The organism is Deltaproteobacteria bacterium (assembly GCA_020848905.1).
In the GTDB taxonomy this organism is placed as follows: Bacteria; Myxococcota_A; Polyangia.
This window is the reverse complement of sequence record JADLHG010000059.1, coordinates 1-114,429: the sequence shown is the minus strand read 5'-3', so window position 1 is coordinate 114,429 and position 114,429 is coordinate 1. Positions and strand designations below refer to the sequence as shown.

The 114,429-nt window shown below is 70.5% G+C and carries 95 protein-coding genes (1 of these 95 only partly in view); 59 read left to right on the top strand and 36 right to left on the bottom strand.

The window, feature by feature from the left end; all coding sequences use genetic code 11:
* The 8 genes in view from IT371_26125 to IT371_26090 are tightly spaced (at most 18 nt apart) and all read left to right on the top strand, a layout consistent with a single transcriptional unit that may run on beyond the window.
* Positions 1–919 carry the 3' portion of a hypothetical protein gene (locus IT371_26125; GenBank protein MCC6751159.1) on the top strand. It extends 203 nt beyond the left edge of the window, so 919 of the gene's 1,122 nt are visible here — the last part of the coding sequence; its start codon lies beyond the left edge, outside the window; the stop codon is at positions 917–919.
* Positions 919–2,001 (top strand): hypothetical protein, encoded by a 1,083-nt coding sequence (locus tag IT371_26120; protein MCC6751158.1) that lies wholly within the window; start codon positions 919–921, stop codon positions 1,999–2,001. The genes IT371_26125 and IT371_26120 overlap by 1 nt, the downstream gene beginning before the upstream one ends.
* On the top strand, positions 1,998–3,050 hold the full coding sequence (locus IT371_26115) for a hypothetical protein (GenBank protein MCC6751157.1): 1,053 nt from the start codon (positions 1,998–2,000) through the stop codon (positions 3,048–3,050). The genes IT371_26120 and IT371_26115 overlap by 4 nt, the downstream gene beginning before the upstream one ends.
* A gap of 17 nt (positions 3,051–3,067) precedes the next feature.
* A complete protein-coding gene (locus IT371_26110) occupies positions 3,068–4,324 on the top strand; it encodes an MFS transporter (protein MCC6751156.1) in 1,257 nt (418 codons plus the stop codon).
* Between the two features lie 6 nt (positions 4,325–4,330).
* A complete protein-coding gene (locus IT371_26105; protein ID MCC6751155.1) occupies positions 4,331–5,227 on the top strand; it encodes a hypothetical protein in 897 nt (298 codons plus the stop codon).
* Positions 5,224–5,898: a PH domain-containing protein gene (locus IT371_26100; GenBank protein ID MCC6751154.1), complete on the top strand. Its 675-nt coding sequence runs from the start codon at positions 5,224–5,226 to the stop codon at positions 5,896–5,898. The genes IT371_26105 and IT371_26100 overlap by 4 nt, the downstream gene beginning before the upstream one ends.
* A gap of 11 nt (positions 5,899–5,909) precedes the next feature.
* The gene (locus IT371_26095) at positions 5,910–7,529 is read left to right on the top strand and encodes a hypothetical protein (GenBank protein MCC6751153.1); all 1,620 of its coding nucleotides are present in this window, start codon (positions 5,910–5,912) and stop codon (positions 7,527–7,529) included.
* An 18-nt stretch (positions 7,530–7,547) separates the two neighbouring features.
* Positions 7,548–8,360, top strand: coding sequence for an SGNH/GDSL hydrolase family protein (locus IT371_26090; protein MCC6751152.1), 813 nt, complete (start codon positions 7,548–7,550; stop codon positions 8,358–8,360).
* 88 nt (positions 8,361–8,448) lie between these two features.
* Here IT371_26090 and IT371_26085 read toward each other — a convergent pair whose 3' ends face one another.
* Positions 8,449–8,856 carry a hypothetical protein gene (locus IT371_26085; protein ID MCC6751151.1) on the bottom strand — a complete coding sequence of 136 codons (408 nt, stop codon included), beginning with the start codon at positions 8,854–8,856 and terminating at the stop codon, positions 8,449–8,451.
* Between the two features lie 267 nt (positions 8,857–9,123).
* Here IT371_26085 and IT371_26080 point away from each other — a divergent pair, with 267 nt between their 5' ends.
* The 9 genes from IT371_26080 (at position 9,124) to IT371_26040 (ending at position 17,775) form a co-directional block, all read left to right on the top strand.
* Positions 9,124–9,900 carry a hypothetical protein gene (locus IT371_26080; protein MCC6751150.1) on the top strand — a complete coding sequence of 259 codons (777 nt, stop codon included), beginning with the start codon at positions 9,124–9,126 and terminating at the stop codon, positions 9,898–9,900.
* Between the two features lie 119 nt (positions 9,901–10,019).
* Complete coding sequence (locus IT371_26075) at positions 10,020–10,508, top strand: hypothetical protein (protein MCC6751149.1); 489 nt, start codon at positions 10,020–10,022, stop codon at positions 10,506–10,508.
* A gap of 10 nt (positions 10,509–10,518) precedes the next feature.
* Positions 10,519–11,256 (top strand): YwiC-like family protein, encoded by a 738-nt coding sequence (locus tag IT371_26070; GenBank protein ID MCC6751148.1) that lies wholly within the window; start codon positions 10,519–10,521, stop codon positions 11,254–11,256.
* Positions 11,256–12,080, top strand: coding sequence for an SCO family protein (locus IT371_26065; protein ID MCC6751147.1), 825 nt, complete (start codon positions 11,256–11,258; stop codon positions 12,078–12,080). The genes IT371_26070 and IT371_26065 overlap by 1 nt, the downstream gene beginning before the upstream one ends.
* The gene (coxB, locus tag IT371_26060) at positions 12,077–13,069 is read left to right on the top strand and encodes a cytochrome c oxidase subunit II (protein ID MCC6751146.1); all 993 of its coding nucleotides are present in this window, start codon (positions 12,077–12,079) and stop codon (positions 13,067–13,069) included. The genes IT371_26065 and coxB overlap by 4 nt, the downstream gene beginning before the upstream one ends.
* Before the next feature lie 24 nt (positions 13,070–13,093).
* The gene (locus IT371_26055) at positions 13,094–14,761 is read left to right on the top strand and encodes a cbb3-type cytochrome c oxidase subunit I (GenBank protein MCC6751145.1); all 1,668 of its coding nucleotides are present in this window, start codon (positions 13,094–13,096) and stop codon (positions 14,759–14,761) included.
* Between the two features lie 10 nt (positions 14,762–14,771).
* Positions 14,772–15,431, top strand: a complete 660-nt coding sequence (locus IT371_26050; GenBank protein MCC6751144.1) for a cytochrome c oxidase subunit 3 family protein — start codon at positions 14,772–14,774, stop codon at positions 15,429–15,431.
* A 10-nt stretch (positions 15,432–15,441) separates the two neighbouring features.
* Complete coding sequence (locus IT371_26045; protein ID MCC6751143.1) at positions 15,442–15,864, top strand: cytochrome C oxidase subunit IV family protein; 423 nt, start codon at positions 15,442–15,444, stop codon at positions 15,862–15,864.
* 18 nt (positions 15,865–15,882) lie between these two features.
* Positions 15,883–17,775 carry a heavy metal translocating P-type ATPase gene (locus tag IT371_26040; GenBank protein ID MCC6751142.1) on the top strand — a complete coding sequence of 631 codons (1,893 nt, stop codon included), beginning with the start codon at positions 15,883–15,885 and terminating at the stop codon, positions 17,773–17,775.
* A 251-nt stretch (positions 17,776–18,026) separates the two neighbouring features.
* Here the strand turns inward: IT371_26040 and IT371_26035 are convergent, their stop codons facing one another.
* Positions 18,027–19,136 (bottom strand): hypothetical protein, encoded by a 1,110-nt coding sequence (locus IT371_26035; GenBank protein MCC6751141.1) that lies wholly within the window; start codon positions 19,134–19,136, stop codon positions 18,027–18,029.
* A 337-nt stretch (positions 19,137–19,473) separates the two neighbouring features.
* Here IT371_26035 and IT371_26030 point away from each other — a divergent pair, with 337 nt between their 5' ends.
* The 4 genes from IT371_26030 to IT371_26015 all read left to right on the top strand — a co-directional run bounded on the left by IT371_26030 (position 19,474) and on the right by IT371_26015 (position 24,896).
* Complete coding sequence (locus IT371_26030) at positions 19,474–20,835, top strand: hypothetical protein (protein ID MCC6751140.1); 1,362 nt, start codon at positions 19,474–19,476, stop codon at positions 20,833–20,835.
* A 25-nt stretch (positions 20,836–20,860) separates the two neighbouring features.
* Positions 20,861–22,207 carry a hypothetical protein gene (locus IT371_26025; GenBank protein ID MCC6751139.1) on the top strand — a complete coding sequence of 449 codons (1,347 nt, stop codon included), beginning with the start codon at positions 20,861–20,863 and terminating at the stop codon, positions 22,205–22,207.
* Positions 22,208–22,398: 191 nt separating this feature from the next.
* Positions 22,399–23,538, top strand: coding sequence for a hypothetical protein (locus tag IT371_26020; GenBank protein MCC6751138.1), 1,140 nt, complete (start codon positions 22,399–22,401; stop codon positions 23,536–23,538).
* Between the two features lie 2 nt (positions 23,539–23,540).
* Positions 23,541–24,896, top strand: coding sequence for a hypothetical protein (locus IT371_26015; GenBank protein ID MCC6751137.1), 1,356 nt, complete (start codon positions 23,541–23,543; stop codon positions 24,894–24,896).
* Between the two features lie 56 nt (positions 24,897–24,952).
* Here IT371_26015 and IT371_26010 read toward each other — a convergent pair whose 3' ends face one another.
* Entirely contained in the window at positions 24,953–26,146 is a 1,194-nt protein-coding gene (locus IT371_26010; GenBank protein ID MCC6751136.1) for a hypothetical protein, read from the bottom strand.
* 265 nt (positions 26,147–26,411) lie between these two features.
* Between IT371_26010 and IT371_26005 the strand changes: the two genes are divergently transcribed.
* The 3 genes from IT371_26005 (at position 26,412) to IT371_25995 (ending at position 30,215) form a co-directional block, all read left to right on the top strand.
* Complete coding sequence (locus IT371_26005) at positions 26,412–28,097, top strand: hypothetical protein (protein ID MCC6751135.1); 1,686 nt, start codon at positions 26,412–26,414, stop codon at positions 28,095–28,097.
* 58 nt (positions 28,098–28,155) lie between these two features.
* Positions 28,156–28,929, top strand: a complete 774-nt coding sequence (locus IT371_26000) for an MBL fold metallo-hydrolase (protein ID MCC6751134.1) — start codon at positions 28,156–28,158, stop codon at positions 28,927–28,929.
* A 314-nt stretch (positions 28,930–29,243) separates the two neighbouring features.
* Positions 29,244–30,215: a hypothetical protein gene (locus IT371_25995; GenBank protein MCC6751133.1), complete on the top strand. Its 972-nt coding sequence runs from the start codon at positions 29,244–29,246 to the stop codon at positions 30,213–30,215.
* A 19-nt stretch (positions 30,216–30,234) separates the two neighbouring features.
* On the opposite strand, the gene IT371_25990 is transcribed toward IT371_25995, so the two are convergent.
* Positions 30,235–32,622, bottom strand: a complete 2,388-nt coding sequence (locus tag IT371_25990) for a PAS domain S-box protein (protein ID MCC6751132.1) — start codon at positions 32,620–32,622, stop codon at positions 30,235–30,237.
* Between the two features lie 138 nt (positions 32,623–32,760).
* The gene (locus tag IT371_25985; protein MCC6751131.1) at positions 32,761–34,905 is read right to left on the bottom strand and encodes a hypothetical protein; all 2,145 of its coding nucleotides are present in this window, start codon (positions 34,903–34,905) and stop codon (positions 32,761–32,763) included.
* A 407-nt stretch (positions 34,906–35,312) separates the two neighbouring features.
* Here IT371_25985 and IT371_25980 point away from each other — a divergent pair, with 407 nt between their 5' ends.
* The 3 genes from IT371_25980 to IT371_25970 all read left to right on the top strand — a co-directional run bounded on the left by IT371_25980 (position 35,313) and on the right by IT371_25970 (position 40,101).
* Entirely contained in the window at positions 35,313–35,795 is a 483-nt protein-coding gene (locus IT371_25980; GenBank protein MCC6751130.1) for a hypothetical protein, read from the top strand.
* Between the two features lie 87 nt (positions 35,796–35,882).
* Positions 35,883–38,231, top strand: a complete 2,349-nt coding sequence (locus IT371_25975) for a hypothetical protein (GenBank protein ID MCC6751129.1) — start codon at positions 35,883–35,885, stop codon at positions 38,229–38,231.
* A gap of 10 nt (positions 38,232–38,241) precedes the next feature.
* Positions 38,242–40,101, top strand: coding sequence for a hypothetical protein (locus tag IT371_25970; GenBank protein ID MCC6751128.1), 1,860 nt, complete (start codon positions 38,242–38,244; stop codon positions 40,099–40,101).
* 24 nt (positions 40,102–40,125) lie between these two features.
* Here IT371_25970 and IT371_25965 read toward each other — a convergent pair whose 3' ends face one another.
* Entirely contained in the window at positions 40,126–40,731 is a 606-nt protein-coding gene (locus IT371_25965; GenBank protein MCC6751127.1) for a hypothetical protein, read from the bottom strand.
* Positions 40,732–40,923: 192 nt separating this feature from the next.
* Between IT371_25965 and IT371_25960 the strand changes: the two genes are divergently transcribed.
* The 3 genes from IT371_25960 to hypB all read left to right on the top strand — a co-directional run bounded on the left by IT371_25960 (position 40,924) and on the right by hypB (position 43,093).
* Entirely contained in the window at positions 40,924–41,607 is a 684-nt protein-coding gene (locus IT371_25960) for a hypothetical protein (protein ID MCC6751126.1), read from the top strand.
* A 359-nt stretch (positions 41,608–41,966) separates the two neighbouring features.
* Positions 41,967–42,308: a hydrogenase maturation nickel metallochaperone HypA gene (gene hypA / locus IT371_25955; GenBank protein ID MCC6751125.1), complete on the top strand. Its 342-nt coding sequence runs from the start codon at positions 41,967–41,969 to the stop codon at positions 42,306–42,308.
* A 2-nt stretch (positions 42,309–42,310) separates the two neighbouring features.
* A complete protein-coding gene (gene hypB / locus IT371_25950) occupies positions 42,311–43,093 on the top strand; it encodes a hydrogenase nickel incorporation protein HypB (GenBank protein ID MCC6751124.1) in 783 nt (260 codons plus the stop codon).
* A gap of 13 nt (positions 43,094–43,106) precedes the next feature.
* Here the strand turns inward: hypB and IT371_25945 are convergent, their stop codons facing one another.
* From IT371_25945 to IT371_25905, 9 genes are all read right to left on the bottom strand, one after another.
* Positions 43,107–44,207, bottom strand: coding sequence for a hypothetical protein (locus IT371_25945; GenBank protein ID MCC6751123.1), 1,101 nt, complete (start codon positions 44,205–44,207; stop codon positions 43,107–43,109).
* A gap of 119 nt (positions 44,208–44,326) precedes the next feature.
* Positions 44,327–45,916: an RHS repeat protein gene (locus IT371_25940; protein ID MCC6751122.1), complete on the bottom strand. Its 1,590-nt coding sequence runs from the start codon at positions 45,914–45,916 to the stop codon at positions 44,327–44,329.
* Between the two features lie 205 nt (positions 45,917–46,121).
* A complete protein-coding gene (locus IT371_25935) occupies positions 46,122–46,847 on the bottom strand; it encodes a hypothetical protein (protein MCC6751121.1) in 726 nt (241 codons plus the stop codon).
* 785 nt (positions 46,848–47,632) lie between these two features.
* Positions 47,633–48,685: a hypothetical protein gene (locus IT371_25930; protein MCC6751120.1), complete on the bottom strand. Its 1,053-nt coding sequence runs from the start codon at positions 48,683–48,685 to the stop codon at positions 47,633–47,635.
* A gap of 81 nt (positions 48,686–48,766) precedes the next feature.
* Complete coding sequence (locus tag IT371_25925; GenBank protein MCC6751119.1) at positions 48,767–50,341, bottom strand: DUF1565 domain-containing protein; 1,575 nt, start codon at positions 50,339–50,341, stop codon at positions 48,767–48,769.
* Between the two features lie 8 nt (positions 50,342–50,349).
* Entirely contained in the window at positions 50,350–51,192 is an 843-nt protein-coding gene (locus tag IT371_25920) for a hypothetical protein (protein ID MCC6751118.1), read from the bottom strand.
* Between the two features lie 106 nt (positions 51,193–51,298).
* Positions 51,299–52,591 carry a UbiA family prenyltransferase gene (locus tag IT371_25915; protein MCC6751117.1) on the bottom strand — a complete coding sequence of 431 codons (1,293 nt, stop codon included), beginning with the start codon at positions 52,589–52,591 and terminating at the stop codon, positions 51,299–51,301.
* 31 nt (positions 52,592–52,622) lie between these two features.
* Positions 52,623–53,198, bottom strand: a complete 576-nt coding sequence (locus tag IT371_25910; GenBank protein ID MCC6751116.1) for a MarR family transcriptional regulator — start codon at positions 53,196–53,198, stop codon at positions 52,623–52,625.
* On the bottom strand, positions 53,195–54,127 hold the full coding sequence (locus IT371_25905) for a polyprenyl synthetase family protein (GenBank protein ID MCC6751115.1): 933 nt from the start codon (positions 54,125–54,127) through the stop codon (positions 53,195–53,197). The genes IT371_25910 and IT371_25905 overlap by 4 nt, the downstream gene beginning before the upstream one ends.
* Positions 54,128–54,304: 177 nt before the next feature.
* Between IT371_25905 and IT371_25900 the strand changes: the two genes are divergently transcribed.
* Entirely contained in the window at positions 54,305–57,076 is a 2,772-nt protein-coding gene (locus tag IT371_25900; GenBank protein ID MCC6751114.1) for a cation-transporting P-type ATPase, read from the top strand.
* Here the strand turns inward: IT371_25900 and IT371_25895 are convergent.
* Positions 57,003–57,461: a CBS domain-containing protein gene (locus IT371_25895; protein ID MCC6751113.1), complete on the bottom strand. Its 459-nt coding sequence runs from the start codon at positions 57,459–57,461 to the stop codon at positions 57,003–57,005. The two genes, IT371_25900 and IT371_25895, sit on opposite strands and share 74 nt — an antisense overlap.
* A gap of 296 nt (positions 57,462–57,757) precedes the next feature.
* On the opposite strand from IT371_25895, the gene IT371_25890 reads away from it, so the two are divergent.
* On the top strand, positions 57,758–58,852 hold the full coding sequence (locus IT371_25890) for an aminoglycoside phosphotransferase family protein (protein ID MCC6751112.1): 1,095 nt from the start codon (positions 57,758–57,760) through the stop codon (positions 58,850–58,852).
* A 22-nt stretch (positions 58,853–58,874) separates the two neighbouring features.
* Here IT371_25890 and IT371_25885 read toward each other — a convergent pair whose 3' ends face one another.
* Together IT371_25885 and IT371_25880 are read right to left on the bottom strand one after the other, a co-directional pair.
* Positions 58,875–59,354 carry a nitrate reductase cytochrome c-type subunit gene (locus IT371_25885; protein ID MCC6751111.1) on the bottom strand — a complete coding sequence of 160 codons (480 nt, stop codon included), beginning with the start codon at positions 59,352–59,354 and terminating at the stop codon, positions 58,875–58,877.
* 14 nt (positions 59,355–59,368) lie between these two features.
* Positions 59,369–61,771, bottom strand: coding sequence for a molybdopterin-dependent oxidoreductase (locus IT371_25880; GenBank protein MCC6751110.1), 2,403 nt, complete (start codon positions 61,769–61,771; stop codon positions 59,369–59,371).
* A gap of 304 nt (positions 61,772–62,075) precedes the next feature.
* Here IT371_25880 and IT371_25875 point away from each other — a divergent pair, with 304 nt between their 5' ends.
* From IT371_25875 to IT371_25865, 3 genes are all read left to right on the top strand, one after another.
* Positions 62,076–62,639, top strand: coding sequence for an adenylyl-sulfate kinase (locus IT371_25875; GenBank protein ID MCC6751109.1), 564 nt, complete (start codon positions 62,076–62,078; stop codon positions 62,637–62,639).
* Between the two features lie 212 nt (positions 62,640–62,851).
* Entirely contained in the window at positions 62,852–63,214 is a 363-nt protein-coding gene (locus IT371_25870; GenBank protein ID MCC6751108.1) for a cupin domain-containing protein, read from the top strand.
* 157 nt (positions 63,215–63,371) lie between these two features.
* The gene (locus IT371_25865; protein ID MCC6751107.1) at positions 63,372–64,445 is read left to right on the top strand and encodes a hypothetical protein; all 1,074 of its coding nucleotides are present in this window, start codon (positions 63,372–63,374) and stop codon (positions 64,443–64,445) included.
* Between the two features lie 12 nt (positions 64,446–64,457).
* Here IT371_25865 and IT371_25860 read toward each other — a convergent pair whose 3' ends face one another.
* Positions 64,458–64,829 (bottom strand): response regulator, encoded by a 372-nt coding sequence (locus IT371_25860; GenBank protein MCC6751106.1) that lies wholly within the window; start codon positions 64,827–64,829, stop codon positions 64,458–64,460.
* On the bottom strand, positions 64,762–66,606 hold the full coding sequence (locus IT371_25855) for a PAS domain S-box protein (GenBank protein MCC6751105.1): 1,845 nt from the start codon (positions 66,604–66,606) through the stop codon (positions 64,762–64,764). The genes IT371_25860 and IT371_25855 overlap by 68 nt, the downstream gene beginning before the upstream one ends.
* A 133-nt stretch (positions 66,607–66,739) precedes the next feature.
* Between IT371_25855 and IT371_25850 the strand changes: the two genes are divergently transcribed.
* Genes IT371_25850 through IT371_25835 form a run of 4 tightly spaced genes read left to right on the top strand, consistent with a single transcriptional unit; the run spans position 66,740 to position 72,331 of the window.
* Positions 66,740–68,062 carry a hypothetical protein gene (locus IT371_25850; GenBank protein MCC6751104.1) on the top strand — a complete coding sequence of 441 codons (1,323 nt, stop codon included), beginning with the start codon at positions 66,740–66,742 and terminating at the stop codon, positions 68,060–68,062.
* On the top strand, positions 68,059–69,837 hold the full coding sequence (locus IT371_25845; GenBank protein MCC6751103.1) for a CxxxxCH/CxxCH domain-containing protein: 1,779 nt from the start codon (positions 68,059–68,061) through the stop codon (positions 69,835–69,837). Before IT371_25850 ends, IT371_25845 begins: the two co-directional genes overlap by 4 nt.
* On the top strand, positions 69,834–71,231 hold the full coding sequence (locus IT371_25840) for a hypothetical protein (GenBank protein ID MCC6751102.1): 1,398 nt from the start codon (positions 69,834–69,836) through the stop codon (positions 71,229–71,231). Before IT371_25845 ends, IT371_25840 begins: the two co-directional genes overlap by 4 nt.
* Positions 71,228–72,331 (top strand): hypothetical protein, encoded by a 1,104-nt coding sequence (locus IT371_25835; GenBank protein MCC6751101.1) that lies wholly within the window; start codon positions 71,228–71,230, stop codon positions 72,329–72,331. The genes IT371_25840 and IT371_25835 overlap by 4 nt, the downstream gene beginning before the upstream one ends.
* 71 nt (positions 72,332–72,402) lie before the next feature.
* Here IT371_25835 and IT371_25830 read toward each other — a convergent pair whose 3' ends face one another.
* Both IT371_25830 and IT371_25825 read right to left on the bottom strand, forming a co-directional pair.
* Positions 72,403–73,056 carry a hypothetical protein gene (locus tag IT371_25830; GenBank protein ID MCC6751100.1) on the bottom strand — a complete coding sequence of 218 codons (654 nt, stop codon included), beginning with the start codon at positions 73,054–73,056 and terminating at the stop codon, positions 72,403–72,405.
* 347 nt (positions 73,057–73,403) lie between these two features.
* The gene (locus tag IT371_25825) at positions 73,404–74,279 is read right to left on the bottom strand and encodes a radical SAM protein (protein ID MCC6751099.1); all 876 of its coding nucleotides are present in this window, start codon (positions 74,277–74,279) and stop codon (positions 73,404–73,406) included.
* Between the two features lie 499 nt (positions 74,280–74,778).
* Between IT371_25825 and IT371_25820 the strand changes: the two genes are divergently transcribed.
* From IT371_25820 to IT371_25765, 12 genes are all read left to right on the top strand, one after another.
* Positions 74,779–76,443 carry a hypothetical protein gene (locus IT371_25820; GenBank protein ID MCC6751098.1) on the top strand — a complete coding sequence of 555 codons (1,665 nt, stop codon included), beginning with the start codon at positions 74,779–74,781 and terminating at the stop codon, positions 76,441–76,443.
* Positions 76,440–77,852, top strand: coding sequence for a hypothetical protein (locus IT371_25815; GenBank protein ID MCC6751097.1), 1,413 nt, complete (start codon positions 76,440–76,442; stop codon positions 77,850–77,852). Before IT371_25820 ends, IT371_25815 begins: the two co-directional genes overlap by 4 nt.
* Positions 77,849–78,955, top strand: a complete 1,107-nt coding sequence (locus tag IT371_25810) for a hypothetical protein (GenBank protein ID MCC6751096.1) — start codon at positions 77,849–77,851, stop codon at positions 78,953–78,955. Before IT371_25815 ends, IT371_25810 begins: the two co-directional genes overlap by 4 nt.
* Positions 78,952–80,001 (top strand): hypothetical protein, encoded by a 1,050-nt coding sequence (locus IT371_25805; GenBank protein MCC6751095.1) that lies wholly within the window; start codon positions 78,952–78,954, stop codon positions 79,999–80,001. Before IT371_25810 ends, IT371_25805 begins: the two co-directional genes overlap by 4 nt.
* A complete protein-coding gene (locus IT371_25800) occupies positions 79,998–80,780 on the top strand; it encodes a 4Fe-4S dicluster domain-containing protein (GenBank protein ID MCC6751094.1) in 783 nt (260 codons plus the stop codon). Before IT371_25805 ends, IT371_25800 begins: the two co-directional genes overlap by 4 nt.
* A gap of 44 nt (positions 80,781–80,824) precedes the next feature.
* Entirely contained in the window at positions 80,825–81,931 is a 1,107-nt protein-coding gene (gene nrfD, locus IT371_25795; protein MCC6751093.1) for a polysulfide reductase NrfD, read from the top strand.
* A gap of 195 nt (positions 81,932–82,126) precedes the next feature.
* Positions 82,127–84,094, top strand: coding sequence for a response regulator (locus IT371_25790; GenBank protein MCC6751092.1), 1,968 nt, complete (start codon positions 82,127–82,129; stop codon positions 84,092–84,094).
* Between the two features lie 48 nt (positions 84,095–84,142).
* Positions 84,143–85,936, top strand: coding sequence for a hypothetical protein (locus IT371_25785; protein ID MCC6751091.1), 1,794 nt, complete (start codon positions 84,143–84,145; stop codon positions 85,934–85,936).
* A 211-nt stretch (positions 85,937–86,147) separates the two neighbouring features.
* Positions 86,148–86,423 carry a hypothetical protein gene (locus IT371_25780; GenBank protein ID MCC6751090.1) on the top strand — a complete coding sequence of 92 codons (276 nt, stop codon included), beginning with the start codon at positions 86,148–86,150 and terminating at the stop codon, positions 86,421–86,423.
* Positions 86,424–86,516: 93 nt separating this feature from the next.
* Positions 86,517–87,824, top strand: coding sequence for a NapC/NirT family cytochrome c (locus tag IT371_25775; protein ID MCC6751089.1), 1,308 nt, complete (start codon positions 86,517–86,519; stop codon positions 87,822–87,824).
* Complete coding sequence (locus tag IT371_25770) at positions 87,821–90,055, top strand: hypothetical protein (GenBank protein ID MCC6751088.1); 2,235 nt, start codon at positions 87,821–87,823, stop codon at positions 90,053–90,055. Before IT371_25775 ends, IT371_25770 begins: the two co-directional genes overlap by 4 nt.
* A 9-nt stretch (positions 90,056–90,064) precedes the next feature.
* Positions 90,065–90,715 carry a response regulator transcription factor gene (locus tag IT371_25765; protein ID MCC6751087.1) on the top strand — a complete coding sequence of 217 codons (651 nt, stop codon included), beginning with the start codon at positions 90,065–90,067 and terminating at the stop codon, positions 90,713–90,715.
* A gap of 34 nt (positions 90,716–90,749) precedes the next feature.
* On the opposite strand, the gene IT371_25760 is transcribed toward IT371_25765, so the two are convergent.
* Complete coding sequence (locus tag IT371_25760) at positions 90,750–91,196, bottom strand: cytochrome c3 family protein (protein ID MCC6751086.1); 447 nt, start codon at positions 91,194–91,196, stop codon at positions 90,750–90,752.
* Between the two features lie 435 nt (positions 91,197–91,631).
* Here IT371_25760 and IT371_25755 point away from each other — a divergent pair, with 435 nt between their 5' ends.
* A complete protein-coding gene (locus IT371_25755) occupies positions 91,632–92,033 on the top strand; it encodes a CBS domain-containing protein (GenBank protein ID MCC6751085.1) in 402 nt (133 codons plus the stop codon).
* 678 nt (positions 92,034–92,711) lie between these two features.
* On the opposite strand, the gene IT371_25750 is transcribed toward IT371_25755, so the two are convergent.
* Together IT371_25750 and IT371_25745 are read right to left on the bottom strand one after the other, a co-directional pair.
* Positions 92,712–94,316 carry a DUF362 domain-containing protein gene (locus tag IT371_25750; GenBank protein MCC6751084.1) on the bottom strand — a complete coding sequence of 535 codons (1,605 nt, stop codon included), beginning with the start codon at positions 94,314–94,316 and terminating at the stop codon, positions 92,712–92,714.
* Positions 94,317–94,344: 28 nt separating this feature from the next.
* Positions 94,345–95,382 (bottom strand): hypothetical protein, encoded by a 1,038-nt coding sequence (locus tag IT371_25745; protein ID MCC6751083.1) that lies wholly within the window; start codon positions 95,380–95,382, stop codon positions 94,345–94,347.
* Positions 95,383–95,658: 276 nt separating this feature from the next.
* Here IT371_25745 and IT371_25740 point away from each other — a divergent pair, with 276 nt between their 5' ends.
* The 4 genes from IT371_25740 to IT371_25725 are packed head-to-tail and all read left to right on the top strand — an operon-like array spanning position 95,659 to position 101,564.
* On the top strand, positions 95,659–97,599 hold the full coding sequence (locus IT371_25740) for a CDP-glycerol glycerophosphotransferase family protein (GenBank protein ID MCC6751082.1): 1,941 nt from the start codon (positions 95,659–95,661) through the stop codon (positions 97,597–97,599).
* A 45-nt stretch (positions 97,600–97,644) separates the two neighbouring features.
* Entirely contained in the window at positions 97,645–98,745 is a 1,101-nt protein-coding gene (locus tag IT371_25735; protein MCC6751081.1) for a methyltransferase domain-containing protein, read from the top strand.
* Positions 98,746–98,763: 18 nt separating this feature from the next.
* Positions 98,764–99,981, top strand: a complete 1,218-nt coding sequence (locus tag IT371_25730) for a glycosyltransferase family 4 protein (protein ID MCC6751080.1) — start codon at positions 98,764–98,766, stop codon at positions 99,979–99,981.
* A complete protein-coding gene (locus tag IT371_25725) occupies positions 99,978–101,564 on the top strand; it encodes a glycosyltransferase (protein ID MCC6751079.1) in 1,587 nt (528 codons plus the stop codon). The genes IT371_25730 and IT371_25725 overlap by 4 nt, the downstream gene beginning before the upstream one ends.
* On the opposite strand, the gene IT371_25720 is transcribed toward IT371_25725, so the two are convergent.
* From IT371_25720 to IT371_25670, 11 genes are all read right to left on the bottom strand, one after another.
* A complete protein-coding gene (locus IT371_25720; GenBank protein ID MCC6751078.1) occupies positions 101,555–102,853 on the bottom strand; it encodes an acetyl-CoA hydrolase/transferase family protein in 1,299 nt (432 codons plus the stop codon). The genes IT371_25725 and IT371_25720 overlap by 10 nt on opposite strands.
* Complete coding sequence (locus IT371_25715) at positions 102,850–103,959, bottom strand: alanine dehydrogenase (GenBank protein ID MCC6751077.1); 1,110 nt, start codon at positions 103,957–103,959, stop codon at positions 102,850–102,852. The genes IT371_25720 and IT371_25715 overlap by 4 nt, the downstream gene beginning before the upstream one ends.
* Before the next feature lie 105 nt (positions 103,960–104,064).
* Positions 104,065–105,216, bottom strand: coding sequence for an NAD(P)/FAD-dependent oxidoreductase (locus IT371_25710; protein MCC6751076.1), 1,152 nt, complete (start codon positions 105,214–105,216; stop codon positions 104,065–104,067).
* A gap of 92 nt (positions 105,217–105,308) precedes the next feature.
* On the bottom strand, positions 105,309–105,548 hold the full coding sequence (locus tag IT371_25705; protein ID MCC6751075.1) for a sulfurtransferase TusA family protein: 240 nt from the start codon (positions 105,546–105,548) through the stop codon (positions 105,309–105,311).
* 65 nt (positions 105,549–105,613) lie between these two features.
* Positions 105,614–106,078 carry a universal stress protein gene (locus IT371_25700; GenBank protein MCC6751074.1) on the bottom strand — a complete coding sequence of 155 codons (465 nt, stop codon included), beginning with the start codon at positions 106,076–106,078 and terminating at the stop codon, positions 105,614–105,616.
* Positions 106,079–106,349: 271 nt separating this feature from the next.
* On the bottom strand, positions 106,350–106,766 hold the full coding sequence (locus IT371_25695) for a DsrE/DsrF/DrsH-like family protein (GenBank protein ID MCC6751073.1): 417 nt from the start codon (positions 106,764–106,766) through the stop codon (positions 106,350–106,352).
* On the bottom strand, positions 106,759–108,138 hold the full coding sequence (locus tag IT371_25690) for a sigma-54-dependent Fis family transcriptional regulator (protein MCC6751072.1): 1,380 nt from the start codon (positions 108,136–108,138) through the stop codon (positions 106,759–106,761). Before IT371_25690 ends, IT371_25695 begins: the two co-directional genes overlap by 8 nt.
* Positions 108,139–108,689: 551 nt before the next feature.
* Positions 108,690–110,051: a sigma-54-dependent Fis family transcriptional regulator gene (locus IT371_25685; protein ID MCC6751071.1), complete on the bottom strand. Its 1,362-nt coding sequence runs from the start codon at positions 110,049–110,051 to the stop codon at positions 108,690–108,692.
* Positions 110,048–111,283, bottom strand: a complete 1,236-nt coding sequence (locus tag IT371_25680) for a PAS domain S-box protein (protein ID MCC6751070.1) — start codon at positions 111,281–111,283, stop codon at positions 110,048–110,050. The genes IT371_25685 and IT371_25680 overlap by 4 nt, the downstream gene beginning before the upstream one ends.
* Before the next feature lie 126 nt (positions 111,284–111,409).
* Positions 111,410–111,763, bottom strand: a complete 354-nt coding sequence (locus tag IT371_25675; GenBank protein MCC6751069.1) for a ribosome-associated translation inhibitor RaiA — start codon at positions 111,761–111,763, stop codon at positions 111,410–111,412.
* Complete coding sequence (locus tag IT371_25670) at positions 111,760–112,239, bottom strand: universal stress protein (protein MCC6751068.1); 480 nt, start codon at positions 112,237–112,239, stop codon at positions 111,760–111,762. The genes IT371_25675 and IT371_25670 overlap by 4 nt, the downstream gene beginning before the upstream one ends.
* Positions 112,240–112,591: 352 nt before the next feature.
* On the opposite strand from IT371_25670, the gene IT371_25665 reads away from it, so the two are divergent.
* The 3 genes from IT371_25665 to IT371_25655 all read left to right on the top strand — a co-directional run bounded on the left by IT371_25665 (position 112,592) and on the right by IT371_25655 (position 114,349).
* The gene (locus IT371_25665; GenBank protein ID MCC6751067.1) at positions 112,592–113,056 is read left to right on the top strand and encodes an Hsp20/alpha crystallin family protein; all 465 of its coding nucleotides are present in this window, start codon (positions 112,592–112,594) and stop codon (positions 113,054–113,056) included.
* Positions 113,057–113,082: 26 nt separating this feature from the next.
* Positions 113,083–113,463: an Hsp20/alpha crystallin family protein gene (locus IT371_25660; protein MCC6751066.1), complete on the top strand. Its 381-nt coding sequence runs from the start codon at positions 113,083–113,085 to the stop codon at positions 113,461–113,463.
* An 88-nt stretch (positions 113,464–113,551) separates the two neighbouring features.
* Positions 113,552–114,349 (top strand): CBS domain-containing protein, encoded by a 798-nt coding sequence (locus IT371_25655; GenBank protein ID MCC6751065.1) that lies wholly within the window; start codon positions 113,552–113,554, stop codon positions 114,347–114,349.
* Positions 114,350–114,429 lie beyond the last annotated feature (80 nt).

The window sequence follows — 114,429 nt, the reverse complement described above, 5'->3', positions numbered from 1 at the left end:
CTGGCGCAAGCAGTTCGAGCTCGCCGAGTGCGAGGCCTACACCGAGGCGGTGGCGCGCGGCGCAGCCGAGGTCTTTCGTCCCCAGCTCCTGGTCGGCGACACGGTGATCTATCCGCCGGTGGTGGGGCCGGCCCGCGCCGTCGGAGCGCGCGTGGCGCTCGTGGCGCGCATCGGCGGGCTCGTGCGAGAGCAGCTCGCGGCCCGGGACGAGCGGCTGGCCCAGGTGGACCTGCTCGTCGCGCCGCACCACCGAGGGGAGCTCCCCGCCGAGGACGAAGCGCTCCTCGACCGGGCGGGCAAGCCGGTGGCCTACGTGGGCCCCATCGTGCGACGCGCGGTCAGTCGGGCGCAGGCCGAGAAGGTGGCGCGGCTCTTCGCCGAGGAGGAGCGGATGGTGCTCGTGCTCCTCGGGGGCGGAGGCTGGGGCTTCACGCGACAGGTGCTCGAGGCGCTCCTCGCGGCGCTCCCGGCGATCGAGCGCGCCGAGCCGGCGGCCCGCGTCTGCGCGATCGTGGGACCGCACTTTCAAGGAGCGCTCCCGGCGGTGGGCGGAGCGCTCAGGCACGTGGCGCGGTTCGAGGCGGATCTGCCCTGCTTCATCGAGCGCGCGGCCGCGGTGCTCTGCCTCGCCGGCTACAACACGATGCACGAGGTCGCGGCGGCGGGGGTCCCGGCCGTCTGCGTGCCGTGCGACGAGGCCGACGACCAGCTCGAGCGGGCGCGGGAGTTCGCGCGGCGCTATCCCGCTTTCGCCGTGGGCGAGGCGCGGGCGGAGGCGCTGGCGGAGGCGCTGCTCGCGGCGCTCGGTCGGCGCCCCGACGAGAAGGTGCGGGCCGAGGTGGCCGAGGAGGCGCGCGCGACGGCCGGACGGCTGCGCGGCGCCCTCGAGCCGCTCTTCGCGGCGCAAGGAGATAGGTGATGCGCACGGTGCTCTTTCACTCGGTCGGGGGGGACGGGCTCGGGCACCTGGCCCGCAGCACGGCGATCGCCCTCGAGCTGCGCCGCACGGGCAGGGCCTTCCCGGTGCTGCTCACCGAGTCGCGCGACACGACGCTGGCCGAGGCGAGCGGGCTCCCTTTCTGCACGCTGCCGGCGCGCTACCACGTGGCCGACCCGGCGCGCTGGGAAGGGGGCGCCGACACGGGAGACTCGCTCTTTCGCACGCTGCTCCTACGCGTGGTGGAGGAGCTCGCCCCGTCGCTGTTCGTGCACGACACGCTGATCTACGCCGACGTGCAGGCCGAGCTCGCTGCGCGCGGCGTCTCGCAGGCGCTCGTGATGCGGCACCGTCCGACGGCGGGAGCGCTCGCGTCGGCATGGTCGGGGCTCAGGACCGTGGTGCTGGCCGAGGACTTCGGCGCCGAGGCGCCCGAGGTGACGCTCGGCCCGGTGGTGCGGCGCGTAGGACCCATCGTGCGGTCGCTCCCCCAGGCGCTCGACGAGTCCGCGGTGCGCGCGCGCTACGAGCTGGCGCCGAACCGCTTCACGGTGGTGATCGCCAACGGCGGCGGCGGCGTGCTCGAGCGGGACGAGTTTCTGCCGCTCGTGGGCCGGGCCCTCGTCCGGGCCGCAGACCAGGGCGTATCGGCCCAGGTGGTGGCCGTCGTCGGTCCGCTCTACCGCGGCCGGCTGGACGCGCTCGCCCGCGTGCCGGACCTGCGGCTCTACTCCATGCTCCCCGACTTCCTCGAGCTCTGCGCCTGCGCGCAGCTCGTGCTCTCGCGCGGGGGGTACAACTCGGCGCACGAGCTCGCGGCGCTCGGCGTGCCGACGCTCTGCGTGCCGACCTTCCGGCACCACGATCGCCAGGACGAACGCATCCTGCGGGCGGAGCGGCAGGGCACCGCGCTCCGGCTGGCCGCCGCCGACCCAGAGGCCCTCTCGGCCCAGATCGCCGACCTCTACCGCGCGCCCTGGTACAACGGGCCCCGACCCGGGATGCAGCCCCACGGCGCCGCGGAAGCGGCTCTGGCGCTCCTCGACTCGATGGAGCAGCGATGACCACCATCCATTACCTGCCGCTCGAGACCTACCCCGACCGCTACACCGAGCAGTGGGCTCGCTGGTGGCCCGCCGCGCTCGAGCGCGTGACGCGCGGCGGAGCGGCCGGCTACTCCGTCGTCGAGGGCGAGCAGCTCGCGGCGACGATCCGCACCGGGCAGGTGCTGGACGGCATCGGGACCTGTCACTACAAGGCCACCCAGCTCGCGGAGCTGATCCGGCAGATCGAGCGCGGCGCGGTGGCCGACGGGGACGTGATCCTCCTCGCGGACGTCTGGTTCCCGGGGCTCGAGATGCTGGACTACATCCGGCGCATCGCGGGGCGACGCTACCACCTGGCGGGGATCCTCCACGCCGGCTCGTACCTACCGGGGGACTACACGCGCCGCTTCGGCATCGAGACCTGGGCGCGTCACGCCGAGCGGGCCTGGCTCGAGACGCTGGACGCGATCTTCGTCGCCACCGAGTACCACCGGCGCGAGGTGGTCGCGGCCTTCCCGCACCTGGGCCCGCGGGTGGTCGTCGAGGGGCTCCCGCTCGAGGCCCACGAGATCTGGGACGGCGCGACCCCGCTCGACAAGGAGCCGCTCATCGTCTTTCCAATGGGGCTCGAGGAGGCCAAGGGCTTCGCGGCCTACGAGCGCTTTCGCGAGCGCGTGGCCCCGAAGCTCCCGGGCTGGAGCTGGGCCGCCACGCGGCAGGTGACGCGGAGTCGCGCCGAGTACCACGCTCTGCTCCGGCGGGCCTCCGTCGCGCTCTCTTTCGCCGTGCAGGAGACCTTCGGCTACTCGGTGCTCGAGGCCGCGGCGGCGGACTGCCACGTTCTCGCGCCGAACCGGCTCAGCTACCCGGAGCTCCTGCCGCGCGCGGCGCTCTGGAACGACGAGCTCGAGCTCGAGGAGAAGCTCCTCGCCGCGTGCGCTGGAGCGCTGTGTGGCCAGCGGGCGGCGGCCGAGCCCTATCGCTTCGCCGCGGACCGCATCATCGAGCGCTCGCTCGCGCTCTCACGCCCGGGGCCCCGCCTCCGGGCCATCGGCACCGGCCTATAGAAAGGAACGGTCGAGCCATGCAGCACGAACGCTCGACGGAGACAGCCCCCACGCTCTGGAGACATCGCGACTTCCTCTGCCTGTGGAGCGCGCAGATCACCTCGCTCCTCGGCAGCGAGTTCTCGCGCGTCGCGCTCCCGCTCATCGCCGTGACGGTGCTCGGCGCTTCGCCGCTCGCCATGGGGCTGCTCGCGGCCATCGCCACCGCCCCGAACCTCCTCTTCTCGCTCCCCGCGGGAGCCTGGGTCGATCGCCAGCGACGGCGGCCGCTGCTCATCACGGGCGACCTGATCCGCGCCGTGGTGCTGCTCGCGGTGCCCATCTCGCTCTGGACCGGTCACGCGAGCATCACCCTCCTCGGGGTGGTGGGGTTCATCGTCGGCACCTGCAGCGTCCTCTTCGACGTCTCGTACCAGGCCTACCTGCCGAGCCTCCTCGACAAGTCCCAGCTCCTCGAGGGGAACTCCAAACTCGAGCTGGCCCGCTCGGTCACGCAGATGGGGGGCCCCGGCCTGGCGGGCCTAGTGGTGCAGCTCGTCTCGGCCCCGGCGGCGGTCCTCATCGACGCCATCTCCTTTCTGCTCTCGGGCATCTTCATCGGCACGATGAAGCACCGCGAACCCACCCGCGACGCGGGGGCGCAGAAGCGGCCGCTCAAGCAGGACATCCTCGAGGGGCTCTCCTTCGTGCGCCGGCACGAGTGCCTCTTTCCGCTCGCCGTCTACACGGGGATCTCCAACTTCCTCTACGGCGGCATCATGGCGCTCTACATGCTCTACATGACGCGGGACCTGCAGCTCACCCCGATGGGAGTGGGGCTGGTCTTCGGCTCGATCGGCGTGGGGACGCTCTTCGCCGCCATGCTGATCCGGCCCACGCGCGAGCGGCTGGGCCTCGGCGGGGCGGTGGTCGCGAGCGCGCTCGGCACCGGGATCGCGGGCCTCCTCGTCGTCTTCGCCCGGCCGGGGTTCGCCCTGCCGCTCATGATGTCGAGCGAGGCGCTCGGGAGCCTGGCCGTGGTGGTGGGGATCATCGCGTCGTCCACGCTGCGCCAGAGTGTGACCCCGCCCGAGATGCAGGGGCGCGTGGCGGCCACGATGCGCCTCATCCTCGTCGGGACCGCGCCGCTCGGCGGAGTCGCGGCGGGGCTCCTCGGCGAGGCGCTCGGCGTGCGACAGGCGATCACCATTCTGGCCGTGGCGAACGTCTTTCCCTTCCTCTGGCTCCTGCGGGCCCCGGTGCTCGCGGCCGGACGGGCACCGGCGGTGCGCTGAGTCGCGATGGGCATAGCGGTACGACGCGGGGGGCTGGTCAGCAGAGCGGTGGCGCTGCTGGCGCTGGCGACTCTCCTCGCGGCGGCACCCGCGCCTCGCGCGGCAGAGCCAAACTCCCGAGGAGGTTCCTCGACGCGGCCCGAGGTACGCCTCGTCGACCTCCCGGCGCGCGTCGCGTCGCACGCGAAACGCCTCGGTCCGACCGTGGACTACATCGACAAGTACTTCGACTCGCCGGAGGTGAGCGTCTACGCCCACGTCTTCGGCCCGCAGAAGACCTGTCCGCTGCACCTCCACCGAACGACGCGCGAGCTCACGGTGGTGGCGAGCGGGGAGGCGCGCGTGCGCCATGTCTACGGGCGCGGAGGCCGGCTCGCGCAGAGCGACGGACGCTTTGCGGCGGGGGTTCTCATCTACTCGCCGCCGCTCTGCGCGCACGAGTGGACCAACGCCTCGACGAGCGCCCCGCTCGGGGTGCTGGTCCTGGCCCTGCCGCGCTGGGACGGCAACACGCGGGTGGCCGCCGACGACCCGCGGCTCGCGCAGGCTCCCCCACCGCTGATCCACCGCTCGCTGGCCCGCGTGGCTCCGCGAATCAAAACTAACGTTCATATTGAAAAGCTGCGCGTGGACGCCGCCGAGACGAGCGAGCTCGTGCTGCGCGCGGCCTGGACCGCACCGGCGGCCCCCGGCGAGAGCCGCGTCTACTTCGTCGTGGCCGGCGAGGGGGAGCTCGAGCAGGGGGCCCGCTATCCGCTGCGCCCCGGGTTGCTCGCGGTGGTGCCGAGCGCGGGGACCACGACGCGGCTGCGCCCCTTTGCGGGACAGACGCTCGTGGTGCGGGCCTTCCACATCGCTCCGGGGACGCGCCCCACCCCCCCGGCTGCAGAAAGGATCCCATGATGGTCGAGGAGCGATCCGTCAGGCTGCCTGCCACGGACCCATCCGAGCGCGCGCAGGGTGCGACCCGCCCGACCCTCGCGGAGCGTCGCGACCGCCGACTTCGCGCCGCGGCCGCGAGTGTCGTGGGAGGCGAGGGCGGCGAGAACGTACTCTACCGCCAGCCGCTCGCGTTCCTGGCCGCCAAGGCGGCGGTGGGCGCGCTCCTGGCCGCCTGTGCGCTCGCCTGCACGCCGCTCCTCGGCGGGGCCTTCGAGCGCGGCTTCGCCTTCTTCAAGCTGCCGGAGATCTACAACTTCGCCTTTCCCGCGGCGTCGGCCTTTCAGCGGCTCGCCTTCTACCTGCTCTTCGCGCTCACCGCGTACCACCTGGCGCGCTTCGTCGCGCGGAACCTCTACCCTGCTCTCTTCTCGGCCTTGATCGTGGACCACCGAACGCGGCGCGTGATCTACCTCGAGCAGCGGCTCTTCGGTCGCACCGTGCATCAGCTGCGCGTGCAGGACATCTCCGCGGTGGCGCTCGAGCAAGGGCCTCTGGGCCGCCGCCTCGGCCTCGGGACGCTGGTGTTCCACGACCGTCAGGAGGGAAGGATGCTCGTCTCCTCGCTGGCCGACGCCGCCGACGCGGTTCGCGCGATCCTCGCTGCGCAGCACGCCGGCCGGGACGACGCCTGAGCATGGGGCCCGTGACGCGCCATCCCGCCTCGGGGGTCGCCGCGGCTCCTCGGCGCTTCCGGTGGCGGCCGGCCTACCTGCCGTACCTGGCCGCGGCGGGGCTCTCGGTGCTCTACGCGCTCGGGAACCTGCACTTCCTGCAGCAGCACCTGGACTGGGATCAGGTGGACTACTCGCGCCACATCGAGAGCTCGCTCGCCGGCGAGGCCGTGCGCTATCACCCCCATCACCTGCACCTCGACGTGGGGGGCAAGCACTTCCATCGCGTCATGGTTCAGCACCTGGGACACGCGGGGTTCACCGACCTGGTCTTCAACAACCGCCTGCGCGCCCTGCTCACCGCCTGCGTCGGTCTCACGCTGGTGCTCCTGCTCCTCACGCGCGTCACCGGTAGCCTCGGCTGGGGACTCACCGGCGCCCTCCTCGTGGCTGTCCTGCACGGGTATCTGCTCTACGCGACCAAGGTCGACACGGCGATCTACACCGTGGTCGCGCTCCTCGCCGTGCTCTTTCTTGCCGAGCGCCTGGCCCGCGTGCGCCGCGGCGCGCTCGCGGTGGCCGCGCTGCTCGGGCTGGCCATGTTCCTGGCGGTCATGTCGCATCAGATGCTGGCCATCGCCTGCGTCGTGACCTGCCTCGTCTTCGCGCTCCCTGCCGCGCTGTTCTCCGGCCGGCCCCTCCTCGCGGTCTTCGACGTGCGAAGGCCCGTCGAGGCCCAGATCGAACGCTCCGCGCGCACGCGCTGGCTCGCCACGGTCGGGATGGCGCTTCTCGGGGTCGCGCTCATCGCCGCGGCTTACTTCTACGTCGGACGCGTGGTCTACCGGCTCTCCTTCGACCGCCCGAACCCCGCCGAGGCGCGTGGCCCTTACACCAAGGCCGACCCGAAGCTCACCTTTCAGCGCTGGATGTTCCATTACGCGGTCCTCGGCGGCTGGGGCAAAGGGATCGGCCGCTTCGACCCGCTGCGCACCGCCTGGGGCTGGACCAGCGCCTTCGTCTCGCAGGCCAGTCTCACGCCGCGCATGCTCAAGCCCGACACGGGGCTCGCCGCCGACCTTACGCGTCCCGCCTCTCCGACGGGGTTCGTGCAGAACCAGCTGGCCTACTTCGCCCTCGCCGTCTCCGGACTCTCGCTGCTCCTGCTCGGTGGCCTCCTCCGGCGACACGGCCGCTTCGGGCTCGTGCTCGTCGGAAACCTCGTGGCCTTCACCCTGGCCGCCGTCTACTGGGAGCCGCACTACGTGGAGTTCTGGATCCCCCCCTCGGTGCTGCTCGTGCTCCTCGCGGTGCTGGTCTTCGACCACCTCGCGCGGCTGGCGCGGCCGCTCGTCGGTCGCGCGCTCGAGGTGCCCCTCAAGGCCTACGTCCTCGCCCTCGCGACCCTCTTCCTCGTGCACAACAGCGTCTGGTTCCTCGTGCCCTACTCGCGCGTCGAGCAGCTCGAAGATCTGAACCCCTCCTGGTCCAGGGACTACTCGCTCGGCCTCTTCAGTCGCGCGATCTATCGTCACCCGGGAAACGTCTACCAGACGGTCTACGGCACCAGGCCCGGCGAGGCGCACCCCGGCGTGCCGCGGCCCACGAACAAGTGGTGGCAGCGCGCCGAGGCTGCTGCGAAGGGGCGATAGCCGCTATAATCGACGCGCATGCTCTTCGTGCGACGCTTTCCGCTGGTTGGCGCGCTCCTCGTGGCAGGCGCGGCGGCGCTCCTCGGCTGCGGTGGCAGCGGCGGCGCTTCGGGGGAGGACGCCCGGACGAGCGACCTCGGCTCGGGAGGAGACGCGATGCACTTCGGCGACGGGTCGCCGCCCTCGGACAGTGCACCGGGCTGCACCCCTCCCTGCGACGGAGGCGGGCCGGGCGACGGCTCGCGCCCCGACCTCGGACGGGCCGATGGCGGTGGTGGCAAGGCGGACGCGTTCTCGGGGACGCCGCGCGTCTGGCTCGTGGGCGACTCGCTGGCCGTGGGCGCCACGACTCCCTTTCAGAAGCTCGCGGTGGGACGCTACGCGGTGACGGTGCGCGCGAAGTCCGGCGCGACGATCTCGAGCCGCTTGCCCGATCTGCAGGCCGCCGCGACGGCCGGGGCGGAGGCGGTGGTGATCCAGGCCGGGATCAACGACGTGGCGAGCGGGACGGCCAACGTCTCCACGCTCACCGCCGCCATCGTGCGCAGCCTCGACGCCCTGCCGCGCGTGCCCTGCCTGCTCTGGGTCACGTATCAGACGAAGTTCAGCGGCACCTACGCCCGCCTCGCGGCCGCCGCGCCGGTGCTGAACCAGCTCATTCGGGCCGAGGTGGCGAAGCGCGCGCCGCGCGGTCGCGTCGTCGAATTCCAGCCGTACATCGACGCGCACCCCGAGCTGAACGCCCCCGACGGGCTGCACCTGACGGGGGCGGGGTATCAGGCGCTCGCCCGCACCTACGGCGACGCGCTGAAGCTCTGCTTCGGGAAGTGAGGCGCAGGAGGGCGGGAAGGCCGCGCCGGGCGTATGCGGACGCGAGGCTTCAGGCCTCCGCGGGCTCGCCCAGCAGCGGGGAGACGGGTCACTTCTTCCCGATGAGCTTGCTCAAGGACTTGCCGAACCCCTCGAGCAGGAGGGCGCCTCCCACGACCGAGATGGCGCCGAAGATGAGGATGTCGACGGCGTTGTTCGTCTCCAGGGCGTGCCGCAGCGAGGAGCCCACACCCCAGGCGTAGAGGCCCATCCCCACGGTCTTGATGGGCCACGGGATCTGCGCCGTGGTGCCGAGGCGCGCCGGGCTTCGTTCGGCGCTCTGCATCGCGCCGAGCGCGAACTTGTTGAGGGCGTTCCGGCCGCGCGTCACGAGCTCCGAGGCGGCCTGCCGCACGCCGGATCGGCCTGGCACCGCCGCGTGCGCGGGGGCCACCGTGAACGAGACCAACAGCACGGCACAAAGGGTCACGGCGCAGTACGAATACAGACGGGTCATGACCAACCTCCAGGGTCAGGTGCGTTGAGCTACGAAGGATGCTTGGTCGGGCCCTTGTGCAACTGCCGTTCCAGGCCTCTCGGTGCCCTGCCTCGACGGTCCCTTCAAGGATTCCCCGCGCCTCGTCGCCGCGCCGCCCGGGGCTCCAGGCCCTTCTGCCTGGCGACCGGCGTCACCCGTCGACCGCCGTCGAGCCACTAAGTGCCCGAAGCCGCGAGTTCTCCTTCCCGCTCCTGCTGGCAAGCGACTTGCTACAGCTCCTTGCACATGCGACGTGCAGGCCTCTGTCTCCCGGGCTCTCGGTGCGCGCGTAGGGCGTCGCCGGTCGCGTGCGCGCTGGCCGTCGGGGTGCTCCTCGCGCTCGCCTCGGCCCCGGTCGAAGCCGCTGCGCCCGGGCCCGGCCCGACGACCTCCCGCCTGGACCGCCTCTGCGCCGCGCTCGAGCCGTCCGCGGGCGGGGGCAAGCTCCTCTTTCTATTGGTAGAGAACTTCCTGCGCGTGCGGCTGGCCGCCTGGCCTCGCGACACCCGCGTGGTCCCCGCGCCCGTCCGGGCCGAGGACGAGGCGTTCTGGGAGCAGGGCCGCGCTGCCGAGCACGGCCTGCTCGAGGCCCTCGATGCCGAGGGGCGGGTGCTCCACCGCGTGGTCTTCACCTCCGCCCGCGTCGACGATGGCCTCCTGCGGCGGCTGCAGCGGCGCGTGCGCGTGGAAGCGCGCGACCTGCAGGCGGGCGTCGACAAGCTGCTCGCCGCGGTTCAGTCCGGAGACTCCTCGCACGTCGCCACCGTGCGCTACGTGCACACGCACCCGACCGTGCTCCTCGGCTCCTCGAGCGAGTTTTCCGGTGCTGACCGGCGACAGGCCACGCTGCTGCGCGACTACCTGGCCCGTGCGGGTCTGCCGGGGGCGCGCCTCGAGATGGTGCTGCTCTTCGCCGGGCGTCGCGGCCGGCCAGGCAAGGACGTGCGCCTGGTCCCTCCCTCCGCGATTCCGTGGGGGAGCCCGCATCCGTTAGGGCCCAGCGCTCCGCCAGCGCCTCGCTGAGACGACCCCGCGCGCCGCCGACAGGTGCGCGCCGCCGACAGCCGCGCGCGACGCCGACTTGACGCCGTGCGCGCTCCGTCGTAAGCCCAGAAGCGCAGACCTCCTGTGGAGAGCCGACCATGTCCCATCACGAACCGGAGCACGGCGCCCCCGGCGCGCACCCTCCGGTAGAGCCCGACGCGATTCCTCTCGCGCCCATCTGGATCTGGATGTTCGCCCTGGTGGTGCTCATCTCGGGCGGCATCCTGATCGCGCGCACCTTCTTCTATACGAGCACGAAGGAGCTCCTGCAGGAGCGTCAGCTCGGCGTGACCCCGACGGAGATCCGCGCGCTCAAGGCCGGCGCGGAGGCCGAGCTCGCGAGCTACGGCGAGGTGAACAAGGCCGAGGGCCGCTATCGCATCCCGATCGACCGGGCGATGGACCTCCTGGCCCGTGAACCGGCGCGCCTGGCCCCTGCGGCGCCCCCCGCGCCTCCGGCCCCGGCCCCGGCCGCGGCCCCGGCGCCCGCCGACGCCGCCAAGGCCGCCCCCGCGACCCCTGCTAAGCAAGCAGAACCAGTAAAACCTGCAGACCCCGCGAAGCCCGCCGCCCCGAAGACCCCGTAGGCCCGAGCGCGTGTTCGTCCCCAAGGCCCATGGCGCTTGGGCGATGCTGGCCGTCCCGCTCGCGCTGGGCCTGGGTGCCGGAAGGCCCTCCTGGCTGCACGCTCCCTTCCTGGTCGGAGCGCTCCTGCTCTACCTGGGTAGCGCCGCGCTCGTGGAATTCTTCGCCTTTCGTGAGGCCAGGGCCCACCCGAAGCGGGCCGAGGCCCTCCGCTCCGCCGCGCTCTACCTGATGCTGGCCGCCCCGGCGCTCGCCCTGCCGCTCGCCCGCCGCCCGCTCGTGGCGCTCGTCGGGGCCGCCGCCACCCCCGCCTTCCTCGTGGCCGCGTACTTCGCTGCCCGCCACCGGGAGCGAACCTTCTGGAACGGTCTGGCCTCGGTGGCCGGCTTCTCGGTGGGAGGGGCCGCGAGCTACGTCCTCGGCACCGGCGCCCTGGACCGCGTGGCGGCATCCATCTCTTTGCTATGTTTTGCCTTTTTCTTGGGGAGCCTCTTTTTTGTCCGGTCCGCCCTGCGGGAGCGCGGAAATCGTCTTTTTCATGTTGTTTCATGGATCTATCACGCGGCGCTCCCCCTGGCGCTCCTGCTTCTCGGCCGCCCGATGGTGGCCTTGGCCTTCGTGCCGAGCTTGTTGCGCGCGCTCGCGGGGCCGGCTATGCATTGGCGGCCCCTACATATGGGGTTGATCGAGATAGGCAATTCGGTTTACTTCACTGCCGTGCTTTTGGTTTTTTCTCCGAGGATTTGGTGATGGGTGCACCGCCCTGGCCGTGCCGCGCGGTGCTCGCAGGGGCCCTGTGGGTCCTCGTGCCCTCCCTCGCCCGCGGCATGGAGCCTCTACCGAAGCAGCTGGAAGGGGTCACCGTGGCCGAGCACCTCGGCCAGAAGCTGGACCTCTCCCTGCGCTTCACCGATCACTATGGCCGCGCCGTGCGCCTCGGCGACTACTTGACCGAGGGCAAGCCGGTGCTCCTCACGCTCAACTACTACAGCTGCCCGCAGCTCTGCAGCCTGCAGCTCAACGCCCTGGTCCAGTCGATCAAGGGCATGGGGCGCTTTCCCGGGGACGGCTACCGGATGGTCACGGTGAGCATCGATCCGCGCGAGAAGCCCCCCCTCGCGAAGGGCAAGCGCGGCTCGTACCTCGGCGCGCTCGGCAAGCCCACCGCCGACTGGAGTTTCCTCGTCGGGGATCAGCAGGCCATCACCGCGCTCGCGAGCCAGGTCGGCTTCAAGTACCGCTACGACGCGAAGCAGGACCAGTACGCCCACCCGGCGGTGGTCTTCTTTCTGACGAGCGACGGCAAGGTCGCGCGCTACCTCTACGGCATCGACTTCCCGCCGCGGGACCTTCGCTTCGCGCTCATGGAGACCTCCGCGGGACGCTTCGGCTCGCCCATCGAGAAGTTCATCCTGAGCTGCTTCCACTACGACGCGGCGACGGGGCGATACGGCCCGTTCGCGCTGGGCGTAATGCGACTGGGTGGCGTGGTCACGGTCTTCATTCTGGCCATCGTGCTGGCCCTCTATTGGCGGCAAGAGCGTCACCGTCGCCACCGTCAGGTGATCCCATGAATCCGACGAGCTTCCTTTCGCTGCTCGCGCCCGCGGCGAGCGGCGGCGAGCCCACGACCTGGCTTCCCGTCCAGGCCTCCGCTGTCGCGAAGGACGTGGACTCGCTCTTCTACTTCATCCTCTACCTGAGCACGTTCTTCTTCGTGGCCATCGTTTTCGTCACGGTCCTCTTCGTGCTCAAGTACCGCAAGCGCGGCGACCAGGCGCACCCGACCAGCGGGAATCACCACAATCGCAAGCTCGAGATCACCTGGTCCGTGATCCCCGCCATCCTGCTGATCGTGGTCTTCCTCTGGGGCTTTCGCGACTGGATGGGGATGAACGTGCCGCCGAAGGACGCGATGGAGGTCCGGGTGCTGGCGCGCAAGTGGAACTGGCAGTTCGACTACCCCTCGCTCGACGTGACCGGCCAGCCCGAGCTCGCCGTCCCCGTGGGCAAGCCGGTCAAGCTCATCATGTCGGCGACCGACGTGCTGCACAGCTTCTACGTGCCGGCCTTCCGCGTGAAGAAGGACGTCATCCCCAACCGCTACACCGTGCTCTGGTTCCAGGCCGACCGCCCCGGGACCTACGACATCTACTGCACCGAGTACTGCGGCACCGGCCACTCGGGGATGTTCGCCAAGGTGAAGGTTCTCTCGCCGCTGGAGTTCCAGAGCTGGGCCGACAACGCTGGAGGCGGCGAGAAGCTCGGGCCGGTCAAGTGGGGCGAGAAGCTCTTCACCGGCCGCGGGTGCGTGGGCTGCCACAACCCGACCAGGGACCAGGGGGGCAAGCCCGGTCCCGCGCTCGCCGGCAAGTTCGGCTCCGACGAGAACCTGGCCTCGGGGGCGACGGTGAGGGTAGACGACAACTACATCCGCAAGTCGCTGATGGAGCCCGGGGCGGACGTGGTGAAGGGGTTTCAGCCGGTGATGCCCACCTATCAGGGGCAGCTCAAGGACAAAGAGATCAACGCGCTCATCGAGTACATCAAGTCGCTGAAGTAGCCGACTGCCGACCTAGGAAAGCCCATGACCACTGCTACCGATGTAATGGCTCCTCCGGGTGGGGGGCACGCCGCCGCCGGGGACAACTACCTGAAGGCGCGTCGCGGCATCCTGTCCTGGATCTTCACGCTCGACCACAAGCGGATCGGCGTGATGTACCTGGCCTCGATCCTCACCTTCTTCATGGTGGGGGGCCTCTTCGCCCTCACCGTCCGTCTCGAGCTCTGGACCCCCAAGGGCGAGCTCCTGAGCCCGGACATGTACAACAAGTTCTTCACGCTCCACGGCGCGGTGATGATCTTCCTCTTCATCATCCCGTCGATCCCGGCCTCGCTCGGCAACCTCATCTTGCCGCTGATGCTCGGGACCAAGGACGTGGCCTTTCCGCGGCTGAACCTGGCGAGCTACCACCTCTACGTGATCGGCGCGGTGGTGCTGCTCTACTCGATCGTGTCGGGCGCGGTGGACACGGGCTGGACCTTCTACACGCCCTACAGCGTCACCACTAACACCTCGGTCATCACCGCGGTCCTCGGGGTCTTCATCCTCGGCTTCTCGTCGATCCTCACCGGCATCAACTTCATCGTGACGATCCACAAGATGCGCGCCCCCGGCATGACCTGGATGAAGATGCCGCTCTTCGTCTGGGGCCTCTACGCGACGGCGCTGATCCAGGTGCTGGCCACGCCGGTCCTGGCCATCACGCTCCTGCTCCTGGCCATCGAGAAGTGGGTCGGCATCGGCATCTTCGACCCGGCGATGGGTGGCGACCCGGTGCTCTTCCAGCACTTCTTCTGGTTCTACTCGCACCCGGCGGTCTACATCATGATCGTGCCGGGCTTCGGCATCGTCAGCGAGCTGATGACCATCTACTCGCGCAAGCGCATCTTCGGCTACAAGCCGATCGCCTACTCGAGCCTGGCCATCGCCGTGATCGGCTTCCTCGTCTGGGGGCACCACATGTTCGTGGCGGGGCAGAGCGAGTACGCCTCGACGGTCTTCTCCTTCCTGACCTTCGGCGTGGCCGTGCCGACGGCGATCAAGATCTTCAGCTGGGTGGCCACGATGTACCGCGGCTGCATCACGCTCACCACGCCGATGCTCTATGGCCTCGCCTTCATCGTGCTGTTCTCCATCGGCGGGCTGACGGGGATCTTCCTCGGCGCGCTCTCGACCACGGTGCACCTGCACGACACCTACTTCGTGGTGGCGCACTTCCACTACACGATGATGGGCGGCACGGTGATCGCGTTCCTCGGGGGATTGCACCACTGGTGGCCCAAGTTCACCGGCAAGCACTACAGCGAGCGGTGGGCCAAGGTCTCCTGGGCGCTGGTCTTCATCGGCTTCAACACGACCTTCATCGCCCAGTTCCTCCTCGGCTCGAACGGCATGCCGCGTCGCTACCACGCCTACGACAAGGTGGCGCCGGACCTGCTGCCGCTCTTCCAGCAGCTCCACCAGATCTCGACGGTGGGCTCACTCGTCCTCGGGACGGGGCTCTTCATCGCGCTCTTCTACTTCGCGCACTCGCTCCTCCGCGGCAAGCCGGCGGCGGGCAACTACTGCGGCGGCCGGTCCCTCGAGTGGCAGACCACGAGCCCGCCCCCCGAGCACAACTTCGCCGAGCCTCCGGTCTGTACCGAGGGGCCGTACGAGTTCCCCGAGATCGAGAAGGGCGCGGCCCACTAGGAACATGGACATGAGCACGACCGCACAGACCGCTCACGGCGAGCACCCCGCGTTCCTGCAGCACCACTTCCACACCCCGGAGCAGCAGGCGTCGTCCTCCAAGCTCGGGATGTGGCTCTTCCTGGCCCAGGAGGTGCTCTTCTTCGGCGGAGTGTTCCTGGCCTACGCCGTGATCCGGTACTTCTACCCGGAGACGATGCTCGCGGGGCACGAGCACCTGAACGTCCCCCTCGGCGCGACGAACACCGTGGTGCTCTTGACCTCGAGCCTCACCATGGCGCTCGCGGTGCGCGCGGCGCAGCTCGGCGATCGGAAGAAGCAGGTCCTCTTCCTGGCCGCCACCATCGCGCTGGCCTGCACCTTCCTCGTCATCAAGTACTTCGAGTACGCGCACAAGATCCACCTCGGACTGCTGCCCGGACGGCTCTACGAGGGCAAGGGGATCGCCGGCCACCCGCAGATCTTCTTCGCCATCTACTTCGTCATGACCGGGCTGCACGGGCTACACGTGCTGGCGGGGATCGGCGTCCTGCTCTGGGTGCTCCGGCGCGCCAACCGGGGCGATTTCGGCCCGGGCTACCACACCCCCGTCGAGAACGTGGGTCTCTACTGGCACCTCGTGGACATCATCTGGATCTTCCTCTTCCCGCTGCTCTACCTCGTGAAATAAGGAGAGGCCCATGTCCGCCGCTCAGTCGACCGAGACGCACGCGCCCCACGTCCTGCCGGTGAAGGTCTACCTCGGCATCTTCGGCGCGCTGCTCTTTCTCACCCTTCTCACCGTCGGCGTTTCGTACCTCGACCTCGGTGGGCCGGCCATCGCGGTGGCGATGGTCGTGGCCGTGATCAAGGCCTCGCTGGTGGTGGGCTACTTCATGCACCTGAAGTTCGAGAACCGTTTTCTCAGCCTGGTCTTCATCGGCTCGCTGGGTTTCCTCGTGCTCTTCTTCGCCATCATCTTCATCGACCTCTCCTCGCGCGGGGACGTGCTGAAGGAGCAGGACACCTTCTCGCTGCAGAAGGAGAAGGCGCTCGAGAAGCTCGCCGCTCCGCCGGCCGTCGTTCCCGCCGCCGTTCCTGCCGCCGTTCCCGCCACGAAGTAAGCCCGAAGTCGTCGCAGCATGCGGAAACCCTCGGCCCACGAGACGAAGCGGGCCCGAGGGCCGTGGCTCGAGAGCTTCTCCGTCACCGCGATCATCGCCTGGGCCACGCTGGTCGGCATCGGCGTGCACCTCGCCCTGCGTTACGCGACCCACGTCGGGCGGGAGGCGGAGCTGCTCCCCCTCTACGTCACCCTGCTCGTGGGGGGCGTCCCGCTCCTGCTCGATATCGGCGTGAAGCTCGTGCGGCGCGACCTCGGGGCCGACCTGCTCGCGGGGATTTCGATCGTGGCCGCGGTCTTGCTCGGCGAGTTCCTCGCAGCGGCGCTGGTCGTGCTCATGCTCTCCGGAGGAGTGGCGCTCGAGCGGTACGCCGTCGCGCGTGCCTCGTCGGCGCTCGAGGCCCTGGCGCGGCGCATGCCCCAGGAGGCGCACCGCAAGGAGGCGCAGGGGGTGCGCAAGGTCGCGCTCCACGAGGTGGACGTGGGCGACGAGCTGGTGGTCCTGCCCCACGAGATCTGCCCCGTGGACGGCGAGGTGCTCGAGGGACACGGCGTGATGGACGAGTCGTACCTGACGGGGGAGCCCTACCAGATCGGCAAGGCCCCCGGCTCGACCGTGCTCTCGGGGGCGATCAACGGGGAGGCCGCGCTCACGATCCGGGCCACGAAGCGGGCCGTGGATTCGCGCTACGCGAGCATCATGAAGGTCATGGAGGCCTCGCAGCAGAAGCGGCCTCGGCTGCGGCGCCTCGGCGACCAGATCGGCGCGCTCTACGTGCCCATCGCGCTCGGCACGGCGCTCGCGGCGTGGCTGGTCTCGGGCGACCCGCTGCGCTTTCTCGCGGTGCTGGTGGTGGCCACCCCCTGCCCGCTTCTGATCGGGATCCCGGTGGCGATCATCGGCGCCGTGTCGCTCTCGGCCAAGCGGGGCATCGTGATCCGCGACCCCGCGGTGCTCGAGCAGCTCGAGCGCTGCCAGACGATGATCCTCGACAAGACCGGCACGCTGACCCACGGCAAGCCCGAGCTGACGGAGGTGGTGCTGACGGGAGCCACGACGCGGGAGGAGCTCCTGCAGCGCGTGGCGAGCCTCGAGCAGTACTCGAAGCATCCGCTGGCGAGCGCGGTGCTGCGCGCGGCGAAGGAGGCCAAGGTCGAGCTCCTCGAGGCGGGCGCGTATCACGAGCGACCGGGCCAGGGGGTGCAGGGGCTCGTGGGAGGCCGCGCGGTTGAGCTCACGAGCCGCGTCATGCTCGTCAAGCGACATCCCGAGCTCGAGGCGACGCTGCCGCCGCAGCTCGCGGGGCTCGAGGCCATGGTGGTGCTCGACGGGGTCTACGCGGCGACCCTGCGCTTTCGGGACCGGCCGCGCGGCGACAGCAAGAGCTTCATCGACCACCTGGGGCCGAAGCACCGCCTGCATCGGCTGCTGATCGTGTCGGGGGACCGCCGGTCGGAGGTGGAGTACCTGGCGGCGCAGGTGGGGATCGACCACGTCTTCGCCGAGCAGAGCCCCGAGGACAAGGTGGCCATCGTGCGCGAGGAGATGGCGAAGGCCCCGACGATCTTCCTCGGAGACGGGATCAACGATGCGCCGGCTCTGACCCTGGCGACCGTCGGCGTGGCCTTCGGCCAGCACAGCGACGTGACCTCCGAGGCGGCCGGAGCGGTGATCATGGACTCGTCGCTGCAGCGGGTGGACGAGTTCTTCCACGTCGGGCGCAGGCTGCGGCAGATCGCCCTGCAGAGCGCCGTCGGGGGATTGCTCCTGAGCCTCGTCGGCATGGTCTTCGCCGCGGTCGGGTACCTGCCCCCGGTGGCCGGAGCGCTCGTGCAAGAGGCCATCGACCTACTGGCCATCGTGAACGCGCTGCGAGCGGCGCTGCCGCCGCGGCAGCTCCACGACTACTAAGCATGGTCACCTTGGCCGCGATCCATCCCGCCAGGCGGTGTCGCGCCTGCGCTCCGGTGCTCACAGCGCCACAAGGCTGCTCCGCTCCGGTGCTCGGCGCTCCTTGCCTGGCGGGCGCCTCGCGGCCAATGCGACCATGCTTGATCACGTAGCAACGTGTTTCCGTGTGATGACGGACCTAGGGGAGATTCGGGTAGAGGAGGTGCGCGGCTAGCGACGCGTGGGCGGGCAGGGCCCTTACGTGCGGCTCTCTACCTGACGCGGACGGGGCCGCCCTGACGGTGGGGCTGCACGACGCGCGGCTGGGACATGAAGCCCTTCGGGAAGGCTTCGGCGCGGGCCGAGTGGACGTGGATCGGTCCCACGCGCTGTCCGTTCTGCACGGCCTGGAAACCGTAGACCACCTTGCCGTTCCGCTGGCCGATCGCGCCCATGCGTCCGGAGACCTCGTGTCCGCTGCCGTCCTGCTTGGCGCTCACGAGGTAGGTCTTGCCGCCCACCTTGACGAGCTGCTGCGCCGAGGCGTGGTTGCCGAGCTTCGCGACCTTGCCGAGCATGAGCTGCTTGCCGGTCGGCGTCTTCACGCGCGCCACGCGGTAGCCGCCGGGCAGGCGAAGGCCTCCCTCGACGATCTGCAGCGCCGCGGCGGCCAGCGGGTCCGCCTTGCCGGTCGCAGGAGGCGGCTTGGTCGAGGTCGCCGGCCGCACGTTGCCGCCCTTCGGCCCGGGAGCCACGTTCGGCTGCGGCGCGCGCTTCTCGGCCGGGATGAGCGACTGCTTGCCCCCCTGGTCCCACTGCCGGACGTTGCCGGTCGAGGGCTGCACGCTATTGGTGGTCAGGCGCTTGCCGCTCGCGAGCTCGAAGGTGCGCGCGGTGGAGCGGCTGGTTCCGGGGATCCATTCGTTTACGTGGACCACGCCCTTGTTCACGAAGGTCGCGACGTGGAGGATGTCCGCGTTCCGCTGGTGCGCGCTGCGGCACAGGTTCTGGGCGGCCGAGCGAATCGGGTCGAGGGCCTTGCCGACGCCGGCGGGGATGGGGCGGACGGTGGCCTTGCCTGCCGCGAGACCCTTCTTATCCCAGGTCCGTGCCTCGGCCTTCGTGGGTCGGAGCTGCGCGTCGTAGTGGAAGACGTAGGTGTGGTGGCTGCTCACCTCGTAGCGGACCTGGTAGCCCCCGTCCGGCTGCTTGAAGACCACCATGTCGGTTCGCTTGGCGCCCCGGAACTTCTGATGGTGCAGGACCAGGGCGTCCGCGGCGCGGCGCGAAGCCGTCGCGGGCTTCGCGGCGGCGAGCAGACTCGAGGGCGCGCTGGCCAGCAGCAGCAGGGCGATCGCGAGGGCACGGCGGTGTATGAACATGTTTCTGTCCTCCGACGGCGTGACGGCTTGGGCTGTCGTGTCGAGGCGGGGTAACTGCAACCGGTGTGCCGGAGCCGAGCGGTCCTCGCGAGGCTCGGCGTGCAGGCTCGAACGGGGCGTGTTCGGCGCGGCCTCACGGATCCCCGCGTGGTCCTTGGGGATCGTAGACCCCGTCGAATCGCCGCGGTTCTCGAGGCTTGGGGGCGTGAGGCATCGGGGCCGAGCGGCCTGGAGGCCGGCCTGGCCAGATCGCGGGGTCAGAAGACCTCAGCGCCGGGCCCTTTCTGCGCCCCGCCGTCCTGGGGTACAAGGGGCCATTCTTCGGGGCGGGCATCCCATGAGGTCGCGGCGGCTGATGGTGGTCTTCCTGCTCGGCGCGGCCTTCTCGCCCGCCGCCTTCGCCGACAGCGAGACGCACTACCAGGACGTGCTCGTCGGCGAGCGTGCGGCGGGGATGGGCGGCGCGGCCATCGCCCTCGGAGACGAGGCCACCGGCGCCTACTACAACCCGGCGGGCCTGGCCACCGACGCCTCGACGCTCGTGCAGGTCTCCATGAGCGCCTTCAAGCTCAAGCACCGCGTCACCGACCTGGCCGACCTCTGCGGCACGCGGCTGACCGACGACCGCGGCGCGGCCTTCTCGTTTCCGGCCTCGCTCGGGCTGGCCAAGCTCTTCGGTCGGGGCCGGGTGCGGCACGCGGTGGGGCTTCTGCTCGTCGTCCCCCACGCCGACCGCATGAGCCAGTCCTACGTGGCGCGCGACGCCCGGTGCGGCGAGCTGTCCGTGGACCTCGGCGGGTCGAACGTGCAGGTGGACCGCGTGCTCCTCGGGGGCCTGACCTACGCCATCCGACCCGCGCGGTGGCTGCAGCTCGGCCTCACCTTCGGAGTCGGCGTGCGTACCTTCACCGCGCAGCAGCTCGTCGTGACCCTGGGCGGGACGGCGGCCGCGCCTCCGAGCTATCCGGCGGTGCAGTTCGGCAGCTTCGACGTGGCGCTCTGGAGCGCCTACCTGCAATTCGGCGCGATCGTCGAGCCGATCCCGCGGCTGCGCTTCGGCCTGAGCTTCACCACGCCGTATCTGCGGCTGGCGGGAACCGGGCGCTACGACGTCTTCAGCGCGCTGCGCGACCCGCAGACGGGCCTCGCCGCGTCGGCCGTGGCGTCGCTCGACGACGCCGAGTACGCCTGGAAGGTCCCCTTCGTGCTCGGCCTCGGCGCGGCGTATCGGTTCCGGCGAGGGCTCGTCCTCGCGGCGGACGTGAAGCTCCACGGGCCGGTCGAGAGCTACGCGATCCTCGAGCATCCGCGGGTTCCCGCGGGCCACGCGCCGGTCCTCGAGCGGCAGGTGGTGGTGAACGTGAACGCGGGCGCGGAGGTGCCGCTCGGCAAGCGCTGGCTCGGCCGCCTCGGCGCCTTCACGAACCTGACCTCGCTGCCGCGGGCCACCTTCGCCGCGGGAAGGGCGCACGATCACCTGCACCTCTTCGGCGCGACCCTCGGGGTGAGCGTCAAGCCGAGTCCCACCTCGACGATCGGGCTCGTGGTGCAGGGCCTCGCCGGAACAGGGGACGGGCTGATGGATCAGGTGGCCGCGCCGGCGGCTCCGGGGCATGGGCTCCAGGTCAGCCAGGTCGCCTCGCGCGCCACGGACCTCTCGCTCCTCGTGGGTATCGGCGGCAGCTATGACCTGCGCTGACGCGAGAGCTCGTCGGGCGACGCTGGTGTTGGTCGTCAGCCTCGGTTTCGGCCTCGGCCTCGCGCTCGCGCCTGCCGCGCGGGCCGACGACAACCACTACCAGAACTACCTCATGGGAGATCGCGCGGCGGGGCTCGGCGGGGCCTTCACCGCGCTCAGCGACGACGGTTCGGGTATCTACTACAACCCGGCGGGGCTGGCCGAGGCGGAGCACTCGAGCATCAGCATCACCGCGGCGGTCTACGGCTGGGCCACGCGCACCGACCGTCTCGGCAACACGGGGGTGAACGCCGACGACCGCGCCTTCGTGAACTACCCGACCACCACGATCTGGACCCAGCGCGTGCGCAAGGGCCGTCCGGACGGGGTGGGGCGCATCCAGCTCGCCGCCGCGCTCCTCTCGCCCTCGAGCGCGGTGGAGCGGCGACGGCTCTTCTACCGCACGGACCTGGGCGGAGCGACTCCCGCCGTAGCGAACGTGGTGAACATGCTCGTCTCCGAGGACGACACGCTCTGGTTCGGGCTCGGGATGGGGGCGAAGGTGGCGCGCCGCGTCTCGCTCGGCGTGAGCGTCTTTGGCACCATGCGCAACGGCGTGCGGCAGTACCACAACCTGACCCTCCTCACGGTGAGCCAGGCGGAAGGCACCGACGACTTCGGTCTCGCCGACCGCGCGGACCTGCGCTTCACGCAGTGGGGGCTCGTCGCGCAGGCGGGGGCCGTCGTCTCGGCGACCACGCGGCTTCGGTTCGGCGCGGCCTTTCGCACGCCGGTCTTTCAGCTCGCCTCGAGCACGCACCTGAACACGATCTTCATCGATCGGCCGAACGATCGCCTGCAGGTCTCGGGGCAGGAGCTCGGCGCGCGCTTCCAGGCCCGGCAGCCCTGGAAGGCCACCGTCGGCGCGGCCTACGCGGTTCCGAGGCGCTGGGCGGCCACCCTCGACGTGAGTCTCCACGGTCCCGTCGGGCGCTACGCGGTCCTGGAGGTCGACCCGCCGTTCACGCCGGCGGAGATCTACCCCATGACCAAGCGCATGGTGGTCCAGGTGAACGCGGGCGCGGAGCTCTACCTCGGCCGCTACGTGCCGCTGCGCGCCGGCTTCTTCACGAACCTCTCCTCGTGGGACGGGGGCAACACGTTCTGCACGCGCGAGGACACCTCCTGCCCCACGGCCATCAACCCCTTCGCCGACGGCGTGGACCGCTACGGTGTGGCTGGCTCGGTGGGCTTCGAGCTGGAGCAGGTCACCTTCAACCTGGGGCTGAGCTACAACGCCGGCGGGCGCACCGAGCAGCTCGGGACCTACGGCGAGATGCAGGTCCGGCGCTCGTTTCTCTTCGCCCTGGTCGGCGGCGCGTTCCGGTTCTGAGCCGGCGGCGCACTCCGAGATCGCGTGGCCCGGACCCGCAAGCGGTCGAACCCCGGAGAGGGGCCGCTCGGCGCGCCCCACGCTTCAATACAACGCAATGTTATTATTGGTTAAAATATTGGCCAACGATCGTGGGGCATGGCACCCGGGTTGCACCTGGAGACGCGACCGGCATCTCGGTAGGAGCTCTCGTGCGCCGACGGAAGGCCTCTGTTGCTCGCCTTGCCCCGACACTCCGGATCGCGTTCGCAGTCGCGCTCGGAGGGCTCGCCGGTTGCGAGGGGACGCCGGAGCCCGGTGAGCTCGAGCGCCGCGCGCAGAGTCCCTACCCGCCGCCACCCGCGCCGTTGTGCGCGTACCCCGAGCTCGCCTTCTGCGACGGCCAGAGCTACAAGTCCCTGGCCGGCTACACGCTGAACCCCTGGATCCCGCGCCCCGCCGACGAGCTCCGCCCCTACCGCGTGGACGACGGGCTCGACCCGGCCCTCTATCTGGACGCGGTGAATCAGTTCGGGGTGGAGGCCGCGTGTCGACCGGGCCGCTATCTCCGTCGGGGGATGCAGACCTTCTGCAACATCTTCGCCTGGGACGTCTCGCGGGCCGTGGGGGCCGAGCTGCCGCACTGGGTCTACAAGCGGACGCGCTCCGACGCGAACCTGCCGGTCCCGCCCGACGCCGACCTGTCAGCGTCCCTCAAGGTCGGTGAGGAGGTTTCGGCCAACCGCCTCTTCGGCTGGCTCCTCGCGCACGAGGGGGACGACCGCTATCACCGCTGGCGACGCGTGGCCACCCTCAAGCTGCAGGCGAAGGACCAGGCGCTCAGGAGCGCGCTCCTCGCGAGCGACGCGGCCGCGGCCAAGCTCGTGCTCGAGAACCTGGAGCGCTGGACCGAGCAGAGCGACGCCGAGGTGGCGCAGGAGCTCGCGGACCTCGGCTTCCCCGTGACGGCGATCTGGCTGAACGACCTGGATTGTGCCGGCTACGAGGAGGGGAGCGGGCACGTGGCGCCGGTGCTTCCGCGCCCCGCCGAGACGATCTACGACCCCGACCTGGGCCCGCACGTGGCGCAGGCCGGGATCTTCAACCTGGGGGTGTGCGACGCGCGCGAAGGCGGGCGCGGCACCGTGGCGCACGGCTTCTTCGGGCTCCTGCCCGGCTCGACGCCCAAGGGCTACCTCGCCGGCCTCGACCGCGCGAAGATCCTCGGCTCCGTCGTCTACTACGTCTACCTCGGCGAGACCGTGCGCAAGCTCCTCGGGCCGGAGAACGCGCCGTGGAGCTGTCCGGTGCTCGTGCCTGCCAAGACCCTGAGAAGGCTGAAGGCGGAGTGACCATGCGCGACCTTCGATTCGCATCGACGACGCTGGTGGGCGCCAGCCTCTGCGCGCTCGTGCTCGCGGCCTGCGGCCCCGTCGGGTCGGGCACCGAGGAGCTCGAACGCACGGCCATGGGCACCGGCGCGACGATCGACAAGAGCGCCCCGTCGCGGCTGATCGTGATCGGGGCGCACATCGATCAAGGCTCGCAGTTCGTGACCTCCGCGGCGGAACGCGCGGCGCGGCTGCGGGCCGTCTACCCCGGCGATCAGGTGGTGGTCTACGTGGCGAGCTCCACGCTGAAGACCTACGGGGACGTGGTCCAGGGGGTCGGGTTTCACGACCCGGCGAAGGCCACGCCCGAGAGCTTGGGGCTGCTCGCCACCGTGAAGGCGGCCGACGGGAGCTATCCCCGCATCGTGCGCGAATGGCTCATCCCCGAGGTGGCGAGCTATCGCAGGCTGCGCTCGATCGACATCTTCTCGCACTCCTCGGCCACGCTCGGACCGCGCCTCGAGGGGAGCAGCACCCTCTTCTCGACGGCCGACGTGGCCGCCGGCTACGCGAGCGTCGAGAGCTGGCGGGCGAGCTTCTCCGACGGAGCCTTCGTCTTCTTCTGGGGCTGCAACGCCGGCTTTCAGGTCGCGCCGGCGCTGGCGAAGCTCTGGCACATCCCCGTGGCCGGCGCGCTGAACGGGACCAACTTCCAGATGCTCCTCGAGCGGAAGGGGGTGCAGCGCTTCTTCGACGCCTTCGCGCGCCCGTCGGGGACCGAGTGGACGACGGCCAAGCAGAACGCGATCTCGGGCGAGGTGCCGAGGGCCTGTCCGCGCGGCGGGTGCCGTCGCATGAAGCCGAACCGCGGCACCAAGTACCAGACGGCCGCGCCGATCTACAAGTTCTTCTGCGACGCGGAGGCTCGCCTGGAGCAGCGCTGCGAACGGGCCATGCTCGGCTCGCTCCTCGCGGCCCCCTCGGTGCAGCCGGTCTCGGTGGCGCCGAGCTACGCCGACTTCCAGGCCGTGGCGATCGACTTCCTCTGCCCGAACGGCTTCTTCGGTCGGCTCGACGGCGAACAGGCCTGCGGCGAGCTGATTCGCCGCTTCGAGGCCGACCCGCGGGTCCGAGAGGAGCTGCCGCTGCTCAAGCCGCAGCCCTTCTGCACCGACGAGGGATGTCAGGTGACGGTGAAGTGCGCAGCCCCGACGGAGGGCCGCTACTGCGACTTCACCGTCGTCGTGACGCCCGAGCAGAAGAAGCTCGTGCCCACCAACACGGTGGACGAGTTCGAGCGCTATCGCCGCGGCTACTGCGCGGCGTACCCCGAGGCGGAGCGCTGTCAGAGCCTCGGCAAGCCGACGCCGCCGCTATAGCTGGACCTCGCCGCGACCCAACCGGCCGGGAGGGATCGCCGCCAAGGTGACCATGTTTAGCGGCAGCCGAGCCCGCCGCGCGCCCCTTCGTAGTGGTTGATGTCGTAGGGCGTGCGCTGGCTCTCGGTGCCGCGCTTCGCCGCGGTCCCCGCGCAGGGGGTGCAGGGCTGGCCCGGCTTGTCCGTCGGCAGGCCCCATTCCGCGTAGAGCAGCGTGGAGTTCTTCCACCCCGACTTGGTGGTCTTCAGGTAGCGGTGGAGCGCGGGAGAGGCGTCGATGATGCGCCGGCCGCCGTAACCCGCCTGCTCGTAGGTGGCGCCGGGGCCGCCGTCCTCGACGTAGACCACCACGCAGCGCCCGTTCTCGGTGTTGGTCACGCGAAGCGTCGTGCCGCAGTTGAAGCGCTGCGCGCCGGCCACGTAGAAGTACTCCGGGTAGTTGAACGCCATGGTGTCCGCGACGGGCTTCGGGTTCCCCTTGCTGTCGAAGAAGTAGGCGCCCACGCGGTTCACGACGGTCCAGTAGTTGTAGTCGACCGTGCCCTTCACCCAGGGGATCTTCGGCACGTGGGGATCGACCCAGCTATGGCACTTCAGGAACTGGGGCGTCTGTCCGTCGAGGCATTTCTGCTGGTGGCGGTCGTACATGCAGCACCAGTTCATGTAGTGCGTGAGCAGCCCGCCGCAGCTCGTCCCGCGCCCCCAGGTGGTCGAGTCGGCCGAGGTGCCGAACTGGGAGACGAGGTAGAAGCCGTCCATCGAGAGGTTCCAGTCCATCGAGTCGCACACGTCCGCGGGGGTGGGCGGCGCGGATTCGGCCATCGGCGGGAGCGTGGCGAGACACGCGGCCACGGGCGGCGCGGCGTCGCCCGTCGGAGGCGTCGAGGTGTCGCGGCCCACGCCCAGGTCGGCCGTGGGTGCGGCGGCGTCCGCCTTCGTCCCGCCGTCCCGTCGGAGGGCGCCATCGGCCGGCCGCGCGCCGTCCCTACGCGCCGCGCCGTCTTTGCGTGAAGCGCCGTCGCCGCTGGCCACGGTGCCGTCGGGGGGCAGGGGCGCGCCGCGATCGTCCGACGACGGAGCGTCTGCGTTCGATGCGCCGTCGTCGCGCCGCGGTCCGTCTCCTCCGCCGTCGGGGTTCCCCGCGCTCGCCGCATCGGCTCCCCCGTCGCCCCCGGCGCGCGGGGACTCCGTGCAGCCCGCCGCCAAGAGCGTCGCCAGCGCCATGCAGCTCACCACCAGGCCCTTCCGCATGCGGTGCTCCTTCAATGGCTCGTCCCCCGGCGGGACGACACGCCTCTACCACGAAGCGCCGCCCCGGACCAACGGGCACTGCCCACGGGAGAAGCGGGTAGCTCGGCGCGGGCCGGGGCCTGGCAGCCCGCGTTGCCGTCCCGCTGAGGCCAGAGGTCCCCCTCGGGCGCTCGGCGCGGCAAGATCTCACGCGATTGTCGGCGCCGCGGCCTGGCATCCGGCTTGCTGTACCCCGGGGCTGCACGACCACCCCATGAGGTACGCGATGTCATTCCGTCAGGGAGCGGCCGTCTTCCGTGGCGTCGTTTTCGTGGCGACGGTGGCCTTCGTCGCCGCGTCGGCAGAGCCGGTCGAGGCGCGCAGGCGTCTCGCCGAGGCCCCCGCGCCGCAGGTACGCCTGAGGGCGCCGCTCGGCCAGCGCATCGTCGAGCGCGTCAAGCTCACCGCCGCGCGCATCCCGGGTAGCTGGGTCATGACCACGCTCGGCGCCGTCGCCGCGGCCGCCTTCACCGCCGTGACCCTGCAGCACGCGCCCCAGCTCGTTGACAACGCCCACGGCCTCACGCAATGGCACGTGCTCGGCGCGGGCTACGCGGGGATCGCTGCAGCCACGCTCGGCGGTCTCTTCACGCGGACGCGGGTGCTCCTCCGCCGCTTCACGGCCTCGGCTCCGGGCCGCCTGATGGGCGAGCTCGAGGCCGCGCTGGCCAGGCCGAACAACGAGGCCGACGTGGAGCGCCTCGGCGCCGGCGCGGGCGAGGCCGTCACGGTCCTCCGCAAGGCGATCAAGCTCTCGGAAGGGGCGGGGCTCGCCACCGTCGAGCTCCCGGCCCTGGAGCCCGGTGGAAAGCCGCGTCGCATCTCGCGGCCCGCGGCGGAGAAGGAGCTCGCGGCGCTCACGCTCGTGCAGGTTCGCGCGGCGCTCGGCGATTCCGCGGGGCGCGGCGCGCGCGACCAGGGAGAGATCGGAGGACTCCGGCCCGCCGAGTGGAAGCAGGCCATCGAGACGCTCGAGACCGAGGCGGTCCGCTCGGGTCGCGAGGGGAAGCTCGCGCTGAAGTTGCAGGAGCTCGGCACCGAGCTCGACGGACAGAAGCGGGTGGCCACGGACAGCGACCGCAAGATAGCGGCCTTCGTGAAGCAGCAGCCCTGGCTCTTCGGGGGGCGCCTGCGGGCTCCGGGCAAGGCCGCGCGCAAGGAGCTCGAGCCGCTGCTCGACGAGACGAAGAGCGAGACCGCCCTGCACGGCAAGCGCACCGAGGCGATGCGCGGTCGCGTGGGGGACAGGCTGGCCAAGGACGAGCCGGTCTTCCGGCAGCGACGGGATCGCATGGGACGGCTGGCGGAGGCGGCCGGCAAGACCGAACAGGTCGTGTCGCTGGTGAGCGAGATTGAAGACCAGCTCGACGCCGTCGTGAGCAACCGCGCGTCGCAGGCGACGAATCTCACGCTCGCCATGACCCAGACGCACGTGCCGGTGCCGCATCAGGTGAGTAACGGCAACGGAGGCACGACCACGGAGATCAAGTTCGAGGACCACAGCCAGCTGTATCGGTCGCTCGCGGCGAGCAACGCAAGCTCGGCGGAGGCGGCGGCCCGCGCGGCGGCCTCGGGCCTGCGCAAGCTGGATACGATGGTGAACCGGCTGAAGCGGGACGGAACGCTCACCCAGGAGCAGCTCGCGACGCTGCTGCCGGAGACGCGGAATCTCCGGGCCGATCACGGTCGCACCGGCTTCGTCGAGTCGTACTTCTTTGCACCCATCTTCGGGGCCATCTCCGCGGGCAGCGATGAGGCCAGCGCACGCGAGGCGAGGAACGCCTTCAAGCCGGCCGCGCGAGCTCTCAAGCGCGTGAACGAGACCGTGGGCGAGCGGCACGTGGAGGAGAAGACCTGGGTCGAAGGCCAGATCGATGCCGACCTCGCGCGCCAGATCCAGCAGGTCCGCTAGCGGTGACGCGACGGGAAGCGCCGCCTCGCGAGCACCGCACGCGCCCATGAGTGAGCGCGTGCAGCTGCGCTGGCTGGGCACCGCGGGCTTTCACCTCCGCTACCGGGGCCACGAGCTGCTCCTCGACCCGTTTCTCTCGCGCCTTCCGGGGGCGTCGCCGGTAATCCGTGCCCGGGTCGAGGACTTCGCCCACGTCTCGCTCATCCTGCTCTCGCACGGGCACTTCGATCACGCGCAGGACGCGGCGGCGCTGGCTCGCGTATCCGGGGCCGAGGTCTACGGCCCGGAGGTCACCTGCCGCGTGCTCGAAGCGCAAGGCCTCCCGCGCGCGCGGCTCCACGCCAACGAACGTCACGCCGAGGTGGCCTTCGCCGGGGCGCGCATCCGCATCGTCCCCTCCCGGCACATCCGCTTCGACGCGTCGCTGATCGCCCGCACCACGGCGCTCGTGCTGAGAGGGGGGGTGGGTCCGGAGCTCCTCCGGCGCGCGGAGGCCTATCCCGAAGGTTCCAGCTCGGAGCTGCTCCTCGATTTCGACGGCTACCGCATCCTCTTTTCGGGGAGCGGCGGCGGCGACTACCGGGCGCTGGCGAAGCTCGCGCCGGACTGTTTCCTGCTTCCCTTCGCGGGGCGCACCGACGTGGTGGACTACTACCTGCGGGCGCTCAAGCTCCTCCGTCCGCGGACCGTGGTCCTGCACCACTTCGACGATTTCTTCCCCTCCTTCGTGGTGGACTACCCCGTGCAGGCTTTCTGCACACGCGCCGCGCGCGAGCTTCCCGAGATGCAGCTCGTCGTGCCCGAGCCCGAGGAGTGGTTCGGCCTGCCGTGATCCCCGGCCCGTGCCGGCGACGACCGCGCCCGCCCACAGATGACATCAGCGGCCACGCCCGCGGTCAGCCCTGCCCGATCGGGGCGCCACTCGGATCCCGCCGTCGACGACGACGGAGAGGCGGCGGCGCGCGCCTCCATCAGGCCACCTAACGCACGGGTATCTCTTGCCATCCGAGCCGCCGGAGAGACGTGGGGCTCGCCTCGTCTCCGCTTGGTACGCCGGCTGCACATAGCGCCTCCGGACGGGCGACGCGGCGTCGCTCGACGAGAGATCCGGAGGAAGGCATGTCTCGCAGGCAGAGAAGGACGTGTGTGGCGGCCGTCGTGCTGGCCATGGTTGGCGCCACCGCGCCGCGGGTCGCCCGGGCCGAAGCGCCGCAGGGCTACGAGGCGCTGCTCTCGAACGCCGAGGTGATGGCCCCGCTCTTCAGCTCGGCCTACAGCCTGGAGCAGATGCAGTCGGGGTACCGCTTCCCCGAGATGGAGCGCAGGCCCAACGAATTGCTCGGCCAGTATCGCCAGCGCTTCCACTGGGTGGCGGGGCCCGATCCGGCCGGCGTCGGCGAGACGCAGACCCGACGCCTCGAGCTCGACGGGGGCGGGCTGATGGTGACCACGAACCACGGCAACCAGTACGCCCAGACGGAAACCTACCCGCTCTCCTGCGGCGGCTTCATCGGCGCGTGCCGCGTCAGCTTCGAGAGCCGGAATCCGAGCAACGGGCGCCAGAGCCTCTTCAACGCTCCGCGCCCCGACTACGACTTCGGCTTCTTCTACCTCAGCCCCCAGGGCAAGCCGCAGGCGATCGGCTACGAAGGGGCGCTCATGCTGGTCACGAAGGACCTGGCGCTGGGCGCGCTCGGTCAGGTCGCCGAGAGCGCGGTGGTAGGTGCCTCCCGCGTGGCCGAGCACTTCGGTGCCCGACGCGGCGGAAGCCTCGAGTCGAAGGCCCTGCACGTCGCGAGCCTTCTGCACGACCAGGAGTACCGCGGAGACGGCCGCTGGTCCCAGGAGCTCGTCCTCACCTGGAACGCGATGGTCAAGCGCATCGACCACGGGGTGCAGCCGCCCGAGCACATCCAGGTCGGCCCGTACAACGGCCAGACCGTCTCCACCGTGACTCCGGGTCCCGGCCGGAACCTCTGGGTCCGGCGTCAGTGGCAGCCGAGCGGCCCGAACAACTTCTACCGCCTGCAGTCCACCGAGCTCTTCCACGGGGACAAGCAGCTCACCCTCGGCACCAACTTGAACGCCCCCATCCTGAACAGCTACCTGCGTCGATAGTCCCCCCGACGAGGATGGTTCAGCCGGCCTTCCGCCGCGCGGCCACCGCTTCCAGGAGCTCGGCCGGGGTAAAGGGCTTGTTGAGCAGCGGCGCGTTCTCGAGCGCCACGCCGTGCCGGTGGAGCACGTCGTCGGCGTAGCCGCTCATGAAGAGCACGGGGACCTCGGGGTAGCGCGCGAGCACCTGCTCGGCCACCTCGGGCCCGCTCAGCCCCGGCATCACCACGTCGCAGAGCAAGAGCTCGACGGGACGCGCGTGTTCCGTGAGGCGCGCGAGGGCCTCCGTGCCGCTCGCCGCCGAGAGCACCGCGTAGCCGGCGCCGCCCAGGATGCGCTCGGCGAGGCGTCGGATGAGCGCGTTGTCCTCCACCACCAGCACGGTCCCTTGCCCGGCTTCGCGCTCCCGGGGCGCCTCGACCTTCTTCATCGGCACGGCGCCGCCCGCCACCGGCAGGAGGAGCTCGAAGGTGCTGCCGCGTCCCGGTTCGCTCCGGGCGCGCACCGCGCCGCCGCTCGCCTCGGCCAGGCCGTGGACCGTGGCCAGCCCCAGGCCCGTCCCGCGCGAGCTCTCCTTCGTGGTGAAAAAGGGCTCGAAGGCGCGCGAGAGGGTTTCGCGGTCCATCCCCACCCCGTTGTCCTGCACCTGCACCGAGACGAAGCGCTCACCCGCCGGGGCGCCGTCGGGCCCCGGCAGCGACGGATCCGAGGCCGTGCGTGCGGTGCGGACCATCACGCGACCGCCCCGCGGCGAGGCGTCGCGGGCGTTGAGCACGAGGTTCAGGATCATCTGATCCAGGCGCCCCGGGTCGATGAACGCGGCGGGCAGGTGGGCCTCGTGGTGCAGCTCCAGCGTGATCTCCTCGCCCACCAGGCGCTGGAGCATCGGCTCGAGCTCGGTCAGATGCGCCAGCAGGTCCACGGCCTCGGGGTGGTGCGGCCGCTGCCTCCCGAACGCGAGGAGCTGCCGGGTGAGCCCGGAAGCGCGCTTGGCCGCGTCGATGATGGTCTGCAGGTCCTGCCGTGCCTGGCCCGGGTGATCGCTCTCCTGCAGGGCCAGGCCCGCGGCGGCCAGGATGCCGGTCAGCAGATTGTTGAAGTCGTGCGCCACGCCGCCGGCCAGCCGCCCGAGGGCCTCGAGCCGCTGCGCCGAGTGCGCGCGATCCTCCGCCTCCAGGCGGGCGCGCTCGCTCTCCTTCTGGGCGGTGACGTCCATCTGGAGGCCGAAGATGCGGAGCGGGTCACCATGGGAGTCGAAGCTGATGTTGCCCACCGCACGAATCCACCGCACCTCGCCGTTGGGCCGCACGAGGCGGAACTCGAAGTCGAGGTTCTGCCGACGCTGGATGGTCTCCATCACCTGCGCCGCCACCGACGGCCGATCATCCGGATGTACGCGATCGACCCAGCTCTGGACGCTGGGCACGATCGAGCCCGGTTCGAGGCCCATCAGCGGATAGATTTCATCGGACCAGAACATGCGGTCCGCGATGACCTCCCACTCCCACGCCCCGGCTTTGGAGGCACGCAGGGCCTGGCTCAACCGCTCGGAGAGCTGGCGCAGCGCTGTGGCGTCGGCCTCGCGCTGGGTCACGTCGCGCACGATGCCGATGGCGCGCCCGTCCGGCAGTTGCCGGGCGTTCACCTCCGCGCGGAACGTGGTCCCGTCCCCCCGGCGCAGCGTGCGGACGGTCGTGGCCGTCTCGTTTTCGGTCAGAAGGTTCATCCGCAGAGCGGGTTCCTGCGGTTCGATCACCACCAGCTCGGGGATGGTCATGCGAAGGATCTCGTCCCGCGTGCGGCGGAGCATGGTGCAGGCCAGGTCGCTCACGTCTACGTAGCGCCCCTGGGCGTCCGCGATGAAGACCGCGTCGGCCGATTGCTCGAGCAGCACGCGGTACTTCGCCTCGCTCTGGCGGAGAGCGGCCTCCACCTCCGCGTGGTGCAGGGTGCTCTCGAGGATGAAGGCCACGCTGTGCAGAAAGAAGAGGTCGGGTTCGGAGAAGGTCCGCGGATGGTGGCTCGCCGCCCCGAGGACGCCGCGTCGCTCCCGGCCGAGGGGAACGCGCTGGAAGACGCACCCCTTCGCGCCGTGCTCGAGGAGCGGGGCGGGCAGGGTGAAGCGCCGTTCGCCTTCCACCTTCTCGATGACCAGCGGCCCGCTCGCGGCGGAGACGAACTCCGAGAACGAGCCCGGTCCGTCGCCAAGCCACGAGCGTTCGAGCCAGCCCGGCCGGAAGCCGTGCCCCGCGAGAGGCGCGAGCTGACCCTCGCGGAGCTCGAGTAGCACGCCGAGCTCCAGGTTCAGGCCTCGGGCCAGGGTGGCGACGGCCCGCTCGAGGAGGGCCGGGCCCGGGACTCGATCGAGCGCGAACCGTTCGAGCTCGGCGAGCTGGGCCTGGCGATCCATGAGCTCCTGAACGGTTCCGCCTGTAGAGGATTGTCGCATCCCGCACCCCCTCCCACCCGATGGCGAAGCATGAGGTTACCCCCGCCGATGTCCGTTGGCCAGGGTGCCCGTTGACCGGCGAGGCGCCGCGCCGGGCTCTCAGTGGACCTTCAGCCCGTCCAGGCCGAGGACGGCGTCCAGGCCGCGGTTGTGGGGCAGATGCACGCGAATGATCGGCCGGCGGCGGAGGCCCTCGGCGGTCAGGTCGGGCTGCGGCGGCACGGGATGTACCCCGGGGTCCCCGCCGCCGAGGACGAGGTGGGCGGCGCGGTACATGCGTGCGAGCTCCTCGTCGATGGCGTAGTCGGCGATCGGGTTGTCGGTGCGCGTGGGGCGGGGCTGCGCGTAGTCGCCGCTTCCGAGCTCTTCCATGACGGTGACGTTCAGCAGGCCCGGCATGTTGCTCACGAGGCGCGTGCGGCCGTTGCAGACCTGTCCGTTCCGCGCGAGCAGGATGTTCCAGTTGCCGTGGGGGATCAGGCGATCCAGGTCCGGCCCGGCGTTCGCGTGGCCGAGCACGACCTGCTTTTCGCCGAAGGTGGCACGCACGATGCCGCGGCGGTCGACGCGCAGGCGCTGGCGCTCCTCGGGGGTGCGCTTGAAGCGTTCGATCTCTCCCGGCGAGCCGGCGGCCAGCCAGAGCTGGGTGCGCCCCTCGGGGACCGCTACGGCGAGCCGCTCGAGGAGCTTCGCATCGAGCGCGCGGTTTCCGGCGGTGCAGGTGATCACGATGTCGGCGTCCTTGACGGCGGAGACATCGTCGGTGGCGACGGTCACGCCGAGCTGGCGGAAGAGACCGTTCGCGGCGAGGAGCTCGCGCACGGTTTGGGCCTTGTCGTAGACGCTCACCTGGTAGCCCTTGATGGCCAGGAACTTGGCGATGCCGAAGCCGATGCCCTGTCCGGTCTGGCCGGCGCCGAGCACCGCGACGCGCGTCCCGCGCAGGAGTCCCTGCCGCGCGTAGTGCCGGTGCAGGTCGTAGGCCTGCGCGGCGACCACGTAGCCGTAGATGTCGGGGCCCTCCTTGGCCTTGTCCGCGCCGCGCGCGAGGTCCTCCACGCGGAAGGGGACGTGCTCGATCTTGCGCAGCTTGTTCGAGCCGCTGCCGGTCTGTTCCACGCCGCCGAAGAGGTGGGCGTAGCGGGCCAGCTCCGGGCGTTTCTCGAAGAGGTGCACGAGCTGAAGCAAGAGCTCGCCACCGTCGTCGAGGACGAGGAACTGGGGTTTCATCGCCGCCAGCTCGCCCGCCGAGAGCTGCTCGAGGGGGGCTACGGCGTTGCGGACCCAGGTCTCGAGGAAGGGGCGATCGCCCTTCACGCTCTTGCCTCGGACGCGCAGCCCGAGCTGCGCGGCCGCCTCGGCCACGCGCGGATCGAGAAAATGCACCTTCTCGTCGTAGACCACCGTCTGGCCGGCGGGCAGGCCGAGCGCCTCGAAGAAGGTGAGCGTGTTGGTACGCATCGGCAGGCGCACGAGCGCGCCGCGCATCGGCGGCAGGCGGCCGTCCTTCCGGACCACGTACTCGAGGACCGGCAGGCGCGGTCCGAGGCCCGTCGCGTCGGCGAGGAAGCGCGCCACGCCGGCGCGCAGGCCGGCGAAGACCGACCACTGGTTGATCGGTCGGAGCTGGCCCAGCGTCTCGCGTCGCATGCTGGCCTCCCGCTGCAGGCGGCGGGCGAAGGCCACGGCGTCCTCACCGAGGGTGCGGCCGAGCGCGACTGGATCGACCCACACGTGATCGAGCCAGGCGTAGCCGGTCGGATGGTAGTCCGTGTACTCGTCGGTCAGGTGCAGCGCGCCCTGAAGGACGTTCAGGAGCGCCGCGGGCAAGGGGTTGTGCAGGCGCCGCCTGGACCAGAGGCGAAAGCGGTCCTCGCCCCCCTGGTCGCGCTGCCGCTTCACCTGCCGTAGCTCGACGAGAAACGCGCGTTCGAAGGGGGTCGCGGTTCCGTCGCGGGTGTGGGCGCGGGCGGTCTTCACGAGCTCCTCGAGGAGCTCCTGACCCTTCTCGCTGTGGAGCTGCGCGAGGAGCTGCCGCACGGGGAGCTGGTCGCGCTGCTTGCGCTGATACTCGCTCCCCCAGTGATTCATGATGGCTGCCCACTCCGGGAGCGTGCGGGGACGCGGAGGCGGGGTGCGCGCGGAGGCCGTGGCCTCGCCAAGCGCTGTGCCGCCGAGCGCCGCGGCGCCGAGCGCTGCAGCGAGGAGGACGACGCGGACGAGGTGCCGGGCGTGCGGGCGCATGGGGCCGGGCAGGGTCTGTGCAACGGTCGTGCCTGCGCGGGCAGGCGTGCGGGCGCGGGGGGGCGGGGCGCGACGCTCCCGCGCGGCGCGGCCGGGCACCAGAGACTCCACGCAATGACGGGGTCTTCCCCGCTTCGGGCCCGTGGCAACCGGGGCCTCAGGGCGTGGGCTCGGGCAGCCGTGCCACCGTCGGCGCCGGCGGGGGGAGGCGCCACGGCGGGTGGCATCGTAACCGGCCCGGGCCAGGGGGCGTATGCAGCGGCGGGCGGGCAAGGGCGTGGAGCGGGTTTCCCACCGGCGCTCAGGGGCCGCGGGCGGTGTCTTCCGTGCCGCATGTTTCCTCGACTTGCCCTGTGGTCATTGGCGGCGGCCCTGCCGCGTGCGGTGCGTGCAAAGGAGAGTGCAACATGAGAACGATGGCGCTTTGTGTCGGAATGTTTCTTCTGCCGGTGACCGTCTGGGCCGAGAAGGCCGAGGAGAAGGCTGCCCCGAGCAGCGTGAAGGCGGAGGACTGTGGCGCGTACATGAAGGCCAAGGCGCCGCTGCCCAAGAAGCTCTCGGAGCTGGTGGAGCAGGTCGCGCTGAACATGGACGCTCACGCGAAGTGGATGTCCGGCAACAAGGACAAGGCCTCGAAGGCCGAGCTGAAGTTCGTGAAGAAGATGGCCAAGGACCACCACGCGCTGGCGGCTCTGGCGAAGAAGATCGCGGCCGCGATGGCGTCGGTGAGCCTCGAGGCGGCGCCTCACGACATGGCCAAGATGCCCCCGGAGGTGGGGAGCACGACGGCCAAGATGGTCACGCTGAGCAAGGAGATGTCTGCCCTGCTCAAGGCGGACGCGGCAGCCACCGAGAAGATGATGGCGCAGCCGAAGACCGCCAAGAAGTAGCCCCCGTATCAGCCCCCGCCGCCGGATTCCACCTGTACGAAATACTGGGATTCGCTATCGTCCCGTCCCGACGACGGAGGGGACTCGATGCGAAACACGGGACGGCTGGGCGCGGCGCTGGCGCTGCTGCTCGCGGCCTGCGGCACGGAAAGAGTGGTCGCGGACCTGGGCACGACCGGCACGGCCGGCGGGGCCTGCTATCCGAACGGCACCTGCAACGCGGGGCTCGCCTGCGGTGCGGACCGGCGGTGCGCGAGCCTGGACGGGGGAGTGCCCGTGCGGGACGGTGCGGCGTCGATCGTGGATGGCCCGCCGGGCTCCTGCGCGCCGGGCAAGGACTCCGACGGTGACGGGCTCGGCGATCTCGTCGAGGGCTGCGCGCAGCGTCGGGACAGCGACGCGGACGGGCTGCCCGACTACCTCGATGGGGACAGCGACGGAGACGGGGTGTCCGACGCGATCGAGGGCGGGGCGAGCGGCGCGGCCGGCGCTCCGCGGGACACCGACCAGGACGGCTACCCGGACTACGTGGACCTGGACAGCGACGGGGACGGTCTTCCCGACGCGGTGGAGGATCGCAACGGGGACGGGCGCGTGGGGTGTTGCCGCGCCACCTGCGGCGAGAAGCTCGCCGGCTGCCCCGACGTGGCGGCCGGGGCTTGCGCTGCCGGTCAGAGCTGCGAGCAGGGGGCGTGCAAACCGGTCGCGGCGCTCGCCTGCGCGCGCGGCGAGTCGAGCGCCGTCGCCGTCGATACCTTCGGCCTGGGCACCGACCGCCTGGTGGGCAACGGGATCTGCGACGCGAGCCAGGCCTCGCTCGAGGTAAAGCGAGACACCGACGCCGACCTGGCGCTCGCGGTGTCGGGGAAGCCGACCTGGCAGAAGGTGAGCATCGCGGGCGTGGGCAAGGAGACGGCTGCCTTCTGCGTGGACTACGCGGGGGCGGACGGGGCGGTGGCGGGGGTTGTGGCGATCGCGCCGACGACGGCCAAGACGCTGGAGGAGGCCTTTCCGCAGGTCCTGAACGCGCTCGCGTCTCTGGCCGCGGTCGACCCCGGGCCCGCACCTTCCCCGGGAGCTCCGCCGCCGACTCCCTCGCCGAAGCTGCAGCTCCGCAGCCAGCCCGCGGCGAGCAAGACCCACGATGGGTTGCCCCTCTACGCGGGAGCCCTTCTCGATATCACCCTCAAGGACGCGACGGACCCGAGCACGGCGCGGGCCCGCATCCTGGCCGCGCTTCTCGGTCTGCCGGGCGGTGCGCTCACCGGCTTGCCCGCCCCCTTCGGTGTCCCGACGGATGGCTACCTCGTCCGGCTCTCGCTCGTGCTGCGCGCCGACGGGCGCGTGGCCTACGTGGTGGCCGTGACGCCGCGCGCGCAATTCGAGGACCCGACCAAGCGCACGGCGGCGCTCTCGCTCGAGCTCGCGGACGGGAGCGCGCTCGCCGCGGCGGCGGCCAAGCTCGGTCGCGGCTGCGAGGGGCAGGTGGTGGAGAAGGCCCCGATGCTGGACCTCATCTGGGTCGGGGACGAGTCGGGGAGCATGTACGAGCGGCTGAAGAAGCTGCAGCTCGGGTTGCCCGCTGTGCTCGCGGGCCTCGCGGCGAGCGGGATCGACTTTCGCGTGGGGGTGACGAACCTAATCGATCCGAACGGCACGGGCGGGTCGAAGGCCGGCGTCGGGAAGTTCTGTTCCGTGGCCACGACGAACCAGTCGGACGACGGGGGCCCCGACCGGTTTCTCGCGGCGAACGAGCTGGCGACCATCGCCGGCTGCGTGGCGAACCCACCGGGCTACGAGGGGGGCTCGGAGTACGGCCTGACCAACGCCCTCGAGGCGATCAAGCGGCACCTGCCGCGCGCCGACGGCGATCCGACCAAGCTGCGCAAGGGGGCGGAGGTCGCGATTCTGGTCGTGAGCGACGAGATGTCTAACGAGCTCTCCAAGGTCATCTCCTACAACGAGGCGAGGAGGTGCCCGCTCGCGCCCGACAAGACGAGCCAGCTCGCGACGATCGTGCAGCCCTTCCTCGACGCCTTCACGGGCAAGAGCGACCCCGAGACCCGCGCCACCTTCTACGTCGTCGGGGCCACCTGCGCCGACGCGTCGGGCTGCGACGGGATGGGGGCCGATGTGCCCTACGGCTACCAGGAGGTCATGGCGGCCACGGGTGGGGCGCAGGTCACGCTCTGCGGCGACGTGGTCGCCAACGTCCGCGCGGCGCTCGAGAAGATGCTGCGGCAGCTCAAGCCGATCCTGCTCGAGGGCCGACCGATCACGAGCAGCCTGCGGGTCACGCTGGACGGCAAGGAGCTCGTCCGCGGCGGTTCGCCGGGCTTCGCCTTCGAGGCCGGCTCGGGGGCGCTGCGCTTCGTGGGCCTGACGCTCAAGAAGGGGAGCCGCATCGTGGTCTCCTACCAAACCTGGACCAAGTGAGGAGGCGATCATGCGCGCGACCACGATGGCGATGAAGGTGCGTCTCCTCCTCGGTCCGGCGCTCGCGGTCGGGCTCGCGGGCGCCGGCTGCGGCGGAACCGAGCTCGTGCAACCGGGCACCGAGGGGCAGGCCTGCTATCCCAACCAGACCTGCAACAGCGGGCTCGTGTGCCAGGCGGGGACCTGCCGCGCGGGCGCGGGGAGCGACGGCGGCGTCGCGACCGACGGAGGCGGCAGCCCGACGATCCCGGACGGCTTCGGCCCGCTCCCGGCGTGCGCCGTGCCCGGGGCCCCCTGCGCGCTCGAGAACCCGTGCGCGGTGAACCCCGTCTGCGGCGCCGACTACAAGTGCCGGCCCGCGGCGGTGCAGCGCTGCGACGACGGGCTCGACTGCACGGTGGACACCTGCAAGGGCAAGGGGCTCTGCGAGCACAAGATCAAGGAGGGGAGCTGCGCGGTGCCGGTGGTGGGCCCCGACGGCAAAGGGGCGCTGGTCTGTCTGAAGTCCGGCGAGCGACCGCCCGCCGAGCCCTGCTCGGAATGTCGCCCAGCCGAGAGTCAGAGCGCGCTCTCGTCGGCCACGGGGGGCGTCTGCGACGACGGGGATCCGTGCACCAAGGACGACTTCTGCCAGGCCGGGCTCTGCAAGGGGACCGACTTCAGCACCCAGTGCTATCCGCCCGGCGCGAGCTGCTTCAAGGGGGCCTGCGACGGCAAGGGGGGCTGTGGCCAGGCGACGATCGCGCCGGACTCATGCTTCGTGAACGGGAAGTGCTGGTCGAAGGGGGAGCTCGCGCCGAACGGCTGCGGGGCGTGCGAACCGGCGACCAGCCAGACCGTGTGGATTTCCACCAAGGCCTTGTGCACCGTGCTGAGCGGTCCCGGGGATCCCGGCAAGTGCGTGCCCGATGGTACGGCGTCGTCGGACGGGTGCGGGGTGTGCGACGTCTCGAAGAGCACCACCGGCTGGACCATGCGCACCGGCATCTGCGCCATCTCCCTGATACCGCCGACTCCGGGGGGTCCGCCGGTGCCGCTCGAGTGCTACGCTGACGGCAAGAGCGCGCCCGGCGGAAGTTGCGCCGTCTGTAACGTGGCGAAGAACCCTGCGGCCTGGACCGTCACGGACGGCAACTGCTACATCGAGAGGAGGTGCCTGGCCAAGGGAGACCGGCCCGCGCCTTACGCGCAGGAGCTGTGCCGCGAGTGCGACCCGGCGAAGAGCCAGACGGTGTGGACGCCCATCACAGGCGGCTGCACGATGGATCGTCGGTGCTACAAGCCGGGCGAGCTGCACACCAGCCAGTGCTTCACCTGCGACGCCGCCCAGAGCACCACGCACTGGTCCGTGAAGACGGGCGTGGGCGCGTCGGCGCAGAGCTTCGACGCGGCCACGACCTTCCCCGCGGGCTACACGGAGACGCACACCGATCCGGCGAACAAGGTGAAGTGGCAGGTCGTCTCGGGGGCCCGTTCGGTGAGCGGGACGAACGCCCTCTACTACGGCGATCCGCAGGCGAAGAGCTTCGTCACCGCCGGCGTAGACAACTCGGGGGTCCTGACCCTCGCCCCGATCACGCTCCCCGCGAGCGGCGGCGCGGCCCTGCGCTTCTCCCTCTGGCACGACACGTTCACGAGCTCCACCTACGATCCGATCTTCCTGCGGGTGAAGGGGGGCGCCGAGCTCTGGCGCAAGGGTGAACCCTCCGGCGCGCCCCATCCGGCTCGCACCTGGATCGACGTGGTCGTGGACCTCTCGCGCTTCAAGGGACAGACCCTGACCCTCGAGCTCTCGGTGACGGCGGAGTCGACGACCGGGACGCGCGAAGGCGTCTACGTGGACGACGTGACGCTCCTGACCGGCTGCTGAGGCGTAAGGCGGCCGCGACCTCTGTCAGGGCGGCGGTGGCGGGCGCTGGACGCACTTGCAGAACTGATCGCACATCTCGCCCGACTGCCAGGCGCACTCCTGGTCCGTGCCGTCGCAGTCCTCGCCCAGCCAGTACTCGGTCGTGATGTTTCCGCAGTGGCAGTCGAGCAGGCAGTTGGCGGCCGTCTCGCCGCTCAGGGGCTCGCACTTCTTGTTGCCGCAGCTCACGGGGATGACGAAGCCGTCCACCTTCGGCTGGGGGGGGCGGCTGTCGCCGAGCCGAGCGTCCTTCCGCGGGCCGTCCGGAGGTCGCGCGTCGCGGGGGCGGGCGTCCGCGGGCCGGGGCGCGTCCGAGGGCCGCGCGTCCGAGGCGAGCGCGTCGACGCGTCGTCCGTCGGTCTTGGGACCGTCGCGGCGCAGGTCCGTGGCGGGAAGGCCGTCCAGAAGTCCGCGGTCGCCGACCGGTCCGTCGAGGCCGTGCGCGGCATCGGCGGTCCCGTTCCCCGCGCCGTCGCCCGTCGGGCGGGGGGGATCGAAGCCTCCCCGGAGGCACGCGCTGACGAGCAGACACGACGCCACGACGGTGCAGGTACGCAGAGCACGGAGCGTCGCCGGAAGGAATCGGGGCATCGCGTGCGTTGAGCATAGCAGGAGAGGGCGCTCCTCCCTCATTTGTGGGCGCGCGCTCCCGCGGGCGTTGGACGCGGGACTGCGTGCCGCCGCACGGTGGCGCTTGACGGGCCGGGCGGGCCGGGGTGGAGTGGAGCGCCCTCGCCGGAGGGCGAGCCATCGCGGCCTCTATCGAGACGAGCGGAGGAGAGCGTGATTCAGCGACGAGGTTTGGTGTTGAGCGCGGCGCTGCTGTGGTGCGGGGCGTGCAGTTCCACGACGAGCACGACGGTCGACCAGGGGGGACTCGCGACAGACGGAAGCGGCGGCACGAGCGACCGGGGTGCGGTTGGTGATGGGGGCGGCGGTGCGGATCGTGGGCCTTCCGGGGACGGGGGCGGGTCCGCCGACGGCCTGGCGCCCCGGGATGGCAACGTCACCGACAAGGGGGCGAGCGCGGAGGCGTCGAATCCGAAGCGCGACGGCGGCACGGGCAAGGATGGGGCGAGCAAGGACGGCGCGAGTCGGGACGGCGCCACCTCGTGCGCCTACACGCAGAAGGAGATCGACGACGCCTTCCGGGCCTTGGCCGGCAGCACGCTGCTCAAGTGCCTGCTGGTGAACGGCGTGGACGCGAACAACACCTTCACCGCCGGCAAGTCCTACAAGGTCACGGTAGACGCGGTGAAGAAGAGCGTGACGTATGACAGCGACAAGGGCCCGGTGAGCCACGTCTGGGACTGCAAGACCGACAGCCTGGTCCAGAACGCCACGAAGACCTCCATCACCCTCGGTGAGGCGGACCAGAGCGGCTGCAACATCGATCAGACGATGGGGATGTACTCGGGGACGATGACCACCCCGCAGGCCAAGGCGACCTGGGTCTTCACCTATTGAAGCGGCGGCGCGCGCGTCACAGGGCCACCACGTTGCGGTTCCCGTGGCAATGGAAGCTCGCGTCGGGGTTCGGAGGTGAAGGCCCAACGTTGCGCCGCCCGATCGGTGGCGTGGGAGCATCTGCTACGGATCGACTGTCCCGAGCGGGGCCAGCCACGGGGTCGCGGGCGCAGGCCGACAGGAGCAGGGCGGCCAGCAAGCCACGATAGGGCGAGCGCGTGCGGCAGGAGCGTTTCGGTGACGGGTCCATCGGTTCCCCCCAGAGGAGCGATGTAGCAGGTACCTTCAGAGGATACTCGACGCGCGGCGTGGAGCGGGGGACATTCACGGTAGAGCTGATCTGGGTCCGAGGGGTCTCGATGCACGAGCTGTCGCTGTGTCGTGAGCTCGTGGAGGTCGCCTGCACCGAGGCGCAGCGGCACGCGGTCGCGCGCGTGCGGACGGTGCGCGTCGTGGTGGGCCAGCTCGCGGGGGTGGAGCCCGAGGCGCTTCGCTTCGCCTTCGAGGTCGTGGCCCGAGGCACCGCGGTGGAGGGCGCGACGCTCGAGCTCGTCGAGGAACTAGGACGCGCGCGCTGTGCGCCGTGCGCCACGGAAGTGCCGTTGCCGAGCCGCTTCGAGCCCTGCCCGCGCTGCGGCGGATACGAGCTTTCCCTCGTGGCCGGGGACAGGCTGCGGCTGGCCGAGCTGGAGGTCGACTGACGATGTGCGGGAGCTGCGGCTGTGGGCACGAGGAAGTGCATCTTGACGGGGATGCGCTGGGCGACCACGCGCACGACCACGCACACGCGCACGACCACGCGCACGACCACGCGCACGACCACGCGCGTGCGTCGCGCGTGATCCGCGTGGAGCACGATCTGCTAGCCAAGAACGACGCCTACGCGACGAGGAACCGGGAGTGGCTCGCCGCGCGGAGGATCGCCGCGGTGGGACTGCTCGCGAGCCCGGGGGCGGGGAAGACCACGCTTCTCGAGGCGACAGTGAGGCGGCTCGGCGACCGCCTGCCGCTCGCGGTGATCGAGGGCGACCCGCGGACCAGCCGGGACGCGGAGCGGCTCCGCACGCTCGGTGTGCCCGCGCTGCAGCTCAACACCGGGCGGGGCTGCCATCTAGACGCGCACATGGTCGGGCACGCGCTCGAGCGGCTCCCCCCGCTCGAGGGAGGCCTGCTCTTCATCGAGAACGTGGGGAACCTCATCTGCCCGGCGCTCTTCGCGCTCGGCGAGACGCGGCGCGTGGTGCTGCTCTCGGTGACCGAAGGGGACGACAAGCCCGAGAAGTATCCGGAGGCCGTGGCCTGCGCGGACCTCCTCGTGCTGAGCAAGCTCGACCTGCTGCCCCACGTGCCCTTCGACCCCGAGCGGTGCCTCTCCGACGCGCGGCGGGTGCGACCGCGGCTCGAGGCGCTCTGCCTCTCCGCCCTCACGGGCGATGGGATGGATGCCTGGTGCGACTGGCTCGTGCGTCTCGCGCGCGCGGCGTAAGGACCCACCGCCCTCAGGGCGTGCAGGGGAGCTCGAGCACCACCGCGCCGAGGAGCAGGACCTCCGGCTGCGAGAACGAGAAGGGCCCTCGCAGGCGGTAGTAGCCCGCCGCGCTCCGCGTGAGCCCCCCCGGCAGGAGCTGCGGGTCCACCGTGAGCGTGCCGCCGCCGAGCCGCTCGGTCTGCACGTAGGCGTGGGTCACGCTTCCGCCCGTCCAGGGATCGTGCACCACGAGGTAACGCGGGTCGCTCGTCGAGCCGGTCGTGCCGTGGCCCACGACCGTCAGCCAGTGTCCGTTCGCGATCCGGTGCACGTCGGTCTGCGGGTCGTGCGTGCCCATGGCGATGAGCAGCCACGCGACGTTTCGGCCCTGGATGCCGAGCTTGATCCAGTCGAGCGACGGGAGGGCGACCCCCGTGTCGAACTCCGCCCCGATGGGGATGGGAGACCAGCCCTGCCATTTCAGCGAACGATAGGCCACGCCCTTGTCCTGCAGGTACCTCTTCAACCCCGGGAGCAGGTTCGACGGGGGCGTGCCGTAGCCCTGCGCGCTCGTGGCGAGGTAGGTCGCCGAGCCAAGCGTGGCGATGAGGTCGTGCTGGTCCTTCTTCCGGTCGCTCGAGTGGGCCATCAGGCCCGGGTGGCCGTGGTCCGCGAGCCAGACGAGCGAGTTCGAGACGGCCGTGGGCCCGCAGTGGTAGTTGCCCCCGTTCGCGAAGCCGCCGTAGGCGGAGTCGGTCTGCGTGTAGTCCGGGAGCTCGGTCACCTTCTGCACGAAGACGGCAGCGGGTGTGCTCCCCACGCAGAGCGCGCCCGCGTCGCCCGTCGGCTGCGAGCGACTGTCGGGAGCGGGCCCTGGCGACCCATCGCGGGGTGCGGCGCCGTCGCGGCGCGGACCGTCACCGAGAAGGTCGAGCGCTGCCCGGGCGTCCCATGGGCCGGACGCGCTGTCGTGGGGTCCGCCGGCCTCGAGGGCCGCGCGCCCGTCCTCCGTCACGCCTCCGTCGTCGAGCCGCCTTCCCGAGCCATCCCGCGCCGACGGGCTGCCGTCGCACGCCACCACGAAGAGCAGCGCTGCGAGGAGTGCGGTGAGCCCGAGCCCGGCCTTCTTCATCGGCGCCTATCGTAGCACGAGGCGGCGCGACACCGGCCGCGGCGGGCCCTTGCTCGGGCGAGCAGACGCGCAGGCGCGACGAAGCCTGACGGGATGGATCGCGGCCAAGGTGACCAGGTTCAGAAGCTGGCCACCGGCTGCATCGCGAAGGCCTGAAAGCCGGGGTCCGCCTTCCCCCACTCGTCCACGGTCTCGGTGCCGTGGCCGCGGAGCGGGTTGGGCCAGGCCGAGACCTGCGGCGCGGCCGCGCAGCTCCCCACGGGGCTCGGGTGGATGAAGGTGAAGGGGACGTTCAGCTCGGGGCCATCCATCGGCGTGGGCGGCGTCCGGGGCACCTCGAGCTGGGCGGTCGGCAGGCCGCGCGCATCGTAGCCCGCGAAGTAGGTCGTCTTGCCGCTCTGCTCGTAGGGGCCCACGGGCGTCGTGCCCTTCAGGCTCCCCTCTTCCTCCCGGACAATGGCCCGCTCGCGGAAGGCTCCGCTCGCGTCGTAGAGGAAGTGGTGCGTGGAGGTCACGCTCTGGCGCATCGACGCGATGGTGACGCCCTCTTCTTCCCAGAGGTTGAAGATCGTGCCCGAGGCCTGGTCGAGCTCGAGCCGCACCTTGCGCACCTCGCGCACCTTCCAGAGGCGACCGTCGTAGACGTAGTCGATCGTGGCGCCGATCCGTCCGTGCGTTTGCTCGGTCCAGGTGACCCGCGCGAGCTCGCCGCGCGGACCGTAGCTGCGCTCGATGCGGAAGTCGGCCGCGGCCCGCGAGGTGGCGCCGACGCGGGTGTAGTAGCGCTTCCGCACGAGCTGGCCTTGCAGGTCGTGCTCGAGCTCCGCGCGCACCTCTCGCTCGCCGGCGATCATCGCCTCGCCGACCCGTCGGCCCCGCGCGTCGTAGGCGAAGCGGTAGGAGAGCTCTCCTTCGAACCGCTCTTCGGTGAGCCGGCCCTGCCCGTCGTAGGTCAGGTTCGTGACCCAGGTCTCCGGACCCTCGTCGAAGACCATGCGCTCCGTGACCTTGGTGGGGCGGCCAGCGGCGTCGAGCGCGAAGAGCTGCGTGTCGGTCGGAGCGTTCTGGAAGTCGCGCGCCCAGGCCTCGAGCTTCTCGCGGAACGCCGGATCCTTGGCGAAGCTCGGTTCCGCGCCCGGCTCGAAGGTGTAGTGCTCGTAGCGGGTCAGGCGCCCGCTCGCGTCGAGCTCGCGCTTGCCGAGGCGCACGACCTGGTAGACCCCGTCCTGCTCCTTGACCTTGATGAAGGGCAGCGTGCAGGCGACCGCCGGTACCGGCGCGACGACCCAGCCCTTCGCCTTGGCGTACTTGTAGAGGCGCGAGAGGACCCGGCGGTCGACCCAGCGTACGCGCTTGAGCTCGCCGAGCGTGCGGAAGGGGCGTACGCGGCGCGCGCTCACGATCCCCTGCGCGGCGTAGGAGCCGCGCACCCCGAGCCCCTCGAGACGCGCGTCGACCAGGAGCTCGCGGAGGCTCGCGCTGTTCGCCGTACGCAGGATCCCCGCGGCCTCGGGCGTGCCGTCTTCGAAGGCCGCGGCGGCCTCGAGCTCTGCCGCGCTCTCCGCGCCGTCGGCGGAGGCGGTTTCGAAGGTCGAATTGCCCGCACCGTCGGGCGCGCCGCATCCCGTGAGCGCCGCGGCACTGCAGAGGGCCAGCAGAAGACCTGTGCGCGTGCCGAATAGACCCTTCCCCTTGCGTCTGTCTCGCATCGTCTCTCTCTCCTTGTCTCGCGCGCCGCTGTGCAGGGGATGTTCCAACGACGGTTGGACCTCCTCGCGTCGACGAAGCCCGCGCAGGAGCGAGGGTTCACGCGACGGAGGCCCACGCAACGTTCTCGAGCCGTTCACCGAGGGTCGAACGATCGCGGGAAAGGGTGGGGGCGCGTGCCCCCGCGCTCGCGGCGAACCGCCGGGCTCAGCGACGGACGACGGCGTACCCGACCTTGTCAGGCGGCGTGTCGCTGCAGCGCGCGAGGCCCTCGCGCCAGACCACGTCGTAGCTGAAGAGGGCGAAGGCGTCGTAGGGTCTTCCGGCCAGACGCAGCTCGCCCCGCTCCTTCGGCCAGAGGGTGAGCGTCGACTCGGCCTCGAACTTCAGGCCGAAGTTGCGGTTGTCGTGGCAGTCGGCCATGACGTCGGGCGTCGGCGTGAAGGCCTCGCACCCCCCCTCCACCCGACGGACCTTGAGCTCGGGAGGGATGCAGCCCACGTCCAGCATTCGCGCGCCCCCTCCGCCCGCGAAGAGGAGCACCCCGCTCGGGTCGCGGATCACGAGGTACTCGGCGGCATTGAGGCCGGCCTCGTTGTCGCAGTAGGTCACGCGTACCTTCTGGCCGGCGGTGAAGGGCAGCCTGAGACCGCTGACGTCGCAGTGGACGAGCGGGGCGGTCCCTCCGATGACGAGGGCGAAGGTGCAGTCCTCCTCGGGATGCAGATTGATCGTGGCCTCCATGGTTCCAGAGCGTGCCGGCACCTGGCGCCAGTCCATCTGGATGCTGGAGAGGTGCGAGCCCTTGTACCCGTGACGGGTGCATGCGTCGCCGGGCGCCGTGATCTGGCTACAGGCTGGAAGGGCGAGGCTCGCGAGGAGCGCGAGCGCGCCAGCAGGCAGGGCCCTGGACGCGCTTGGATGAGGCAGCATGCTGTTCCCCCCGGCTCGTCGCGCTCCGCGTGGGGCACCTCGAGGGCGCGGCGACCTGTTTACTCTACATGAACGGCGCCAGAGCGCCGAATAGTTCAGCGGCGCCCGCGCTGTCGCCCGAGTGGGATGCGCATTGCTGTCATTTCCACCCTCGATCCTCGCCTCGGAGGGTTCTGACGCGCAAGGAGGGTCTCATGACGCCGCCAACCGCACGGCCTCGTCCCCAGCTCTGGCCCGCCTTCCACGTGCTCGGGGTCTTCCTTGCCTTCGGGGCGCTCTTCGCGCTCCTCGACCGGGACGCGCGCCCCTTCATCACGCTGGCCACGCTCGGCCTCACCCTCGGTGGGAGTTTCATCGCTTTCGCGCTGGTCAAGCCGCGCCGCAAGCGCTGGCCGAGGCGCATCGGCCTGTGGCTTACGGGGCTCTCGCTCTTCCTTGGCGCGGGCGTTTTCGGCCGCCAGAGCTTCCAGCTCGAGGGCCTTTGGCCTCACCTCCTGCACGGCGCGCTGGACGGGGTGGTCATGCACTACCTGGTGGCCAAGATCCTCGGTCCGATCTTCTTTGGTCGCGCCTGGTGCGGCTGGGGCTGTTGGACCTGGATGGTGTTCGAGCTTCTGCCCTACCCTCGGGGGAGGCACCCGACACCGCTCCGCGCGAGCGGCGTGCGGGCCCTGCATCTTGCGCTCAGCCTGGGGCTCGTGCTCCTGCTCTGGTTCGGCGCGGGCTACCGCCAGGGCACGGAGTGGAAGACCACCTCTCGCTCCGGGCGGGGCGCCCGCCGGCCGCTACTTCGTCCAGATCTTGACCCCGGCCTTCTCCGCGCCGCGGCCGTTGCAGCCGTGCACCATGGTGCCGATCTCTCCCACGCAGACTACGATGCCGTGCGAGGGATCGTGCTGCGTGGTGAGCGTGCTGGTCGAGGCGCAGTTCGCCTCCACGAGGCCCCAGTGCCAGGTACAGGGGTTCGTGCCGCCCGCAGTGGTCTTCTTCGTGAAGGCGAGGTCCGTGAAGCTGTTCGAGCAGTCGGCCGAATTGGCGGAGCTCGAGAAGACGCATGCCGGCCGATAGAAGACGGTGATCTTGACGTTGCAGGCTCCGCTCAGGCACCTCGACGCCGTCCCGTCCACGCGGAACGCGGCGGTCTTGAGCGCGTTGACGTCCTTGTCGGCGAGCTTGAAGAGGGCCGTCAGGCTCGCGAAGCTCGTGCCCACCGACTTGTCCGAGCCGCTCCAGCCGCTAGGTACCGCGGGGCTCCCCTCCGGGTAGCTCGCGACCAGGGTCCAGCCGCCTCCGTCGCGGGTCATGTCGCAGTAGACCCTCGTGGCGCTCGAGGAGCCGGGGATGACGATCGGATACGTCCCGTCCTTGGCCGCGCTGTTGGCCGCGTGGAGCTCCTGACAGGACCTTGCGTAGGCGCAGACCTTGCCGGTGGAGCAGAGCCCCGAGGCGCAGTCTCCGCCCACGCCGCACGCCTTGCTCACCTCGCAGCCGCCGCACTTCGTGCCGCCGCAGTCTACGTCGGTCTCGTCCCCGTTCCTGACCTTGTCGGTGCAGCTCGGCGTCGCGGCGTCCGGGCTCACGCCGCGGTCGGCCGCCTTGAGGTCCGCCTTGCCCGATCCCTGGTCGGCCGCACCCCGGTCCTGATACCCCGCGCCCTTGTCCGCGACGACCCCAGCATCCACGGGCAGGCACCGGCCGGTGCTCGCGCTGCAGACCGTACCCGGACCACACGTGCCGACCGTGCAGGTGTTCCCCGTCCCGGCGTCGTTGCAGGCCCCGAGACCGAGCAGTCCAATCACCGCCAGCGCCACGCGCGCGGCTCTTGCTCCCTCACTCATGTGCGTCCCCTCCTTCGTTGGCCAGATAGGTGGATATGCGGCGCGTAATATCACGACTCGCTCCCGAGCCGCGCCCGGATCTCAGCGCTCGAAGGCGCCGATGTCGGGAGCGGTCCCGCGCGCGCGACCGAGCAGGTCCGTGGCTGGCATCTGCGTCCTATCCGCGGCGTCCTGGGCCGCCGAGCCCGTGCCGAGCGCGGCAAACCCTGCGAGAGCGACAAAGGCGTCGCGAATCGTCGCGTAGCCGCCGCGAAAGCCTGGGCCCTCGAAGCGAGGCAAGGGTGCGCCCACGAGGCTCGTGGACACCGGATCCCCGAGCACGGCAGACGGGTCGGCCGTGTAGTTCAGCAGGTCGGTCGGGTCCGTCGGGACGGGCTTGCCGCGGTTCCAGTAGAGGTTGCGACGCAGGCTCGCCGAGGTGATCTGCGCCGCAGGACTGCGCAGCAGATGGTCCATCCGCCCGTCGGGGCGCGCGTAGAGGTTGTTCGCGATCAGGATCGCCTCGCTCTTCGGGTTGCTCGCGCTTGCCCGGCCCACGAAGCCTGCGAAGGGGGCCGAGGCCGCGTCGCCCAGGACCGTGTTCGCGCGCACGGTGACCTTCCGCGCCGCGCGAATCGCGATCGCGCCGCTCACCGACGTGCCGTTGAGCGCCACGAAGTTGTTCTCGACCGTCGCGTCGTCCACCTCGAGGTAGGGCTGGTCGGCTCCGCCAAGGGAGATCACCGGCTCTGCCGTCGCGCCGCTGTCGAAGTGCACGAAGATGTTGCGCCGCACCGAGGTGCGCTGCGTGGCTGCCGTCGTGGTCGACGAGGTGCGAACCGCCAGCATGGACTTCACGTTCGTCGGCACGGCCCGCCCGCTGCCCGCGTAGTCCCCCAGAAAGACGTTGTCCTGCAGCACGACGTCCTGGGAGGCCCCCGAGACATCCACCCACTGGCTGCCGTCGCCCGGGTTGTAGAGCAAGTTCCCTTCGAGCGTGACGGCCTGCGACCTGAGCACGCGCACCAGGTCGTTCAGGTAGCTGTCGTGGATCACGTTGTCGCGCAGCGTGCAGCCGTCGGCCTGCCAGAAGTAGATGAGCCCCGTCGTGCCAGCGGCCGCCTGTCCGGTGATCTCGAAGCCCTCGAAGGTGACGCGCGCGCCCTGCACGTCCAGCACCGGGTTCGCACGGGCGGTCAGCTTCGCCCGGTACGGAAGCTCGGAGCGAAAGGTTACCTGCTGGCCGAAGGAGCGACGCGCCTGGAGCTGCTCCTCGTAGGTGCCCGCGCCGACGAGCACGAGGTAACCCCCGCCGTTCGGAACGGCGGCGAGCGCGTGCCCCACCGTGCGCCAGGGCTGGGCCTTGGTGCCGGGCCACGCATCCGAGCCCGAAAGGGAGACGTAGTAGGTGCCGGCAGGCGGGGCTCCTTGATCGCGGCGGAGATCGGGACTGCCGCCGCCGTCGTCGAAGAGCGTTCCGCCATCCGTGGGCCTCGAGCTCCCGTCGGTGGGCGTGGTTCCCCGTTCGGTGCGAGCCCCGTCCGAGGGGCGCGGGCCGCCGTCCGAGGGGCGCAGGCCGCCGTCCGCTTCCGGGCCGGAGACGAAGCTCGCGCGCACGCACCCCGCGGCCTGACAGCCAAGGACCGCGAGGGCGACCTGGAGGACGCGGGCCCGCACGCGCCTATCTACTTACAGCAGCAGCGCACGAACTTCGGCAGACCGGTGAGCGTGCCGCCGCAGGTGCCCTGGGAGAAGCCTGAGGGATACCCCCGCTCGCAGTCGGCCTCGGCGTTGTACCCCACCTTGGCCCAGCGGCAGCCCGTCTCGGAGCAGGTCTTGCCGAGCTTCTGGCAGGCCACCTTGCAGTCTCCGCTGCCCCAGCCGGGGTCGATCGGCACGCAGCTCGAGAGCCCCGAACGGCTCACGTCGGGTTCCGTGCAGCAGCAGCGGGCGTAGGTGCCTGCCGCGTGGGTCTCGGCGCAGGTGGTGAGCTTCACACCGAGGAGGTCCTTCTGGCAGTTGTCGTTCGAGAGATAGACCTTCATCGAGCCCGCGCAGGCCGTCGAGCACTGCGCGAAGTCGTTCAGGCAGTGGGTGTTGCAGGACATCGGCGTTCCGGCCGTGCGGCAAGCGTTCAGATTGGGGAACGTCGCGGCGTCGGCACGCGCTCCGCCGTCGGGGCGGCGGCTATCTCGGCGCGCGCCGTCGGTCGGTGGTCTTCCATCCAGGCGACGCGAATCGCCGCGCGGGCCGTCCCCCTGCGGAGGAGCTCCCACGTCTTGAAGGCCACGGTCGGGAGCGACGCCGGTGTCGGAGGCCGGGCTCCATCCCGCGTCTCGCGGCATGCAGGTGCAGAGCCCGTAGGTCTGATCGGACAGGCAGACCTGCAGGCCCGGGCTCCCGTTGCCGCAGGTGCACGCGCGCTGCTCCCCGGCGGCGCAGAGGCTCGGCGTGGCCGCGCAGCCGGGCGCGCCGAGAGCTAGGGCGGCGAGCGCCAGGCGAAGGCCGAGAACGATCTGGGGGCCCATGTGACACCTTTGCGTGGGGGACAAGGGCCGATTCTGGCACGCACGCGCGATGGCACACAAGCGGGCACGGCTCGAGTGTGGGGCTCGAGGTTTGACCGCGCCTCCTTCACCGGCCGAGCGCCGTCCCACCCACGAGCAAGGCGCCGTAGACGAGATGGAGGTAGATCGTGTCCCGGTTCGCGCCGACGAGCGCTCGCTCGCCGAGGTGGCGAGAGAGGGTGCGCCACGCCCGCGCGGCGAAGGGCAGCGCGAGGAGCGCCACGAGCGAGCCTCGCGGCAGCCATCCGCCGAGGACGAGCAACCCATGAGCGGCGAGCGCGCCAACGAGGGAGAGGCCGTACAGCGCGCGTGCCGCCCGTGCCCCGTGGGTCACCACCAGGGTGTTTTTCCCCGCCCGCGCGTCGCTTGGCGCGTCGGGGATCTCGTTGACCAGGAGGATGTTGGCGGTGAGCAGGCCAAGCGGCACGCCGCTCAGCGCCGGGGCCCATACGGCGTCGAAGAAACTCCGCAGGTCGGATAGCTGCGCCGCCGAAGAGGCGACGAACACCCCGCCCACCAGCAACGGGCCGAACGCCAATCCGACGGAGAGCTCTCCGAGCCCTCTCCGGGCGGCGAGCCGCAGCGGTGGCGCCGTGTAGACGTAAGCCAGAAGCGCACCGAGGCCGCCGAGCAGGAGCAGCCAGAGAGTCGCCCCCCGTGCCACGAGAGCCACCCCACAGCCGCCGGCGACCGCCGTGGCGCTCCAGGCGATCCGTGCGAGCCCGCGCTCGCCCACGAGGCCCAGCTCGATGGCCCGACTTCCGCCCGAGAAAGGCAAGAAGTAGTCATTGTTCCCTTGATCGGTGCCGCTCCGCCAGTCGAAGAGGTCGTTCCAGGTATTCGCAGCGACGTGGAGCGCGAGCGCCCCGGTCAACGCGAGCAGAAACGACGTCACGGACCATCGGCCGCTCGCAGCCGCGAGGGCCCCTCCGAGGAGCGCTGGTACGAGCGTCGCCGTGAGAAACGGCGCGCGGGTCACGACGAGGGCGGCGAAGACGTGGGTTCCGAGCGAGATGCGCGGACGCGCGCCCTCGATCCGATCGGGTGGCAGCGCGTGCGTCACGCCGCAGTATCCGACGTGTTGGCCCCTCTTCCTCGTCGGCGAGACCCGAATGTGCGCCGGAAACTCGGCGCCATCCTTGCGCACGAAGACCGTGTCGGTCTCGAAGCTCCCCGCCGCCACGGCGCCCTTCAACCACCGAGGCACGTGCTCGAGGACCACGAGCCCGGGAGAGAAGAGCGACACCCGTTTCTTGCCCACCACCTCCTCGGGAGTCCAGCCGAAGAGCGCGGCCGCCCCCCGATTGAAGGTTTCGATGCGACCCTCCAGGTCGCAGGTAATGACACTCTTGTCGGCCACGATGCACCTCGGTCGTTTTGGGGAGCTGGCCTCAATCGTCGTCGCCGGTGCGGCGGGTTCGGTCCCGCAGCACGTCGAGCACCTGGACCACGTCGAGGCGCGCCGTGTCGACGAAGACCTTGAGGGCCTTGTCGATGAAGACGGCGAGCATGCGCATGCGCCGCAGGCGATCGAGCACGTCGCGCGATACGCCGGCCTCCTCCTTCGCTCGCCGCTCGGCGCGCTCCAGGTCGCGCCGTACGCTCTGAACCAGCGCCCGTTCGCGTTCGGAGACCACGCGGCCGATCATTCTCATGAGCTCAGTCTCGGCCGCATAGCGCCAGACGTCCTCGCGCGGAGACCGGACTCGCAAGACGACGCCTCGTTGCTCCAGCTCGCGCACGAGCATCGAGACCGCCCCCTTTGACAAGCCGAGCGCCGCCTGGATCTGCGCGGCCGTCATCGTGTGCCCCCGCAGGTAGAGCAGCGCCCAGATGCGCCCCTGATTGCGCTTGAACTTCCAGAAGTCGATGACGTTACCCACCGCATCGACGACGAGGGCCTCCCAGGGGACCAGCGTGCCTGGGCCCTCCTGTTCCGCCTCGCTCTGTTCACGCGCGTACTTCATGGTCCCTCCTGCGTCGCCGAGAGCGTGCCGCCGACTCGCGTCGCCTCGCCACCTCCCTCGGCAGGCCAGGGCACGCCGACGCCCCGACCGAGCGCCTGCACGTCGACCCACCTGCCGAAGGCTTCCTGGGCCTGCGCCAGCTCGTTGCGCACCAGGCCCAGCACCGCCCTCTCGCCCACCGCACACGCCTCCCGCGCCAGGTCCCCGAGCTCCGCGTCGTTGCGGTGAGCGCGCGCCCAGGCCCCGGCCACGCGTGGCGGTAGGGACGAGGTGGCCGAAAACGCCGCCGCCAGCGCGGCGTTCGGCGTCTTGTCCGCGAGATCCTGTCCGCTTCGCAGATCCTCGAGGTCGTCGAGCGCCTGGAACGCGATGCCGAGGTGCTCGCCCGCGAGGCTGAGCCGTGCCGCCACCTCGGCGGGGGCGCGCGCGAGGGCCGCGGGGATGCCGCAAGCCAGAGAGAACAGTGCCCCGGTCTTGTCCTGGGCCACACGTCGCCACCTCGGCAGATCGAGGGCCACGTCGCCGCGGGCCTTCTCCTCTGCGAGCGCCCCGCGCGTCATGCGGCGGATGGCGTCGACGATGGACGGGAGAAGCGAGCGGTCCACCAGCGCGAGCGCGCGGCAGAGCAGCTCGTCCCCGATGAGCACCGCGGCCGTGTTGCCGACGCAGGCGTTGGCCGAGGCCTGGCCGCGGCGAACCCTCGCCCCGTCGATGACGTCGTCGTGCAGCAGGCTCGCCAGGTGGATCAGCTCGAGGGAGACCGCGGCCCGCACGACGTTGTCGCTCTCCGGATCGAGTTCCAGCGCGGACGCGACGGTGCGGCAAAGACGCGCGCGAGCCCGTTTGGCCGGCGCAAGGGCAATCGCGGAAACCGGGGCCTCGACGTCGAAGAGGACCTTCACGAGCAGGGCCTCGACGGACTCGATCATGAGGTTAAGATAGTTCAAGACGTCTTGAACTGCAAGCGGGGGTCCGCCCGTTCGCGGCTCGTGTGGCTGGGAGACGCTTCTTCACCGCACCTCGGGTTCCATCTCGCGCGATGGGCGGCGCGCGGCCGGCCGAGCGCGACCTCGCGCGTGGCACGGACGTTGCTTTGTTCGTCTGGTATGCGCATCCAGGCGCTCTCCGTCGAGGCGGCGCTGGCCAGCCTCCGCAGCGGGCCGAAAGGACTCACCGCCGAGGAGGCCCGGCGCCGCCTGCGCGAGTTCGGTCCCAACCGAGTGGAGCGGCTGGCCCGGCCGCACCTCGCGCTGCGCCTGCTGAAGGAGTTCACGCACTTCTTTGCGCTGATCCTGTGGGTCGCGGCGGCCCTGGCCTTCTTTGCGCACTACCAGGCGCCGGGGGAGGGGATGGGGACCCTGGGGTGGGCCATTCTGGCGGTGATCCTCATCAACGGCACCTTCTCCTTCTGGCAGGAGTACCGGGCAGAGCGGGCCATTTCGAGCCTGGAGCAGCTGCTTCCACATCAGGTCAGCGTGCGACGCGACGGCCGGGTCTGGTCCATCCCGGCTGCCGAGCTCGTGCCCGGGGACGTGATCTTCCTCGAGGATGGGGACAGCGTGCCGGCCGACTGTCGGCTGCTCGAGGGCTTCGGGGTGCGGGTGAACAACGCCACCCTCACGGGCGAGTCCGTGCCGCTCAGCCGCGAGGCGCGTCCCGACGATCGCGCCGAGCTCACGGCCGCCGTCAACGTGCTCCTGGCGGGAACCGCGGTCGTCGCGGGGCAAGCCCAGGCGCTGGTCTTCACCACCGGGGCGCACACCGAGCTCGGCAAGATCGCGCACCTGACGCAGACTGCCGACCCGGGGTTCTCGCCCCTCCAGCGCGAGATCCGGCGCGTGAGCCGCATCGTGGCGCTCCTCGCGGCCTCGCTCGGCGTGCTCTTCTACTTCATCGGTCAGAGCCTCGGCCTCTCGTTCTGGCAGAGCCTGCTCTTCGGCATCGGCATCATCGTGGCCAACGTCCCCGAGGGGCTCCTGCCGACGGTGACGCTGGCCCTCGCCATGGCCTCGCAGCGCATGGCCCGGCGCGGGGCGCTCATCCGGCACCTCCCCGCCGTCGAGGCCCTCGGCGCAGCCACGGTGATCTGCACCGACAAGACCGGCACGCTCACCCAGAACAAGATGACCGTCGTGCGCCTCTTTCTGGGCGAGCGGACCTTCGACGTGGCGGACGCCGCGAGCTGGCTTCCGCTGGCGCGCTCGCATCGGCGTTTCTTCGAGGCCGCCGCGCGCTGCCACAACCTGAAGGAGCTCCCCTCTCCCGAGCGGCCCGCCGTCGGTGGCGACCCGATGGAGGTCGCGCTGGTCGAGCTGGCGCAGCGCGTGGACGGCACGCTCGCCCACGGCGCGCGCGTGGACGAGATCCCCTTCGATTCGGATCGCCGCCGCCTCTCCACGCTCCACGAGACCGAGGAGGGCGTGCTGCTCTACACCAAGGGCGCCCTCGAGCCGCTCCTCGCGCTGGCCACCCACGCGCAGCTCGGCGAGGCGGTCGAGCCGCTCTCGGAGGCGCACCGCACGCGACTCCTCGAGGCGCAGGACGCGCTCGCGCGCCAGGGGCTCCGCGTGCTGGCCCTCGCCTGTCGCCAGGTTCAGCCCGGCACCCCGCACGAGGCGCTCGAGAGGGAGCTCACCCTGCTCGGCCTCGTGGGCCTCGAGGACCCGCCGCGCCCCGAGGTCCCCGACGCGATCGCTCGCTGCCGCTCCGCCGGGATCCGCATCTTCATGGTCACGGGCGACCATCCGCTGACCGCGCAGGCCATCGCGCGCCAGATCGGGCTCGCGACCTCGGACGAGGCGCACGTGATCACCGGCGACGCGCTCCGCCGCCTTTCGGACTCGCAGCTCCAGCTCGCCCTCGACACGCCGGAGCTCATCTTCGCCCGGGTGGACGCCGACCAGAAGACGCGCGTGGTCAACGTCCTCAAGCGCAAGGGCGAGATCGTGGCCGTGACGGGAGACGGCGTGAACGACGCGCCGGCGCTGAAGAGCGCGCACATCGGCGTGGCCATGGGGCGCGGCGGCACCGACGTGGCCCGCGAGGCCGCCGACATGGTGCTCACCGACGACAACTTCGCCACGATCGTGAACGCCGTCGAGGAGGGGCGGGCCGTCTACGCCAACATCCGCCGCTTTCTGACCTACATCCTGACCTCCAACGTGCCCGAGATCGTGCACTACCTCTGCTTCGTGCTGCTGCGTATCCCGCTGCCGCTCACGATCATCCAGATCCTGGCCGTGGACCTCGGCACCGACATGCTGCCGGCGCTCGCCCTCGGGGCGGAGAAGCCCCATCCGACGGTGATGCAGGTGCCGCCACGTCGGCGCGGCGAGCGGCTGCTCTCGCCCGGGCTCCTTCTTCGCGCGTACGGCTTCCTCGGGCTGCTGGAGGCCGCCACTGCCATGGGGGCCTACGCGCTGGTGCTCTGGGGGGGCGGCTGGGTCTACGGGCAGACCCTGACCGCGCAGGACCCGCTCTACCTGCGCGCCACGACGGCGTGCCTGGCGGCGATCGTCCTCTCGCAGGTGGTGAACGTGTACCTCTGTCGCGGCGACCACGCCTCGCTCTTCAGCTACGGACTGAAGGGGAACCGCCTCATCCTCTGGGGGGTGGCGAGCGAGCTCGCGCTCATCCTGCTCATCGTCTACACGGGCCCCGGCCAGCGCGTCTTCGGCACCGCGCCGCTGCCGCTCGCTGCCTGGCTACGCATGGTCCCCTTCGTGGTGGCCATGCTGCTCCTCGAGGAGCTGCGCAAGAGCATCGCGCGCGCCTGGGCTCGACGTCGCGGGCGCGGTGCAGCGGCTACGACGGTCTCGCGCGCACCGTGGCCGCCAGCGTCCGCCCCACGTCCCGGAAGCCCACGGCGGGGAACTTGAGGTTCTCCTCCTCGACCGCTTCGCGCGCGATGTCGTCGAGCGAGAGGATCCCCACCAGGCGGTAGTCCTCGCCCACCACGGCCAGCCGGCGGACCCCGTGCTCGCGCATCGTCCGCTCGGCCTCCTCCAGCGAGGCGTCGGGGCCGCAGGTGAAGATCTGCCGCGACATGGCCGCCCGGACGTGCAGCTCCGAGAGGGCGTGTCCCTGCACGCAGGCGGTCATGGCCACGTCCCGGTCGGTGAGCATGCCCACCACCCGATTCTCCTCGTCCACGACCGGAACGGCTCCGCAGTCGTGCGACCACATGATGCGCGCGGCGGTCTGGAGCGTGGCGTCCGCGCCGCAGGTCTGGACCTTCACGGTCATCACGTCGCGTACCTTCATGGCGACCTCCGATGGGCCCACCGGGCCGTCGCTGGACAGACTCTCGCTTACAGGGCTATTGCGAAGGCCATACCAGGCGGTCGTGGTCGCGCAACGACGGAGGTTCCGTCGGAGAACCCGCGTCGCTCGTCCGAGGGCCCCGGTCGCGGCGTGTCAGGACGACCCTTCGACTTGGCCACTCTGCCGGAGCGCCGGGCCACCTTGACCGCGAGGCTGCGCCAACCTCCTGAGGCGGCGGGTGGCACGGGCGTTGCTTCAGCCTTGCTTCAGACGATCTCGTCGAGCGCGAGGCGCATATGGGTCGCGAGGCCAGCACCGCGGTCACGATTTCCCGCCAGCGCCTCCTCGAGTACCTGCAGGCCCGCTTCGGGCCCGTCGAGCTCCTCGAGCTGCGCGAGCTCGGGGAGGGGAGCGACGCGGGCCTCAAGGAGTACGGCTACGGCCGACCCCTCCTCGTGCGCTACCGGGCCGGCACCGAGGAGCGGCAGCTCGTCCTGCGCACCATGGCCGCCGACCCCTTCGGCCACGACCGCCGCGCGGACCGGGTGGGCACCCTCGTGCTGGCCTTCGACAGCTTCGGGGGCGTGCCCGGGCACATTCGGCCGCTGGACGTGGGGCTCTTTGATCGCGACGGGCGCCTCCACTCCTTCCCTGAGGGGGAGCCGTACCTGGTCACCGAGTACGTGCCGGGGCGCCTCTACGCCGGCACGCTGCGGGCCGCAGTGGAGCAGGGCGAGGCCTCCGCGCTCGAGAAGGACCGAGCGGTGGCCCTCGCCCGCTATCTCGCCTCCCTGCACGCGCAAGACGCCCCGCGTGGCACCTACGGGCGAGCCCTCCGCGACCTCGTGGGGAGCGGCGAGGGGATCTTTGGGCTCTGCGACGCCTACGCCGCGGAGGACCCCGTGGCCACGCCGGCCCGCCTCGAGGCGCTCGAAGAGGCGGCGGTGCGCTGGCGCTGGAGGCTCAAGAGTCTGCGCCGTCCGTCGCGCCGGACGCACGGGGACTTTCACCCCTTCAACATTCTCTTTCGCGAGGGCACGGACTTCTCCGTGCTGGATGCGAGCCGCGGCGTGGCGGGCGAGCCGGCGGACGACCTGACCTGCCTGTCGATCAACTACCTGTTCTTCGCGCTCCTCGCCCGGGGAGAGGTGAGCGGGGCCGGCGTGGAGCTCTTTCGCCTCTTCTGGTCGAGCTACCTCGAGCTGGCCCAGGACCGCGAGGTGCTCGCGGTCGTGGCCCCCTACTTCGCCTGGCGCGCGCTCGTGCTGGCCTGCCCCCTCTGGTATCCGGAGGTGAGCCCGGCCTCGCGCCAGCGCGTGCTGCGCTTCGCCGAGCGGCTCCTCGCCGGCGAGCCCTTCGACCCCGCGTGCCCCGAGGCGCTCTTCCGGTAGACGAACGGGCTATCGGCGCAAGCTAGCGCCCGGGCCAGCTCGCCGCGGGCTCCTCCGTGGTCTGCGGCACGTGGCATTGCAGGCAGTAGTAGCGGGAGGCGGCGAGCGCCTTCTTCTTGCCGGTCGACAGGTGCGAGGCCGAGAGCTTCGGCCCGTCCCCGCCGTCGTGGCAGTCCACGCACTCGTTCGAGCGGCGCGTGATCCCCGTGAGATCGATGGCGTGCGGGATGGGCGGCGGCGCCGTCGGGAAGCCGCGCGGCAGGAGCTTGCTGTCCCCCGGCTCGGCGGTCACGTAGCGGTTCATGCCCGGCTTGCCGGTCACGAGCCCGGGGCCGATCGCCGAGACCTCCTTCACGGCGGGAGCGGCGGCGGGAGCGGCTGCGGCTGCAGCGAGCGTCGCGGGGGTCGGCGCGGGGCGATTCGTCGGGTTGGTCGTGGCGCAGCCGATTGCCACGCTCAGGCCCACGACGAAGAGGACGTGAAGCAGCTTCGCGTGTCGCATGTCCATGCCTCCCATCAGACTGCTTTCTCGATCCGCACCGCACATTTTTTGAAGTCCGCTTGCTTCGAGATCGGGCAGTGCGCGTCCAGGGTCACGAGGTTGATCATCACGTCCTCGTCGAAGAAGGGGACGAAGAGCATGCCCTTGGGGGGCGCGGTCCGGCTCGGCAGCTCCACGTGGGCCAGGATGCCGCCTCTGCGGGAGGCGATGCGCACGCGGTCCCCGTTCTTGAGCCCCAGTCGCTTCGCGTCCTCGGGGTGCAGGCTTACGGTCGCGTGCGGCACGGCCCGATGCAGGCTCCGCACCCGCCGCGTCATGGTGCCCGAATGCCAGTGTTCGAGGACCCGCCCGGTGCAGAGCCAGAAGGGATAGTTCTGGTCGGGGAGCTCGGGGGGCGGCTCGTACGGCCGCAGCCAGACCACGGCGCGCCCCTTCGTGGCCTTGTTGCCGTAGAAGTCGACCCCCTTGCCCGCGGTCACGTAGGGGTCGTGCCCCTCGCGATAGCGGAGCCGCGTCTCCTTGCCCTTCACCACCGGCCAGCGCAGGCCCGGGACCTTGCCGTAGGCCTCGAACGGGGCGAGGTCGTGCCCGTGGCCGACTCCGAATTGCCGGTACTCCTCCCAGAGCGCGCGCTCGATGTGCAGCCCCATCAACTGGCTCGCGTCCGAGACCTTGCGATCGGTGGGCAGGGGGTAGTCCGTCGCGCCGTAGCTGAAGAGCCCCGCGTGGCCCATCTTCTTGGCGAAGGTCAGGAACTGCCAGAGGTCGGACTTGGCCTCCCCCGGCGCGTCGAGCATCCTCCGCCAGAGCTGCGTCCGTCGCTCCGTGTTTCCGAACGCACCTTCTTTTTCGACCCACATCGCGCTCGGGAGCACCACGTCAGCGAGCTCCGTAGTGCGCGTCGGGTAGATATCCGAGACCACGATGAAGCGGTCGTCCTTCGCCGCGCCCTTGCGATAGCGTCCGAGGTTCGGGTAGGTCTGGAAGGGATTGGTGGTGCTGCTCCAGAAGAAGCGCACCTCGCCGCGGTCGAGCGCGCGCATCATCTCGATCGCGTGGAACGAGGGCTTGGGCGGGATGGTTCCCGGCGCCACCTTCCAGAGCTTCTCGGTCATCGCCCGGTGCTCCGGGTTCATCACCACCATGTCGGCGGGAAGGCGGTGCGTGAAGGTCCCCACCTCGCGGCAGGTTCCGCACGCGCTCGGCTGGCCGGTCAGCGAGAAGGCCTGGTTGCCGAGCTGGGCGTACTTCCCGGTCAGCAGGTGCAGGTTGTAGACGAGGTTGTTGATCCACGTCCCGCGCGTGTGCTGGTTCATCCCCATGGTCCAGAGGGACATGACCTTGGTCTTCGGGTCGCCGTAGAGCTGCGCCAGGTAGGCCAGGTCCTTCGGGGAGACGCCCGAGAGGCGCTCCACCTCCTCGGGCGTGTAGCGCGCCACGTACTGCCGGTACTCGTCGAAGGTGGCCGGCGTCGGCTGGTCGTCGAAGGCGGCCTTGTCGGCCAGGCCGTAGCCGATCTGCTCCTTGCCCCGCTTGAAGACCAGATGGTCCTTGATGAAGGCCTTGTCGATCTTGCCCTTCGCGAGGAGCAGGGCCGCGATGCCGTTCGCGAGGGCCAGGTCCGATTGCGGCTTGAAGACGATCTCTCTGTCGGCCAGGCGCGAGGAGAGGTTCGAATAGGTGGTGAGGTTCACGAGGCGCACGTTCTTGTCCTCGCGGAGGCGCTTCGCCATCCGGCCGTAGAGGACCGGATGGCACTCGGCCATGTTCGCCCCCCAGAGGATGAACACGTTCGCGTGGTCCAGATCATCGTAGGAACCGGCCGGCTCGTCCATGCCGAAGGTGGTCATGAACCCCGCCACGGCGCTGGCCATGCAGTGACGCGCGTTCACCTCGAGCGAGTTTGAGCGCAGGCCCGCCTTCCAGAGCTTGGAGGCCACGTAGCCCTCCCAGACCGTCCATTGCCCCGAACCGAAGAGCGCTACCGAGGAGGGTCCATGTTCCGCGAGCGCGCGCTTGGCCCGGCTCACCACGAGGTCCATCGCCACCTCCCAGGTGACGGGGACCAGCACGCCGCTTCGATCGGGCTTGCCGTTGCGCAGACGCACGAGGGGGCGCGTGAGCCGATCCCGCCCGTCGCGCGCGAAGGGAAGGGCGTAGCCCTTCGCGCAGAGATCCCCCCGGTTCACCGAGGAGTCCGGGTCGCCGCGCACGGCCGCGATCTTTCCGTCGCGCACGCCGACGAGCACCGAGCAGCCGGTGCCGCAGAAGCGGCAGGGGGCGCGATCCCAGGTCAGGTCCTTGTCCGAGGGGGCCGCCAGCGCGTCGAGCGGATTGAAGTGCACCGCGCCGCTCACGGCAGCGGCGAGCAAGGAGCCATCGCGCAGGAAGTCTCGTCGGGAGAAGCGGCGGGTCATGAGAGTCTCTCCTCGGGGTGTCTCCGGGGCCGGGGGGTGTGCAGGCTTGCGCGCCCGCGAATGCAACGGCCATTCCAGCACGCGGTGACGCCTCTTCGGGGGTGGACGATCCAGAAGTGTCGGTAAGCACGAGCAACTGCTACGAACCCGTGGCCCACGTGCGGGTGTGGAATGGGTCAGAATGCGCCACTCCGTCCAGGGCGAGTCGGAGCTGTTATAGATCGAGTACCGGCGTACACAGGCGTGCCCGGTGCGGGGGGAGCCAAGGGCCCCGCGACGTTCTCGGCCGCTCGGAGATACGACCATGACGAAGGACAGCCGGACGCCTGCGCCGGCCGCACCCGGTTCGGTCCTCTGGCTGACCGGCCCGCCGGCGAGCGGCAAGTCCACGCTGGCGCGTCACCTCGTGGCGGCGCTGCGCGAACGTGGGCGCGTCTGTCTGTGGCTCGACAGCGACGACCTGCGCGCGGTGTTGACTCCGGCGCCCACCTTCGACGAGGCCGAACGCGATCGCTTCTACGCCGCGCTCGCGCACCTCGCGCGCCTCGGGGCCGAAGGGGGCGCCCTCGTGGTGCTGAGCGCCACCGCGCCCCGGCGCCGCTACCGGGACGCGCTGCGCGCCACGGTCTCGCGCTTCGTCGAGGTGGAGCTCCGCTGCGACCGCACGCTCCTCGAGGCGCGCGACCCGAAGGGCCTCTACGCGGCGGCCCGTCGCGGGGAGGTCACGCGCCTGCCGGGCGTGGGAGTGGCCTACGAGCCGCCGCTCGCGCCGGAGCTGGTGCTGGACACCGGCTCGCTCGACGCCGCTACGGCGGTGGAGCGCCTGCTCGCCGTCCTGGAGAGGGAGAGCCGCCCCGCGACGGAGTGAGTGACGGCCGTCTCCGCCAGGGCCTTCCGCCCGGGTCCGCGCCAGTCTGCTCCCCCGGGGTTGTCCGACGCGCCATCTGGGGTCACATTTCGGGGCTGCTTCCGCGCGATCGCGTGGCGGAGCGGTGTATCGATGGGTGGGGCTGCGAATGACGCCCGGCCAGGGAAACGCCCGCGCTTCGCGGGTGCGGCGTGAGGAACAGGAGGTGGAGAATGGCCAAGAGGATGGAGAGGAAGAGCCTGAACACGCCGGACGAGATCCGGAGGTTCGAGAAGGGGAAGCTCGAGCTGGCGAAGCTCGAGTCGGGCGCTGTCGGTCGCGCGACCTTCGAGCCCGGGTGGAAGTGGTCCACCTGTGTCAAGCCCATCGCCAAGACCGATAGCTGCCAGACAGCGCACTTCGGCTACATCGTGTCGGGGCGGATGAAGGTCGTCATGAACGACGGCACCGCGGAGGAGTACGGTCCCGGCGACGCCATGAACATCCCCCCTGGCCACGATGCCTGGATCGTCGGCAACGAGGCGTGCGTGGTGATTGACGTCACGGGCGCCGAGCACTACGCAGAGCGGAAGTAGCGCCTCCCATCCTCGCAGTCCCTCCCTCGTTGTTCGTGACCGCCTCGTCTCCCTCGCCGGTTGCACGGGTAGCGTCCTGTCGGTCGAGAAAGTAAGCTCGGCTGGCTCCGGTCCAAGGAGCCCACGGAGAGAGGTCCTCATGTGCTTTCATCTCAGGGTGGCAACGCTCCTTCTGCTCGCGTGCGCGGCGCCGGGCTGCAGCTCGCTTCCGCCGGTGGGCGCGGCGGACGGGTCGGCCGCGTCGGACGGTGCGAGCCCGACACGGGATGGCAGCGTCGCCGCCACGGACGGCGCTCCGGACGCTCGGGGAATCGACGCGCGTCTCACCGACGCGAGGGCGGGCGAGCTCGGCCCGCGACCCGACGGTGGCGCGAGCCTCTGTGACGGGCAGTTCAGCGTGGGCGCGGCGGGAGGGACCTTTACCGTCTGCGGCGCGCGGGTGGTCGTCCCGAAGGGCGCCGTGACCGCGGCGACGGTGATCCGCGTCGCGCGACGCGTTCCGCAGGGTGCCGCCCCCTTCGAGTTCGCCTTCGCGGGGGACGCCTTCCACTTCACGCCCGCGTCGCTCGCGCTCGCCGCGGAGCTGGAGGTCACGCTGCCGCACAGCCACAAGGCGCCGCGCATGTCTCCGGCGCGCCGGGACCCCGCCTCTCAGGGCTGGCACCTCTTCGAGGGCTGCGAGGTCGGGGCCGCGACGGCGCGTTTCTTCGTGCGGTCGCTCGGCACCTTCGCCGTGCTCTACGAGACGGTGACCTATCCGGCCGGCGCCCCGTCGGGGCTCGGCAGCGGCACGATCGGCGTGACCTTCGGGGGCAAGCCGTACTCCTTCGACCTGGACGCCGCGAGCTCCTACGGCATGTTCGAGCTCAGCGCCGACGGGTCGAAGGCCGTGCGGATCGAGGCGCGCCTTCCCTCGGGAGGCGGCTTTCACAATCTAGCGCTCGTCTTCGGGATCGAGCCGACGGGGAAGGGCGGAAAGCCGCTCTCCGTGTCGCTGAATCTCTGGTCGAACGGGCAGTACACCACCTGGAGCTACCTGCTCCCGGCCCACGGGCCGGCCGGCGCCGCGGCGGACCTGACCGCCAGCGCGACGAACCAGGTAAAGGGCACTCTCTCGGCGGACCTCCGTCAGGGAGCCCCCACCTCCACCGGCAGCCCCTTCCGCGCGACGCTGGACATCGTGGTCGAGAAGTACCGCTTCCCGCTCGAGGGACACTGCGGCGCGATGTGAGCGCCGGGCGCGTTACGACCTGGGCGGCCTGTCTGCCAGCAGCGTATCGACCAGCTCGCGCACGGTATGCACGTCGAAGGGCTTCTCGAGCTTGGGGTTCGCCACCTGCGCCAGGAAGGCGTGGGCCCGCGAGGTGAAGGTGCCGCCCGTGACGAACACCACGCGCTCCGCCGCCTGCGGGTCGCGTGCGGCGAGCCACTCGTAGAGCTCCTGCCCCGTGACGTTGGGCATCGTCACGTCGCACCAGATGAGGTCGAAGGCGCGGTCGTTCACGAGGAGACGCTGCGCGTCCGCGCCCGAACCGAGCTCGACGACCTCATGATGGGGCTCCAGGATCCGTCGGAGCACGCTGCGGACCAGGGGCTCGTCGTCCACGATCAGCATGCGCGCCTTGCCGGCCCTCGGCGCGGGAGCCGCGGGCTTCGCCGCGACCGGCCTCGCCGCGACGGGCTTCGCCGCCACGGGCGCCACGGGCGCGAGCGCGACCTCCGCCGTCGCGACGGGGAGCCGGACGACGAAGGCCGCTCCTCCCCCGGAAACGTTCCGCCCTTCTATGCGCCCGCCGAGGGCCTGCACGATGCTGCGCGACATGGCGAGGCCGAGGCCCGTGCCTTGCCCCTGCGGCTTCGTGCTGAAGAAGGGCCTGAAGAGGTGCTCCAGCGCCGCGTCGGAGAGCCCCTGCCCGGTGTCCCGGACCTCCCACGCAGACCTCCGCGCCCTCCTGCCAGGTGCGCACGCGGATCTCGTTGCGCTCCGCGTCTCCCTCCGGGATGGCCTGCGCGGAGTTGACCAGCAGGTTGAGGAAGACCTGGGCCAGCTTCCCCTCGGAGGCGAGGACGCGCGGCACCTCGCCGAGCTCCCGCACGAGGTGCGCGCGACACTTGAGCTCGGCCGAGGCCATGTCGACGGCCGCCTCGAGCGGCGCGCGCACCTCCACGGCGGACAGCTCGCGCTTCTCGACGCGGGCGAAGGCGCTCAGGCTCCGCGCGATCTTGCGCACGCGGCCCGCTCCTTCCGATGCCTGCTCGAGGCGCTCGAGCAGCTCCTCCGGAGCCTCGGCGGCCAGGCGCGGCAGCTCGGCCACGGCCGATTCGAGGTTGTAGAGCACGTAGGAGAGCGGATTGTTGATCTCGTGCGCCACGCCGGCCGCGAGGAGCCCGAGGGTGGCGAGGTGGTCGGGGTCGGCGAGGCTCGCCCGCAGCCGGCGGTTCTCCGTGAGGTCCACGAAGTCGGCGATGAGGTGGCGCGGCCGCCCTTCCGGATCCCTCTCGACCGCGATGCACGTATCGACCCAGAGCACCTGTCCGTCTCGGCGCAGGAAGCGCAGCTCCTGATGTGACGGGGCCTGCTCGCCGGCCACCAGGCTCTCTAGCCATGCGCGGCACACCGCCCGCAGGTCGGGGTGAGCGAGCTCTGCGAGACGCTGCGCCTCGAGCTCAACGGGCTCGGTGCCGAAGAGCTGGCAGAGGGCGGCGTTGACCTGCGTGAGCCGGCCGTCGGGCGCCGCCAGGGCCTTGCCGATGAGGGCCCGGTCGAAGGAGAGGCGGAACCGCTCTTCGCTGACCCGCAGCGCCTCCTCCGCCGCGGCGCGGGCGGAGACGTCGATCAGCGCCACGCGGCAGCGCGCGAGGGCGACCTCCGGCCCGGGCTCCCGGACGCCGTCGAGTAGCACCCGCACCTGGGGGAGGTCCTCCGGCTGAAGGGTGACCTCGCACCGCTGCGGTGCGTCGCTCGCGATCGCGTCCTGGAGGAAGCGGTTGAAGCGGGCCCGGTCGGCGTGCGCGACGTAGAAGCCCAGGCGCCTCCCCGATCCGGTCCTTCCGGAGAGCCCGAGCAGCGTGGCGGCGGCGCGGTTGGCCTCGCTGATCTCGCCGCGCCCGTCCATGAGGACGTACCCGACGGGAGCGCGCTCGAAGAGGTCGTAGTACCTGGCGCGCAGCTCCTCCGTCAGACGTTGTGCGGCCCGGAGCTCCTCGTTTTGCAGGCCGAGCTCCACCTGGTGCACCTGGATCTCCGCCACCAGCTCGTCGAGCTCGCGAAGGTCGGTGGGCGCGGCGACCCGGGGGTCTCGCTCCAGGAGGGCGAGGGCCCGCTCCCGAATGCGCAGCTCCGGGCGGTGGTCGCTGTCCTGCCGGTCGTCGCTCGAGGATCCCCCGCTCATCCTGCCCCGTAGACTCCCCTTCCCACCATCGTGCGCAAGATCCCGAGGCCGCGCAAGGCCCGATCGCGCCGCGACAGTTGGCAATCCCTCGCCGAATCGTCGACAATGCGGGCGCTCTGCCCGGAGGGACGACATGCGACGCGCGCGAAGCCTGCTGCTCTTCTCGACCGTGACCCTGGCCCTGGGGTGCGAGGGGCCCGCGGGCCCGGCGGGACCGACGGGGACGGTCGGAGAACGGGGCGCGGTCGGCCCCGTGGGCGAGGCCGGACCTCCGGGGCCGCAAGGCCCGCGCGGCCCGGGCGGCGGAGGCGCGGACGGCGGCGTTCCGGGCGCGACGAGCTGCCTGGCCCCCTGTCACGGCTTCAAGGGGATCGTCGAGCAGTGGAAGACGAGCACCCACTACGCCGTCTACGTGGCGAACCTGGGCGGCGAAGAGGTCGGTAGCTGGACCAATCGCTCCGCGTCGTGCGGCAACTGCCACGCGGTGGACGGGCTCGAGCAGCGGGCCACGGGCAAGATCGGCGCGACCTCGGGGAGCGTGGCCGGCGTGAAGGCGGGGCAGCTCAACTACCAGAACACGACCACCAAGAAGACCGTCGAGGGGACCTACGCCGGCAACGCCAAGGTCGCGTCGGTCTTCTGCACCACCTGCCATCAGGTGACCGCGGCCACCGACCCGCACGGCAAGACCGCCCCTTATCTCCCCGGGAGCTTCGGCTTCTGGGCCGCGGTGGGCGCGGCGGACGAGGCGCTCCTCGAGAAGAGCCCGAGCACCGCGACGGTGACCGGGACGCCGGCCGGCAAGTACGGCAAGGGGAACGTCTGCATCTGGTGTCACAAGTCGCGCAAGGACGTGACCCAGTACGTGACGGCGACGGGCAATCTCCTCACCAGCCACTACTGGGGGCCGCACGAAGGGCCGCAGGCGGACGTCTTCACCGGCAAGGGGGGCTACCACTTCGCGGGCAAGCTCTACGACAGCTCCACGCACGGCGGCTTCTCCGACGGGTGCCTCACCTGCCACATGCCCAAGATCCTCGCGAACGGCAACATCGGCGACCACTCCTTCTACGCGCAGCTCGGTCCCTGCGGGCGCTGTCACCAGGGGGCCACGAGCTTCGACGTGAACGGCGGGCAGACGATGGTCAAGGCCGCGCTCGGAGAACTACAGAAGCTGCTGAACGCGGCGGGATACCTCACGCGTGGCGCGGCGGGCGATCCGACCCTCACCGCGGCCGAGCTCGCGGACGGGCAGTTCGCGAAGGACGTGACGCGCGTGCAGAGCCCGGCCACCTCGCTCGACGGGGCCGCGGCCGGAGCGCTCTACAACTATCTGATCGTGGCGCGGGGGGGGGCGCTCGGGGTGCACAACCCGAAGTACGTCAAGCAGCTGCTGTTCGACTCCATCAGCCAGCTGAAGGGGGCGGCGCCGACGGCGATCCCCGTCCGGCCGTGAAGATGGTCACCGGGGCCGCGATCCATGGGAGCAGACCTTCGTCGAGCGGGCGGAGCCGCGGGCTCCTGGCGCTCCTCGGCTGCGTCGCGCTCGCTGCCTGCGGTGAGGCGCGCGCGCCCTCGCCGGGCCGGACGCTGCTCGCGGTGACCTACCAGGGCCACGTGCGCGCGCTCCTCGAGAAGCGGTGCGTGCGGTGCCACGGCCCGAGAGACAAGCAGGGCGGCTACGACCTGTCGAGCTACGCGGGCCTGCTCGGGCCGGGGAGCGACGGGGTGCGCAACGCCCTCGCCGGCGAGGCCTCGAGTCTGCTGCTCACCAAGCTCGACCGGGCCAAGGACCGGGCGCACTTCGGCTACCTCGCCCCCGAGCCGACGGAGCTCCGGGAGGGTGAGACGCTCGAGACGCGCCAGAAGGCCGACCTCGAGCTCCTACGGCGCTGGGTGGTGGAGCTGCGGCTGGCCTACTTCGACGTGTCCGTGCACCCGCCGGGCTGGCTCTACCCGGGGGATCGCAACAGCCCCGAGTTCCACGGCGGCGCGCTCCGGCGGAGCGGCTGGAAGCTCGCGCTCTGCACCGGCTGCCACGGCCAGGAGCTGCGCGGGGGCTCGTCGGGCGGCTCCTGTCTCACCTGCCACAAGAGGGGCGTGGAGGCCTGCACGACCTGCCACGGGGACGCCTCCCGCGGCGCGGGCCTCCTGGCGGCGGCGCCGCCGGGCGATCTGTCGTGGAACCTGGACCCCAAGCTGGCCGGGGTCGGCGCGCACCAGGCGCACCTCACCCCCTCGGAGCGCTTCGCCGGCGCGCAGTGTGCGGACTGCCACGTCGTGCCGGAGAAGGTCTCCTCGGCGGGACACCTCGACGGAGATCTGCGCGCGGAGGTGGTCTTCTCGGGGCTCGCCCGGCGGCGCGGCGCGGAGCCCGTCTACCGGCCGCTCGATCGGGCCTGCGCCGGCAGCTACTGCCACGGCGACACGCTGAAGGACCCCACGGCGCAACCGGTGGCCTTCTTCTGGACCAGCACCACGCCTCCGGCCTGCAACGCCTGCCACGGGATGCCGGGGCAGGGGATCGGCAACGCCGAGTGCCAGCTCTGTCACGCGCAGAGCGTGGCCGCGTGCACGCCGGGCGAGGCGGGCTGCCTCACCACCGGTCGCCGGCCGAGCGACGGCGAGCTGGTCGGGGTTCGCTTTCACCGCCCGAGCCTGCACGTGGACGGCAAGGCGCCCATCGGCAGGGCGGACGCGACGGGCAGCTGCGACGGCTGCCACGGGACCGGTCCCTTCGGCGCTCCGGGCCCCGACCTGCGTGGCCACACCGAGCCGAGCGCGCCCGGGGTGGGGCTCCACGCGATCCATCTGAAAGGGAGCGCGACCGCCGGTCCCCTCGGCTGCGTCGATTGCCACCAGGTGCCGCAGACCGTCACCGCCGTGGGGCACATCGATCCGGATCTGCGCGCCGAGGTGACCTTCGGCGAGAAGGCGCGCGGACCGGCCGGTAGCCGCGAGCGACGCGGCCCGCCGACCTACGACGCGAAGGCCCTGCTCTGCAGCAACGTCTGGTGTCACGCCGTAGACGGCGCGCAGGTGAAGGAGTGGAGCTGGACCGCGCCGACGGCACTCGCGTGCAACGCCTGCCACGGCCAGCCCCCGACGCGCACCAGCAAAGGGCTGCCGCATCCCGTGGCCCAGGACTGCAAGGGCTGCCACGTCTCGGCCTTTTCGCCCGACGGCCAGCTCGACCCGGCCAAGCACCCGAACGGGAGGGTGGACCTATGAGCCGCTCGCGTCCCCGCGCTCTCGTCGTGCTGGCCGCGCTCAGCGCGCTCGTCGGCGGCCTCGGCCCTCTCGGTCTCGCGCGCCGTGTTGAGGCGCAGGCCCTGTGGGGCCGCTCGACGACCTACCTGCGCGGCTTCGTGCGGCCCGGCGCCGACGAGACCCTCACCTACCTGCCCTTCACCGAGGCCATCGAGCTGCACGCGGACAGACTCGGCCCCGAGGGGCTCTCGCTGCACACCAGCTTCTGGGGGGCGGTGGACCTGCTCGAGCTGCAAAACCGCTACCGGCTGACGGGAGACCTGGCCAGCATCTACCTCGCCTACCGCGCGCCCGAGACGGGGCGCTTCAAGGCGCTACGCGGGCTCGAGCTCGCCGTCGGTCGGCAGTTCGTCGCGCTCGGGCCCACGGTCCTCGAGCAGCTCGACGGGGGAAAGCTGCAGTACACGCACCGCTCGGGCTTTCAGCTCGGCCTCTTCGGCGGCGTGCCGAGCGGCGTCCGCGTGCTCTCGCAGAGCTGGCCCATCGATGAGGATCGTTACGGCTACGGCTACAACTGGCTCGCCGGCGCGCGCGTCGGCTATCTCTCGCTCGGGAAGCTCGCGCTCGGCAGCTCCTTCGTGCACCGGCGCTACCGAGGCCGGCTGGCCGATCAGGACTGGGGCTTCGACGCGAGCTACCAGCCCACCTCGTGGCTGGATCTCTCCGGCACGACCACCCTGAGCCTCGTCGCACTGCGCCTCAAGCACGCGCGTGCGTCGGCCACTTTCTATCTGCCGAAGGAGGTCACGCTGGACGTCGGCTTCCAGATGCACACCCCCGACCTCTTCGTGCCGCGCTCGTCGATCTTCGCCGTCTTCGCCGAGACGACCTTCCACGAGCTCAGGGCCGACGCGCTCTGGCAGGTGAGTCGGCGCGTCTCGGTCGAGGCGGGGTACGGCCGCCGCTTCTACGGCGACGGCATGGCGGAGGCGCAGGGCGAGCGCCCGGGAGCGAACCGGGTGAGCGTTCGCGGGACCGTGCGCTACGGAGCCGACGCCCGCGGGCGGGCCGTCCTCGAGGCCGAGCGGATCGAGGCGCCTGACAACGCGGTGAATCGCGTGCGCCTCGCCACGACGTATCCGTTTCCGTTCTGGCGGGAGCGGCTGCGACTGACCCTGGACGTGGACTTCTACGTGCTCGACGAGCTCGCGCGCGAGGTGCGGACCTCGCTCACCGGTGCGGCCTACCTCGAGGCGGCGCTGAGCGAGCAGCTCCGCCTCCTGGCCGGAGGCTCGGTCGGCACCACCACCCTGATGCGCGAGGCCTCCACGCTGCTCGTGCGACTGAGCTGGGACTTCGGCGTCCCCTCGCCGAGCGGTGCGGTGCGGGTCCAGCGGGGAGGGTATCTCCGGTGACACGATCGACCACGCAGCTCACGCGCACCCTCGCGCAGCTCGCGCCCGTCCTCGCGTTTCTCGCCCTCGTCGGGAGCTCCGGCTGCTCTCCCTCGCGCGGCCGACCCGCTCCGGGGACCCTGATCTTCGATCACCGCCAGCACGCCGCCGAGGCCGACTGCGGCGACTGCCACCAAGGGATCGAGAAGACCTCCGCGAGCCCCAAGGGCAAGTTCGTGCCGGGGAAGAAGGCCTGCGCCGACTGCCACGAGGAGGAGCTCGCCAAGCGCTGCGACAAGTGCCACCGGGGGGCGAAGGAAGGGGTCCGCTTCGCGCGTCCCGATCGCGCGCTGCGCTTCCCGCACGCAGCGCACGGCAAGGTGGAGTGCCTTACCTGCCACCCGGGCGCGAAGGAAGCCGGCCGGCCGATGATGCCCGCGCATCCGACCTGTCAGGCCTCGGGCTGCCACGGCGATGCGCTGGCCAAGCTTCAGTGCGCTGGGTGCCACGAGAACCTGCAGCAGCAGCGGCTGCGGGCCCTCGCCGGGATCCGCCACGGACCGGGCTTCGCGAAGGACCACGGCACCCAGGCCCGGCAGAAGGTGGCCGTCTGCGTGCAGTGCCACGACCAGACCTTCTGCTCCGACTGCCACGCGCAGACCAACTTTGCGACGGCGGCCGTCCGCTTTCCCGAGGAGGTGGACCGCGGCTTCATTCATCGCGGCGATTTCCTCGGCCGCCACGCCATCGAGGCGCGCGCGACCCCCGGGACCTGCATGAAGTGCCACGGGCAGAAGCAGTGCCGTTCGTGTCACGCGCTCGACGGACTCGCCGCGAGCGCCGACGTGGGTCGCGGCGGGCGCAGCCGCTCCGTGCACCCCGAGGGCTGGATGCGCCCCGGTGGTGCCAACTCGCACGGGCGCAAGGCGCGCCAGGACATCGCCGCCTGCGCCTCCTGCCACGATCAGGGCGCCAATTCCAACTGCGTCGGGTGCCACCGCGTGAACGGCTCGGGCGGCAATCCCCACCCCGCCGGCTGGCGCTGGAAGGACAAGCTCGCCGAGTGCCGCAGCACGAGCATGTGCGCCACCTGCCATACGGGAGGCGCGGGCTGCCGCTGAGACGGCAGACATCGCGACCCGCGAGCGTTTGACGCCCCGACCCGCGAGCGTTCGACGGCAGGTAAGGCTGGTCAGCCGCCCGGCACCGCGTTCGTAGGAATCAGTCCCCGCAGCTTCCAGCCCGTCTTCAGGAGCCACGTCCGCGGTTCGCGTATCGGCGGATCTCCGTCGGGGGGCACCGGCGTGAGCTCCTTCCAGCCGTCGAAATAGCGCGCCGAGCTGCACGCGTCGAGGTCGCGCCGCGGGACCCACTTGCCACGCGCGACGCTGTGTTTTCGCGAATTTTGAAGAACGTAGGCCAACGCCGACTTCACCTCGCTCGGCGTCTTCAGGATGTGCTGGTGGTAGCGGTCCCGAAAGACCCGTCCCCTGCGGCCCACCGTGCGGTTCAGCGCGTGCGCGAGGCGGATCGCCAGCGCGCGCAGCCCACGCATCAGCACGTCCCGGTCCTTCGCCTCCGTCACGAGGTGCAGGTGGTTCTTCTGGATCGAGTAGTGCGCGAGGTTCAGGCCGAACCGGCCCGCCGACTCGACGAACGCCTTCTCGATCGCCCTGAGCTGCTTCTTGCTCCGCAGGTTCGGTAGCCCCTCCACCACCTTCATCGTGACGTGCACCGGAAACCGGCTCGCCAGGAGCGGTCGCGCCCGATGCGGGAGCCCGCTCCCCGGCTGCTTCTTCCGTCCCGCACCCTCGCGCTTCCCGCCCCACCCGGTCGCCTCCCGCATAGGCAACGGAAGCTGCTTCGCAGAACCCGCCGGCAGACGCGTGCCCGACATACGGTCACCGCCCGAGGAGGATTTGCGTTTGTATGCCAGTATGAATAAGGCTAATACTAGCAAATCGCTGGTCTGACGTCAAGCCTGGTCTTGCACCTACACGAAGCGATGTCCTTGCTGGAACACAAAAGCCCCCGCGCGCAATCCCCCGACACACGACACCGCGCCTCCTCCGCGCCCCGATCCACCCGACCGCCCGCGTGCGCCCACCGCCGCCCGCGCTCTCGCCCGCGTCCTCTCGCCCAGCTTCTTGGTGTTGGTTACGACTGCGACTAGGAACGCAACGACTCCTACCCCTACCCCGCCTCAAACAGCGCGTTCACCACGCGCTCGCTCGCGACGCTGCCGAGCTCCTTCGCCCGCTGCTCCGCGACGAGAGGCGAGCCGCAGGCGCCGCAGTTGGCCTGGCTCCCGAAGACGCAGGGAAGCCGCTGCTCGAGCAGCGGATCGAAGGCCACCGCCGTCCGGCGGTAGAGGCAGTGGGCCGAGAGCTCCTTGGCGTGGCTCGGTCGCAGGAGCTCGAGGCCGAGCTCGCTGTTGAGAATGGCCCCGGCGTAGCGTTCGGAGACGGCGTGAAGGCGATCGACGGCGCGGCTGCGCAGGTCGGCGGGGATGGCGAACGGACTCGAGGCGCGCCCGACGTAGAAGCCGACGAGCGCCCCTTGCGCGCGCGTGGCCTCGATGAGCCGGGGGAGCAGCTCGATCGAGCAGAGCGTAGGGAGCGTGAGGGTGGTGGAGATCGTGTAGCGCTGCGACGACAGCGCGGCGAGGTGGCGCCGCACGTTCCCGAAGGCCCCGCTGCCGCGCAGGAGGTCGTGCTCCGACGAGAGACCGTCGAGCGAGACGAGCAGGCCGGCGCCCAGGTCGGTGGGAATGGGGTGCATGCCGGAGGTGGAGATCGCGTTGCGTGCGAAGAGCGGCAGCACCGCCCGCAAGAGACCGAGGCGGAGCATCGGCTCCCCGCCGGCCCAGAGCGCCGTATGCGTCCCGTGGCGTGCGATGAGTCGCCGGAGCCGCGAGAGGAACTTCCGCCGCGCGAGGCGCCTGTTTATCTGAGAAGGACTCAGCGCGGAGAAGTAGCAGTGACGGCATTGCTGCGTGCACGCGCCCGTGAGATCGAAGCTCGCGATGGGACGGTCGTGGGAGCCGACGGCGTGCGGGTCGGAAGGCATGGCGCTGCATGCTGCCCCGCGTGGGTTCCGTCGGGCCTTGTCGCCGGTCACGACGGCGCTTGGCGAGCATCAGCAGCGGGTGCGGCAGACCCGCTACCGTTCGTGAGGTCGCGCGAGGTGGTGCGCGAGGCGGCGGCGCAGGGTGGCCCCGACGTGCTCGGGAGTCCTTGCGGCACGGTGTCAGTTCGACACCCCGGCCGTGCTGGTGAGGGAGGCACCTGCGTCAATTCGCGCTCGAGCGAGGCATGTTACCAAGTCGAAACACCCGCTTTGTCATTGATTTACACATGCATCGACGCCGAACGGAACGTCGACGTCCCGGGTACGCATCTTGCTTCGACGCTGCGCTCAAGGATTCCATGATCGTCTGCTGCTGCGTTCGCATTCCATCGCTCGCCTTCCTCTCCCATCGGAGCGCAAGACCTCGTCCGCTGGCCGCGCCGACGCCAAGGGGCGCTCCGTGCCAGCGCGCCTTCGAGCTCGCCGAGGAGTATCACCCATGAGAGCACTGTGGCTGACCGGGCCCCTCGTCTGGCTTGTAGCCTGCGGTTCCGTGCGAGACCGCCAGGGACCCTCCGCAGACCAACCCAGCACGACCTACCTCACTGACCTTCAGCCTCTCTTCGTGGCCAAGTGCGTGAGCTGCCACAGCGGAGCGGCGCCCAAAGGCAGCTACGATCTATCGAGCTGGCGCGGGCTCCTCGGGCCCGGTGCCGATCAGCTCGTGCGCAACGTGATACCGGGCGACGCGGCGAGCCTGCTCGTCACCAAGGTGGGGCCGGCCAGCGACGAGACGCACAAGGCGCTCCTCACGGCCGCCGAGCTCGAGCGGCTCACGACCTGGGTCGTGAAGGACCGGGCGGCCTACTTCGTCTCCAAGTACCACCCGGCGGGATGGCTCGATCCCTCGGACCGCGCGGCCACCACCTTTCATGGAGGAGCGCTCCGCGCGAAGGGCTGGGACCGCGCCGAGTGCCAGAAGTGCCACGGCGCCGACGACAAGGGGGGCAAGGCCGGCCGCGCCTGCGCGACCTGCCACGCCGACGGCGTGGACTCCTGCTCCACCTGTCATAGCGACGGCAAGAAGCCGCAGGGCGCGTGGGCCGACCTGAAGTGGAACCTCGACCCCGAGAAGCGCGGGGCCGGGGTGCACGCGGCGCACCTCAAGACCACGGTCTTCGCGGCGCTCGAGTGCAAGGACTGCCACAAGGTGCCCGAGAAGGTCACCGACGACGGACATCTCTTCGACGACGCGACGGCCAGGACGTCGGACTTCCGGGCCGAGGTCAGCTTCAGCGAGCGCGCGTCCGGGCCGGGTCTCAAGGCGAGCTACGACGCCGAGACGGGGACCTGCACCACCTGGTGCCACGGCGCCGGCTTCTCCAAGCCCACACCGAAGCCCACCTGGGCCAGCAAGCCGACGAACCGCTGCTCGCCCTGCCATGCCGTGCCGGCCGTGGCCGGAGGTCTCGACTGCACCACCTGTCACCCGCAGAGCGTCGAGCTCTGCAAGCCGGGCGAGCCGGGCTGCCTCGAGCCGGGCAAGGGGGTGGGGCTTCGGTTCAAGTCGCCGACCATGCACGGCGACGGCAAGTACCCCCTCGGCAAGGCGGGCCTCGAGGGGACCTGCTACGCCTGTCACGGGACCAAGGAGTCGAACGGCGCGCCGGCCCCCGACCTCCACGGCAGCACCGATCCGAAGCAGGTCACCATCGGGCTCCACGAGACGCACTTGAAGCAGGGGCGCTACCGCCCGGCCCTCTCCTGCGACACCTGCCACCAGGTGCCGACCAAGCTGACCGACAAGGGGCACCTCGACAGCGACCTGCCGGCGGAGGTGACCTTCGGGCCGCTCGCCACGGGCGCGAGCCGGGGCGTCACGACGAACCCCACCTGGGACCGCACCAAGGGGACCTGTAGCAACGTCGCGTGCCATGCCCTCGACGGGGGCGACGGCGGCAAGGACTGGCCCTGGACCAGCTCTCTGACCGGCGGCCTTTCGTGTACGGCCTGCCACGGGCAGCCGCCGAAGACCACCGCCAGGGGCGCGGCGCACCCGCAGGTGAAGACCTGCGACACCTGTCACGCGCCCGCGTACACGGGGCCGGGTGGCTCGCTCGACCCGACGAAGCACCTCAACGGCACGGTGGAGGTGGCTCCATGACTCGCACGCTCCTCGCGCTCGTGGCTCTCCTCTCCTCGGGGCTGGCCCAGGCTGCCGACTACACCTTCAGCTCGACCACCTTCTTCCGCGGCTACGTGCGGCCGGGTCAGAACGACGTGGCGCAGCACCTGCCGTTCTACGAGCTCGTGCGGCTCACGGCCACGGACCTGGGCGTGGCGGGGCTCTCGATCCAGGCCTCGCTCTGGGGCCAGCTCGAGGTCCTCGACAAGACGCCGCCCGACGGCCGGGCGACCGGCGACGTGAACGTGCTGCTCCTGCGCTACGAGGCTCCCGAGAAGAGTCGCGCGCGCGGGCTCGAGCTTCAGCTCGGGCGGCAGTTCACCAGCCTCGGTCCGTCGCTCTACGAGCAGTTCGACGGCCTCTCGGTCAGCTACCGCAGTCCCTTCCGGCTCGACTTCTCGCTCTTCGGTGGGATGCCCACGGGTACGCGCTTCATCCGGCAGAGCTGGCCCATCGCCAGCGACGACCTGGAATACGGCTACAACTGGGTGGCGGGGGGCCGCCTGGCCTACCGCATGGGGCGCTTCGGCGTTCTCGGCGTCTCGTACCGGCAGGAGCGGCTGCACGGCCGCATGGCCTTCCACGACCTGGGCTGGGATGGGTCGATCTATCCCATCGAGCGCCTCGAGCTCCTCGGGGACGCGGTGCTCGACCTCTCCACCTCGCAGCTCAAAGAGGCGCGCGCCGCCGCCAAGGTCGAGATCCTGCACGGCCTCGATCTGGGCGCCGGCTACCGCTTCACCGCGCCGAACCTCTTCATCCCGCAGTCCTCGATCTTCTCCGTCTTCTCGAACGAGGTGCACCAGCAGATTTACGGCGAGCTCTACTGGGCCATCACGCGGCGCCTCGACTGGACCACCGAGGCGGGCGCGGTGCTCTTCGGGGACGCCTGCTTGCGCGGAACGGGCGGCGTCGGCCAGCAGTGCGAGTCGGCGACCGAGCTCCGCCTCGAGACGCGCGCCAACCTGCGGCTCGGGCTCGAGAGGCAGCACCGCCTGACGGCCGAGGTCGAACGCGTCGGCTCCGACGAGGGGGGCTTCGTGCGCTTCCGCGTGGCGGGGGCGACGCGGCTGCACGAGCGCGTCTCCCTCATCGCCGACGTGGACCTCTACCGCCTCGACGAACCGGGGGGCCGCTACTACATTGCGGGCGACAGCCAGACTCGCTGGTCCTTCGCCGGCTCGGGCTATCTCAACTTCGTGCTGCGGCAGAACGTGATGCTGCTGGCGGGCGGACAGGCGCTCGTCACGCCGCTCCTCTCCAAGGGTGGGGCCTTCACGCTGCGGCTGACCTGGCTCCTCGACAGCCAGCCCCCGAAGGGCGCCTCGACCCAGGTCGCCCGGTCCGCCCTGTCCGCTACTTCGATCGCTCGCGGAGGTGCCCTGTGAGCCCCCGACCCACTCTACGCACCGGTGCGCTCGTCGTCGGCGCGCTCACGCTGGCCGCCTGCGCGACCCTGACCATCCGCAGCGGCCGGCTCTCCGAGCAGCTCAAGTTTTCGCACGAGAAGCACAAGGGCGAGGCGTCGTGCAACGACTGCCACGCCGACGTGGACAAGAGCACGGGTCCCACCAAGGGCCAGTACATCGCGAAGAAGGACCACGGCGGCTGCGCGAGCTGTCACGACGACGAGGTGAAGGAGAAGTGCGCCTTCTGCCACCTCGGCAAGGAGCAGAAGATCGAGCTCACGCGCCTGGACCGGCAGCTCAAGTTCTCTCACGCCTCGCACGGTGAGGCCGTCGTCAAGGGCGGCTGCGTCTCGTGCCACCCCGGCGGCGAGACCGCGCGCGCTCCCGGCGCGAAGCTCGTGCCGGACATGAAGGGCTGCCTCCAGAGCTGCCACAAGAAGGAGATGGCGGAGACGCGCTGCGATACCTGCCATCGCAACCTGCAGCAGTACCCGGTGGCCCCCGTCGCCCGCCTGAGCCACGACGGCAACTGGCTCAAGAAGCACGGCGGCCTCTCGCGCAACGCCCAGCGCTGTGCGGTCTGCCACGACCAGACCTACTGCGCCGACTGCCACGCGAAGAGCGCCGCCATGCCCATCGCCGTGCAGTTCCCCGAGAAGGTGGACTCGCGCTTCATCCACCGCGGGGACTTCCTCGGACGGCACGCGGTCGAGGCGCGCGCCGAGCCGGCCTCGTGCCGCAAGTGCCACGGCGCCAGCCAGTGCAGCTCGTGTCACGAGGCCTCCGGCATCGCGGCGCCGGCGGTGGCGACCGGCAAGACGGCCCCGCAGAAGGTGCACCCGGCCGACTTCATGACGCCGGGAAGCTCCGGGTTCCACGGGCGCAAGGCCCGGCGCGACATCTCCACCTGCGCGAGCTGTCACGACCGCGGTGCGGCCTCGAACTGCGTCGAGTGCCACAAGGTCGGCGCCGCGGGAGGCAATCCGCACCCGGTGAACTTCAAGTGGAGCGACAAGCAGAACGCCTGCCGCACGAACTCGATGTGCGCGACGTGTCATGCGGGCGGAACGGGATGTCCATGAGCGAGACTCCGCACGGATCGCACGACCCCGCCGGCAAGACCGACTACCGTCACACGTACCGTCTCATTGCGGTGCTCGTCCTCGCCCTCGGCGGAGCGGTGGGGGCGCGCAAGCTGCTCGTACCGGCCACCTACGGCCAGTTCGGCGCCTATCGGGGCGCCGCGGCCGAGGAGGCCCGGCACAGACCCGTGCGCCACGTGGGCTCCGCGCGCTGCGCCGACTGCCACGCCGACAAGCACAAGCTCAAGATGAAGGACGCGCACACGAGGGTGCAGTGCGAGGTCTGTCACGGCGCGGGGGGCGAGCACACGGCCTGGCACGAGCCGCGCAAGTCCATGACCAAGGAGCAGCGGGGCAAGGCGCCGAAGGAGGCCCAGCTACGCGTGCGCAAGGAGGACGAGTGGTGCATGGTCTGCCACGGCCGCATGGACTCGCGGCCGGGGTCCTTCCCGCAGGTGGCGCGCGCCGAGCACTTCAAGCTCGTCGGGGCCGCGAACGACAAGGTGACCTGCCGCGCCTGCCACGTGGTGCACGAGCCGCTGCGTCTGGACCTGGACGTGCGACAGGCGGTGGCGCACCCCATGCTCCAGCGCTGCAAGGACTGCCACACCGGCAAATTGCGTTTGGCCTCCTCGTTCGAGGGAAACAAGGGGAAGTCGCCCCACCGCTCGATCTTCGAGTGCGCGTCCTGTCACAAGGCGCAGGCCGCCGCGCGGGGTGAGCCGCACAAGAAGCTCCCGTGCAGCACCTGCCACCCCTTCTTCAAGGACTCGGAGATCTCGGGGCGCATGGTGCGCAGCGCGGGCCCTGGTTTCTGCCTGCTCTGCCACGAAGCCGGGCCGCACCGCGACGACAAGAGCCGCCCGACCATCGAGTGGCCGAGCCACCGCGAAGAGGTGGGCGACAAGCCCGAGGACGCCAAGAAGGTCTGCGCGGATTGCCACCGCGAGACCTTCCACGGCCCGGCCAAGCCGGCCCCCATGTCCGCGGCCTCGGACGACAAGCCCGCGAAGGGCGAGCCCGCCAAGAAGGAGGAAGGCGAGTGACCCGACGACGCGACGACATCGCGCTGCGCGAGACGGAGGCGTCCTTCTCACGGCGCGACCTGCTGAAGCTCCTCGCGAGCGGCTCGGCGCTCCTCCTCGTGCACTGCGGCCCCGTGCCTCCCCCTCCCGGGGAGAAGCGGGGGGCGAGCTACGACTGGACCAAGCACTACTGGGTCTACGTGGTGGACATCAGCAAGTGCATCGGCTGCTGCGCCTGCATGCGGGCCTGCCGGGCCGAGAACGACGTGCCGGAGGGCTACCACCGCACCTGGATCGAGCGCTACCGCATCCGGAAGGACGGCGAGGTGCTGATCGACGTGGCGCAGACGGGCGAGCACGTCTTCGCCGAGGTGAAGGACGAGGTGGAGCGGGCCTACTTCGTGCCCAAGATCTGCAACCACTGCACCGCGTCGCCCTGCACCCAGGTCTGCCCGGTGGGGGCCTCGTACCAGACGAAGGACGGCGTGGTGCTGGTGGACGACAAGGCCTGCGTCGGCTGCGGCTACTGCGTCCAGGCCTGCCCCTACGGCACGCGGTACCTCCACCCGACCACGCGCGTCGCGGACAAGTGCACGCTCTGCTACCACCGCATCACCCGCGGCGAGAAGCCGGCCTGCGTGGCGATGTGCCCGACGGGGGCGCGCATGTTCGGTGACCTGAAGAACCCGGACGATCCGATCACCCGCCTGCTCAAGGACACGCGGACGCGCTTCATCAAGGCGGAGCTCGGCACCAAGCCGAAGTGTCACTACATCGGGCTCGACGAGGAGGTCATCTAGTGGACTACGTCTTCCCGAACGATCTGCACGTCCACTGGACGGTGATGATCGTGCTCTACCCCTACATCACGGGGCTCGTGGCGGGCGCCTTCATCGTCTCGTCGCTCTACCACGTCTTCGGGCGCGAGGCGCTCCAGCCCGTGGCGCGCTTCTCACTGGCCGCGGCCTTCGTCTTTCTGCTCTTCGCTCCGCTGCCGCTGCTGATCCACCTCGGACGGCCGGAGCGGGCCTTCAGCATCATGATCACGCCCAACTTCTCGTCGGCGATGGCGGGCTTCGGCTTCATCTACACGAGCTACCTCATCCTCGTGGTGCTCGAGATCTGGTTCGTGATGCGCTCGGACTTCATCCAGCGGGCCAAAGGTGCCGGGCTGGGCGCGCTGATCGCCCGCACGATCCTGCTCTTCAACCTGCACGAGGACGACGCCACGCGCCGCGCCGACCACAAGATCGCCAAGGTGCTGGCCGGCATCGGTATCCCCATGGCGTGCCTGCTGCACGGTTACGTGGGCTTCCTCTTCGGCTCGATCAAGGCCAACCCCTGGTGGTCCACGCCGCTCATGATGGTGATCTTCCTCTTCTCGGCCATCGTCTCCGGCATCTCGGTGCTCATCTTCCATTACTTCGTGGTGAGCTGGGTCAACCGCTGGAAGGTGGACTCGGACTGCGTCCGTCTGATGAGCAAGTACCTCTGGGGCTTCATGATCGTCGCGGTGTCGCTCGAGCTCCTCGAGCTGATGTCCGCCGCCTACCAGCAAACGCACGAGTGGGAGGTGATCCACACGCTCGTCAGCAAGCACCTCTTCGTCTCGTACGTCATCCTGCAGTTCCTCGTCTTCTCGCTCATCCCGTTCTTCCTGCTGGCCTTCAACTCGCTCGCCCGGTCGACCGACCGCGTCTCGAACGCGATCAGCTGGACGGCGGCCACGATGCTCCTCTGCCAGGTGCTCTTGATGCGGTGGAACGTGGTCATCGGCGGCCAGATCATGTCCAAGTCGTTCCGTGGCTTCACGAGCTACTTCCCCGGCCTCTGGGAGAAGGAGGGTCTCGTGACGGCCATCGTGGTCTTCACGCTCCCCTTCGTGCTGCTCTACCTGTTCCACCGGCTGGTCCCGCTCTTCCCCGATGCAAAGAAACGCTCAGCGGCGTGAGCTGGCGGACGATGAGGTAGATACGGGTCTGTCACAGATAGTGGGAGAGGCATCGGTAGGTGATGGGAGGCGGCGCCTACGCCGCCATGTTCCCCAGGCGGCCACAGGCCGTGGGCTTCTGCCGCAACGGGGAGGGAGAGGAGGTGTGGTTCCGCCCATGCGGGGGTGGTGGGCTCGTCACCGGAGCGTGTGGACATGCGTGGATCGAGAGGCCCTGACATCGCGGCGACGCTGGGAGGGCAGCAGCCCGAGGTCGTGGGAGTCGCGGCGCCGGCCATCGCCGACGCGGGGAGCAGCCTGGCGCGAGCACCTCTTCGAACGTGGACCTACCTCGCGATCGGCGCGTTTCTGGGACTGGGTGCGCCGCTCGGGCTGCTCTTCGAGCGCTGGGTGCTGGCAGGCTGGCCGCAGGTCGGCTCGTGGGCCCACGGCGAGCTGCTCCGAGACGCGGAGACCTTCATCTACGTGTGCCTGGCCAGCATCGCGGTCTTCGGCACCTTTGGCTATCTGATGGGCTACAAGGAGCGGCACCTCCGACGGGCGAACGCCTCGCTCAAGCTGGTGGCAGCGCTCCAGAAGGAAGCCGCCCGGTCCCTCGAGGACCACCTGCAGGCCGCGCGGCGTCGCGCGGTGACCCTCGAGGGGCGGCTTCAGGGTGTGGCGGCCGAGCTCGAGGACGTGATCCTGATCCAGGACACGGAGCTGCGTTACCTGGAGGTCGCGGGGAAGTGGCTCGGCAAGCACCGCCTTTCTCCGGAAGCCTTCGTCGGGTTGACGCCTCGGGAGGTGAAAGGGGTTCTCGAGCCGGTCGCACACGAGCAGGCCGGCCGGGTGGCGCTGTCGGGCGAGCCCACGATCTACCACTGGAAGATCCGAACGGAGGCGGGCGAGCGCGAGATGCAGTCCTCGATCTCCGCCCTGAGAGACGATCGCGGCGCGGTCGTGGGCGCGGTGTCGGTCGCGCGCGACGTGACGGAGGAGTCCCAGACGCGACAGAGACTACTCATCTCGGACCGCATGGTCTCCGTCGGAATGCTCGCGGCGGGCGTGGCCCACGAGATCAATAATCCCCTCTCGGCCGTGACGGCCAACGTGGACGTGGCGGTTCAGGAGCTGACGGAAGAGCCGAGAGGCGGTCGGGTGGAGCAGCTCCAGAACGCCGTCGAGGCGCTCCGCGACGTGCAGGTGGCCGCGTTGCGCATTCGCGACATCGTACGGGACCTGAAGATTTTCTCGCGTGGCGACGACGACGTGCGTCGGGCGACCGACGTCGAGCGGGTGATGGAATCGGCCCTGCGCATGGCGTGGAACGAGATCCGCCATCGCGCGCGCCTAGTGAAGGACTTCCAGCCCACGCCGCCCGTGTACGCCAGCGAGTCGAGGCTGAGCCAGGTGTTTCTGAACCTGGTGGTGAACGCGGCGCAGGCCATTCCGGAGGGCGCCGCGGGCGTGAACGAGCTGCGGGTCCGCCTGTTCGAGGACGCGGAGCAGCGGGTGACGATCGAGGTGAAGGATACGGGGGTCGGCATGCCGCCAGAGGTCCTCGCGCGGCTCTTCACCCCCTTCTTCTCGACCAAGCCGCAGGGCGTGGGGACGGGCCTGGGCCTGAACATCTGCCAGCGCGTGGTGAAGGATCTGGGTGGCGACATCGAGGTGGAGAGCCAGCCCGGGAAGGGGTCCCTATTTCGCGTCCACCTGCCGGCGGCTACCGAGGCCGAGCTCGAGGCGGCCGCGGACGGGGAGGTCGGTGCCGCGGAGAGGGAGAGCTGCTGCTCGGGTCGGGTGCTCGCCGTGGACGACGAGGAGCCGATCTTGACGGCGGTCTCCCGCATCCTCGGCCCCTATCACACGGTGTGTACCACCACGCGGGCAGTCGAGGTGCTCGAGCTGATCCGCAAGGGCGAGTGCTACGACGTCTTGCTGGTTGACATCATGATGCCCGAGATGAACGGACAGGAGCTCTACGCTGCGCTCTGCCAGGAAGCGCCGGAGCAGGCCCAGCGGGTGTGCCTGATGTCCGGAGGGGCCTTCACGCCGGAGGCGCGCGCCTTCCTGCAGGAGGCGGGGCGCGAGGTGCTCGAGAAGCCGTTCGCGGCCCAGGGGCTACGAGACCTCGTCTGCCGGATGCTCCTCCGGCATCCCGCGAGCACCCGGACGGTGTAGACTCCGGCCTGGATACCGAGGGTGGACGCGCCCCGCTCCCAGGCCAGGATGGAAAGCTCACGCAGCCGGCGAACACAGAGCCTCCTCGGGGGAATCGGGCTTCGGCTGACGGTGCCGACGGTGCTCGCCGTGGCGGTGCTCTTCGCCGTGGTCGCGGCCGCTCTCTGGCGCGAGATGGGGCGCAGTCGCGAGGCCACGCTCGCTAGCTACAGCGCGCTCGTGGGGCGCGTGGTGCTCCACGGCCTTCGCGACGCGATGCTCTCGGGGGAGCGGCAGCGCCTGCGGCAGGAGATCGTGCGGCTCGCGGCGGTGCGTCCCGTGCGCGCCATCGACGTGCTCGACAAGCGCGGGCACGTGACCTTCTCGAATCGCTCCGAGCGACAGGGGACGCGCGTCTCGTCCGCCAACCCGACCTGCCAGGCCTGTCACGGGGAGTCCGACGGGACCACCACGGCGCACCGCGCGGGTCTCACGATGGTGGACGACGGGCGGCGGACCGTCCGGTCGCTGCACTCCGTCGAGGCCGAGAAGGCTTGCCGGCGCTGTCACAAGGATCCCAAGGTGACGACTCTCGGGGTGCTGCGCATCGACCTCGACGAGGAAGAGCTGACGGGCGGCATCCGCGACGAGGTGACCTTCGCGGTCCTGCTGGCGGCGGGGCTCTCGCTCGTGCTGGTGGTGGTGCTCTTCGTGAGCGTGCGGCGCGTCGTCGTGACGCGCGTGAGGGCGCTGCATCGGCTCGTCGAAGATCTGCGCGCCGGAGCGCGAGGCGCGGCCACCGGGGCGCGTCGGGTGGACGAGCTCGACGACCTCGCGCGATCGCTGCACGCGCTGACCGCCGATCTGGATCGCCGGCGGGCCGTCTCGGCCGCGGCGGCGGCGCTCTCGCGCGTCCTCGAGCAGAGCCCCGGGGTGGCGCTGGTCTGCGACGCGGCAGGCACGGTGCTCGCGGCGAACCGTCGCGCCGAGGAGGCGCTCGCCGATCCGAGGCACCCGGGGCGTCTCGTCGGGGTCCGACGGCAGGAGCTCCTCCTCGCCCGTCCCGAGCTCCACGCGCGGGCGCTCGAAGAGGGCTGGGCCTTCGACGCCGCGGAGCGAGGGGAGCCCGTGGTGCTCTTGCTCTCGACGCCGGCCGACGAAGGGGTGGCGCTCCTCGAGCTGTGGCCGGCTGCCGAGGCGACGCCGTCGGCGGCGCCGGAGGAGGAGCTGGCGAGCGCTTCGGGCATCGTCGAGCCGGGGCGGCCCGCCTGGGACCTCTACGCCTGGGCCGTGCTGCGTCCTCTGCGGACCGGAGGAGGCGTCTGGCGCGGTTTCTCCTCGATCGATCCACGGATGGTGGCGGCGCGGCGTCTAGCTCGGCAGCTCGCCGACACGGTGCAGGGTCTCGACGGGCACGAGGCGCTCGATGTGGCCTCCGAGACCCACCTCGTGCTCCACGACCTCGAACGCGAGCTGCGCGACCGAGGGTGGCACGTGGCCGTCGAGCCCGGGCTGTCGGCGCGCGGTCCCGCCCCGATTCTCCACGCGCTCCTCGAGAGGCTCCACCGCGCGGCGGCGGAGCAGGCCGGCGCCGGTGGCGAGGTGGTGCTCTTCGCCCGGCGCGACGCGGAGCGGGGAGGGCTCTTTCTCGGCGCGTGGGCCGGTCGGCCGGGGGCCTCCGCCCGGATCGACCCGGCGGGGGAACCGCCCTTCGCGCGCGCCGCGGCCAGAGCCCTGGGCGGCGCCGTGGAGGTGGACGAGCGCTTCGACGCCGGGAGCCTCGCCACCCTCGGGGCGGATCTGACACGCCTCGAGGGGGCCGGGTCTCTTTACGTGGCGCGAATTGGCGCGACGCCGCGCTAGGGACACCCCCTAGAACACTGTGGCCCACCTCGTCTCATGGTGCGAACGCACCACGAGACGATGGCGCGCGCGACGCGGCCGAAGTGGTGCGCCGGGGCGGCGTTCAATGATGTCTGGACTCAATGGTGCGGACGCCGCGGATCGGCAAAATGGAGGGTGTAAGGACGAACGAAACGCGGCTCCCAGCCGCCACAGAAAGTAGGAGGATGTCATGGACTTCGCGTATTTTGGCAAGCTGATGCTGAGCGTGCTGGTTTTCGCCCCTGGGATCATCGTGCTGGCGATCGCCCTGGTGCTGGGCGTGGCGGCGCTCCTCGAGAAGGCGGGCCTCTTTCGCGTGGCCGCGCTCCCGAGTGAGGCGAGCGAGTCGGCCGAGGCCGCGGCTGCGGGCAACCCCCCGGCGGGCGAGGTGGTGGCCGGTCTGAAGCAGAACCTGGACGCGCCGGTCGAGGAGGAGAAGGGCAAGGAACTTGCAGGCCGAAGGTAGGCGGGCGGCACGCGCACCCGAGGCGCGGCACTACGAGGAAGGGCCCAGGAGCGAGCGGGGAGGGAGGCAACATCCGTCAGAGGACCTTGCACGATGAAGCGTCTGGATCGGCTTCTGCATCGATTCGCCAGTAACGACGACCGCGCCCTGCTGGAAGGAAGGCCTGGCTTCCGCACGAGGCTCCTCGTCTCCGTGCATCTGGCCCGGCGCTACATCTGGGCCTTTGGCATCGTCGTGGCCATCGCGCTCATCGCCACCGTGGCCTCCGGGATGGACATCTACCACCGCACCGAGATGCCGCGCTTCTGTCGCGCGTGCCACGAGATGAGCCCGAACTTCGCCTCGTGGGAGCGCTCCGTGCACCAGAAGACCAAGTGCGTGGACTGCCACGCGCGGCCGGGGCTCTCCGGCTGGGCCGCGGCGAAGGCCAGCGGCTTGCGGCAGCTCTTCTCGCACTTCCGCGCCAAGTCCACCGCCGACATCAAGGCGCACATGGGCGACCATCACAAGGCCCTCGTCGAGGAGAACTGCAAGCGCTGTCATCGGCGCGCGGCGCGGATCAAGGAGAAGAAGACGGTGGCCGTCGCGCACAAGCGACACCTGGACGTGGGGCTCAACTGCATCGAGTGCCACTCCCGGGCCATCGCGCACCCGGCGCCGCGCAAGGAGGGCAAGGAGGGCAAGCAGGGCAAGAAGGAGAATCCCCTCTTCGCGGCCGCCGACTGCCACGCCTGTCACGACGGGAAGCATCGCCGCGGCAAGGCCGTGGCCTTCTCGGCCACTGAAGAGGCGCGCTGCACGAAGTGCCACCTGGACGCGAAGGCCGCCAACTCCCACGGCGGTGACGACCACAAGTGCACCGACTGCCACGAAGCGCAGAAGGGGCGGCACTACGCCTACGCCGACAAGCCCGTGCGCGAGATCTGCGCCAAGTGCCACGACACCGCGGAGACGACCTACGCGAGCGCGCACAAGGCGGTGGGCGAAGGGCGGTGCGGTGACTGCCACCAGGTCATGTCTCCGACGCACCTCTATAAGACCGCGTCCGCGCCGTCGGCGAACGGCTGCCTCTCGTGCCACCGCAAGCTCGCGGCGCTGCTGAAGGGGCGGCCCGAGAAGCTCGTCAGCAGCTTCTCCGACGGAGACGACGACCTGCACGTCTCGCACGCGGGAGAGCTCGGCAAGGAGGCCTACTGGTGCAAGCGCTGTCACGAGGCCCACGGCAGCGACGCCACGGTCGGCCTGGTCTCCTTCCGGCGCGCGAAGGACGAGAAAGAGGGCGCCGCCTCCAAGCAGTCTTTCACGGCCAGCAAGGACGGTGGTCAGTGCAAGACGGCCTGCCATGAGGACGACACGATGGAGTACACGCGACGCGCGAAGCAGGTCGGCGCCGTGAAATGATCGTCCGGCGCTTCCTGACCTACTTCGTCGTGGCGATGGCCCTCGCCGTGGCGGGGGCGGTGGCCTTCGAGGTGCTGGCCTTTCGTCGCGCGACCGATTATGCGATGCACTCGCGCGAGGCGGAGGCCGTGGGGGCCGCGCGGTTCGTCTCCGGCTTCGTGCGTCGCGCCGGGGACGCGCTCTCCGCGCTGCTCGCCAAGGAGGCCGACGCGTCCGCGGCCAGCACGGCCGCGAGTTTGGCTCAGCTCCGCGCGACGAGCCCGCAGATCAGCGCCATCGCGCTGCTAGACCGGAGTCGGGGGGTCAGCGCCGCGACCGACGGAGAGCTGCCTCCCTCGGAGGTGCTCCTCCCGGCCCTGCGCCACGCCGAGGCCGCAGGTCAGGTCGAGGCGACCGACCTCTGGCGCACCTCCGACGGGCGACCGATGGTGACGCTGGTCGTCGTGCGCACGGAAGGGGGGTGGCGCGCCGCGATGGCGCACCTGAACCTGCAGGAGAAGGCCTTCAGCGACCTCTTCGACCTCTTCGGCCACGTCGGGACGGGGGGCTCCGCGCGAGTCCAGCTCCTGGATGGGCGCGGGGTGGCGCTCTACTCCACCCGCGAGAAGGAGCGCTTCGAGTCCGTGGTGCACGGCACCTACTTCTCCGACGCCGTCCGCATGGGACAGGCCAAGGCCATGCCCTGCCACTCCTGTCACGAAGGGGGGGAGCGACCCGGGGACCTGACCCGCTCGGCGGAGATCACCGCCGTGGCCCCCGTGGCGGGCACGAGCTGGAGCGTGACGGTGCGCGAGCGGCGCGACGAGCTCTACGCTCCGCTGCGCGACCTGGTCTTCGGCACGGTGGGGCTCGTGGCGGCGATCCTGGGGATCTTCGCCGGGGCGTTTCTCTTGCTCCACCGCCGCATCTTGCGGCCGATCAGTCGCCTCGTGGCCATGGCCCGCGAGCCGGAGCTGGCCGGCATGGCGGAGTGGGCACCGTCGAGAGGTCCGGTGGACGAAGAGATCGCGCGGCTCGCCGAATCTTTGTCTTCGGCGCACGAGCTCTCCACCCGCGCCTCCGGTGCGGCAGGCGCTCCTCGAGTCGACGCGCGCGACGCGAGCGATTCGGGCGAATTCGCCCCCGAGCCTCGTGGGCTCTCCTCCGGAGCCCTCGCCGACGCGATCCGCCAGCTCACGCAGGTCGAGCCCATCCGGGCCGCGATGCTCCTCTACCGTACGGGCAGCGGCGACGGCGTGTGCGTGCAGTGCGTGGGCGTGAGGTGCGAGAGCGCGCCGTCCGAGCGCCTGCTGGCCCTCGGCGAGCGCGAGGCCTCCGTTACGCCGGAATTCCTGGCCGAGCAGGGGATCCTGCTCGGAGAGCTCAGAGGGTGCAGCGAGTTCTTCGTGCGGAAGCTGCGGCTCGAGGGGGTCTCCGAGGCGCAGCTCTGGATCGGGGTCACCGCCGAAGGGGCCCTCATGGGGCCGTATCTGAAGACGGCCCTGGACGTGGTCACCGCGCAGGTGCGCTTCGTGCTCGTGCGCGAGCTCCTCGACCAGCGGCTGCGCGAGGAGCACGCGGCGAAGAACCGGCTGTTGCAGCACCTCTTCGAGGCCGAGGACGAGGAGCGGCGGCGCATCGCCCGCGAGATTCACGACGAGACCGGTCAGGTGCTGAGCGCGCTTCGCGTGCTGCTCGAGACCTTCCCCGCGGCGAGCGACCCCGCCGCGCAAGAGGCCCGGCTCGAGCGCGCCAAGTCGCTCGTCGAGCAGGTGCTCGACCACACCGACCGCCTGATCCGGCGTCTGCGGCCGGCGGTGCTGGACGACCTCGGCCTGGTCGAGGCCATCCGGGCCACGGGTCACAACCTGCTCGAGGATGCGGGGGTCGGCTTCGAGTTCGAGGTGCAGGGCGCCGAGGACACGGCGCTGCCGCGCGCCGTCGAGGTCGCCGTCTATCGCGTCTTCCAGGAGGCGATGACGAACGTGGTGCGCCACTCCGGCGCGAAGGAGGTCCGCGCGAGCGTCGCCTTCGCGGCCTCCGGAGTGACGGCGCACCTCGAGGACGACGGGCGCGGCCTCGACCAGGCGCTGCTGGAGAGCCCGAACACCTCGGGGCGCTGGGGACTCCTCGGCATGCGCGAGCGCATCACCCAGGTGGGAGGAAAGGTCGCCTTCTCGCACGGCGAAGGCGGTGGGCTGCGCATCGACCTCGAGGTGCCGTGCACTCCCGTCTCCGACGAGCTATCCTAGGCCGCACTCATGCCCGCTCGCATCCTCCTGGCCGACGACCACGCCCTCTTCCGCGAAGCCCTGCGTGGGCTCATCGAGGCCCGCCTGTCGGAGGTGCAGATCGTGGGCGAGGCGGCGACCGGGCGCGAGGCGATCGACCTCTGCCAGCGACACCAGCCCGACCTGATGGTGCTCGACCTCTCGATGCCCGACCTGGGAGGCCTCGACGTGCTGGCCGAGCTCAAGGGCCTCCAGCTCGCCACGAAGGTGCTCGTCGTCTCGCAGTACACCGACCGCTCGTACGTGATGCGGGCGCTCAAGCTCGGCGCCCGGGGCTACGTGCCCAAGAAGGCGCTGGCCAAGGACCTCGTCTCGGCCGTCAGCGCGGTGCTGGAAGGGCGCACCTACGTGGATCCCTCGCTGATGGAGTTCGTGGTGGATGCGGCCGTCCGCCCGCACGAGGCCAGCGAGAGCGGGGACCTCGGCCTGCTCAGCGATCGCGAGCTGGAGATCCTGAAGCTCGTCGCCGAAGGCAAGACCGCCAAGGAGATCGGCGAGCTCCTCCACATCTCCCCGCACACGGTGAACCGCCACCGCGCGAACCTCATGGAGAAGCTCGAGGTGCACAGCAAATCCGATCTGGTGCGGGCGGCGGTGCGGCTGAAGCTGGTGGAGCCGTAGGGGAAGGCGGGGCGGGAGAACTCTCGACGAAGGCCTACTTCTCCTTCGCCTCCTTGTCGTCCTTGTCGTCCTTGTCACCCACGTGGCACCCCTTGCACTTGGTCGTGGGGCCCTTGGTCATCTTGTGGGGCTCCTTGGCCGCCTCCTTGTGACACCCGCGGCACTGAGCATGGTACGGGTTCTTCGTGGCGGACTTGTCGTCGCAGGTGCCGACCTTGCCTTCGGCCTTCTTGTGGCAGTCGGAGCAGAGCTTTTCGACCGGTCCGGTGTGATGGCAGGCCTTGCAGTCCTTGCCCATCTTCTTGACGGCCTTCTCGTGGGCCGCGTGCTTGAACTTGACGGGGCCCTTCTTCTTCTTGCAGCCCTTGATCTCGAGCTCCTTCGGAGCCTTCTTCTCCGCGCTGCTCACCCCAGGACTCGCCGCCACCGCCATGAGCATCACGACACACGGAACCAACAGTCGCAGGTACAGGCCTCTCATCGGACTCATCTCCTTTCGCGTCGGGCGCTGGGACAGAACCACGGGCAGCGCGGTCAATTCGTTGTACGCATGCTCGCGCAGAAAAATAGGCAAGGCAAGTGCGCTGCACTCGTCGGTGGCGACGGAACGACTCCGGGTCAGCGGGGCCCTCCACCGACGGTGAGAGGGGCCCGGCCGGCCTGGGCCAGCTTGGCCCGGGTCCGCGTCCGACCTTCGGCAGTGCGAATCGTTCTGACCCGCGCTGGCGGCTCCGTCGAGGGGCGCGCGCGCCCACCCGCTCCCGAACGCCTGCGGTTCCACGGGTAGCGGTGGGCGGTCGCGGACCGCGTGCGTGGCGCTCGCTGGAATGGCTCTTGCTATGAACTACAGGTGAGGTGGCCGGGTCTCGGCCTCACAAGGAGAGCGACCGTGGCGCAACTCACCGTGGCAGACCTGATGTCGAGGGATGTGATCACGCTCGAGAAGGACGAGAACCTGAACCTCGCCGAGGAGGTGATGCGCCTCGGACGGCTCCGCCACCTGCCCGTCGTGGACCGCGGCCGCCTGATGGGCCTCGTGACCCACCGGGACCTCCTCCGCTGTCAGGCCAGCTCCCTCGCAGCGCTCACGCGCGAGGCGCGCCGGGAGATCCAGCGCAGCATCCGCGCCGAGGACATCATGACCACCGATGTGATCACCGTGACGGCCGATACGGTCGCCGTCGAGGCCGCGCGCCTCATGCGGCGGCACAAGATCGGGTGTCTGCCGGTGGTCGACGGAGGGACGCTGATCGGCATCTTGACCGAGGCGGACTTCCTGGACCTGGTCATCACGGCGCTTCACGGGGAGCCGGTGTAGAACGCCGGCCGGTGTCGCGCCGTCTACGCCGCCTCTTCGTCGGCGGTGCCCTTCAAGCCGCGTGACTTGGCGGTGAGGAGGGCGCGCAGGCTCTCCACGTCGCGATGGAAGTCCACCTCGGTCCAGCGGCCGGTGGCGTCGAACCACCAGGGGTGCACCGGGATCCCCTGCTCGTACAGCGCGTTGAAGAGCTCGAGCCAGAACTGTGTGAGAGAGCTCTTGCGGCGACCTAGCAGCTCGAGCTGCTCCCTGGCGAGCTTCTGGGCCCGTCGCCCTCTGACCAGCGCGAGGCCGGGTGACTCGCCGTGCGCCTCGCTGTCGGAGATCTCCTTGCTCACCCGTCGGATCACCGCACCGTCGAGCGTGATCTTCATGTCGTCGAAGTCGAAGTTCGACTTGCGGTTGATCGCGAGGTGAATCCCGTCGCCGCAAGCCGCCAGACCGCGGAAGACGTCCGGCGAGAACAGATTGTCGCCGTTGGTGATCATCAGATCGCCGTCCAGCTCATCCCGGGCGAGCCAGAGCGACATCAGGTTGTTCGAGATCTCGTAGAAGGGGTTGTAGACGCTGCGTAGCCGCAGGCCGCGGGCGTCGAAGGTGCTGAGCTTGGACTCCACTTGACCCGCCAGGTAGCCCAGGACGAGCACCACCTCCTCGACGACCCCCGACTGCTGGAGGCTACCGATCTGTTCTTCCAGCAGGGTCGCTCCATGGCCGAGGTCGAGGAGCGGCTTGGGGGTGTTCTTCGTGAGGGGCATCAGGCGTTCGCCCTTGCCGGCCGCGAGAATGATGATCTTCATCGCCTGTATCCTTGGGCCTGGGCAGCGCCAGCTCCGGCCACTTGGTGGGTGGTTGGAACGCGAGGTGCCGCTCGGTTGCGTCGAGACGGTTCGAGCTCGGGAATTCGTCGGAGATGACCCGGATCGTCGAGGGGCGCAGCCCGCGCTCCTCGGCCAGCCGCGAGAGGTAGCGTACCTGTTCGAGGCGAAAGCCCATGGTTCGGGTGGCCACGCAGTCCACCGCGAGCAGGTCCTCTCCTGCAAGCAGCACGCGTGCCTCCCGCGACGTAGGGGTGAAGGGACCGTCGCCCTCGCCGGCGGTCACGCCGTCCACGAGGGAGAAGAATCGCATGGGACCCTTCCCCTGCCGCTGACGGTAGCCCGTGACGTCCACGACCAAGGCGTCGTAGAGGTCGGCTACCATGCGCCAGCAGGTGTCGTTGCCGGGCCACGCGCCGCGGTACTTTTCGTGGGCCGGTTTGCCCGTCCCGCCCGTGCCGCCCGGCTTGCCCTTCTGCGACGGCGCGCGGCGGTGGCGACGGATGACGCCGCGCAGGGCCAGATAGACCGACTCCGGGAGCGCATCGAGGAGGAGGTGCTCGAGCGCCAGGCGAAGGTGGTCCGTCGCCGTCACGGTCTGCGAGTACTCGTCTCCGCCCCAGCCGGGGTAGCCGATCTGCCAGTGCACGAGGCAGTTCTTGTTGGCCACCGTGCCGACGAGCCCCTTCAGGTTCAGCGTTACACCCACCTTGTGGTGGGCCTTCAGCTTCGGCACGGAGATGAAGACGTCGGAGAGCGCGACGGTGGCCGACAGGGAGTAGCGGTGCGTGCGGCCGTGGTGCAGCCGGATCGTCTCGAGGCGGTTCGAAAACGCGCCGCGAAAACGCCAGGGGTTCAGGCCGAAGAAGCGAGAGCGTGGGCCCAGGTCCACCACCAGCTCTCCGTCGGGGTCGCCCTGCTGAGGCACGGCCCTGGACTTGAAGCCGTAGTATTCGAGGTCGTCGGTGCGCAGCGGCCGCAGGTCGAGGACGCGGCAGAAGACGCCGAAGCGTTCGGCGTAAAGGGCGGGAAGACGATCGAGGTGCGTCCGTTCGAGGATGCGAGAGAAATCGGCGTCGATCGACGGGTTGTCGCCGACGATGAGCTCGCCCCTCCCCTTCAGGGCGATCGCCACGTAATCCCCGAGCGCTCGCACCACGGCGGGGTGCGTGATCACCGCGAAGAGGTCGTCCGACTCCCGACCCTTGGTTCGGGACGCGTGGGCCACGAGGTTGGGCTTGAGGAAGACCCGATCTCCGGGCCGGACGATGGTACCGAGGGGATTCCACTCGGGCGTGCCGTACCGCTCGCGGTCATAGCCCAGGCGGCGCAGGGTCTCACGGACCGCCGCGTAGACGGGATTCGGGGAGGCCGAGCGTGGGCGCTCGCCGTACTCCGGGTAGGCCTCGCCGGGGTCGTACGGCGGTGCGTCGGGATAGGGTCCCGCGACCGCCGTGATGGCCACCCTTGGGGTTCCGTGGGCGAGGTCCACGTTAGTTCACCACCAGGCGCTCGAAGCGCTCGAGGCAGAAGAGGAGCCACCGCTGCTCGCCCGTGAGCTGGGAGATCGGAAGGTTCGCGCGCAGCAGGGAGCCTCCGTTGGGGCGCCAGCTCGCGAGCCACTCGTCCATGGGGCGCGCGAAGGCCACCTTGGGGGGCAGCGCAAGCTCGGGGTAGAGCTCGGCGAAGAGGGCTCGCAGCAAGTACTTGCTCTCGCCGCGGCGGATCCGCTCCAGGTCGAGCGGGGCGTCCAGATGCAGCGCCTCGTAGGGCTCGACGAGCGAGCAACCGGCCGCGGAGGCCGCGTTGGCGAAGGCCTGGCTGATGCCGCGACCGTGCACCTCTTTGAGGAAGCCTTGCACGTCGATGCACGCGCCGCGCCGGTACTCCTCGAAGATCTCGCGCATGGAAACCGGGAAGTCGAGGACCAGCGCCGGGTCGAGAAAGGTGTACCGCTGCACGAACTCCTCGAAGGTCCAATCGCGCGACAGGAGTTGGTCGAGGCCGCCGAAGGTCGAGTCGGCGCCCGTGCCGATCACGAGGCGCGTCGCGCCCTCCTCGGCGGCGGCTCGCGCGGCGAGGTGCAGCCCCACCTCGGCAGGGTGCAGGGGCGAGCGCTTGTGGCGCATGAGCGCGTCGATGTGCGCGAGATGGTCCTCCCAGGTCACGGTCACCACGCGGTGCGAGAGCCCGCAGCGGGTGGCGAACTGGGCGGCTCCGACGCTCTCGTCGAGGGCACCCGGCGCGTGAAAGCGGACCGTGTACGCGCGCGTTCCGGGGGGAAGCAGCGCGGCCAGGATGGCGGAGTCGATGCCCCCGCTGAGGAGCAGGGCGGTGCTGGGGCTGGCGGCCTCCCGGGCGAGAAGGTGCGAGAGCGCGGCGCGAATGGCGCCCGGGGTGGAGACGGCGACCTGGCCTCGATCGTCCTCCTCGGGCCAGCTCGGCTGCAGCCCGGGCCTCCAGCTCCACTCCCGTCGCGCGAGGTAGCGGAACGCGAGGTACGAGCTGGCCGAGCGTGGGTCGAGCCCCATGTGACGAGGTTCCTCTCTCGGGCCCCTACCGCCCGCGATCACCGATGCACCGCAGAGATCTAGCAATGCGCGTACCATCGCCCGGTCGGATCGGACCCGAGGCGGTTGCACGTGATGACCGGAGGTTGTGCGACGGGGGCCGAGCGCCCGTCGCACCACCGTCAGCGACCTGACGGCGCAGCCCCCGCGGAGCGCAGCGCGCCTGGCGCTCCGCGGGGGCTTTCGGCGTGGGAGGTGCCCCCACCTTGCTGGCCACACCCGTCGCTGATAGCCTACATGGGCCTTTTCGACGCGAGGCGTCGGTCAGACGACATCTTCGGGAACGTGGTGGCTTCGATAGCAGGCGAGACGGATTCTCAGGCCGGGCGATTGCGCATCGCCGCGTACTGCACCCTGCCATTCGTGCGACGCGCGCTGGAGCCGCTCGTGGCCCTGCTCGACGGGGCGCTGCTCACGCACGACCGGCAGGCGGCTCTCGCCTTTCGGCCGGACGTGCTCGTCGTGGCCACGGAGCAAGACATCTTGCTCGTCCGCGACCATTGCGCTCGGCATCACGTGCTGCTCGTCGCCATGCGCCACGGCGTGGGGTGCAAGTACATTCGTACTCCCCGCGAGTACGGCGACGCGGACTATCTCGCGGGCAGTGCCTTCGATCGACGCGACATGGAGCGGGTGGGGGTTCTTCCGCGCCGCGGCTTCCTGGCCACGGGCAACCCGTGGGCCGACGACACCTTCCGTCTGCCCGTGCGGGCGATCGATCGTCGGCGACCCACGATTCTCTTTGCCCCCACCTGGAATCCGGAGGTCAGCGCGGCTGCCTTCTTCGAGGGACAGCTCGTCGCGTGGATCCGGGCCGTCTATCCGGAAAGCCGGATCGTGATCCGTCCGCACCCGAACATCGTGACCTTCGCCCATCCGCTGATGCGGCAGTTCGAGGCGCGTTTCGCGGCGTGGCTCGAGACGTGGCGCCGGCTGGCGCGCGAGGAGCCCCACGTCGAGCTGGCAGAGGACCCGGCGGCGAGCATCGCCGGGTTCTTCGCGGGGGCCGACCTGCTGATCTCCGACGGGTCGTCTCTGGTCTACGAGTTCATGGCGCTCGAACGACCGATCCTGCTCTACAGCAGCGGCGAGACCGTGGTGGAGGGCGAGCTCGACCCGCTGGCGCTGGCCAACCGCTGGCGCGACGTGGCGCTGGAGTTCCGCACCCCCGAGGAGTTTCGTGCGGCCCTCGAGCGGGTCTTCGACGATCACGCCTGCCGCGCGCGCGCGCGACAGGCGGCGTGCAGCGCCGAGCTCTTCGGCGAGGAGCGGGATGGTCGCGCGGTGGAGCGGTTGGCGTCGGCGCTGCGCGAGTTGCCACGCCTCGAGGCGCTCGTCATCGCCCCGCGTCTCGACGACGAGCTTCGACGCTGGTTCGCCCACGCACAAGAGCAGCTTCGGGCGACGCGCTGGTTCTGCGCGCTCACGGAGCCCCGGGATGTGTCGGCGAGCTGGCCCGCCGGGGTCTCCCCCTTTGGTGCGCAGGGGACGACGGTGGAATCGCTGCGTCGGAGCTTCCTCGGCGCGTCGGCCTCCGGGTACGCGCTGGTGGTGCTCGACCCCGCGCGCGAGCGGCTCGAGGACGCGTCGTTCGTGTCGCGGGCCCTCGCCCGGATGCGCGAGGATCGACGGCTGGGCTGCTGCTGCGGCCCGGAGGGGCCGAACGGGAGCTACGCGCTCTTCGCCCGCGAGGCAACCTCGAGTGGAGCGGCCGCCGGGGAGCCGGAGGTTGCGCAGATCTGGGACGACGAGCCCCGTCTCTGCTACGGGGACGGATTCTACCCGCCCGAAGACGGCTGGCGCTGGATGGCGAAGCGAGCCCAGCTTCGCCTCGAGCAGACCGTGCGCCGTGCCGACCGACCCGGCGGCTACCTGCTGGAGGTGGAGCTCCGGTCGAGCGACCACCGCCACTACGGTTCGTTTCCGGTGTGCGCGACCGTCTCCGTGTCCGGACAGCGCGTGGGTGTCGTGAGCTTCGTGGGCGGCTGGCAGGCGATTTCGCTCCGGCTGACGGTACCGGTCGAGCGGCTCGAGGCGCCGACGGTCGAGTTTCGCGCCGACCAGGCGTTCGTGCCCAAGGAGCTCGGATTCGGCGAGGACCCGCGCCGGCTATCGATCCAGGTGCGCGTGAAGCGCGTGGCGGCGAGCGATGCGCGGGAACGACGCGAGGCGGGGTGATGACCGCCTCGCGGGGCGACGTTCTGGCGGAAGGAGCGGTGGTGCATGGGTGAGACGGCCCTAGCAGCTCTGTACGAGCAGGCGCGAGCGGCGGCGGCAGCCGGCGACGACACGCCCGGCGCGATCGCGAAGTACCGTGAGGTGCTGGCCCACTGGCCGGTGGATGTCGAACCCGACGCGCTGGCGCAGGTCTTCTTCGAGCTCGGTGTGCTCTACGCGCAGGCGGAAAGTTTCCCCGAGAGCTCGGCTTGCATGAACCAGGCGGTCAGGCTCGACCCGCTCCACCGCAAGGCGCACCAGGTGCTGCAGAGTCTGCGCGAGGCGCTGGACCCGCCCCCGCGGTACGCGGAGCTCGAGCGCTACCTCCTCGAGCTCTTCGGCGCGGACCCGGGCGCGCGCGGGTACGTGACCGTGCACCTCCCGCGTTTCGCGGCGACGCTGCGGCTGCTTTCCGAGGGGCGGCCTGACCAGCGGCTGCTCGAGCTCGGCGCGAACAAGTTCTTCTCCGCGCTCCTGCGCCGCTACGCGAAGTACAGCCTCTGCTACTCCGACTGGTGGCCCGATCCCGCGACGGAGCCCGAGAAGGACGTGACCATCCCGGCGGCCGGACCCGAAGGCTCGTTCTCGATGCACCTGCACAACTTCAACGTCGAGCGGGATCGCTTCCCGTTCGACGATGGCTCCTTCGACGTGGTCCTGGCCTGCGAGATCCTCGAGCACCTGCCGAACGACCCGATGTTCATGTTCGTGGAGGCCGGCCGCGTGCTCCGCCCCGGAGGCCGGCTGATCCTGACCACCCCCAACATCACGAGCTACCGGAGCCTCGACGCCGCCGTGAACGGCTTTCCCCCGTACGTCTACAACAAGTTCTCCAAGGCGGGCAGCCCACGGCACTGCAAGGAGTACGCGCCGCGAGAGCTTCGGTTGCTGCTCGAGCGCTCGGGCTTCGAGGTCGAGACGCTGCGCACGGAGAACGTCTGGATCGACGTGGAGGACGGCGTCGACTACTGGGGCCGGTATCGAAACGTGCGGGACTGGTTGAGGACCATCGGCGCCTCACTCGAGGATCGCGGCGAGGACATCTTCGCCGTCGGGGTGAAGCGCGGAACGTGCACGGATCGGTATCCCGTCGAACTCTACGACTAGTCAGCGGGCGTAGGTACCATGCGCATCGCCTTCTTCTCGCCGGTGAACCCCGTTCCGTCGGGGATCTCGGACTACAGCGAGTCGCTGCTCGAGGCGCTGGCGACTCGCGCAGAGGTGGACCTCTTTGTGGACGGCTACGCGCCGAGCGCGCCCTGGATCGCCGAACGCCTGCGCGTCGTGGACTGCCGGAAGGAGGACCCCGCACCTCGCCTCGACGGCTACGACGCTGTGCTCTATCAGATGGGCGGGACGCCGGGGCACCACCGCTACATCTACGAGCTGATGCTGCGCCGTCCGGGCGTGGTGGTCCTGCACGACCTGATGTACCAGGGCTTCTTCGGCGACCTCTACCTCAAGGAGGGCCGCCCCGAGGCCTACCGGCGCGAGATGGTCGAGGCCTACGGCCGTGAGGGCGAGGCGCTGGCCGAGGAGATCGTCGCCGGCAAGCAGGTCCCCTTCGAGACGCTGCGGCGCTTTCCCCTGAACCGCAAGATGATCCACGCCGCGCAGGGCGTCATCGTGCACTCGGCGAGCGCGCTGGCCGAGGTGCGCGCGGTCGAGCCCTCGCGCCGCTGCCGCCTGATTCCGCACCACGACTTTGGCTGGGCCCACTGGCCGGCGGACTTCGACCCGGAGCTCGCCCGCCGCGCCGCGCGCGAGCGCCTCGGTCTGCCGCAGGACGCGCCGATCTGCAGCTCCTTCGGGCTGATCGTGCCGACCAAGCGGGTGGAGGTGACCCTGCGGGCCTTCGCCCAGGTGCGCGAGGAGCTGCCCGGCGCCCGCTACTGCCTCGTCGGAGAGCCGAAGTATCAGGTGCTCGAGTACATCCGCTTCCTCGGGCTAGAGGACGCCGTGACCATCACCGGGCACGTTCCGATGGAGGTCTTCCTCGCGCACCTGCACGCGGCCGACGTCTGTCTGAACCTGCGCTACCCCTCGCAGGGCGAGACCTCGGGGGCGCTCCTGCGCATCCTGGCCCTCGGCAAGCCCACGATCGTGACCGACCACGGCTGGTTCGCGGAGCTCCCCGAAGCGGCCTGCGCCAAGGTAGCCGTCGACGAGTGCGAGGACGAGGTGGTGACGGGCTTTCTGCGAGAGCTCTTCGTCAACGCGCCGTATCGCGACCAGATGGGGAGAAACGCCCACGCCTACGTCCAAGGCCAGTGCGCGCTCGAGCGGGTGGCGGAGGAGTATCTCGCGTTCCTCGCCGAGTGCCAGCCGGGGAGGGGAGCATGACGGTCGACGTCGCGTGGGAGAACGCCCGGATCCGGGAGAAGGCCCGTAAGGCCGCGGCGCGTCCGCGGGCGGTAGATGTGGCGGTCGCGGCGCGCGCGAACCTCTTCGTGCAGCCCGGCGGGGACACGGAGCTGGCGATCGGTTTCCGGCGGGGCCTGCACGGGAGGGGCCTCGCCGTGGACTACCGCCAGCGGCTCGACGACAAGCTCGACTACCGGCTGGCCCACGTGCTGAACCCGGACGTCGCGCTGGCGATCCAGGCGGCGGCGAGCGGACGGCCCTACGTGATCACCCCGCTCTTCGAGGATTTCGCGCGCTTCGCCGTCCCCTCGGTGGTCACCGCGAGCCTCTTTCGCCGCCATCTCGAGGACGGAGACCTCGCCCGCCTCGAGGCGGAGCTCGCGTCGCTGCGCGAGAGCCCCATCTCCTGCGACCCGCCCGCGGATTTCGCCTTCGCCGTCGAGGAGGCGATGGCCGTGCTCCCGACCGGCGCTGTTGAAGCGGAGTCCCTCGCGCGCCACTACCCGCGGCTGGCCCGTCACGAGGTCCTCCGCCTGCCCTTCCACCGCCCCGACGAGGCCAGCACCCCCTCCGGGCGGCTTTTCGAAGAGGCCTTCGGCGTCAAGGACTTCGTGCTCTGCGTGGGGCGGCTCGAGACGCGCAAGAACCAGCTCATGCTGGCGCATGCCCTGCGCGACGACGAACGGCCGCTGGTCTTCGTGAACGGCGGATCGTCCCAGCCGCAGTACGAGGCGCTCTGCCGGCGCTACGAGCGGCGCGGGCCGACGGTCTTCACCGGCCGCCTGTCGGGCGAGCTCCTGGCCTCGGCCTTCTGCGCCGCGTCGGTTCACGCGCTGCCGAGCTGGTACGAGCTCCCCGGGCTCGTCTCGCTGCAGGCCGCGTGGGCCGGCTGCCCCGTGGTGGCCTCGGACTGGGGGACGCTGCGCGACTACCTGGGCGACGACGCGCATTACTGCGCCCCCGACAATCCGGCGTCGATTCGCGCGGCCGTGGACGCGGCGCGAGCGCAGGAGCGGAGCACGCGCGGGCGCGAGCGACTGGCGGAGCTCACCTGGGAGCGGGCCGCGGAGCAGCTACGACCCCTCTATCGCCGGGTGCTCGACCAGTGCGGCAGCAAGAGCGGCAGCCGCCGCCTCGCGGAGCGGGCCCGTCGAGCGACGAGGCGGGCGCAGCTCCTGCAAGCCAAGGCGGAGGCGGTGCTGACCGCGGAAACGGATCCGGCCCACGCCTTGCGCCTGACGGCCGCGCTGCTCGGGGAGCTCCCCGCCGACCCGATGGTGCACTACCTGCGCGGCGTGGCGGCGCTGGGCACGATGCAGCTCGAGCTGGCCCGCGAGCACCTCGCCGCGTGCGTCGAGCGCGCCCCGATCCTCGAGGGGAAGGCGTACCTCTACCTCTATCTGATCCTCACGGAGCTCGGAGACGTGGACGGCGCGCTCTCCATGCTGGATCGCGCGGAGCTCTTCTTCCCCTTCCGCGGGGCCGAGATCGACCGCCTGCTGGCCGACTACCGCGCGAAGGCGGCGCTTCGCCGACGCGGTGGCGCCGCTCCTCACCGGTAGACGAGCCGCCGCTCCTGGGCCGCCTTCATGAGCCCCTCGCGGTGGTCGGGGTGCGCGATGGCGATGAGCGCCTCGGCGCGCTCGCGGATGCTCAGGCCGTGGAGCGAGGCCACACCGTATTCGGTGACCACGTAGTGCACGTCTCCGCGGGTCGTGACCACGCCCGCCCCCTCGGCCAGGAGCGGCACGATGCGCGAGGCGTTCTTGGCCGAGGAGGGGAGCGCGATGATCGGTCGCCCGCCCTTTGAGCGCGCCGCCCCGCGGATGAAGTCCACCTGGCCGCCGAAGCCCGAGTAGAGCCGGGTGCCGATGCTGTCGGCGTTCACCTGCCCGGTGAGGTCCACGCTGATCGCCGAGTTGATGGCCACCATCTTGTGGTTCTGCGCGATGACGAACGGGTCGTTCGTGTAGTCCGAGGGGTGCATCTCGACCACGGGGTTGTTGTCCATGAAGTCGTAGAGCTTCTGGCTCCCCATGGCGAAGGAGCTGATGATCTTGCCCGCGTGCAGGGTCTTCTTCTCGTTGGTGATCACCCCGGCCTCGAAGAGCTCGATCACGCCGTCGGAGAACATCTCGGTGTGGATGCCGAGGTGCCGGTGGCTGCGTAGCGCCAGGAGCACCGCGTTCGGGATGGCGCCGATGCCGAGCTGCAGCGTCGCGCCGTCCTCGACCAGCCCGGCCACGAAGTCGGCGATCCGCCGGTGCACGTCGGTGAAGGGCTCGGCGGGGAGCTCGCGCACGGGGCGGTCCACCTCCACCACGTGCGTCAGCTTGCTCACGTGGATGAAGGCGTCGCCGAGCGTGCGGGGCATGCGCGCGTTCACCTCGCCCACGACCACCTTGGCCGCCTCGGCCGCGGGCTTGCAGATGTCCACCGACACGCCGAAGCTGCAGAAGCCGTGCTCGTCGGGGGGCGAGACCTGGATCAGCGCCACGTCGATGGGCAGCGGGCCGCCGCGAAAGAGCGCGGGGATCTCCGAGAGAAAGATCGGCGTGTAGTCGGCATGGCCGGCGTTGACCGCCTCGCGCACGCCGGGGCCGATGAAGAGGGCGTTCAGGCGCAGGCGGCTGACCAGCTCTGGCTTGACGTACGGCGCCTCGCCGAGCGCGAGGAGCTGCACGATCTCCACGTTGCTCAGGGTGGGAGCCACCTCGGCCAGCGCCGCCGAGAGGGCGAGCGGCTCGCCGCAGTTGGCGTTGAGGAAGACGCGGCTGCCCGGCTTGATGGCCAGCCGCAGGGCGGTCAGCGCGTCGGTCTTGCGGTCGTTGTAACGCTCGAGCCAGCTCATCGAACGATCTCTCCCGTGCGGGGCCGGCGGCTCAGGGTCGCGGCCAGGCCCGGATGAACGATCTCTCCGGCGGAAAGGAGCAGCGCCGTGCGCAGCTCGGGGTCCTCCTGGGCGCGCGTCGGGGCCTCGGCCAGGCGCGCGAGGTAGGGCGCCGCCGAGTGTCCCAGGGCGCGGCTCGCCGTGCGCGCGACGAGCGAGGGGAGGTTCGGCACGCAGCAGTGGATCACGCCGTGCTTGATGAAGGTCGGGTCCCGGGGCGTGGTCGGACGCGAGGTGGCCACGCACCCGCCGTCGGCGATCGAGACGTCGATGATCACCGACCACTGCCGCATGGTCTTGACCATCTCCTCGGTGACGATGATCGGCGAGCGCTCGCCGCCGACGAGCACCGAGCCGATCAGCACGTCGGCGAAGGCCACCGCGCGCGCGAGCTGCGCGGCCGTCTCGTAGACCAGTCGGATCGGCCCCAGCCGGTCGAAGGCCTGGTCCATCTCGGCGAGCCGTGCGGGAGTGTCCATCACCGTGACCTGCGCGCCGAGGCCGGCGAAGCCGCGTGCCGCGTTGAAGCCCACCTCGCCGGCGCCGAGGATCACCACCTCGCCGGGCGGTATCCCCGGGATGCCCGAGAGGAGCACCCCGCGACCCTGCGGGCTCTGCAAGAGGCTCGCCGCGAGCTGCGGCAGCATGCGTCCGGCGATCACGCTCATCGGCCGCAGGACGGGACGAGAGCCGTCGATGGCCTGCAGCAGCTCGTAGCCGAAGACGGTGATCCGCGCGTCGCGAAGCTGCTGCACGTAGGCGCTCCCCGCGGTGAAGAGGTGCGCGAAGCAGCAGAGGATCTGCCCGGGCTGCATGTGCGCGAGCGCCTGGGCGTCGGGGGCACGCACGCGGCAGATCATCGCGGCCCGGAGGTGCAGCTCCTCCGCCGAGTAGGCGATGGAGGCTCCGGCCTTCAGGTACTCCTCGTCGGAAAAGCCCGCACCGAGCCCCGCGCCGGTTTGCACGTACACCCGGTGGCCGCGCCCGACGAGCACGCCCACGGTCCCCGTTCCGAGCCCGACTCGCAGCTCGAGATCGCCATCTTCCTTCGGGATGCCGATGTCCACGCCCCAGACTCCTTTCGCTCGATGACCCGAACGAGACGTCGGGCACGCGCCCTGCCGTGCGGTCGGCGCGGCGGGGGGTGCGTCCGTCGATGCGCCCCGAGGGTCCTACACGTACCCTTGCGGCACCAGCGGAAAGTAGAGCCGGTTGAAGGCGAGCTTGCCGTAGTGGAAGAGGCGATTCGGCCGCGGGGCGCTCGGGGGCTTCGTGTAGCTGAAGCGCAGCAGGGTGGCCTTGTGTTGCCCCACCTCGATGAAGCAGAGCGTGTCTCCGCCGAAGGCCTGGTGCTTGCCGGTCGGCTCGCGCTCCTCGAGCGCCGCGCTGACCCTCTCGGCCACCACGGGCGCCTGGGCGTGCGCCACGGAGCCCGCCTTGGAGACGGGCAGGTTCGTGGCGTCTCCGAGGGCCCAGATCCTCTCGGTGGCTTCGACCTCGAGCGTGGTGCGCGCGGTCTTGAGCCAGCCGCCCCGGTCGGCGAGCCCCGACCGCTCGGCGAGGAGCGACCCTTTGTGCGGCGGCACGAGGATTGCGAGGTCGTAGCGCACCTCTTCCCCCTCGTACGAGACGAGCACGCGCTCGTCGTGATTCACGCTGTCCAGGTTGAAGAGGTCGTGCACGATCACGCCGCGGTCGCGCACCAGCTCCTCGAGCATGGGGGTCACCGCCTCCAGGTGGAAGATGTGCGGCATGGGGGTCACGTAGTGCAGCTCGGTCTTGCCGCGAAGGCCGCGGCGGCGGAGGTAGTCGTCCACCAGGAAGAGCGCCTCGAGCGGGGCGACCGGACACTTGAAGGGCACGCCCCCGACGCCCACCACGAGCGTCCCGCCGTGGAAGGCCTGCAGCCGCTCCCAGAGCCGCGTCGCAGCGTCGGCGCTGTAGAAGTGATCCACGCCTTGGTCGAAGCCCGGGATCTCGTCGGTCGAGAGCCGGGCCCCCGCGGCCAGCACCAGCGCGTCGTAGGCGAGCGTCTCGCCGCTCGCCAGCGCGACGGTTCGCGCGTCGGGGTCGATGCGCTCGGCGCCGTCGACCAATAGCCGCACGTCGCTCCGCAGGAGCTGCCGCTCGGGGCGACTCAGGGCCTGCGCCTGCAGCTGCCCGAGCATCAGGTAGAGGAACCCCGGCTGATACACGTGACGGCCGCTCGGGTCGACGAGCGTGACCTGCGCCGACCCGTTCAGCTTCCTGGACAAGAGATTCGCGGCGAGAGTGCCGCCCGTCCCGCCCCCCCCCACCACCCCGTTCTTCGGCTGTGAGCCCATTGGGGGATCTCCTTGGCTGCGCGCAGCGCGGTCCCCCCTCGCGCGTGCAGCCGACGCGGAGACGGGGAAGCAGTTTCCGTTCGCGCAGGTTTCTATCGGGTCTTGCGGACCACGATCTCGGCGTAGTCGCCGTGGGAAACCGTCTCGAGGAACTCGTGCCCCGCCTTGGCGGCCCACTTCGGGATGTCCACCGCCGAGCCCGAGTCGGAGGAAAGAATCGCGAAGACCTCTCCCACCTGCCCCTGCTTGACGTGGCGAATGAGCTCCATCAGCGGCCCCGGGCAGTAGGTTCCGCGCATGTCCAGAGTCTCGGTGACGTGGTAGTTCGGCATGGCCTATCTCCTCCGCGTCGGGTTTGAGCCGGCCGAGGGCCGACGGGGTTCGGAGAATCGACGCGTCACTTCTTCGTTTCGGGAGCCCGAATGGTCAGCACGGGGCAGGGCGCCATGCGCACCACCTTTTCCGCCACGCTACCCACGAAGAAGTGCGAGAGGCCCGTTCGGCCGTGCGTCCCCATCACGATGAGGTCGTGCTTGTCGAGCGCGGCGAGCTCCGTCACGCGCTTCGCCGCGTCCCCCGTCTCGATGCGGCCCTGGACGGGGACCCCCTCCGCGTCGAGCTCCGCGAGCACCTTCTCGAGCTGCTGGTTCGCCGCCGCGCCCGCCAGCTCGCGGATCGTCTGGCGGCTGCCGCCCGGCCCCTGCACGATGACCTCCGGAACCAGATAGGGGGGCACCTCGATCACGTGGAGCACCTCGAGGCTCGCGCCGAAGCGCTTGGCCAGCTCGGCGGCGTAGTGCAGCGCGGCTTCCGAGCAGTCCGAGAAGTCCACCGGGACCAGCAGCTTCTTCATCTGAGGCATCGACGTCCTCCTTGCTGCCTTCGTAATTAGCAAGAGCCGTTCCAGCCAGAACGCCCCAGCCACACCCATCGAGACCCGAAATGCCGGGGTTTCGCGCGGGTCCGTCGAGGCTGCCGCGGCGCTCGCGGGTCATTCGGACCCTCTCGATCCGGTTGGCGCGCGGTAGCCGGTGTCAGCTTGGCCCGTGAGGCCTGGGCCGCAGCCCGAGCACGCGCCCTCGCGGGACCGCTGCCGGTGCGGCGGTCCCGGCGAGGGACTACGAGCCGAGGGGCTACGAGATGAAGAGGAGCTGGGCGCCTTCGCTCAGCTCGAGGAAGGAGGCCACCCCCTGCACGTCGTCCACGACGGCGTCCATGTCGGCCTGCGTGAGCCGGAAGAGGTCCATCGTCATGCCGCAGGCGTGCACCTTCACCTCGCCGATTTCCTTGGCCTGCCGGATCACCTGGTGCCAGTGCGGCACCTTTCCCGAGGCGGCGAGGTCCAGGATCATCCCCGCCATGGGGGCCATCTCGGTGCTGAACTGCTGGTTCGTCTCGGGCGCCCCCTTCCGGAACGCGCCGATGCCGCCGAAGGTGAGGAAGACGTGCACCTCCTTCTGCATCGCCGCCGCCCCCGCCACGATGGTGGACATGGCCATCAGCTTGTCCACCGCACCGGAGTACTGAATGACGCATAGCTTGTCAGTCATCTGAGCTCTCTCCATTTCCGTGGGCTCGGTCGCCGGGAACGCGAATGCCGTATTCCTCGAGGCGGCGATAGAGCGTCTTCTTGCCGATGCCCAGCATCTGGGCCGCCTTCGATTTGTTCCCGCCGGCCAGCTCGAGGGTTCGCAGGATGTACGTTTTTTCGACGTCCCCGAGACGAACGCCCATCGGCATGGTGAGCAGGTCGGGGCCCCGGTTGGCCACGATCCCCTCCGGGAGCTGCTCGGCCGAGATCTCCGCGCCCGTCGAGCTCACCACGAGGCTCTCGATCACGTTGCGCAGCTCGCGCACGTTGCCCGGCCAGCGGTAGCTGCGCAGGCGGTGCAGAGCCGCGCGGCTGAGCCCCTCCACCTTCTTGCCGTGCTCCTTGCGAAACTGGGCCAGGAAGAACTGCAGCAGCAGCGGAATGTCCTCGAGCCGCTGCCGGAGCGGCGGCAGCTCGATGGTCACGACCTTGAGCCGGTAGTAGAGCTCCTCGCGGAAGGTCCCCTCGGCGACGGCGCGCTCCAGGTTCCGGTTGGTGGCGGTGATCAGGCGGACGTCCACCGGGATCTGCGTCTGGCCGCCGACCCGCTCGATCTCGCGCTCCTGGATCGCGCGCAGCAGCTTGAGCTGGGTGCCGATGGAGAGATCGCCGATCTCGTCGAGAAAGAGCGTGCCGCCGTGCGCCAGCTCGAAGCGTCCGCGCCGGGTGCGGATGGCCCCGGTGAAGGCCCCGCGCTCGTGTCCGAAGAGCTCGCTCTCGATCAGGCTCTCGGGCAGCGCCACGCAGTTGACCTTCACGAGCGGCCCGCTGGCTCGCCCGCTGAGCTGATGAATCGCCGAGGCCAGAAGCTCCTTGCCCGTCCCCGATTCGCCGAGGAGCAGCACGCTCGCGTTGGTCGGCGCCACCTGCTCGACGCGCTCCAGCACGGCGCGCATGGCGGGCGACTGGCCGATGATCCCCGTGACGGAGAAACGCTCCTCGAGCTCGTGCTTGAGCGCGCGGTTCTCCTTCACCAGGTTCTGGCGACCGTGAGCCCGCTGCACGAGCAGCTCGAGGCGGTCCAGGTTGATGGGCTTGGTCAGGTAGTCGAAGGCCCCGCGCCGCATCGCGTCCACCGCCATCTCGATGGTGCCGAAGGCGGTGACCAGGATGACGGCCGTGTCCGGGTAGTGCTGCTGGATGTGATTGAGCAGGTCGATGCCGCTCACGCGCCCCATCATCACGTCCGTGACCACCACGTCCACCGGCGAGAGCTTGAGCCGCGCGATGGCCTCCTCCCCGCTCCCGGCGGCGATCACCTCGAGCCCGGCGTCGCTGAGCGCGGCGGTGAGGCTGTCCAGGGTGCTGCGGTCGTCCTCGACGAGCAGCACCGTGGGCGCGTGGTGGGTCCAGCGCAGAGGCGCCCGTTCTGCGGGCGTGGGCGCCTCGGCACGATAGGCGGTGGCTTCATGGGATGTGACGAGCACGGCTTTCGCTCCACGGGGCTTAGGGCCAGGCACGGAATAACCAGCTCATTGTGGCGGCCGATCCATCGCGACCAGCGTCGTTGCTCGTCGGTTACTTACCGACGGGTAGGCGCCCTCCTCGCGCCTCGCTGGCCGCGCGCCTCGACCACCACAACTCGATCCGCCTATTCCGCGCCGGGCCCTTCGGTTGCGCCGCTGGTCTTCCCGTTGTGGCCTCGGCGGATCGATCCCTGCGGTGCGAAAGAGCAAGCCACATGCCAGCCGGCCGCGCGATGTGGGCGCTGGACGGTCGTCGTGATTCAGGGTGTTTGACTGCGGCGCGCCGTCGCGTCACGGGTCCGGATGACCCGCGGCGCATCCGGAGCGGCGGTGGGCAAGGTCAAAGGGAGCCGCCGCGTCGAGCGTGCGACGAGGCTCCGGGTCCTGCTGACCCGAAGCGCGCGACGAGGAGGGGACTACTCCTCCGGCTCGACCTGGATGCCGTACTCGTGCAGGCGCCGGTAGAGCGTCTTCTTGCCGATGCCGAGCACCTGGGCCGCCTTCGACTTGTTCCCCTGCAGCAGCTCGAGCGTCTTCAGGATATACGCCTTCTCGACGTCCTCGATCGGCAGCCCCATGGGCAGGGTCACGATCGGCGCCTGGCGTTCGGGGGCCAGCGACTCCGGCAGATCGTGCAGGCCGATCTCCTGCCCGCGCGAGGTGACGACCAGGCTCTCCACCACGTTGCGTAGCTCGCGCACGTTGCCGGGCCAGTTATAGGCCATGAGGTGCTTGCGCGCGGAGTCGGTGAAGCGCTCGACGGGCTTGCCGTGCTCCTTGGCGAAGCCGGAGAGGAAGTGATCGAGCAGGATGGGGATGTCGTCGGGGCGCGCGCGCAGCGGCGGAATCTCGATCGTCACCACGCGCAGCCGGTAGTAGAGCTCCTCGCGGAAGGCCTTCTCGGCCATCGCCTTCTCCAGGTCGCGGTTGGTGGCGGTGATGAGCCGCACGTCCACCGTGATCGTCCCCTGGCCGCCGAGGCGCTCGATCTCCCGCTCCTGGATCGCGCGCAGGAGCTTCATCTGAATCGCCACGCTCAGGTCGCCGATCTCGTCGAGAAAGAGCGTTCCGCCGTTGGCCAGCTCGAAGCGGCCGCGTCGCATCCGATCCGCACCCGTGAAGGCGCCGCGCTCGTGCCCGAAGAGCTCGCTCTCGATCAGGCTCTCCGGTAGCGCCACGCAGTTGACCTTCACGAGCGGCCCGTTCGCGCGCCGGCTGTGGTGGTGGATCGCCGTGGCCACGAGCTCCTTGCCCGTCCCCGACTCGCCGAGGATGAGCACGTTGGCGTTCGTCGGCGCGACCTGCTCGATCTGCTCGAAGACGCGGCGCATGCCGGCCGACTGGCCGATGATCCCCGAGACCGAGAAGCGCTTCTTCAGCTCGCTGCGCAGCTCGCGGTTCTCGCGCAGCAGGCTCTGGCGCCGGATCGCGCGCTGCACGAGGAGCTCGAGCCGGTCCAGGTTCACGGGCTTGGTCAGGTAGTCGTAGGCCCCGCGGCGCATGGCGTCCACGGCCGTCTCGATGGAGCCGAAGCCGGTAAGCAGGATCACCGCCGTGTCCGGGTGATCTTCCTGGACGTGCGTGAGCAGCTCCACGCCGCTCATCTTGCCCATCATCACGTCGGAGATCACGACGTCCACCGGAGCGAGCCGCAGGCGGGTGAGGGCCTCCTCCGCGCTCGCCGCCGACAGCACCTCGAAGCCGCTGTCCTTGAGCGCGGCGCTCAGACCGGTGCGGCTGCTCTCGTCATCTTCCACAAGTAGTACGACGGGCATCATTCCCTCGGCTCTATCGGCAGTAGCACTTCGAAGATCGCCCCCTGACCCGGCGGCGACGTCACGGAGAGCTGGCCCCCCATCTCGCGCACCAGGCGCTCGCAGATGGGCAGACCGAGCCCGGTACCCTTCTCCTTGGTGGTCACGAAGGGCCGAAAGATGCGCTCGAGGTCGGCCTCGGGGATCCCGGGGCCCGTATCGCGGATCGCGATGCGCACCATCTGCTGGTCCGTGGCGGTGCTGACGAAGGCCTCGCCACCGCCCGGCATGGCCTGCACGGCGTTGAGCAGGATGTTGAGCAGCACCTGCCGCAGGTGGTCCTGGTCGAGGACGAGCTCCGGCATGGTCTCCGCGAGCGTCGGGTGCATCGCGACGTGCCGTCGTCGCGCCTGCGGCTCGATGAACCGGATCGCCTCGAGCACCACGGCGTTCAGGTTCACCGGGCCGCGCGTCCGGGCCGAGGGGCGGCGCAGCGTGCGCAGGTAGTCCTCGAGCAGGCCGTTGATGCGCTCGATCTCGCCCTGCAGCGTAGTGAGCAGACTCATCGCGCGATCGAGCTCGGACGTTCCGCCGCGGCGGAGCAGCCGGTGGATCATCTGCACGTTGATCGACATAGCGTTGAGCGGCGTGCGGATCTCGTGGGCGGCGATGGCCGCCATCTCCCCCGCCACGGCCACGCGCTCGAGCTCGGTGAACTGCGCCTGCATCGTGCGGTAGCGCTCCTCGGTCTCCCGGAGGACCTCCTCGGCGCGCTGTTGCTCGCTCACGTCCCACATGATGCCGGTGAACATCCGGTGCCCCTGCACGTGGACCTCTCCCACGGCCAGGTCCACGGGAAAGATCGTGCCGTCACGCCGCCGGCCTTCCACGTGTCGTCCCTTGCCGATCACGCGCGCTTCCCCCGAGGTGAGGTACCGTTGCAGGTAGATGTCGTGGTGTGCGCGATCCGGGTCGTGCATGAGGAGCGAGACGTTCTGGCCCAGCACCTCCGCCTCGGCGTAGCCGAACATGCGCTCGGCCGCGAGATTGAACGAATGAAGGCGTCCGTGCTCGTCGATGGTGCAGATCGCGCACGCGGCCGTGTCGAGCACCGCCTGCAGGCGGGCCGTGCTCTCGCTGAGCGCCTCGCGGGTGCGGCGACACTCCTCCTGTGCGGCGCGCAGCGTCGCGACCTCGGCGCGCAGGGCCGCGAGCTCGGCCGCGGCGGTGGCGTGTTCGTCCCTCGCGTGGCTCATAGGGTCAACCTGACCCCGGTTTGTAGCACATCCTGGCACGCGTGTTGCGGGGTTTGCGGGCCCTTGGGCTGACGGGGGCCGTAGGGGCGTGCGGGCTTGGGGCAGGGGTCGAGCGGGCTTAGGGCCCTACGCGGCGCCGCCTTCGGAGCGGTCGAGATCGCGGCGCCGTTCGAGGTGGCGCTGCAGCTCGCGGCGGGCCGCTTCGAACGCGCCTCGCACCGCGACGGTGAGCTCCTCGTGGCTGTGGTCGGCGTCCGGCGCGCGTGCCGCGACGAGCTGGTCCCCCGGGACGGTGAGCTGCACTTTCACCTGGAAGAGCCGGCCGTGGCGATGGTGGCGATGCGGTTGATCGACCACCACGCGGCAGTCGGTGATGCGGTCGTAGAGTCGCATGAGCTTGCCGGCCTCCTCGTGGATCAGCTCTTCGACGTGGGGGGTGGCCTGGATGCCTCGAAAGGTGATCTGGACGGGACTGGTCATGAGGACTTCTCCTCCGGTTGAGCGAAACCGTGCACGGTGAGCACGGGACAGGGTGCTCTTCGAACGACGTTCTGGGCCACGCTGCCGAGCAACAGGCGCGAGAGGCCGTGCCGCCCGTGGGTGCCCATGACGATCAGATCGCTGCTCGCGCGTCGCGCGACCTCCACGATGCGCGTGGCGGGGTGACCGACCTCCACCATTACCTGTACGCGGCCGCGGAGCTCCGCGCCGAGCTCGGCCACGAGCTCCGTCATCTGCCGGTCGGCGTGCGCGGTGGCGAACTCGGCCAGCGTCTGGGGAGGGCCCTCGGGCGGTGCGAGCACCACCTCGGGCACCAGCAGGTGCGGAGGCTCCCAGACGTGGAGCAGCACGATGCCGGCCTCGAAGCGACGTGCGAGGAAGGCCGCGTAGGTCACGGCGGCCGACGAGGCGTCCGAGAAGTCGACGGGCACTAGGATGCGGTGAAGGGCGGGCATGTGCCGATGCGGTGCACCTCGATGGTGGGGGGTGAAGCAAGGGCCATTCCAGCGGGCGGCACCCGGAAGCTGAACACAACCGTGCGGCAGAGGGGCCAGGACCGGCCTGCGAACTTCCCTCGGAGCCACGCCGACTCGGCAGGGCCTGCGTCGCGAGAAGGTGACGACACGATCTGACCCTGTGCTCCCACCGCTCACGGGAGGGCTCGGGCCACTCTGACCCGAGGAGCCGGGCGCCGACGCAGTCTCCGGAGCGTCGAGGGTGCACGCGGCCCGTCGGTGTGACGCCGGCGGCCGGTTCTGGCCTGCACCGTGCATCCGCATCGCGGCCGAACGACGTGAGGAGGGAGCCATGTGGAGACGCCAAATAGAGGAGCGTAGTCCCCTAGCCGTACTCGAGCAGATGCGCCAGCAAATGGATCGCATCTTCGAGGGCCTCGCCTGGGGTGAGCCGTGGGCGGGGATGTCCCGCCTGATGCCGGGCCTCGAGGGGAGCTGGCCTCGGGCGAACGTCTACGACACGGGGACGCAGCTCGCCGTCTGGGCCGAGGTTCCCGGCCTGGCCGAAAAAGAGCTGAAGTTGACCCTCAACCAGCAGGGGCTCACGATCTCGGGCTCGCGCAAGACCGAGGTTCCAAAGGGCTACTCGGTGCATCGGCAGGAGCGACCGGAGCTCACCTTCTCGAGGAGCTTCGCGCTGCCGTGCCCCGTGAACCCCGAGCAGGTGTCCGCGGTGATCAAGGACGGCATGCTGACGGTGACCCTCACGAAGGCCCCCGAGGCGCAGCCCCGTCAGATCCCGGTCAAGGTCCAGTAACCCCTTCGGCGCGAGAGGAGATGACGATGGAAAAAGGGATGATCAAGCAGGGGAACGTGACGCCGGAGCGCATGGAAGACCGCCTCACCCAGCCCCCGCGTGTGGACATTTTCGAGAACAACAACGAGTTCCTGTTCCTCATCGACATGCCCGGCGTCGAGCAGACCCGCGTGCGTGTCCAGCTGGACAAGGAAGAGCTGACGATTCACGGGGACCGCAGCGTTGCGCCGGTCGGGCGCTGCCTGGACCGCGAGCTCGGCGGGTATGACTACCAGCGGACCTTTCTCATTCCGCCCGGCACCGACGGAAACCGCATCAGCGCCAAGCTGGTGAACGGCGTGCTGTCCTTGACGCTGCCCAAGACCGAGGCGGTGCGGACCCGGCAGATCGACGTGAAGGCCGGCTGACGATCGCGCCCGCCGCGCGTGCGCCCCAGGGCGCGGGGGAATGCTTCTTGCTTCGGTTTTCTCTCGGGCCTCCGACGGAGGAAAGGCCATGAGAAGAGAACCGTTCACCGATGCCAGCGCTTCGTCCTTGCGGGTCATGGCTCGCCGCATCTTTTGCGGGGATGGCCACCAGGAGACGAGCTACAGCGTCTTTTGTCCCAGAAGGCAGGGGATCATCGCCGTGGAGGATTGTGCCGAGTGCTCGGCCTTTCTCGGGCGGCTGCACCTGACGGCGGCCGAAGGGGGCGAGCTTTTGGTCTGCGCGGGTGCGCCCGAGGTGGAGGGCGAGGAGGTGCTGCACCGCCCCCGGCGAAAGGAGCACGCCGGCGCGGGCGACAAGACGCCCATCTCGCAGATCATGTCGCGCGACGTGTTGTGCGTGCGAAAGGATCTGAGCGTGGAGGCGCTCACGGCGCTGTTTCTGGAGCGCAGCATCAGCGGCGCTCCCGTGGTGGACGAGCGGGGTCGCCCGATCGGCGTGGTGTCGAAGACCGACATCCTGCGCGAGCAGTTCGTGGCGGGCGAGACGGCGGTCGAGCGCACGGGTGGTCCCGTGCGGGTGCGGCGCGAGGGGGGCGTCGTGCAGAACCTCGGTAGCGGCTATCACGAGGAGCAGCTCGCGGGGGCCACGGTGTCCGACGTGATGACCCCCTCGGTCTACGCGCTCCACGCGCGGACCTCGGTGGCCCAGGCCTCCGCCCTCATGGCCTTCGAGGGCATCCACCGCATCGCGGTCATCGACGAGGGCGGCGTGGTCGTGGGGCTGCTCAGCACGCTGGACGTGCTCCGATGGCTGGCGGAGCAGGAGGGGTATCTGCTGCCGCCGCGTCACCTCGCCGCCGTGTAAGGGCTTGCGATCCATCCCGGCAGGCGGTGTCGCTCCTGCGCTCCGGTGCTCACAGCGCGAAAAGGCTGCTCCGCTCCGGT

What these genes read in the sequence shown, in the direction of transcription:
- IT371_26120 (MCC6751158.1), top strand. Translation starts at nt 919, where the DNA reads ATGCGCACGGTGCTCTTTCACTCGGTCGGGGGGGACGGGCTCGGGCAC.
- IT371_26115 (MCC6751157.1), top strand. Translation starts at nt 1,998, where the DNA reads ATGACCACCATCCATTACCTGCCGCTCGAGACCTACCCCGACCGCTAC.
- IT371_26110 (MCC6751156.1), top strand. Translation starts at nt 3,068, where the DNA reads ATGCAGCACGAACGCTCGACGGAGACAGCCCCCACGCTCTGGAGACAT.
- IT371_26105 (MCC6751155.1), top strand. Translation starts at nt 4,331, where the DNA reads ATGGGCATAGCGGTACGACGCGGGGGGCTGGTCAGCAGAGCGGTGGCG.
- IT371_26100 (MCC6751154.1), top strand. Translation starts at nt 5,224, where the DNA reads ATGATGGTCGAGGAGCGATCCGTCAGGCTGCCTGCCACGGACCCATCC.
- IT371_26090 (MCC6751152.1), top strand. Translation starts at nt 7,548, where the DNA reads ATGCTCTTCGTGCGACGCTTTCCGCTGGTTGGCGCGCTCCTCGTGGCA.
- IT371_26085 (MCC6751151.1), bottom strand. Translation starts at nt 8,856, where the DNA reads ATGACCCGTCTGTATTCGTACTGCGCCGTGACCCTTTGTGCCGTGCTG.
- IT371_26080 (MCC6751150.1), top strand. Translation starts at nt 9,124, where the DNA reads ATGCGACGTGCAGGCCTCTGTCTCCCGGGCTCTCGGTGCGCGCGTAGG.
- IT371_26075 (MCC6751149.1), top strand. Translation starts at nt 10,020, where the DNA reads ATGTCCCATCACGAACCGGAGCACGGCGCCCCCGGCGCGCACCCTCCG.
- IT371_26065 (MCC6751147.1), top strand. Translation starts at nt 11,256, where the DNA reads ATGGGTGCACCGCCCTGGCCGTGCCGCGCGGTGCTCGCAGGGGCCCTG.
- coxB (MCC6751146.1), top strand. Translation starts at nt 12,077, where the DNA reads ATGAATCCGACGAGCTTCCTTTCGCTGCTCGCGCCCGCGGCGAGCGGC.
- IT371_26055 (MCC6751145.1), top strand. Translation starts at nt 13,094, where the DNA reads ATGACCACTGCTACCGATGTAATGGCTCCTCCGGGTGGGGGGCACGCC.
- IT371_26050 (MCC6751144.1), top strand. Translation starts at nt 14,772, where the DNA reads ATGAGCACGACCGCACAGACCGCTCACGGCGAGCACCCCGCGTTCCTG.
- IT371_26045 (MCC6751143.1), top strand. Translation starts at nt 15,442, where the DNA reads ATGTCCGCCGCTCAGTCGACCGAGACGCACGCGCCCCACGTCCTGCCG.
- IT371_26040 (MCC6751142.1), top strand. Translation starts at nt 15,883, where the DNA reads ATGCGGAAACCCTCGGCCCACGAGACGAAGCGGGCCCGAGGGCCGTGG.
- IT371_26035 (MCC6751141.1), bottom strand. Translation starts at nt 19,136, where the DNA reads ATGTTCATACACCGCCGTGCCCTCGCGATCGCCCTGCTGCTGCTGGCC.
- IT371_26030 (MCC6751140.1), top strand. Translation starts at nt 19,474, where the DNA reads ATGAGGTCGCGGCGGCTGATGGTGGTCTTCCTGCTCGGCGCGGCCTTC.
- IT371_26015 (MCC6751137.1), top strand. Translation starts at nt 23,541, where the DNA reads ATGCGCGACCTTCGATTCGCATCGACGACGCTGGTGGGCGCCAGCCTC.
- IT371_26010 (MCC6751136.1), bottom strand. Translation starts at nt 26,146, where the DNA reads ATGCGGAAGGGCCTGGTGGTGAGCTGCATGGCGCTGGCGACGCTCTTG.
- IT371_26005 (MCC6751135.1), top strand. Translation starts at nt 26,412, where the DNA reads ATGTCATTCCGTCAGGGAGCGGCCGTCTTCCGTGGCGTCGTTTTCGTG.
- IT371_25990 (MCC6751132.1), bottom strand. Translation starts at nt 32,622, where the DNA reads ATGGATCGCCAGGCCCAGCTCGCCGAGCTCGAACGGTTCGCGCTCGAT.
- IT371_25985 (MCC6751131.1), bottom strand. Translation starts at nt 34,905, where the DNA reads ATGCGCCCGCACGCCCGGCACCTCGTCCGCGTCGTCCTCCTCGCTGCA.
- IT371_25980 (MCC6751130.1), top strand. Translation starts at nt 35,313, where the DNA reads ATGAGAACGATGGCGCTTTGTGTCGGAATGTTTCTTCTGCCGGTGACC.
- IT371_25975 (MCC6751129.1), top strand. Translation starts at nt 35,883, where the DNA reads ATGCGAAACACGGGACGGCTGGGCGCGGCGCTGGCGCTGCTGCTCGCG.
- IT371_25970 (MCC6751128.1), top strand. Translation starts at nt 38,242, where the DNA reads ATGCGCGCGACCACGATGGCGATGAAGGTGCGTCTCCTCCTCGGTCCG.
- IT371_25965 (MCC6751127.1), bottom strand. Translation starts at nt 40,731, where the DNA reads ATGCCCCGATTCCTTCCGGCGACGCTCCGTGCTCTGCGTACCTGCACC.
- hypA (MCC6751125.1), top strand. Translation starts at nt 41,967, where the DNA reads ATGCACGAGCTGTCGCTGTGTCGTGAGCTCGTGGAGGTCGCCTGCACC.
- hypB (MCC6751124.1), top strand. Translation starts at nt 42,311, where the DNA reads ATGTGCGGGAGCTGCGGCTGTGGGCACGAGGAAGTGCATCTTGACGGG.
- IT371_25945 (MCC6751123.1), bottom strand. Translation starts at nt 44,207, where the DNA reads ATGAAGAAGGCCGGGCTCGGGCTCACCGCACTCCTCGCAGCGCTGCTC.
- IT371_25940 (MCC6751122.1), bottom strand. Translation starts at nt 45,916, where the DNA reads ATGCGAGACAGACGCAAGGGGAAGGGTCTATTCGGCACGCGCACAGGT.
- IT371_25935 (MCC6751121.1), bottom strand. Translation starts at nt 46,847, where the DNA reads ATGCTGCCTCATCCAAGCGCGTCCAGGGCCCTGCCTGCTGGCGCGCTC.
- IT371_25930 (MCC6751120.1), bottom strand. Translation starts at nt 48,685, where the DNA reads ATGAGTGAGGGAGCAAGAGCCGCGCGCGTGGCGCTGGCGGTGATTGGA.
- IT371_25920 (MCC6751118.1), bottom strand. Translation starts at nt 51,192, where the DNA reads ATGGGCCCCCAGATCGTTCTCGGCCTTCGCCTGGCGCTCGCCGCCCTA.
- IT371_25910 (MCC6751116.1), bottom strand. Translation starts at nt 53,198, where the DNA reads ATGAAGTACGCGCGTGAACAGAGCGAGGCGGAACAGGAGGGCCCAGGC.
- IT371_25905 (MCC6751115.1), bottom strand. Translation starts at nt 54,127, where the DNA reads ATGATCGAGTCCGTCGAGGCCCTGCTCGTGAAGGTCCTCTTCGACGTC.
- IT371_25900 (MCC6751114.1), top strand. Translation starts at nt 54,305, where the DNA reads ATGCGCATCCAGGCGCTCTCCGTCGAGGCGGCGCTGGCCAGCCTCCGC.
- IT371_25895 (MCC6751113.1), bottom strand. Translation starts at nt 57,461, where the DNA reads ATGAAGGTACGCGACGTGATGACCGTGAAGGTCCAGACCTGCGGCGCG.
- IT371_25890 (MCC6751112.1), top strand. Translation starts at nt 57,758, where the DNA reads ATGGGTCGCGAGGCCAGCACCGCGGTCACGATTTCCCGCCAGCGCCTC.
- IT371_25885 (MCC6751111.1), bottom strand. Translation starts at nt 59,354, where the DNA reads ATGCGACACGCGAAGCTGCTTCACGTCCTCTTCGTCGTGGGCCTGAGC.
- IT371_25880 (MCC6751110.1), bottom strand. Translation starts at nt 61,771, where the DNA reads ATGACCCGCCGCTTCTCCCGACGAGACTTCCTGCGCGATGGCTCCTTG.
- IT371_25875 (MCC6751109.1), top strand. Translation starts at nt 62,076, where the DNA reads ATGACGAAGGACAGCCGGACGCCTGCGCCGGCCGCACCCGGTTCGGTC.
- IT371_25870 (MCC6751108.1), top strand. Translation starts at nt 62,852, where the DNA reads ATGGCCAAGAGGATGGAGAGGAAGAGCCTGAACACGCCGGACGAGATC.
- IT371_25860 (MCC6751106.1), bottom strand. Translation starts at nt 64,829, where the DNA reads ATGCTGATCGTGGACGACGAGCCCCTGGTCCGCAGCGTGCTCCGACGG.
- IT371_25855 (MCC6751105.1), bottom strand. Translation starts at nt 66,606, where the DNA reads ATGAGCGGGGGATCCTCGAGCGACGACCGGCAGGACAGCGACCACCGC.
- IT371_25850 (MCC6751104.1), top strand. Translation starts at nt 66,740, where the DNA reads ATGCGACGCGCGCGAAGCCTGCTGCTCTTCTCGACCGTGACCCTGGCC.
- IT371_25840 (MCC6751102.1), top strand. Translation starts at nt 69,834, where the DNA reads ATGAGCCGCTCGCGTCCCCGCGCTCTCGTCGTGCTGGCCGCGCTCAGC.
- IT371_25830 (MCC6751100.1), bottom strand. Translation starts at nt 73,056, where the DNA reads ATGCGGGAGGCGACCGGGTGGGGCGGGAAGCGCGAGGGTGCGGGACGG.
- IT371_25825 (MCC6751099.1), bottom strand. Translation starts at nt 74,279, where the DNA reads ATGCCTTCCGACCCGCACGCCGTCGGCTCCCACGACCGTCCCATCGCG.
- IT371_25820 (MCC6751098.1), top strand. Translation starts at nt 74,779, where the DNA reads ATGAGAGCACTGTGGCTGACCGGGCCCCTCGTCTGGCTTGTAGCCTGC.
- IT371_25815 (MCC6751097.1), top strand. Translation starts at nt 76,440, where the DNA reads ATGACTCGCACGCTCCTCGCGCTCGTGGCTCTCCTCTCCTCGGGGCTG.
- IT371_25805 (MCC6751095.1), top strand. Translation starts at nt 78,952, where the DNA reads ATGAGCGAGACTCCGCACGGATCGCACGACCCCGCCGGCAAGACCGAC.
- nrfD (MCC6751093.1), top strand. Translation starts at nt 80,825, where the DNA reads ATGATCGTGCTCTACCCCTACATCACGGGGCTCGTGGCGGGCGCCTTC.
- IT371_25790 (MCC6751092.1), top strand. Translation starts at nt 82,127, where the DNA reads ATGCGTGGATCGAGAGGCCCTGACATCGCGGCGACGCTGGGAGGGCAG.
- IT371_25785 (MCC6751091.1), top strand. Translation starts at nt 84,143, where the DNA reads ATGGAAAGCTCACGCAGCCGGCGAACACAGAGCCTCCTCGGGGGAATC.
- IT371_25780 (MCC6751090.1), top strand. Translation starts at nt 86,148, where the DNA reads ATGGACTTCGCGTATTTTGGCAAGCTGATGCTGAGCGTGCTGGTTTTC.
- IT371_25775 (MCC6751089.1), top strand. Translation starts at nt 86,517, where the DNA reads ATGAAGCGTCTGGATCGGCTTCTGCATCGATTCGCCAGTAACGACGAC.
- IT371_25770 (MCC6751088.1), top strand. Translation starts at nt 87,821, where the DNA reads ATGATCGTCCGGCGCTTCCTGACCTACTTCGTCGTGGCGATGGCCCTC.
- IT371_25765 (MCC6751087.1), top strand. Translation starts at nt 90,065, where the DNA reads ATGCCCGCTCGCATCCTCCTGGCCGACGACCACGCCCTCTTCCGCGAA.
- IT371_25760 (MCC6751086.1), bottom strand. Translation starts at nt 91,196, where the DNA reads ATGAGAGGCCTGTACCTGCGACTGTTGGTTCCGTGTGTCGTGATGCTC.
- IT371_25755 (MCC6751085.1), top strand. Translation starts at nt 91,632, where the DNA reads ATGTCGAGGGATGTGATCACGCTCGAGAAGGACGAGAACCTGAACCTC.
- IT371_25745 (MCC6751083.1), bottom strand. Translation starts at nt 95,382, where the DNA reads ATGGGGCTCGACCCACGCTCGGCCAGCTCGTACCTCGCGTTCCGCTAC.
- IT371_25740 (MCC6751082.1), top strand. Translation starts at nt 95,659, where the DNA reads ATGGGCCTTTTCGACGCGAGGCGTCGGTCAGACGACATCTTCGGGAAC.
- IT371_25735 (MCC6751081.1), top strand. Translation starts at nt 97,645, where the DNA reads ATGGGTGAGACGGCCCTAGCAGCTCTGTACGAGCAGGCGCGAGCGGCG.
- IT371_25730 (MCC6751080.1), top strand. Translation starts at nt 98,764, where the DNA reads ATGCGCATCGCCTTCTTCTCGCCGGTGAACCCCGTTCCGTCGGGGATC.
- IT371_25725 (MCC6751079.1), top strand. Translation starts at nt 99,978, where the DNA reads ATGACGGTCGACGTCGCGTGGGAGAACGCCCGGATCCGGGAGAAGGCC.
- IT371_25720 (MCC6751078.1), bottom strand. Translation starts at nt 102,853, where the DNA reads ATGAGCTGGCTCGAGCGTTACAACGACCGCAAGACCGACGCGCTGACC.
- IT371_25710 (MCC6751076.1), bottom strand. Translation starts at nt 105,216, where the DNA reads ATGGGCTCACAGCCGAAGAACGGGGTGGTGGGGGGGGGCGGGACGGGC.
- IT371_25705 (MCC6751075.1), bottom strand. Translation starts at nt 105,548, where the DNA reads ATGCCGAACTACCACGTCACCGAGACTCTGGACATGCGCGGAACCTAC.
- IT371_25700 (MCC6751074.1), bottom strand. Translation starts at nt 106,078, where the DNA reads ATGCCTCAGATGAAGAAGCTGCTGGTCCCGGTGGACTTCTCGGACTGC.
- IT371_25695 (MCC6751073.1), bottom strand. Translation starts at nt 106,766, where the DNA reads ATGACTGACAAGCTATGCGTCATTCAGTACTCCGGTGCGGTGGACAAG.
- IT371_25685 (MCC6751071.1), bottom strand. Translation starts at nt 110,051, where the DNA reads ATGATGCCCGTCGTACTACTTGTGGAAGATGACGAGAGCAGCCGCACC.
- IT371_25680 (MCC6751070.1), bottom strand. Translation starts at nt 111,283, where the DNA reads ATGAGCCACGCGAGGGACGAACACGCCACCGCCGCGGCCGAGCTCGCG.
- IT371_25675 (MCC6751069.1), bottom strand. Translation starts at nt 111,763, where the DNA reads ATGACCAGTCCCGTCCAGATCACCTTTCGAGGCATCCAGGCCACCCCC.
- IT371_25670 (MCC6751068.1), bottom strand. Translation starts at nt 112,239, where the DNA reads ATGCCCGCCCTTCACCGCATCCTAGTGCCCGTCGACTTCTCGGACGCC.
- IT371_25665 (MCC6751067.1), top strand. Translation starts at nt 112,592, where the DNA reads ATGTGGAGACGCCAAATAGAGGAGCGTAGTCCCCTAGCCGTACTCGAG.
- IT371_25660 (MCC6751066.1), top strand. Translation starts at nt 113,083, where the DNA reads ATGGAAAAAGGGATGATCAAGCAGGGGAACGTGACGCCGGAGCGCATG.
- IT371_25655 (MCC6751065.1), top strand. Translation starts at nt 113,552, where the DNA reads ATGAGAAGAGAACCGTTCACCGATGCCAGCGCTTCGTCCTTGCGGGTC.